A 111277-nucleotide genomic window follows, 5' to 3' on the forward strand; every position below is an offset into this window, starting at 1 on the left:
GGCGATGGTCGAAATCGCCGCGAGATTGGAAATCCAGCCCGAGGTGAAGACGAGCGCGGCTTCCTTGCCGTGAAGATCGGCGAGTTCGCGCTCAAGCTCGACGATGGCGTGGCTGGTGCCGGAAATGTTGCGGGTGCCGCCGGAGCCGGCGCCGACCCGGCCAGCCGTGTCGACCATCGCGGCGATCACGTCGGGGTGCTGACCCATGCCGAGATAGTCGTTGGAGCACCATATGGTCACGGGCTCGACCGAGCCGTCGTCGCGATGCCAATTGGCGAGGGGAAAAGCTTCGACGTCGCGCTCCAAATGCGCAAAGACGCGGTAGCGGCGCTCGTCCTTTAGACGGGAGACGGCGGCCTCGAAGTAACGCCGATAGAGCATGCTCCAACCCTTTGATTTTTCTCTTTGCCCCCGAAACCGACGACAAGGCCCCCGTCCTGCCCGCCGTCTAGTTTGGACGTTTTCTTACATAGCCGATCCGCGCCTGAAAGGCGAGTGGCCGAATGACGCGCCCGCGCCTCTTTTCTTGCGCAATGCGGGGCCACATCGAATGAAAACAATGGCGCCACGAGGCCGCCGCGCCGCACGGCGGCGCCCCGAGCGCGCCGTGCCTGGCGCCGCCTTCACCGGGGCTTTTTCAAGCGCGGCGTTTATGAGATGACCGGCTGGCCTCGCGTGAGGTAACGAAGAGACGGGGGTGCGCGTGACGGCGATGAAGCTCTATACGAAAAAAGGCGACAGAGGCCAGACAAGCCTCTTCTCGGGGCGGCGGGCCGCGAAGTTCGATCCGCGCGTCGCGGCGGTCGGCGATCTCGACGAATTGTCCGCGAGCCTCGGGCTCGCGCGGGTCGTCTTCCCCGAGGCGAACGATCTTTTGAGCCGCGCGCAAAAGGCGCTCTACACGATCAGCGCCATCGTCAGCGCGGAAGCGCGGAAGATCGATCTTGCCTTCGACGCCGCCGAGACCGCGGCGCTCGAAGCCGAGATCGATCGCGCCACCGACGCGCTGCCGCCGCTGCGCGACTTCATCTATCCGGGAGAGGCGGAAGCGAGCGCGCGTCTCCACATGGCGCGCGCCGTGGCGCGACGGGCCGAGCGCAGCGTCGCCGCGCTCGATGAACCGCCGGCGCCCGAAAGCGCCCTCGCCTATCTCAATCGCCTGAGCGATTTATTGTTCGCGCTGGCGCGGCTCGCGGACCTGCACAGCGGACACGCGGACCGGATGCTCGGCGGGCATGCGCCGTGAAGGCCGCTTGGCGCCGAGAGCGGAGATTTCTTCCGGTCAGGTTCCAGGCAAATTTTGAATGAGGCTGGCGAAAGTGTCGTCATCCTCGCCTCCCGCCGTTACGTTGCGCGCCTTCATGGGCGGGAACAAGCAAGCGGGGCTGGCGTTACAAGGGTGGGCGTTGGGGTTTGTCCAACAAGGGCCTGGCTGAGCCCTGCCCTGGAGTTCCGCCAATGGCGACCTCACGAAAGATAATGACTGCGGCGCTCGCCGCCACGATCGCAATCACTATGCTGTCAATTTCGAGCCCAGCTTCAGCTTGGAGCCGCTGCGGTAGGAATTTGGGGCCAGGCTACTACGGCATGGCGCTCCGCGCGGCGGCGCCAATCCCCTATAGCTACGGCTATTATGGCTCCGCCAATCCATCGGGGTACGGCTATTACGGCTCTGGAAACGCCGGCTATTACGGCGCAGCAACTTCCACGCCTGTCGCGAGTGAGGGATATTATTGTGCGACCGGCGTGAAAACTTGCTTGCTCCGCGAGCCCGGATGGCTCGGAACAGGTTGTTCCTGCGCAGTGTCGTGCGGGCGTGCACGCGGAATAGTTGAATAGCGTCGCAAAGAAGCTGCGGCCGAGATAAGCAATCGGCCGCAGTGTTTCGTTACAATATGAGGCGCGCTACGCGGCGCAGCTAAAAACGCCCTCACGCTAAATGTCCGCTGCGGGTGAAGTGAAGAGCGCCGGCTAGGCTGGCGCTACGCCTCCGCCTTCACGCGAGTTTCGACCGCGCGGCCGGCACGCCCATCATCCATGGAAGACCGGAAACTGCTGAGGCTGGATCAGAATCAAAAGCCCGTACACGAAAATGGCGATGCCCATGGCCTGCGCCACGGCGGGCCCCCACGGCAAAGTCTTCTCGGCGAAAACGATCGCTGTCACGCTCGCAAGCGCAGCGACGTTCATCATGCCGAGAGGAAACATGATCGCGCAAAGCAGCCAGCAGCAGCCAAGGCACCAGGCGCCGTGGTGCGCGCCCATCTGCAGGGCGCCGAGCGTCCCCTCGCGCCAGGAGGTCATGATGAAGCTGATCGGCGTGCGGCATTTGGTCAGGCAGAGCTCTTTCAGCGGCGTGAGTTGGTAGAGCCCGGCGGCGATAAGGATCAAACCGCCGACGCGGCCCAGCGCCGGCGCCGAAAGATCCAGACGCGCAGCGCCAGCCTCCGCGGCGAGCGCGCCAATATAAGCGAGGAGGCCAGACGCCATCCAGACGAGCAGATAGCCGGCGAGGAAGGCCCAGGTTCCGACGAAGGCCTGTCCCCGTTTGCGGCGCGCGGCCTGCGTCTTGTGGAAGGTGAGCGCCATCGGCGCCACCGTTGGAAACATCATCGCAATCGTCATCGCCAGCCACACAGCGATGAACAGCGGCGCGCCGAGTCCCATGGACGGCGAGGCCATGCTGCTATGGGCGTCATGACCTGCGCCTTGCCAGATCAGAAGCGCCCACGCCGCGACCGACAAGGCGATCAGCATGGCCAGGATCGCGTGACGCTGAAGCGCGATCAGGTCCACGCGCGTCTGTTCCATGCGGGGGGCGCCGTCCGTCAATTCGACCATTCGATCGGCGCGTAATGCCCGTTCTGGCCCGAATTATTCCAGTCCATGCCGTGGTCGCTGAAATGGTTGCCCGTGCGGCCGACGCCGAACGCGATTTTCTCCGGCGCGAGCGGATGCCCGGTCATGCCCCAGATTTCACCGCTCGGATGCATGCTGGCGAGCGGATCGACGGCGACGGCGAGAACGCCCGGGATTTCGACGAAGCGTGATTTTCCCTCGATCGTGTAATGGATCGATGTCTTCCTGACGCCGAGATGCGTTCCGACCAAAGGCGCGAAAACCGCCATCGGTCCGCCTTCGTCGCCGCCGAAAATTGCGCCCAGAGCGGCTGTCTGTTCGTCGGTTGCACGCTCGTCGATATAGACAGCGAGCGTCCAGTCACCCTCCGCCATCGGTCCCGGCGCATGCGCCGCAAGCGCCACATTCAGCCCATCCAGCGCCACGTCGCCATAATGGCCTTTGTCGATGTGGAACGCCAAAATGTTGTCGCAGCACCCTTGCGTCGGCGTCGCCATCATGGCCTTCGTCGAGACCAGGCAGGGACAGACGATGTCGCAATTGCAGTTCTCGAGATAGTCGCCGACAAAGCGCCACTTCGTTCGCGTCGCCATTTTCTGCTTTCTCCGCGGCCGTAATGTGCGGACCTAGAACGGCTCCTTGAAGGGCCGAAGGTCCATTTCGTGAGTCCAGGCGCTGCGCTTCTGACAGTGCAGCGCCCAATAGGCGTCGGCGATGTCGTCGACCGCAAGGACGCCGTCCGCGCCTTTCGAGCGCGCGTAGTCGGCGAAATTCGTCGCCGCATATTCTCCCGCGATCACGCCGTCGACGACGATATGGGCGACATGAACCCCCTTTGAGCCAAACTCGCGCGCAAGCCCCTGGGCGACGGCGCGCAAGGCGGCTTTGGCGGCGGCGAAGGCCAGGAAGGGCGGACGCGCCCGCAAGGACGCCGTCGCGCCGGTGAACAGGATCGTGCCCTGCCCGCGCTGGGAGAAGCGCCGCGCGGCTTCCCGCCCGACGACGAAGCCGCCGAGGGCGTTTTGGCGCCAAAGGCGCTCGAAGAGTTCGAGCGTCGTGTCCTGAGCAGAAGCGGCGACATTGCTCCCAACATTGTAGGCGACCAGCGCGAGGTCGCCGTCGCGGTCCGCTTCGTCGAAGAGGGCGGCGACATCGGCTTCGCTCGTGGCGTCTGCGACTTTAATCGCGACCGCGCCGCCCGTGGCGGCAATCTGCTCGGCGACGATTCGCAGCCGCTCGGGCGTGCGGCCCGCGACCATGACGCGGAGCCCTTCGCGCGCGAAACGCCGCGCCAGCGCGGCGCCGAGGCCCGACTCGGCGCCAACGCCAATCACGAGCGCGCTCCCCCTATTCGCCATCGCCGGTTCTGTCATGGCGCGTCAATTCTCTTCGGCCGCGCTCGCGTCATGCGCGTCCAAAGAGAAGAATGAAGTTGTTCGCCGGCATGTCCATAATTTTCTTAAGCGCGATATTGTGTGCGTTGGCGGCGCGTTCGAGATCACGCACGTCCTTAAGGCCCCATTCGGCGACCTTGGGCGCAAGGATCTCCTGATCGAAAGCGGCGTTTGATTCGGTCGTATAGCTGCCGTCAACCTTGAAGGGCCCGTAGATCGCGACAAAGCCATCCTTGGTCAACACGCGGTCGGCGACTTGAGCGATGCCGTCGCAGATCGAGACCGGCGCGACCTGGAAGAGGTTCACGACGAAAATGCCGTCGTAGAGCCGATCGCTGGCGCTGGGCCAGGTCTGGGGTTCAGTCAGATCGATTTTGATGGGATCGAAGATATTCTTGCCGCCTGCTTCGTCGCGCTTCTTCTTGATCGAATCGAACACTTCGACGTCATAGTCGGAAGGCTGAAACGACAGATTCGGGAAATGCGGCGCGAAATAGTTGATGTGGTTGCCGGCGCCGCTCGCAAGTTCAAGCACATTGCCGCTGTTCGGGAAGATCGCTCTGAACATGCTGAGAATCGGATCACGGTTTCGATTCCCCGCCCAAGCGACATAGGGGCTGAGCGGATGCGGATCGATCGGCGGACGGTCTGCAGGAACGTTGATGGACATGTCGGCCCTCCTCGGCTTTCCTCGACGCTTGCGCCGCTCGCCCGATGTCGCGGAAGCGTCGCTTCGACGCTTCGCGGACGACACTCATTTTTGGATCTTGTTGCGGCCCAAGCCGTCGAACGCTTTATCGATTGTCGCCGACGCGGTAAAATTCGAAAATCTTATGAACTCATTCGGGGAACTAAACCCCTAGACGAGCTGCCGTCGACGAATTCGGAACAGCAGACTCGATTCGCAAGAGGCGGCGACAGGATGGTCAACCTCAAGTCTTTCGACCTCAATCTGTTGCTGGCGCTGAAAGCGCTTCTCGAAGAGAAGAACGTGTCGCGCGCCGCAGAAAAGCTATGCCTGAGCCAGCCCGCCATGAGCCATATTTTACGCAGGCTGCGCGACCAACTCGACGATCCGATACTGGTGAAGTCCGCATCGGGTTTGGTCCCTACGGAGCGCGCGCTTGCGCTGCTGGAGCCAACGGCCGCCGTGCTTCGGCAGATCGAAAGGATCGTCGAACCCCCGCCAGAATTTGATCCCGCGACCAGCCGCCGGCGCTTCGTGATCTCCACGAGCGACTATGTCGGCTTCGCCCTGTTGCCGACGCTTGCCGAGTCGATGATCCGCATCGCCCCGCATATCGAGGTGCATATTCGGCAGCCGATAACCGGGCCGCCCCACATCGTGCTCGAGAAAGACAATATCGATCTGGCGATCGGCTTCGACGCAATCTTCGGCGGCGCGCCGCATGTCTGCTCGCAGGCGTTGATGGGCGAGAGCATCGTTTGCCTCACAAGAAAATCCAACGCCGCAGTCCCGGGCGACGACATCAGTCTGGCGCAATTTCTGGAATGCAAGCATGTGCTAATCAGCTGGCGGGAAGCAGGCACGGGCCTGATCGACGACAGTCTCGCAAAGCTGGGGCTACGTCGAAATGTCTTTCTTATTTTGCCGAACTTCTTGACGACGCCTTGGATTCTCGAGAAGACCGACCTTATGCTTTGTCTGCCGCAGAGGATGGCCGAGCAGTTCGTACAGCTGGCGCCGCTCAAAATCCTGCCGATCCCGATCGACCTGCCGCGCTACGCGTTGATGATGCTCTGGCATCCGCGCCACGAAAAAGATCACGCGCATATGTGGCTGCGGGAACGCGTGCGGATGGCCTGCCGCCGCGACAGCGGCAACGATGTGAACGCCGGCAGCGGCGCCAAGGCGCATGTTCACTAAGTGCGAATTTTTGCGAGTCAGCGCAGTCTAAGTCGCCTTAAGCGGCGCTGAATCGACGCGCCGCAACAACACGGCCCGACGAAGATCCGCGTCGGGCCGCGGCCTCCCCTTTGTCGACGGCTCCCTCGCCCCCTAGATCGGGCGCGAGGCGAAGGCCTTCGTCGCATCGCGATTGATCGCCGCGGCGCCTGCGGCCTTCAACATCAACAGCACGACAAAGGCGCCGAGATTGATCAAAAAGATCCGCGTCACGACCGGCCCGGTGAAATGACCGACGCCAGGGCCTGTCGCCGCGGTGACCGCCAGAATCAGGCTCTCATAGACGACGAAGGCCGCAAGGAAAGCGGCGAGCGCGCCGGCGAAACCAGGAAAGCGGCGAGCGAGAAGGCCGGCGCTTTCACACGAAAGCAAAGCGATGACGCCGAGCGCGCCGCCCCAAAACAGCGTCATGGCGTCCGTCGGATAATGCAGGAAAAGAAAACCCACAGCCTGATTGGCGAACCAGACTGCGCCCGTCAGCAGCAGAGCCTCGCGACGTGAGGCGGTGAGCGCCGCGACGGCGGCGAAGCCCGCGAGCGGCAAGGCGCACGCCCAACCGAAGCTGAGAATGATGCTCGCGGCGATGAAGGTCGCGGCCCAGAGCGCGCGGCGGTTGGTCGTCGGAAGAGTGGAAAGCGTAAGCGACATGACTGTTCTCCTTTTCAAGTGAAGACGTGGGAAGTTTAAAAGCGTGACGCGTCAGTCGCCTCGCAGCCGGCTGGCGGAACGATCGGCGGGATCGGGGTCGTGCAGGCCAAACCAGCGCGCGCGCAATTTGTCCCATAGCGCGAGGCGCGACCAATCCGGTTCTTTGAGAACCTTATCTGTCACAGCGTCGAGGAAGGGATTGGGCAGCAGCACAGTGATCTGCTGCTCGCCGGCGCCGTTGAACAGTTGCAATCCCCACGACATCGGCACGCAACTCGTGTTTCGCCGGCGATAGAGTTCGGCGCGCGACGTGCGTCTGAGCTGTGCAAGTTCGGGAGACGTCGGCCGAGCGCGCGATCCCTTATTCTCGCCGATGCAGACGTGAAAATGCGTGACGCCGAAGGCGACGGTGAGATAGCCGTCGAGCAGCCGGATGCGCGTCGGCGCGCGATCGGCGTGGATCTCCCACGCCGCGCCCTGAATGATCGGCCCGAAGACGATCTCGCGCCAGTGATGTTCGAAAAGGTCGCGAAACAGTTCTTCGAGACTCGCCGTATCTAGCGGCAGCGAGAAGACGTCGAGCGCGGCGCCGTCGGGTTCAATGATGCGTCGTGACGCGGCGCCTGGCGCGGCGCCTGGCGTTATGCCTGGCGCGATGCTTGGCGCTGTGCTTGGCGTTAGGTCTGCGTTGATTTCCATAACGATCTCCCTGCCGTTCATTCGTCACCAGGCGTATTTCACGCCGCCATAGAAGGCGCGCGCCGTCGTCGAATAATTGTAGACTTCCTCGTAGAGCGCATTGCCGACATTTTCGATGCGCCCATGCAGCGTCAGCTGGTCGGTCAGCTTGTAATTCGCGAAGAGATCGAGGCGCACATAGGGCGCGAGCATCACGCGCTTATTGAAGATGAAATCCACGTCATGCGCGGCGCCGACGATGTTCGCCCGCGCTTCGAGTTCAAGACCCGGCAGTCCCGTATAAATGACCGACCACATGCCCTTGTGCCGCGGCCGGCGCAGCAGCGTGCGTCCAGCGTAGATGCTGTTCTCGTCGTCATCGAGATTGCGCGCGGCGAGGAACGTGTAGCTTCCCCGCGCGTGCAAGACGCCAGGAACGAGACTCGCTTCGCCGGAAAATTCGACGCCGCGCGTATCCGCGCGCCCGACGCTGAAATAGCAGCCGAAGATCTGCGTCGCCGTGCAACTCTCGGCCTTTCCGAACTGCACGAGATTCGTGTAGCGATTGGTGAAGACGGAGACGGAAGCGGTGGCAAGACCGCCAAAAAAGCTCTGATCGATGCCGGCGTCGAAGCCAAGGACGCGTTCGGGCGCGAGCGCCGGATCGCCGTACTGGCTGAACTGCTGGTAGAGCGACGCGGTCTTGGCGCCGGTGGCGGCGGAGCCGCGCAGCCGCATGCCGATCTCGTCGATGCGGAAATTCGCCATCGTCCGCCAAGTGAGAAACGTTTGGTTCTTGCTCACCGCGTCGACGCGTCCGCCATAAGAAATGTCGAGCCGGTCGAACAAGGTGAATTGGTGCTGCGCATAGCCGGACCATGTCGTCTGGACGGCATGCGTCGGCGCGTAATTATCGACGATCCAGGCCTCGCGCGAATTCTGCGCCGTCTCCGTTTCAACGCGCGATCCGACGGTCGCAAGACCCAGCGGCCCCAGCGCGATATCGCTCTGATATTCGACGCCCCTGCGCCCGCCGAGATATCCGAAGCGGCAGTTTTGCGACAGGAAGCTCTGCATGTCGAAACAGGCTTCCGTCGACCAGGCGTCGCGATTGCCGCGATTGGCGTAAAGCGTCAGCCTGTTGCGGAGCGCCTTGTCGAACAAGTCGGCGCCGAACCGCACATAGCCCTGCATGAATGTCGCATGCTGATGATTGAAAGGATCGAAGACGCTCCAGGAATTGAAGGCGTAAGGATTGTCGTAGCGAATGGCGCTGTCGTAACCGGCGATGCCCGCCTCGATTCGCGCATCTTCAGTGAAGTCATGGCCGATGCGCCCGGTGACCCCGACGGTGTTCGTCGGATCATTGGCGGGGAGCGGCGGCAGCGGCGTCGTCTGATCGCCGATGAAGATGGGACGCTGCGGGCGATAGCCGTAACGCGGGAAGCCATCGGCATGCAGGCCGGAAATCGACAGCGCGTAGGACCCCTGACCGTCGGCGCCGGAGATCGACGCGCGCGAGGACGACGTTCCATAGGCGCCGCCTTCCGACATGATCCAGCCTTGCGGCGCGCCCTTGCCGCGACGCGTGATGATATTGATGACGCCGCCCATCGCATCGGAGCCGTAGAGCGCCGATTGCGGACCGCGCAGCACTTCGATCCGCTCGATGTCGGTCGGAAGCAGCCGGCCGAAATCGACCGAACCGTCCGTGCTGGTCGGATCGCCAATGCGAATGCCGTCGATCAGCACCAGAGTCTGGCCGGGAGTCGAGCCGCGCAAAGCGACGGAGGTCTGCGCGCCAGGCCCGCCGTTCGAATAGACGTCAAGTCCCGGCACACCGCGCAGCACATCGTTGAAGCCGAGCGATCCGCGCTTCTGGATATCGCGCGCATGAATGACGCTGACCGAGGCGCCGGTGCTCGATGCCGGCTGCTCGACGCGCGTCGGCGTGACGACGGTTTGGTCCTCAACGTCGGCGGCGGGCGAGCCTGGCTGCGCCGGACTTAACGGGCCGACCTCGATGACAGGCAAGGATTGCTGGGCGAAAGCGACGGAAGTGGAGAGAGATAAAGACAGCACAAACGCGCCGCGCAAGGCGGTCGTAAAAATGTCGGAAGGCATAGCTGGACTCGCAGCGAACGTGGGCCGTCACTGCGAAAGGTCTCCGCCACACGCCGCTAAAGGCGCAGGGCTTCGGCCGCATCGGTGCACCCCGCCCGACGCTTTCGCGCGTGACCACGAAGCGACGGCAGGTCTCCTGGCTCGCGGGTTGTCGCCTCGGACCGCCTTCCCAGAGCCTTATGGCTCCAGTGGCTTAGTGGTCGTCGGCTCGCCGCTTACAGTTGCGGGGGCAGCCGCGGAATTGCGCACGAAGCTGCGCGCTCACCGCATTCCCATTTTGATCCCCGAAGGGAACCGTCTGCCGCAAAATAGAATGCCGATCGCACGACAAGTCAAGGGCGACGCGACGATTGTCGTTGCGATTGAGCGAAGGGCCTTGGTCGTGAACGCGCATCCTGAAACGCCGCAGTCCTCGTGCTTCGAGACAGCGGCTTCGCGGCTTCCTCAGCATGAGGACTGCTTCTTGTAAATTCACACGCGAGACTTGAGGCCCCTCATCCTGAGGAGCCGCGAAGCGGCGTCTCGAAGGAGAGGGGCCGACTTCAATGCAATCAATTTCCAACTCAAGCCGCCGCCAGCGCCGCAAGCACGCGCGCCCAGGAGCGCATTCCCTTGTGGAACGATGTGTCGGAATATTTCTCGTTGGGCGAATGGATGCGGTCGTCGTCATGCGCGAAGCCGATCATCAGCGAATCCATATTGAGGTCGCGCTTGAAGGCGCCGACGATCGGTATCGAGCCGCCGCAGCCGGCGAGCACCGCTTCCTTTTCCCATTCTTCCGCCAGCGCGCGGCGCGCGCGATTGAGCGCCTCCGAGCCGAAGGGAAGTTGCAAAGCGTTCGAAGCGCCATGTGAAATGAATTCGGCCTTGGCGTCGGTCGGCAGACGCTCGCGCACGAAACTGCGGAAGCTTTCGAGGATCGTTTTCGCGTCCTGCTTGCCAACGAGGCGAAATGAGAATTTCGCCGACGCCTGCGCCGGCAGCACCGTCTTCGATCCTGCGCCTGTGTAGCCGCCGATGATTCCATTCACGTCGCAGGTCGGACGCGCCCAGATCTGCTCGATGATTCCGCGGCCGGTTTCGCCGCCAACGCGCGTGAGGCCGATTTCCGAAAGCCATTTGGCCTCGTCGAAGTCGATGGCGCGCCATTGCTCGGCGATCTCTTCGGGAATCTCCGGCACGCTGGCGTAGAAGCCCGGCAGCGTCACCTTGCCCTCGATGTCATGCAGATCGGCGATGATTTTCGCCAGCACATGAATCGGATTCAGCACCGGCCCGCCAAACATGCCGGAATGCAAATCATGGCTGGGCCCTTTGATGATCACCTCTTCGAGCGCGAGCCCGCGCAGCATCACCGTGATCGCCGGCGTCGACGCGTTCCACATGCTGGTGTCGCAGACGAGCGCGAGATCGGGCGCCGAAAGTTCGTCCTTATTCGCCGCGAGAAAGCCGGGAAGCGAGGGCGACCCCGTCTCCTCTTCGCCCTCGAACAGAAATGTGACGTTGCAGGGCAGACCGCCATTCGCCTCGAACGCGCGGCAGGCTTCGACGAAAGTCATCAGCTGGCCTTTGTCGTCCGAGGCGCCGCGGGCGACGATGTCCTTGCCATCCTTGCCCTCGGCAAGGTGAGGCGCGAAAGGCTCGGTGTCCCACAGTTCCAGCGGGTCTGGGGGCTGCACGTCATAATGGCCGTAGAACAGCACATGCGGCGCATCCTTGCGCTTCGCCTTGGCGTGGCCGACGACGATCGGATGGCCGGGCGTCTCGCGCACTTGCGCTTCGTAACCAAGGCCGTTGAGCTGATCCTTGAGCCAGTTCGCCGCGCGCAGACATTGCGCGCTATAGGCCGGATCGGTCGAAACGGAGGGAATGCGCAAGAGATCGAACAGGCGTTCTCTCGACGCGTCGAGATTGGCGTCTATGGTCGTGAGCACGGCGTCGATCGCGGCCATGAATTGAGCTCCTCGGTGAGAAGCCGAAACTAATGCGGATGCATGGCGAGGGGAAGACGCGGCGCGTGAGGCAGCGCATACCTCCCCCTTGCGGGGAGGTCGCGCTGCGCAGCAGCGCGGGTGGGGTGACATTAAGAGACGAGAGATAGAAAAATAATCACCCCACCCCGGCGCTTCGCGCCGACCCTCCCCATCAAGGGGAGGGTGTTTACGCAAGCTGCTTTGGTTGCTCACGCGCTCGGTGCGAGCATATTCTCCGGCCGCACGATTTCGTCGAACTCGATCTCCGTCACCTTGCCGGAAGCCAGCGCCTCTTCCTTCAGGCTCGTGCCGTTTTTGTGCGCGGCGCGGGCGATCTTCGAGGCCGCGTCATAGCCGATCTTCGGCGCCAGCGCGGTGACGAGCATTAGCGAGCGATCCAGGAAGCGCTTGATGTTGGCTTCATCCGCTTCAATGCCGTCGACGCAGCGCGCGACGAAACTGTTGATGCTATCGGAGAGCAGAATGGTCGATTCGAGCAGCGCGAAGCCGACGACGGGCTTCAGCACATTAAGTTCGAGATGGCCTTGCGAGGCGGCGAAGGTGATCGTCGAATTATTGCCGAAAACCCGCGTGCACACCATGGTCAGCGACTCGACCTGGGTGGGATTGACCTTGCCCGGCATGATCGACGAACCCGGCTCGTTCTCGGGAAGCCTCAGTTCCGCAAAGCCGGCGCGCGGCCCGGAGCCGAGCAGGCGAATGTCGCAGGCGATCTTATAGAGGCCCGACGCCAGCGCGTTAAGCGCGCCATGCGCGAAGACGATCGCATCGTGAGTCGCGAGCGCCTCGAATTTGTTAGGCGCCGAAACGAAAGGCAGTCCGGTCTGCTCGGCGATGTCGGCGGCGACCTCTTCGCCAAAGCCTTTGAAGGTGTTGACGCCGGTGCCGACCGCCGTGCCGCCCTGAGCGAGCTGCAGAAGATCGGCGAGCGTCGTTCTGATCCGCCTTTCCGCGTATTCGGCCTGCGCCGCATAGCCGGAAAACTCCTGGCCGAGCGTCACCGGCGTCGCATCCTGCAAATGGGTGCGGCCGATCTTGATGATATCGGCGAATTTCACCGCCTTGGCGTTGAGCGAAATATGCAGCCGCTCGACGGCGGGAATCAGCCGACCGGAGATCGTCGTGGCGCCGGCGATGTGAATGGCGGTCGGGAAACTGTCGTTCGACGACTGCCCGAGATTGACGTGATCGTTCGGATGCACCGGCGATTTCGACCCGCGCGGCGCGCCGAGCGTTTCATTGGCGCGATTGGCGATGACCTCATTGACGTTCATGTTGGTCTGGGTGCCGGAGCCGGTCTGCCAGACGACGAGCGGAAAATGCGCGTCGAGCTTCCCGTCGATCACCTCGCGCGCCGCGGCGACGATCGCGTCGGCGATGTTAGGCGCGAGCAGGCCCTTCCTGGCGTTGACCTTGGCGGCCGCGAGCTTGATGCGCGCCAGCGCATGCACGATCTCGATCGGCATGAGATCGCCGCCGATCGGAAAATTCTCCCGCGAGCGTTCCGTCTGCGCGCCCCAATAGGCCCAGGACGGCACGGCGATGTCGCCGAAGGAGTCGCGTTCAATTCTATGATCGTCGGTCATCGGCTGGCTCGCATGGGAAGGGGCGTTTCGCGCGCCTCCCTATGCGGCATTTCCGAGCAGCGTTCAATCGCGCGTGGCTGCGGAGAGCTGCTCGGCCGAGGACCATTCGCGCGGCTCGGCGCTCGGCGGCGCCGACATCAGGTCGGAGAGCCGATTGCGGGCGCGATTCACCCGGCTCTTCATCGTGCCCGGCGCGCAGCCGCAGATTTGAGCAGCTTCCTCATATGACATGCCGGACGCGCCGACCAGGATCAGCGCTTCGCGCTGATCGAGCGGCAATTTTTGCATCGCGTCGCGGAAGTCGAGAAAATCCATATGCGCATGTTGCGAGTCCGGCGCGACCAGTCGTCCGGCGATCAGGCCGTCGGGATCGGGGGCCTCGCGTCGGCGCTTGCGAAATTCGCTGTAGTAGATGTTGCGCAGAATCGTGAACAGCCAGGCGGTGAGATTGGTGCCTTCCGAAAACGTCGCGAGGCTGCCCCAGGCCTTGACCAAGGTTTCCTGAACAAGGTCGTCGGCGCGATCGGAGTTTCCGCAAATCGACACCGCGAAGGCGCGCAAGCTCGGGATGGCTGAGATCAGATCAGCCCTCAATCCCTGTCCTGCCGAATGCGCTTCTTCGCTTGCCTTCACTCACTCTTCCTCGGCGCGCTTGACGTCGCCGGGGAGGATAGCACATTCGTTTCGAGTTGGTTCAAAAGTTTCAGAAACCGATCGGGAACCGGTTGAGCCGCGACATCGTCATAGAGATTGCGAAGCTCCTTTCCGATCGAGTCCTGGAATTCCACTGGCCGCTGTCGCAGGACCGGCTGTGCGCCGCAGCGCGCCTCCCCTGCTCCTCGGCGACGATCGCCGAATTCGTCACGTGTCATCACCCACCCTGCAAACGTCCCCACCCTTCGAGGGCCTGGTTTGGAAGAATACCGCCCGTCGCCTGCGAAAGCGTCGTCGTCTGCTTTCGGGCGCGCAACTATATTCTCCGGATTCTTATTCCCCATGGAGCCCTCTATTTTAATATGCATGATTTCTGGAGCCGTCGCGTTATACTGCGCCGCAAGGACGATAGGCAAAACGCACCGCTGAAGGATTGGTTCCCTAAAATGCCGAGCAGTTTTGACGTATTGTCCAAGTTTTGAATCTGCTTAGCCCGCACTCCTCTCCTCCGCGAGGCTAGATGCTGCTGGAGTTGTAAGACATGTCGGCGTCAAAGGAAATTTCAGCGCATATTCCCTATTTGAGACGTTTTGCGCGTGCCTTGGTGGGCGATCGCGAGGGTGGCGACGCCTATGTGCTGGCCACTCTCGAAACCGTTGTCGCGGAACCAAGCCGCATCACAGATTCCGATGACCTACGCATCGCTGTATATCGCCTGTTCCTTGACGTCTGGGCGGCGTCGCCGATTAACGCCCACACCGACCGCTCCGGCGCGCTGGCGGAAAACGGCCGACGCAATCTCGACGCGATTTCGCTGAAGCCGCGAATCGCCTTCTTGCTGCAGGCGCTCGAAGGATTCGATCTCGACCAGATTGGTCAGACTCTAAAGGTTTCGGAGGTCGAGGCTGGCGCCCTGATCGAGGCGGCAAACGGCGAGATCGCCGACCAGATCGCGACCGACGTGCTGATTATCGAGGACGAGCCCCTGATCGCCCATGACCTGAGGAGCATCGTTGAGGAGCTGGGACATCGGGTGGTCGGCATGCCGCGCACGCACGCCGAGGCGCTGGCGGCCATCGAAGAAGGCAACCCGGGACTGATTCTCGCCGATATCCAGCTCGCGGACGGCAGTTCCGGGCTCGACGCCGTAAACGAGATCCTCGTCTCTCTGTCCATCCCGGTGATCTTCGTCACCGCCTACCCTGAGCGGTTTTTGACCGGCGAGCCGCCCGAACCGGCCTTTCTGATCGCCAAACCCTTCAATGTCGAAAGCCTGAAGGCCGTCATCAGTCAGGCGCTGTTTTTCGAACGCCGCGCCGGACGCCGCGAACAAAGCGCGCCGCGGGTCGGCATGTGAGTTTCTGATCCTGTTGCAAACATTAGTTTTTTGCGCCCGCGCCACCCCCGACGGAAGGATCCTTCGGGACTGCGAAGATAAATCGCCGCCTCCCAGAAACATTGGCCGACCCGGCGAGTTATAGCCGAAGGTGCTGGGAAACCACGAGAGGCGGCCCATGGAGGAGAATAAAAAATCCAGTCGCGGTTTTGCGTCAATGGATCCCGAAAAGCAGCGGGCCATCGCACGCAAGGGCGGCCAGAGCGTTCCTGACGAGAAACGAAGTTTCTCGCAGAACCCCGATCTCGCGGCCCGGGCAGGGCGCAAGGGCGGTCAAAGCGTGAATCCGGCCAAGCGGAGCTTCTCGCGCGATCATGCGCTCGCTTCGGAAGCCGGCCGCAAGGGCGGACACGCCTCGCATGGAGGCGGCGCCCAAAAACGCAGCGCGCCGCTCTAAGGAGCGGCGCAACTATGCCGCAAACGGCTTCGAGCGCTGCGCGATCAGCGAATACAGCGCGTCGTCGTCGCGCGTCCCGCGTATCGTCGCCACGAGGCCTTGCTCCCTTAACATGCGGGCCGCGCAGGCAAGCGCCTTGAGATGGTCAGCGCCCGAACTCTCGGGCGTGAGTATCATGAAAACGAGATCGACCGGCGCGCCGTCTAGAGAGCCGAAGTCGACCGGACGGTCAAGCCGGCCGAAGACCCCGTAAATCCCCTTCAATTTCGCAAGCTTGCCGTGTGGAATGGCGATGCCTTCGCCAATTCCCGTCGAGCCCAGCCGCTCGCGGTGAAGAAGCGCATCGAAGATCTCACGCGCGGGAAGCCCGCAAATTTTCGCAGCCTTCTCGCTGAGTTCCTGGAGAAGGTGCTTCTTCGTCGTCGCCTTCAGCGAGGCGCAAACCGAATCGGGCGAAACCAAGTCCGTTGGCCGCATGCGACGTTCATCCTGCTTCTCATGGGAGGTCTAGGGCCGAGGAAGGCTCCGACCATCCTTGAAATTTCAACGTCTCGCTATTTTCGCCAAAACCCGAAGGACGTGGGAAAATGGCAAGATACGTGCCGAGAAGGCCGTTATTATGGCCGTCCCACGACGTTTTGCCGTCAGCGCGCATCGCCTTCCGACTCGGGGGTGTCGATCCAGCCGATATTCTCGTCGCCGCGTCGATAGACGACATTCACACGGCCGGTGTTGGCGTGCCGGAACACCACGACCGGCGCGCCAGTGAGGTCGAGGTCGAGCACCGCCGCCGAAACCGACAGCCGGCGCAACTGCGTGGTGGATTCGGCGATGATCGCGGGGCTGAACTCCGCCGATGCCTCATTTTCCTGATCGGGCGCCTCAAGCACGTGATAGGCGACGACCTCGGCCTGCGCGCCGTCTCCCGCGCCGTGGCCGTGCTCGTGATGGCTCTTGAGCCTGCTCTTGTAGCGGCGCAGGCGCTTTTCGATGCGTTCCGCCGCCTGATCGAACGAGGCGTAAGGCTCCTGCGCCCGGCCGTCAGCCTGAAGCACGATTCCTGAGGCGAGATGCAGGCTGCAGTCGGCCCGAAAGCCCGAGCCCTCCGGCGAGATGGTGACGTGGCCGCTGACTCGGCCGTCAAAATATTTCGCCGCGGCCGTCTCCAGCCTCTGCGTCACATGAGCCCGAAGCGCTTCGCCAATGTTGATGTTCTTGCCGGAAACCCTAAGAGACATTTTGCAATCCGAACTTTCGTTGTGAGCGAAGTTTCGGCCGCGGAAAGGGCCAGCCGCGCGCCTGCCGCGCCGCCGTCAGACCAACCGCCCAATGCGCCCCATCCGCCCTGGAACTCCGCCTGAGGGGTCGGCGAATCGCCCGCCATCTAGCCAGACAGCGGAAATTCCGCGCAGCGTTAGAAGCCTCGGCGTGCGAAGTCAATGGAGTCTTCACTCCGGGCGAAGCTTCAAGCCGAGGACGACATAGGACAATTAATGGGCTGTCATGCGCGCCTGCGCAAGCTTGGCGCGGCGTCGATCGACCGAGGATGGAATGCGCAAACTGTCGCGGTATTTCGCGACCGTGCGCCGGGCGATTTCGATGTCGTTCGCCTTCAGCCGTTCGACGATTGCGTCGTCCGACAGGATGCCGTCGGGCGTTTCCCGATCAATCATCTGCTTGATGCGAAAGCGCACCGCCTCGGCCGAATGCGCGGCGGCGCCGCTCGTCGTGGCGATCGACGCGGAGAAGAAATATTTGAGCTCGAAGACGCCGCGCGGCGTCATCATGTATTTGTTCGACGTCACTCGCGAGACCGTCGACTCATGCATGCCGATCGCATCGGCGACCGTGCGCAGATTCAGCGGACGCAGATGTTCGACGCCATGCGTGAGAAAGGCGTCCTGCAATCGCACGATTTCAGAAGCGACGCGGAGAATAGTGCGGGCCCTCTGCTCGAGACTCTTGGTCAACCAATTGGCGTTCTGCAGGCAGCTCGAAATGAAGCTTTTGTCGGCGGGGCCGGTGGCGACGGCGCTGACTTGCGCCGCATAACTATGATTGACCAAGACGCGGGGCAGCGCGTCGGCGTTGAGCTCCACATGCCAGGCGCCGTCCGCGGCGGCGCGAACAATGACGTCGGCGACGAGCGGCTGAATTGGGGCGCCGCCGAACGCTCGGCCGGGCTTGGGCTCCAGCCGACGCAGCTCCGCCGCCATGTCGGCGATATCTTCGTCGTCGACGCCGCACAGCTTGGCGAGTTGCGCAAAATCGCGGCGCGCGACGAGCGGGAGATTGGCCACGAACGCTTGCATCGCCGGATCGTAGCGGTCGCGCTCCTTGAGCTGGATCGCGAGGCACTCCGCGAGATCGCGCGCGCCGACGCCGGAAGGGTCGAAGGTCTGGATCGTCGCCAGAATGTGCTCGGCCTCCGCCCTGTCCGCCTCGAGACGCGCGGCGATCTCGCCAAGCTCCTCTCGCAGATAACCGCTCTCATCGATCGCATCGATGATCGATTGGCCGATGATCCTGTGACGCGGATCGGGGCAGGCGAGCGCCAGCTGTTCGGCGAGATGCTCGTGGAGGCTCTGCCGATCGGCGACATAAGCTTCGAGATTGGGCGCTTCCCCGTCAGCCGGCCCACCGCCAGCGGCCCCGGTCCAGGAGGTCGCCGAAAGACCGGCGCCGTCAGGGGCCTCATCCCGCGCCCGCTCCCCGATCGAAGGACCCTCGGGCTCAAAAGCGTTGCTCATGTCGGCGCCGAGATCGGCGGAGAGCGTCGCCGAGTCGACGGCGAGATCTTGCTGCGCCCAGTCGCCCTCCTGCGGCCCTTCAAAGGGCTCCGCCGCGCTCGGCTCCGCGCCCTGGGAAGGATCGGCCGCGTCGACGCCGCCATCGCCGTCCTGCGCTTCGAGCAGCGGATTGCGCTCGAGCTCGTCGTGCAAAAAGGCGGCAAGCTCCAAATTGGAAAACTGCAGCAGCTTGATCGCCTGGAGCAGCTGCGGCGTCATCACCAGGGCTTGGCCCTGACGCATCATCAATTTGGTGGAAATCGCCATAGTCGCTCGGCCCACTCGATACGCGATCGGCCGCCGCTCTGCGGCCCGGTTCTTGCTTATATCACTTCGGCTAAGCGCGCCTAGGGCCAAAAAAGCAGCGCGCGTCGGGGCAAAACGCCTAAGCCTTAATCAACCTTCGTGATCGTGAACCTGCCCCGATTTCTCAGGGCGAAGACGACCCTGTCGCATCAATGTTGGCTGGGGCGCCGCCGAGCGGCGCCTGTGGCGCTACATGCGGAAATCTTCGCCAAGATAGATGCGTCGAACGTCGGGATTGGCGACGATTTCGTCAGGCGTTCCTTCGGTCAGCACATGGCCGTTGTAGATGATGTAGGCGCGGTCGGTGAGCCCCAGCGTCTCGCGAACGCTATGATCGGTGATGAGCACGCCAATGCCGCGCGCTTTGAGATGCCGCACGAGATCCTGAATGCCGCCGACCGCGATCGGGTCAATGCCGGCGAAGGGCTCGTCGAGCAGCATGAAGGAGGGATGCCCGGCGAGCGCGCGGGCGATCTCGCAGCGACGCCGTTCGCCGCCCGATAGCGCCACGGCGGGCGTGTGGCGCATGCGGGTGAGGCGGAACTCTTCGAGAAGCGCCTCCAGCTCCTCCTCGCGCTTTTTGACGTCGGGCTGGGTGATCTCGAGCACGGCGCGGATGTTGTCCTCGACCGAGAGGCCCCGGAACACCGACGCCTCCTGCGGCAGATAGCCGATTCCGAGCCGCGCGCGGCGATACATCGGCAGCGGCGTCACATCATAGCCGTCGAGCGAAATCATGCCCTTGTCGGGCTTCACCAGCCCTGTGATCATATAGAAAACAGTGGTTTTGCCGGCGCCGTTGGGGCCCAGCAGCCCGACCGCCTCGCCGCGCGCCACATGCAGGCTGACGTCTTCGACGACGCGGCGCGCTTTGTAGGACTTCGCCAGATTATGGATGGAAAGCAGGCCTTGTCCGTCGAATCCGGCAGGCTCCCGATAGGCGGAGCCGGGCTCGAAGGCCGGCGGCTCAGCTTGTTCGTTTGTCGGCGTGGGTCCCCAGAAGCTTGCGTCGCGCGCCGCCTCGTCGGAATCGGCGCCTAAGTTTTGAGCGTCACGCCATTGGCCTTCCGCGATGTCGTCGGGCTTTCGCGAGCGCCTCACGCCGTGAGCGAGCCGCGCCAGCGACTGGCCGGCGGCGCGAAAACGCATGGAAAGGGCGGAAAGATAACTCAAGCGCGCCTTGTCCGTCGCTCTGGGCGTCCAGCGGTTGGAAGCGACGCTCGCCGCCCCGTCGGGGGCGCCAAAGGCCGCTTCGGAAACATTAGCCCGGCGCCGGGTTGCGGCGCCAATGTTGCTGTCAGGCCCAAGGGCGCTTCGCCGCAGCCTGCTTTTCGTAGTCGTCGATCTTTTCGGCTTTTTGGAGGGTCAGACCGATGTCGTCGAGCCCGTTCAGCAGGCAGTGCTTGCGAAAGGGGTCGATGTCGAATGTGATCACGCCGCCGTCCGGCCCGCGGATCTCCTGCGCCGCGAGGTCGACGGTCAGGGTGGCGTTGGCGCCGCGTTTGGCGTCGTCCATCAGCCTGTCGAGTTCGGCCTCGCTGACCGCGATCGGCAAAATCCCATTCTTGAAGCAATTGTTATAGAAAATATCGGCGAAGCTCGTCGAAATGATGCAGCGGAGCCCGAAGTCGAGCAGCGCCCAAGGCGCGTGTTCGCGCGACGAGCCGCAGCCGAAATTGTCGCCGGCGACGAGGATGCGGGCGTTGCGGTAGGCTGGCTGATTTAAGACGAAATCGGGATTCTCGGAGCCGTCGTCGCGATAGCGCATCTCCGAAAAGAGGCCCTTGCCGAGGCCGGTGCGCTGAATGGTTTTGAGATACTGCTTGGGGATGATCATGTCCGTATCGACGTTCATGATCGGCAGCGGTGCGGCGACGCCCGTCAGCGTGGTGAACTTGTCCATGTTTCTTTCGGTGTGGCGCGAGGAAGTCTAGCGCCCTTTACCAAATCGCCGCAGCGAGGGCAAAGCGCGAAGGGACGCGGGGTCGCTAAACCTCGCTCCCCGCCTCCGCCTTGCCGCCGCGCAGAAGCAGAAAGCCGGCCAGCAACATCGCGGCGCCCCAGATGATGAAGCCCGCGTCATAGATCGGCCACTGGGCGCGATCGACTCGTTCATTCACGTGATGGATGCCGAGGACAAGATGGTTGATGACGCCATCGTAGAGGTTGAAACCGCCCCAGCCGATCAGCAGCGCGCCCGCCAGGCGCCGGCCGGACCACATGTAACCGGCGCGGCGCGAGGCGCGCCACAGAAGGAACAGTCCCAGGCCGACGCAGACATAAGCGAAACTGTGCAACATCCCGTCCCAATAGGTGTTGAACTCCATGCCCTCGACAGTGCCGGCGGGGCTCCAGTTGCTGACCAGATGATGCCATTGCAAGAGTTGATGCAGAACGATGCCGTCAAAAAAGATGCCAAGGCCCACGCCAAGAATGATCGCGGCGGCGGTCGGAAAGGCGCCCCTGGCGCGGGCGCGGGCGGGACGAATGCTGGCTGACTGCGTCATGGCGATTCCTGCTCCACCCCGTAGACCTTTGCAACGCCCGGGGCCGCGACGTGTTCCGCCCTCGCATTTTCACAAAGTCTTCTGCTAAAGGTGTTGGGCGAAGCTGAAGTCCGAGCGATCTCGCCATGACGCTGCCCACGACGCTGAACGGTCTGCTTATCGAAGTCATCGGCTATCTCGCCGCGGCGGCGAGCGTGTTCGTTTATGTGTCGAACACCATGATCCCGCTGCGGATCGCGGCGATCCTCGCCAATGCGCTGTTCGCCGCCTACTTTTTTCTCAAGGGTCTCTACCCGCTCTTCGCGCTCAACGCCTTTCTGGTCCCAGTCAACATCGTGCGGCTCAGGCAGATCCGGCGGCTCGTTCAGGACATTCGCGCCGCCGCCTCCGAGGATTTCGATTTCGAATGGCTGCGTCCCTATATGCGGCCCATAAAGCTTTCCGAAGGCTTCGTCCTTCATCGCATCGGCGATCTGTCCGAGGAAGCCTATCTCTTGGTGCACGGCGAGATCCATCTGCGCGAACCCGACGTCACGCTGAAGCCCGGCACGCTGTTTGGCGAGATGGGCATGTTCACCAATGAAAATCGCCGCACCGCCACCGCGGTCGCAGCGACCGACGTCGAGCTTCTTTGCGTGCGCTATGACGATCTCTTGCAGCTCGCGGCGCAGACTCCGCAATTTGGCTTTTACCTGATGCGGCTCATGGTTCGGCGCATGCAGCATAATGTGGAGCTCGCCCGCGCCCGCAAAGGATGAGCTGCGCACGTCAATCCCATGGGCGTCATGCCCGCGCGTGTCGTGGGCGTCCACGCCGAGACACTGCGCCATGTTCTCCCAATCTGCGTCGCCATAAAGACGTGGATGGCCGGACAAGCCCGGCCATGACGGGCAGATGTTTACGAAATGCGTCGACGGAGAAACGAATGTCGCAAAAAATCTACCCCGTCCCGGACGACTGGAAAACGCGCGCGCGCATCGACGAAGCGACCTATCGCCGGCTCTATGAACGCTCCCTCAAAGACCCCGACGGCTTCTGGGCCGAGCAGGCGCAGCGCATCGACTGGATCACGCCCTTTTCAAAAGTGAAGCGCACCAGCTTCGACACGCATAATGTTTCGATACGCTGGTTCGAGGACGGCACGACCAATGTCGCGATGAATTGCATCGACCGGCATCTGCCGGAGCGCGCCAACAAGACCGCGATCATCTGGGAAGGCGACGATCCTTCCGTCTCGCGCCACATCACTTACGCCGAACTGCATGAGGAAGTCTGCCGCTTCGCCAATGTGCTCAAAAGGCACGGCGTCAAGAAGGGCGACCGCGTCACCATCTATCTGCCGATGATTCCCGAAGCCGCTTTCGCCATGCTCGCCTGCGCGCGCATCGGGGCGATTCATTCGGTGGTCTTTGGCGGCTTCTCGCCGGATTCGCTTGCGGGACGTATCGCCGACGCGGAATCACAGGTCATCGTCACGGCGGACGAAGGCCTGCGCGGCGGCAAGAAGATTCCGCTGAAAGCCAATGTCGACGCGGCGCTCGACAAGGTTTCCGCGAAGACGGTCATCGTCGTCACGCGCACCGGCGGCGAAATCGACATGCAGCCCGGCCGCGACTTCCGCTATGAGGAAGAAGCCGCGCGCGTGCACGCCGATTGTCCCTATGCGGAGATGGACGCGGAAGATCCGCTGTTCATCCTTTACACGTCCGGCTCGACCGGCAAGCCGAAGGGCGCGCTGCATACGACCGGCGGCTATCTCGTCTACACATCGCTCACCCATGAACTCGTCTTCGACTATCGCGAGGGCGACGTCTATTGGTGCACGGCCGATGTGGGCTGGGTGACCGGACACAGCTATATTGTCTACGGCCCGCTCGCCAATGGCGCGACGACGCTGATGTTCGAAGGCGTGCCGAATTATCCGAGCGTGTCGCGTTTCTGGGAGATCGTCGACAAGCATAAGGTCGATATTTTCTATACGGCGCCCACCGCCATTCGCGCGCTGATGGCGGCGGGCGAGGCGCCCGTCAAAAAGACCAGCCGCAAATCGCTGCGCCTGCTCGGCTCCGTTGGCGAGCCGATCAACCCGGAAGCGTGGGAATGGTATCATCGCGTCGTCGGCGAGGGCCGCTGCCCCATCGTCGACACCTGGTGGCAGACGGAGACCGGCGGCGTGCTGATCTCGCCGCTGCCCGGCGCGATCGATCTGAAGCCCGGTTCGGCGACGCGGCCGTTTTTCGGCGTCGCGCCCGAGATCGTCGATCAGGCCGGCAATGTGCTCGAAGGCCAATGCGAAGGACTGCTCGTCATCGCCGATTCATGGCCGGGACAGATGCGCACCGTCTATGGCGATCACGAACGTTTCGCGCAGACCTATTTCTCCGCTTTTCCGGGCAAATATTTCACCGGCGACGGCGCCAAGCGCGATTCTGATGGCGATTACTGGATCACCGGCCGCGTCGACGACGTCATCAATGTCTCGGGCCATCGTCTCGGCACCGCGGAAGTCGAGAGCGCGCTCGTCGCGCATGAGAAAGTGTCGGAAGCCGCCGTCGTCGGCTATCCGCACGACATCAAGGGCCAGGGCATCTACGCCTTCGTCACGCTCAATCAGGGCGTGACGCCGAGCGAACATTTGCGCAAGGAGCTGGTGCATTGGGTGCGCCATGAGATCGGGCCGATCGCGACGCCCGACATCGTGCAATTCGCGCCGGGACTGCCGAAGACGCGCTCGGGCAAGATCATGCGGCGCATTTTGCGCAAAATCGCAGAGGGCGAGTTCGGCGCGTTGGGGGATACCTCGACGCTCGCGGACCCGGGGGTGGTGGAGGAGCTGGTGCGGGAAAGGGCGGAGAGATAACTGGCGTTCTGCAGTTAATGTCTACTGCAACTGAACTACTGCAAATTGCGAGCCGTGTTGGATAACCAGTATGACTGATTATTGGTTGCCTCCTCCCGAACTACGCCAACCGCTTCCAAGGAAGGTGGCGCGATCGCGGAGGTTTTTTTGCGAGCAAGGGATGTTTGTGGCGCTTTGTGTCGGTGTCGCAGCCGCCTTGCTTGGAACTACGACTTACACAAAGTTGCGAGAGCAGACTTTAAGCCTCCGAGGCGTTACCGTAGAAGGCCGCGTAATAGGACAGACGGAACAAAGTGCGCGCCGTACGAATTTCGAATCGATTTCATATGAATTCATAACTCTCACAGGCGAAGTGGTCAGTTCTTGGGATAACGTGGCGCGGAGCTACTTCGATCAGCTGAGCCGCGGATCAAGAGTTAGCATCGTTTATGACCCCCTCGATCCAAGTCTTTCGTCAGTCCGTTACCCACGCATGGAGGAAACATTCTTTCCGCACCGCTCGTTCCGATTTAGCGGCGGCATAGCGGCCAGTCTGCTGGCGCTGTGCGGATTTTCAATCCTCTTAAGTCAGCGGCTATATTTGCAGGAGAAACGGCTGCTCGAACACGGCACTGCGGTTCCGGCGAATATAACCAATATTCGATGGCGTTCATTCCTGGGCCAGACCTGGGCGACCATCGAATACCGACTGCGCGAGGACGGAGCGCACCAGCTGCCAAGAGAGGGTTCAATCTCCGCCCCATCAGCTGAAGCCCTCGACAAAGCCGTTCAATCGATTTTGTCCAACCCAACGGCGCTGATCGATTCGACCGACAGAAAGCGGTGCATCCTGTATCCGGCGGGATTTGACAAAGCGACCGTGTTACCGAGTACGTGAATTGTAGAAGTGGGCTTTCAGGCTCTCGAATTGATGCAACACGCTCAACACAACCAGATAAAGGAGCAGCCCGTAGAGGACATGCCGCGCGCAAAGCTTCGAGCAATCCGATATGGCCGTTCAAGCTGCTCCCGCGCCCCGACAGAGTATTACTTGGATAGGGCGACTACAGGAATTTTCATCGAAACGATCAAGCCGTCAGGCTTCCATCCATAGCTCAGCTCGCCTTCGAATTGGCTGATGATCGTCGACTGCGACAATCTTGTGCCGAAGCCGCTGCTTTCTGGCGGGCGCGCAATCTTGGGCCCGCCACGCTCCAACCAACACAGGACGAGTTGCTCACGCTCAGCACGCCAAGAAAGCGCCACCACGCCTTCTTGTGATTTGAGCGCGCCGTGTTTCGCCGCATTGGTCGCAAGTTCGTGCAACACCAGCGCGAGGCCATTTGTGGCGCGCTGGCCCAACAAAATCGGTGGACCTTCCACAACGAAGTGGCTTCGCGTGTCGGGCGGCGCATGCGGCCGCATGATCTTGGCGACCAGTTCCGCGAGGTCGACCATTTCGGCCTGCGCTTTGTTTGCGAAACTACGGCGCACCAGAGCATCGGCTTCCGCCAGCGCGTCGAGTCGGCCCGAAACCATCTTTGACATCTCTGCCGGAGTCTTCGCCGCCTTCTCACTCACCCGGACAATGCCGGCGGTGAGCGCGAAGAGGTTTTTCACTCGGTGGCTCATCTCGCTGGTCAGCCTCTCCTGCTGCTCCAGGGCTGCCTTGAGCTGCCGCTCGGAGTCCAGCATTCGCAGCGCAATCCCCACAAACCCTGCAAGCTCAGTCAGCACACGAGCATGGCCGCTGTCGAAATGACCTTCCTTGTCGGCAACAATCCAAAGCGTTCCTAGCGGCTCCTTGCCGCCAAGATAAAGAGGCACCAGCAATACTTCGGGCACGACGATGCCGGCATCCGAAATCCAGTCATACACGCGCTCCGGATGCGACGATAACACCGGTCTATTGCAGTCGAGAGTGACCCCGCAGGGGCTAGAATTTCGTGGCGTCGTAGCGTGCTCGAACGGCGCCAGCCGCCCGCGCAGATAGCGCCACCGAAATACGCCGGGGCCGGGATCTGGCTCGTAAAGGCTGAGCCCCGCCGATACGCCTCCGGTCATTTCCATCGCCAGGTCGACAAACCGAGGCAGAACCTCCGCCGGATGATCGGCCATGCGTCCGGCGAGATCTTGTAGCGCCAGCTTTTCTTGAAGTGAATCAGTCTCCTTTGGAGCGCGGCGATCCAGCTCCTCGGTGATGAAGACATCCGAGATCGCCCTATCTTGCCGCCGTTCCAGCTTCATCGTCAGCCTCGAGGTCGCGCTTATTCTACATCCGGCCTCGGCTGGGGAAAATCGAAATGCGGTCGATCCGACAACCCTGGCGAAAAACCAACCCTCTTTGGCGCCCTGCCGCCTGTTCCGCCGCCCTGCCGCGCCTCATCTTACCTTCACAACAGAGGACCCAGGAGATGCGGCGTTTTCTTGCCATCCTCGTCGGGCTCATCGCGGCTGCCCCCGCGCGCGCGGATTCCGACGTGGAGCATGCGCGATATTCGGTGGTCGCCTCGACAGGGGCCATCGAAATTCGCGACTACGCGCCGCAGATCGTCGCAGAAACGACGGTCGCCGGCGAGCGCGGCGCGGCCATTAGCGAAGGCTTCCGCCGCCTCGCCGGTTATATTTTCGGCGACAATTCCCCGCAGCGGAAAATCGCCATGACCGCCCCCGTCGGACAGGAGTGGAAGGGCGGCGATTGGAAGGTGCGCTTCACCATGCCCGCCGAATACAGCATGGCGAGCCTGCCCAAGCCCAACAGCGCAGAAGTCAAACTCGCCGCCGCGCCGGGCAAGCGCATGGCGGCGATTCGCTTCTCCGGACTCGCCGGCGACGACGCCCTCGCCGAAAACCAGGCGAAGCTGCTCGATTATCTGAAACGCCTGGGGATCTCGCCCAAGGGCGATCCGCAATACGCCTTCTACGACCCGCCCTGGACGCTGCCTTGGAACCGGCGCAACGAAATCCTGGTCGAGATCGCCCGCGAGTGAGGGCTGTCGGCTGCCATCGAATTCCGCACTCGACTTCGGTTGGCGAGAATTGGCGCTGCATTGGCAAGCCTGCAGCTATCTCAAGCAGAGCTTTCGGCCTCTCATCCTCGAGAGCCTCGTTTCGAGGATGGAGATGCGGCGGGCGTTGTCCGCCACTCGCGATTTGGCGCGGAGCCCCCCGGTCCGCGCCGATCGTGATGCGTCAAAGACGACGGTTTCGGCGACGCTCCTCCCGCGACGCCGGATCCGCGACACCGCGCCGCGAACCATCGCCGAGACGACGGCCACCGACGAGCGCGGCGTCAATCCAAGCTTGGCGTCGCCTCGTCGGCCAAACGTCGTCCGATATCCGGACGCGCCACGAAGCGCAGTCTATTTCTTGACAAACAGCGCCAGGGCCTCCGGCGCCAGCACGCCGCCGGTGATCTCGACGGTTTCAAACGGCGCGGCCTGCGCCACGGCTTTGCTCGTGATCATGATCTGGCCGATTCGCGTCTCAAGCTGCGCGATCGACGCAGCGTAGACGACACGCCCGAGTCCGCACCAGACGATCGCGCCCATGCACATCGGGCAGGGCTCGCCCGACGTGTAAAGCGTCGCGCCCTTGAAATCCTTGGCCGGATTGTCGGCGACGAAGCGGCGAATCGCCACCATCTCGCCATGCGCGGTTGGATCGTTGTTCGTCACGCCGAGATTGCGTCCCGTCGAGACGACCTTGCCGTCGCGCACAATCACGGCGCCAAAGGGAAAGTCGCCTTTGGCGGCTTCAGCGATCGCCAAGCGCATAAAGCCCTCATCCTCCGGCAGGACGGGCGTGCGCTTGGCATGGCCCTGCGCCGGCGCGGCGCCAAAGACTAGCCCGAAACCTGCGCCGATCGTCGCCAGCGCGCCGCGCCGGTTAAAGCGGCCGCCGTCGCCGCCGCATGTCGTTTGGCTCATTTCCCGCTCCCGCGCGCGTTTCGGCTTCAGGCGCCAACTTGACACGGCGAACCCCCCGGCGCCACACGCGGCGACCCAAACAATAATAAAGCAGGGACGGTTACGCATGCAGAAGGCATTCATTTTTCCCGGTCAGGGATCTCAGGCGGTCGGCATGGGCAAGGCGCTGTTCGACGCCTGCGCGCCCGCGCGCGCAGTTTTCGCCGAGGTCGACGATGCGCTGTCGCAGCCGCTCTCCACACTTATGTTCGAGGGTCCTGAATCGGAGCTGACGCTCACCGCCAACGCCCAGCCGGCGCTGATGGCGGTTTCGCTCGCGACGATTCGCGCCCTGGAAGCCGAATGCGGCCTTGACCTCGCGCGCGACGCGGCCTTCGTCGCCGGCCATTCGCTCGGCGAATATTCCGCTCTCGCGGCTGCGAGCGCGCTGACGATTTTTGACACCGCGCGGTTGCTGCGCATTCGCGGCGACGCCATGCAGAAGGCGGTCCCTGTCGGAGAAGGCGCCATGGCGGCATTGCTCGGCGCCGATCTCAATCAGGCGCGCGCCGTCGCAGAGGAGGCGGCGACGGCCGCGAACGGCGTCTGTCAGGTCGCCAATGACAACGGCGGCGGCCAGGTGGTGATTTCCGGCGCCAGGGCGGCCGTCGAAAAGGCGATCGACGTCGCCAGGGAGAAGGGAATCAAGCGCGCGGTGCTGCTGCCGGTCTCCGCGCCCTTCCATTGCGCGCTGATGCAGCCCGCCGCCGACGCCATGCGCGACGCGCTCGCCGGAGCGGCGATCAGCCCCCCGCGGGTTCCGGTCGTCGCCAATGTGACGGCGGAGCCGACGCGGGACCCGGAGACGATTCGCCGACTGCTCGTCGAGCAGGTCACCGGCGCAGTGCGCTGGCGCGAATGCGTGGCCTATGTGGCGAGTCACGGCGCGACGAAGTTCGTCGAATGCGGCTCGGGCAAGGTTCTCGCCGGGCTTTTGAAGCGGATCGCGCCGCAAGCACTGGGCATTTCGGTGGGCGCGCCCGCGGATTTCGACGCCTATCGCGCCTTCGCCTAGAGCGCATCCCGATCACATCGAATCATGTGATCGATCAGCAATCGCTCAAAATCAAAATGGTGGAGCAGGTTCTCCATCGAAAAAGCTCTAGGGACGCGGGACAAGAGACCGAAGACGCAAAAGAAAAGGCCCGGTCGCGAGGACCGGGCCCATTCTCTCGACCGTAAGGTCGATCAGTCGGATTAGTACTTGGCCAACACCGGCGCCGGGGAGCCGAAGTTGAAGTGGTAGTTGATGCCCGCGCGGATCGTGTGGAAGCGCGTGCGGTTGTTCACATTGTTCAGGCCCCAACCCGGGTTGAACGCAAACAGCCAGTTGTTGTTGCTGTTGCTGCCGCTGATCTGCGTGTACAGATACTCGACCTTCGCGGACCAGTTCGGGAAGAACATCCACTCGGCGCCGCCGCCAGCGGTCCAGCCCGTCTGCACGGCGCTGTTCTGGTTGAACCAGCTGTTGCGCTGCACTTCGCCATAGGCGAAGCCGCCCGTGCCGTAGACCAACAGTTGCGGGCTCAGCAGGGTGATGCCGACGCGGCCGCGAACGGTGCCGAACCAGTTCAGGCGCGCCGAACCTGCGCCGCCGCCGCCGAAGCCGCCGCCTAACAACCACCAGTTGTTGTTGTTGTTTCCGCCGCCCGAGCCGAGGCTGGTGCCCTGGAAGTCGGTCTCGACGCCGACGACGAACATCGGCGTAACCTGGAAGTTATAGCCGAGCTGACCGCCGCCGATGACACCGCCGGTGTTGTTGTTGCCGTTGTTCCAGCCGCCGTTCCAACCCTGATTGGAGGAATTGCTGGCGAAGAAGCCACCGCCGAGGTTAAGACCGGCGTAGAACCCGGTCCAGGTCATGATCGGCGGCGGGGGGATGTACGGCGGAGGAGCCTTGTGGGAGGGTAGATCGGCGGCGTTCGCGGCGCCGGCGAAAAGCGCCGTCGCCAGAGCCAGGGCCGAGATCGCTGTCTTCATCTCTCTATCCTTCATTTGAGCCAACTTAAATTAATAGGCGCGCGTCAGTCCCGTGACTCTTACGGACGTTCAAGGACGCTGACCCCCAAGCACGGCGGACTGTGCGCAAATTTCTCGCGGGAAACAACAAACAGAAGGTAAAATCAGGCCCAAAAGACCCAAAAGATTTCGACTGTTGCAGTTACGCCACAATGAAATTTGACTCGGATTCCGATGCGTTGTTGAGCAAATCAGTCTCGAATCCGTCGCTTGCGAAACGAAGCCGAACTAACGCCCGCTTTCTCCCAATATCCGATCGGGCGTCGGTGGCGTCCGCCGTAGTGGAGGCGGTCGTTTGAAGTTGAACCGCGGCTGAAAAAAGGCCACTCCCCGAACTGAGCTATAAGACTCACGTCATGGCGCGAGGGAGGAGAGGGGAAGACATGTTTGATCTCAACGGCAAGACTGCGCTCGTCACGGGCGCGAGCGGCGGAATCGGCGCGGCGATCGCGCGCGCGCTTCACGCCGCCGGCGCGATCGTGGCGCTTTCCGGCACGAGGAAAGAGGCGCTCGAGGCGCTTGCCGGCGAATTGAACGGCCGCACGCACATATTGCCCTGCAATCTTTCGCAAAAGGACGAGACCGAGAAGCTCGTGCCGGCGGCGGAGGCGGCGATGGGCGGCCTGGACATTCTCGTCAACAACGCCGGCATCACCCGCGACATGTTGTTCATGCGCCTCAAGGACGAGGACTGGGACGCCGTCATCAACGTCAATCTGACGTCGGCCTTTCGCCTGTCGCGCGCGGCGCTGCGCGGGATGATGAAAAAGCGCTTCGGCCGAATCATCCAGATTACGTCGGTCGTCGGCGTGACCGGCAATCCGGGGCAAGGCAATTACGCCGCCGCCAAGGCGGGCATGATCGGCATGTCGAAGTCGCTGGCCGCCGAGGTCGCCTCGCGCGGCGTGACCGTCAATTGCGTCGCGCCCGGATTCATCGAAAGCCCGATGACCGAGGCGCTGACCGGCGCGCAGAAGGAGGCGATCCTTCGCATGGTGCCCGCCGGAAGGCTCGGGACCGGCGCCGACGTCGCCGCCGCCTGCGTCTATCTGGCCAGCGCCGAGGCGGCCTATGTCACCGGGCAGACCCTGCACGTCAATGGCGGCATGGCCATGATCTAGGAGAGGCGAATCGCCTGGAAAACGCGTCTGCGGCGACCTTTCGACGCGTCCGCGGGAACGCGGGGGCGCCTCTCGCCATGCCCAGGGAAGTATGCTACCAGACCTCGCCGCTGAGGGGCGGCGTCGCCGCGATTTAAACCCGGTGGAGCAAGTCGCAACGCGTCTCGCACACATCAGGGCGATCGGCGCGCGATTGCACGTTACAAGGGATGAAGGGCGATCATGGAGCGCGCCAGCAGGCCTGCTCTAAATCGCCACACGGCGCGTAAGGCGCCAAACGCAGACAGGGATCAAAGAAGATGAGCGATGTCGCCGAGCGCGTGAAAAAGATTGTTGTCGAGCATCTCGGCGTCGAAGCCGACAAGGTCGTCGACAAAGCCAATTTCATCGACGATCTGGGAGCCGATTCGCTCGATACCGTCGAACTCGTCATGGCTTTCGAGGAAGAATTCGGAGTCGAGATTCCCGACGACGCCGCCGAGACGATTCTCACTGTGGGCGATGCAGTGAAGTTCCTCGAAAAGGCGAAAGCCGCCTGACGAACTGAAGATTCAAGCGCTCGGCGGATCCTCTCGCGAGGCTTCGCCGACGCCGCCATTTCCGACAACATAACAGTTCGAGAGTAGAGCCATGCGCAGGGTGGTCGTCACCGGTCTTGGCGTCGTATCTCCTTTGGGCTGCGGCGTGGACACCAATTGGCGCCGTCTCGTCGCCGGAGAATGCGGCTTCAAACGTATCGACACATTCGAGGCGTCCGACCTCGCATGTCAGATCGCGGCGGTCGTGCCGCGCGGCGACGGCAAAGACGGCACATTCAATCCTGACGACTGGTTCGATCCCAAAGAGCAGCGCAAGGTCGATGATTTCATCATCTATGGCGCGAGCGCCGCGACGCAGGCGCTAAAAGACTCCGGTTGGGTGGCCGACACTCCAGACAAGCAGGAATCGACTGGCGTCCTGATCGGCTCCGGCATCGGCGGCCTCGGCGGCATCTACGAAACCTCCGTCACCTTGAGGGAGAAGGGTCCGCGCCGCGTATCGCCTTTCTTCGTCTCGGGCCGAATCATCAATCTCGTGGCCGGCTATGTCTCCATCATGCACGGCCTGAAGGGCCCGAACCATGCGGTGGTGACGGCCTGCGCGACCGGCACGCACGCCATCGGCGACGCGGGGCGCATCATCGCGGTGGGCGACGCCGACGTGATGGTCGCCGGCGGCGCCGAATCGCCCGTCAATCGCATCGGCGTCGCTGGCTTCGCCGCGTGCCGCGCGCTGTCGACCGGCTTCAACGATCGTCCCGAAGCCGCCTCCCGGCCCTATGACAAGGACCGCGACGGCTTCGTGCTCGGCGAAGGCGCCGGCTGCGTCGTGCTCGAGGAATATGAGCACGCCAAGGCGCGTGGCGCGAAAATCTACGCCGAACTTATCGGCTACGGCATGTCGGGCGACGCCTATCACATCACCGCCCCGGCGCCCGATGGCGACGGCGCCTATCGCTGCATGAAGGCGGCGCTGAAGCGCGCCGGCATTACCGTGGCCGACATCGATTACGTGAACGCGCACGGCACGTCGACGCCGCTCGGCGACGAGATCGAACTCAAAGCCGTCGAACGACTTCTGGGCAACGTCGAACCCAAACTCGCCATGTCATCGACGAAATCCGCGATCGGCCATCTGCTCGGCGCCGCCGGCGCCGTCGAAGCGATCTATTCGATCCTGGCGATGCAGGCGAATGTCGCGCCGCCGACGCGCAACCTCGACAATCCCTCGGTCGAAACGACGATCGACCTCGTGCCGCACAAAGCCCGCGAGAAGGAAATCAATATCGCTTTGTCGAATTCCTTCGGCTTTGGCGGCACGAACGCCTCGCTGCTGTTTCGCCGCGCCTCCTGAGCAGGGGCGCTCAGCCGGCGCATTCGAACGCCTATCGCGCGATGCGCCGGAGCCTGCGAACCGAAGCGGCGCATTCCTGAATTCGCCACAATGAGGCATAGTGTAAGTCCTCGGCGATACTCGGCGTGAGATCTTCGACGTTTGATGGGCTTAGTGCGATGAGCGAAGCGGACAATAAAGGCGCGCCCGAAAAGCCAACAGACGCCGCATCGGCGGCGCCGAGCGAGCCGACCTCGGCCGAAGCCGCCGCGCTGCAGCGCGAAGACCTGACAATTCAAGAAACTCTGAACGCGCCCGCAGAGGACTCTGGCGCGCCGCCGACGGAAGTTCCGCCGCCCGACGCCGCGCAGGTGAAAGAGCTGGCCACGGCCGCGCCTTCGCCGCCGCCCCCGCTCGCGGCAAAGGTCGAAGCGCCTCTGCCCGAACCGCCGAAAGCTCCCGCGCCATTAGCGGCAGACATCGCCACGCCGGTTCCGGCGGCGTCCATCCAGCCCATCGTTCCACCGCCCGCGGCGCCGCCGCCCCCGCTCGCGGCAAAGGTCGAAGCGCCTCTGCCCGAACCGCCGAAAGCTCCTATCGCGCCATCGGCTGACATCGCCACGCCGGTTCCGGCGGCGTCCATCCAGCCCATCGTTCCGCCGCCCGCGGCGCCGCAGCCGCCGATCGCGGCGAAGGTCGAAGCGCCTCCGCCCGAGCCGCCGCAAGCTCCCGCCGCGCCAACCCCGGGGGCGCCGCCGCCGCCGCCACTGGCTCAAGCGGCCGCGCCGACTGCCTACGTTGCGCCTGCCAGCGAAACCACAAAACCGTCTGCAGCGCCGCCGGCGGCACCCGCATCGCCGGCTCCCCCGTCCTGGACCCCGCCGCCGCGCCCCGTGATCAGGGCTGAAGCGCCAGCGCTCGGACCGCCTGGCCCGCCCTCGGCAAAAAAGCCCGACCCCGTCGCGGCGGGCGCCGGCATGTTCTGGCGGCGCGCTCCGCGGCAGAGCGCTAAGCCGGCAGAAGCCGCGCCCACGCCGAAAAAGCGTAAGCGCCGCGAGGGAACGCTTTCCGTGGCGAGCGGTTTCCTGAGTTTCGTGCTCGTCGCGCTGGTCGCCAGCGTTTTCGGCGTCATCGCCGCCATGCATAAGCTGAAAGAACCGGGGCCGCTCGCGGCCGACAAGGTCGTCTATATTCCGCCGCGCAGCGACTTGCTTGAGATCATCTCCCAACTCGAGCGCGAAGGCGTGATCGCCAATTCGACGCTCATGCAGCTCGGGATCGTTCTCGAAGGCAAGCTCGGCAAGCTGAAGCCCGGCGAATACGCCTTCAAGAAAAACATCAGCCTTCGCGATGTGATCGATCAGATCGCCTCCGGCCGCCAGATCATGCACAGCGTGACCATTCCGGAAGGTCTGACGTCGGAACAAATTGTGCAAAAACTGAAAGAGGCCGAACTGCTGGTGGGCGATATCGTCGACCTGCCGAAGGAAGGCGCTCTGCTGCCTGAGACCTACAAATTCCCGCGCGGCTACCCTCGGGCGCGCCTCCTCGCGAAGATGCAGGAGGATCAGCGCAAGACGCTCGACGCGATCTGGGCGAAGCGCTCGCCGGACCTGCCCTTGCGCACGCCCTATGAACTGGTGACGCTGGCGTCGATCGTCGAAAAGGAGACCGGCAAGAATGAAGAGCGGCCGCGCGTCGCCGGCGTATTCGTCAATCGGCTGCGCAAAGGCATGCGCCTTCAGTCCGATCCGACGATCATCTACGGCCTCGTCGGCGGAAAAGCGACGCTCGGCCGGCCGATCTTGCGCACCGAAATCGAGAAGTGGACGCCTTACAACACCTACGCCATCGACGGTCTTCCGCCGGGACCGATCGCCAATCCCGGCCGGGCGGCGCTTGAAGCCGCCGCGCATCCGGCGCCGACGCGCGATCTTTATTTTGTCGCCGACGGCACGGGCGGCCATGTCTTCTCCGAATCGCTCGACCAGCATTCGCGCAACGTCCAGAACTGGCGGCGACTGGAGAAGGAAAAGACCGACGGCGCGGTTGATCGCGCCACGCCCGGCGTCCCCGCGCCGGCCGCGCCCAAGCCCGACAAGCGCACGCAGGCGCCCATCGGACATCTCGTCAGGCTTGCTGACAGCCACGAAGACTTCCCGCCGAACCGCGCCATGGCGCCCGATGACGGGCCGACTCACCGGCTCGGCAAATTCGCTTATGCCGACGCCGATTTTTTCCTCGGCGGCTATGGCGACCGCACGCAGGTCCAGGCGGCTGAATATGCCGCGTTGCGGCCGGCGCGACCCTTTTTTACCGAGGACTCCGTGCAGCTGCGCGCCAAGGCGCTGTTCGACCCGATGCTTCTCGTCGGCCGCCCGGCGCCCCGTGCGGAGGAAGAGCGGCTCAATCCGGATATGACGACGGTCGCGAGCGATCGTCCGGGCGCTCAGCCTGATGACGGCGGCGACATCGCCGCCTATCCGGTCTCGCCGGCGCAGCGCGCCGAACAGAAGGCCCGCGCGGCGCGTCTTGGACTTGCGGCAGGCTCCGACGAGCTTCCCGGCGAAGCGCTCGGCGAACGGCTGGCCCAGGACGCCGCGCCGCCGGCGGGCGCCACGGCTTTGGCCGCCACAGGCGGCCGGGCCTTGCGTCCGCGCGCTTTCGACGCCTCGGAAGGCACGCCGCTCGACCCGCTGCGCGACAAGAGCTGGGATCTCACCTCGGCTAAGACGGTTCCTACGACGCCGGGGGATTTGCGGTAAAGCCGACGCGGCGATAGTCAGGCGCGGCGCAACTCGGCCTCACGCCGATTCGCCGTCTCGGAGCCGCCGCCGCACATGAGCATTCACAGCATGACGGGATTCGCCCGCGTTCAGGGCGCCGTCGCCGCCTTTCGCTATGCGTGGGAGCTCAAGAGCGTCAACGCCAAGGGGCTGGATCTGCGTCTGCGCGCCCCGCCCGATTTCGACTCCGTGGAGATCAAGGCGCGGGAAAAAATCGCCGCGCGGCTCGCGCGCGGAGCGGTTTTCGCCAATCTTGTCGCAAAGCGCGAAGACGAAAGCCAGGTCGCCCGTCTCAACCGCGCCGCTCTCGACGCCCTTCTCGCCGCGCTCGCCGAACGCCCGCCGCCGGCCAATATCGGCCCCGCGACGCTCGATGGTCTGCTCGCGGTGCGCGGCGTGGTGGAGATCGTCGAGCCGGAGCTGTCCGACGCCGACCGCGCCGAACTTGACGCGCAGATTCTCGGATCGCTGGACGAAGCGCTGAACGCGCTGATCGCCTCGCGCGCCGCGGAGGGCGACGCCCTGGCGGCGGTTCTTCATCAGCGGCTCGACCGCATATCGATCCTCGCCGCGCAGGCCGACGCGGCGCCGGCGCGCCAGCCCGAAGCGATTCGCGCGCGGCTGAAGCAGCAGCTCGCGCGCCTCCTGGAGAACGCCGATTCCCTCGATCCGGCGCGACTGCATCAGGAAGCGGCGCTGCTTGCGGTTCGAGCCGACATTCGCGAGGAGCTCGACCGTCTGAAGGCGCATGTCGACAGCGCGTCCAAACTGCTCGCCGCGGGCGGGCCGATCGGCCGTCGTCTGGATTTTCTGGCGCAGGAGCTTGGCCGAGAGACCAACACGCTTTGCGCCAAATCGAACGACGCTGCGCTCTCGGCGATCGGGCTTGAACTGAAGATCGAGGTCGAGCAGCTACGCGAGCAGGTTCAAAACATCGAGTGAGTCGCGAGTGGACAGCGAGGCCGCTACTCGCTAACTCGCTACTCACTATTGGCTACTACGTCTCGAAAAGTCATGCTTCCAGCTCCATCCAGCCGCCGCGGCATCGTCCTCATCCTTTCCTCGCCCTCCGGCGCGGGCAAGACGACGCTGACTCGGATGCTGCTGCAGGACCGCGATCTCGATCTGACGCTGTCGATTTCGGTGACGACGCGCACACGACGCTCGAGCGAAGTCGACGGCATCCACTACAGCTTCATCCCCGAGCGTCGATTCGCCGCCATGCGCGACGCCGGCGAACTTTTGGAATGGGCCGAGGTTCACGGCAATTTTTACGGCACGCCGCGCGGGCCGGTCGAAGACATTCTTGCGCAGGGCCGCGACTGCCTGTTCGACATTGACTATCAGGGCACGCGCCAGGTGCGCGAGAAGATGGGCGCTGACGCCGTCACTGTCTTCATCCTGCCGCCGTCGATGGATGAACTGCGCGCCCGACTTGAACGGCGCGCGGAGGATTCGCGCGAGGCGATGGCGCGGCGGCTGGAGAACGCGCGCAAGGAAATCGCGCGATGGAAAGATTACGACTATGTGATCGTCAACGACGATCTGCAGCGCGCTTTCGACGATCTGATCGCGATCCTGCGCGCCGAACGGCAGCGGCGTCCAAGGCGCGATAAGGAAATCGAGCAATTCGTCGCCAAGCTTTTGAGCGAGTGAGGCGCGGTCACTCGCCGCCCGTCCGTTTCATATTATGCTATGGCCATGATCTGCGCTCTCAAGCACCTGCTGCCCGCGATCGAGAACTGGCCGGCCGAGGACCAAGAGGCTCTGGCCGAGGCCGCGCGCGAGATTGAGGCGGCGCGGGCCGGCCATTACGCGATGACGCCTGAAGAAGAGGCGGCGGTTCTGGAAGGACTGGCCGAGGTCGAGCGTGGGGACTTCGCCCCGGCCGAAGAAATGGCGGCGTTGTGGAAGAAATTCATAGCGTAAAATCCGCTATGCGCGGGGCCGCACAGCGCGACCTCGCTTCAATATTCGCCTATCTCGCCGAACGTTCTCCGCAAGCGAATCGACTCATCGCGCCATCCACCACAATTCCCCCGCAAGCGTCACTGAGCCGAAAGCGCATTGGCCAGAGCGACGAAACCGGCGACGTCGATTTCTTCCGCGCGTTTGGTTTCGTCTATTCCAGCCGCCGCAAGCAGCGCCGCCGCGTCGACGCCAAGCGACTTCAAACTTTGCCGCAACATCTTGCGCCGCTGTCCGAAGGCGGCTTGCGTGACGCGCGACAATGCGCGCGGATCGCATTCAAGCGGCTTGGGATTGGGCGTGAGCTCGACGACCGACGACGTCACTTTAGGCGGCGGCGTGAAGGCGGCGGGCGAGATGTCGAAAAGAATGCGCGCCTTCGCGCGCCAGCCGCATAGCACCGCGAGCCGACCATAATCGGCGCGCTCTTTCGGCGTCGCGACGATGCGCAGCGCGACCTCTCTTTGAAACATCAGCACGTAGCGGTCGAAGACCGAGGGCCAGGGTTCCGCTGCGATCCATTTCGTCAGCAGCGCCGTCGCCACGTTATACGGAAGGTTGGCGCAGATCCGCGCAGAAGCTCGGTTGTCATGGCCGACGGGCCGAAGGCCTGATCGGGAATCCAGAGCAGTGGCGTTGTTATCCGCGTCGGGAATGACAGGCGCGTGGGTCCGCACGAGCGCTGCAATGTCGATCTCCAGCGCATCGCCTTCGATGATCGTCAGCCGGCCTGGATAATGCGCCGCGATCTCTTCGAGCGCTGGCAGACAGCGAGGATCCCGTTCGACGGCGATGACTCGCGCGCCTTGCTCGAGCAGCGCCCGCGTCAACCCGCCGGGACCCGGGCCGATTTCGACAATGACCGTGTCGTCGAAGGGCCCGGCGGCGCGGGCGATGCGCGCGGTGAGATTGAGATCGAACAGAAAATTCTGTCCAAGCGATCTTTTTGCGTCGAGTCCGTAACGGGCGACGATCTCTCGCAGCGGCGGCAGCGCGTCGGCCACTTAACTGATGCGTCCTGCGAGTTTGATCGCTTCGATCAGGCTCGTCGGATCGGCGATTCCTTTGCCGGCGATGTCGAAGGCCGTTCCATGATCGGGCGACGTGCGCACGAAAGGAAGGCCGAGCGTGACATTCACGCCGCGATCAAAGGCGAGCGTCTTGATCGGAATCAACGCCTGATCATGCGTCGGACACAGCGCCACGTCATATTTCGCGCGAGCGGATTCGTGGAACATCGTGTCGGCGGGAAAGGGTCCAGACGCATCGACGCCGCGCGCGCGCAATTGCGCGATCGCCGGCGCGATAGTGTCAATCTCCTCGCGGCCAAGCGCGCCCTCTTCACCCGCATGGGGATTGAGGCCTGCAAACGCGAGGCGCGGCTTGCTGATGTGAAAACGCGCGCGCAGATCATGCGCCACAATCTCTCCCGTCTCGACGATCAGTTCGCGCGTCAGGTTTTTCGAGGCGTCGGCGAGCGGAATGTGAATCGTGATCGGAACGACGGCGAGTTCCTCCGACCACAGCATCATCACCGCGCGATAATCACCGCCAAAATGGCGATGCGCGAGCTCCGCCAAAAATTCGGTGTGCCCGGGATGTTTGAATCCGGCGTCATAGAGAACCGATTTCGCGATCGGATTGGTGACGACGGCGCGCGCTTCGCCCTTTGCGACGCACGCCACCCCCTGCTCGATGGAGCCAATCGTTGATTGAGCGTCTTGACGATCAGGATGGCCGGGCGCGGCGGCGACAACATGACGCCCCGTATCGACGACAGGCAGCGCGCGGGAGAAGACTTCGCGAGCCTGCGCCGCCGTTGTGCTTTCAATCTGGATTTCGAGCGCGAGAGTGGCCGCGACTCGGGCGATAAAGGCGGGATGGCTGAGCAAGAAAAACGGTGGCAGATCGCGTGATTCACGCACGGCATAGGCCATGAGCGCGAGCTCCGGCCCGATGCCTGAAGGGTCGCCTTGAGTCAGGGCGATGGGAGCGAGCGTCACGGCTCTTGGCCGCCTTTGTGGCAGTCGCGGGCGCTAGACCGGAAATTGCGCTGGCGCTGCTTGGTCATGAGCGACTGTGCCGCAGACGCGGCATGAAATCAAACCGCCCGTTTGTTACGATGCATAGACTTAACCTATGGATTCTGCGCAGAACGCTATCGCGCGAGCGCTCGAAATCTTCCTGCCGCAGCTTTCGTAATGCGCCGCAAAAAACGTTTTATCCTTTTAATGTGCCGAGCCGGTCCGTTCCGGCGCCATCGCCCAGTGAAAAAAGAAGCTCCGGCGGTACTTTGGAGCCCCGCCGGAGCTTTTTCTTGACAGTGCGGCTACTGAGCGCCTTCGAGAATGATTCTGCCGCTCGGATCGTGTGGTCCGTCCTCGGTCAGCTGACGCGGATAGTGTCGCATGACGTCGCGCGGCGTCGCGCTCAAGGCTTCATCGCGCCCGTGTTCGCGCACAGCGTCGCCCCAAACCTCGCGGAAATTATAGTGCCGCTCATATGCGAAGGCCGAGCCCGCTGAAAGTGCGACCCCGAGCGCCGCAGTGGCAAAGACGAGTTTAAAGGACATCGTATTCTCCATCCCGAACTGCGCTTGCGGGCGGGATGCCCGGGCGCCCCTGTGGAGAAGAGGATCCTTCATCTGTTTGTCATAATAAAGTGTAAGCTACTTTGCCCTTCTGACGCCTGCGTGCAATGCAGCAATCATACAGCGTCGCCGATCTATCGATAAAACAAATGCGCGCCGCTCAGAGAGCGACGCGCACAAAAATGCTAGACTGCGATAAGGCTTAGGCCTTGCCTGCCGGCGCATGCGGAACGCCTTCCTTATCGAGCAAAGCGACGAGTTCGCCGCTCTGGAACATTTCCTTGGCGATGTCGCAGCCGCCGATGAATTCATTCTTGACGTAGAGCTGCGGGATCGTCGGCCAGTTGGAATAGGCTTTGATGCCGTCGCGTATCGCGCCGTCGGCGAGCACGTTGATCGCCTTGTAAGGCACGCCGAGGTGGTTGAGGATCTGCACCACCTGCATGGAGAAGCCGCATTGCGGCGCCTGCGGCGTTCCCTTCATGAAGAGCACGACGTCGGAGGATTCAATTTCGCTTTTAATGCGGGCGTTGGCGTCTTCGGACATTGTCATTTGCCTTTCTTGCGGCGTTCAAGGCGCCGGTTGATGAGAGAGATTAGGGCGCGCGCGTCGTCAGCTGCAGCGCATGCAATTCGCCGCCGAGCCGGTCGCCGAAAGCGGCGTTGACCATCTGGTGCTGCTTGACGCGGGTCAGCCCGCGGAAGCTTTCGGAGACGACCGTGGCCGCCCAATGATCGTCATCGTTGACGAGCGCGGTCAGCTCCACCTGCGCGTCGGGTATGGCGGACTTGATGAGACGCTCGATTTCAGCGGAGGGCATGGGCATTTTATGACACCTGTGTCGAGAAAGCGCACGAAAGCGCGTTGTCATCTCCGGCCATGAAGGCCGGCAGTGGGGCTTCATGCGCCTTGCGCAGCTCGGTCAGCAATATCGGCGCCTCGCCGGGCAGGATCAAGGCGTCGCCCCCGACGCGGCCGATCGCCAGAATGGGCACGCCCGCCGAAGCGCCCGCTCGGACGACCTCGGCGGCGTCCTCGCCCTGCTGGACGGTGACGAGATAGCGCGCCTGGTCTTCTCCAAACAGCGTTCCGTGCCCGGGACCCGATGGGAGCTCCGCGATGTCCGCGCCCATGTCGCCGGAAAGCGCCATTTCCGCCAAGGCGACGGCGAGGCCGCCATCCGAAAGATCATGCGCCGCGCTGACGCGCCCGGAAAGAACCAGTCCTCGAACGAAGTCGCCGTTCCGGCGCTCGGCGGCAAGATCGACCGGCGGCGGGGCGCCATCGGTGCGTCCGCAAAGCTCATGCGCATAGGCTGACTGGCCGAGCCAGCCCTTCGTCTCGCCGATCAGCAGGATCGCGTCGCCGTCTCTGGCGAAGCCGGTTTGCGCCGCCTTGGCGACGTCGGCGATGAGTCCGACCCCGCCGATCGCCGGGGTGGGCAGAATGCCGGCGCCCTGCGTCTCATTGTAGAGCGAGACATTCCCGGAAACGATGGGGAAATCCAGCGCCCGCGCGGCTTCGCCGATCCCTTCCAGGCAGCCGACGAACTGGCCCATATATTCCGGCCGCTCCGGATTGCCGAAATTCAGATTGTCGGTGAGCGCCAGCGGCGTCGCGCCGCGCACGGTGATGTTGCGCCAGCTTTCGGCGACCGCCTGCTTGCCGCCCTCGTAAGGGTCGGCGGCGCAATAGCGCGCGGTGACGTCAGTGGTCAGCGCCAGGCCTTTCGGCCCCTCCTTCACCCTGACCACGGCGGCGTCGCCGCCGGGCGGCCGCACGCTATTGCCGAGAATGAGGTGGTCGTACTGCTCCCAGACCCAGCGCTTGGAGCAGAGATTCGGCGTCGCGAGCAGCTTCAGCAGCGCGTCGCGGTTCGTCAGGGGCGATTTGAGCGACCCTGCGTCGATCGCCGGCTGTTTCGGCGTTTGCGTCCAGGGTCGATCATAGACCGGAGCTTCGTCGCCCAATTCCTTGATCGGCAGATCGACCTTCACCTCGCCCCTGTGCTTGACGACGAAGCGCAGCGTGTCGGTCGTCCTGCCGATGATCGCGAAGTCGAGCCCCCATTTTTTGAAAATCGCCTCGGCTTGGTCTTCGAGTTCGGGCTTGAGAACCATGAGCATGCGCTCCTGGCTCTCCGAGAGCATCATTTCATAGGCGGCCATGCCCTGTTCGCGGCAGGGAACGGCGTCGAGGTCGAGCTCGATGCCGAGATTGCCCTTGGCGCCCATCTCCACCGCTGAAGACGTGAGCCCGGCCGCGCCCATATCCTGGATGGCGATGACCGCGCCCGACGCCATGAGCTCCAGGCAGGCTTCCAGCAGCAGCTTTTCCGAAAAGGGATCGCCGACCTGCACGGTGGGGCGCTTTTCTTCGGCGTCCTCTTCAAAGGACGCCGAGGCCATGGTCGCGCCATGGATGCCGTCGCGGCCGGTCTTGGAGCCAAGATAAACGATTGGATTTCCGACGCCGGCGGCGGCCGAGTAGAAAATCGAGTCTGTGCGGGCAAGCCCGACCGCCATGGCGTTGACGAGAATATTGCCGTCGTAGGAGGCGTCGAATTCCGTCGAACCGCCGACCGTCGGCACGCCGAAACTGTTGCCATAGCCGCCAACGCCGGCGACGACCCCGGCGACGAGCCGCCGCGTCTTGGGATGCGACGGGCGGCCGAAGCGCAGCAGGTTCAAGCAGGCGATCGGCCGGGCGCCCATCGTGAACACGTCGCGCAGGATGCCGCCAACGCCCGTCGCCGCGCCCTGATAGGGTTCGATGAAGGAGGGGTGGTTGTGGCTCTCCATCTTGAACACGCAGGCGTCGCCATCGCCGATGTCGATCACGCCGGCGTTCTCGCCCGGACCGCGAATCACCCAAGGGGCTTTGGTGGGAAGCTTGCGCAGATGCACGCGCGACGACTTGTAGGAACAGTGTTCGTTCCACATCGCCGAGAAAATGCCGAGTTCGGTGAAGCTCGGCGTGCGGCCGATGAGCTTCAGGATGCGATCGTATTCATCGGGCTTGAGGCCATGAGCGGCGGCGAGCTCTGGCGTAACGGCGGGTTCGGTCGCGCTCACTTAACCTCGCATTGACGTGAAAATCTCGGCCGCGCTTCGAGCGTCTTCGCCGCGCTGCGGCGGCGCAAGGATTACTGTGCGCCGTCTGGCGCGGCAAGCCGCGCACACGCCTAAAATCGCATCTAAGACTCTGTGCACGGCAGCGCCTGCAGCAAAGCTATGTTCGCTATCCCACATGAATCTCAGGGGATTGTTGCCCGATAGCCACAGCGGCCAAGAATGAGCATGCCACAGCCTAATTTTGCATCAGAGTTAGTTGCATTACCAAAAATTTATAGCAACGTGAACGGGACTTCGGCGCCTTCGTCGTCGACCGTCTACCGCAGAATTTAATCCGGGGGTTCCGATGAAGAATTTTGTTCGCGGCGCGCTAGCCGCTCTCGTGGTCGGGAGCGTGGGCGCCGCCGCCCAAGCCGCCGACCTGCCGAGCTATAAGGCGCCGCCGCCGCCGCCGCCGCCTGCGTTCACCTGGACGGGTCTCTACGGGGGCGTCAACATCGGGTACGCCTTCGGCGACAACACTCGGGAAACAGGCGGCCTGGGCTACCTCTCCGGCATTCCGGTGATCGGGGCGGCTCCGCTAGCGCCGCTTGGCTCCACCTGGAGCATCGGGCAAGATCTTCACGGGATCGCCGGCGGCGCTCAGCTCGGCTACAATTATCAGTTCAACCCTTGGCTCGTCCTCGGCGCCGAGGCCGACATCCAGGCCACCGATGCGGTTTCCCACAGCAGGTCGACTCTCGGGCGGTTCGACGCCGCCGGAGGCCACCTGCAGAGCATGAATTCAACGAAGAACGTCGACTGGTTCGGCACTGTGCGCGGACGGATCGGCGTCACCCCGATTTCGATACCCAATCTGATGATCTATGGCACGGGCGGTTTCGCCTATGGCCAAGTCGTCAACAATGTGGGCTTCGCCGATAATTTCCTCAATCTGGGAATAAGCGCCATCGGCCACGGCTATTACGACAACACCAAGGTCGGCTGGACCGCGGGCGGCGGCATCGAATGGTCGCCCTCGATGTTCCCCTCATGGTCGCTCAAAGCCGAATATCTCTACGTCGATCTCGGCTCGACGACCGCCAATTCCGTGCCGCTCAACGCTTTGCCTGGCGTCGCCGCGGGGATTCCGATGTTCGCCGCGACCCACAACTCGCCGACTCGCTTCCAAACGGTTCGCGCGGGCATCAACTGGCACTTCGATCCCTTCGCGGTGGTAGCGCCTTCGAGCGCGGGCGGCGCTCTACCCTCCATCAAGGGACCGCCGCCGGCCTTCGTGGATAGCTATCAGCCGTTTCAGGTGCGCCTGAAGGTCGCCGGCGTCATTCCGCTCAACGGCCATGGCACGGTCTACGACTCGGGCGCCGGATATCCCGGCTTGGGCTCCATTGGCGTGGGCACGGGACTGACCGGGGCTAATGGCGTCATCGCCGGCGCGAGCACCAATACCTCCTCGGCCATCATCCCGATGCTTGACGTGGCCTATTACCTCACCAAGAACTGGGCGATCGAAGCGATCTGCTGCGTCGCGCCCCATCACATCCAGGGCACCGGAACCATTACGAGCGACTTCGCCCGCGCCTGGCTGTTCCCGCCATCCATCATGGCGCAATATCACTTCACCAACATCGGCGCTTTCCAGCCCTATCTCGGCGTCGGCGTGAATTTCACCACCTTCTGGAACACCCGCGTCAACAACGACACCTGGTCGATTCCTTTCGCTCCCGGCTCGCCGCTTGCGGGTGCGCAAGGAGTCCTCGCCACCTTCCAATATGCCACGGTCGCGCCGTCTTGGGGCCCGGTCGGTCAAATCGGCTTCGATTACATGCTGAACGACCATTGGGGTCTGAACGTCGACTTCAAATATATCGGGCTGCACCCGATGGTTCACTCCACCGTCGTCTCATTTGCGCCGGTTGCGGGGGCGGGGCTTAGCGCGATCTTCATCCCGGTCAAGGTGTCCCTGCCGATCAATCCGGTGGTCATCTCGGCGGGCCTCACCTATCGCTTCGGCGGCAGCCTCCTGTCGCCGCTGTTCTAAGGTTAGCAGTCACGTGAAACCGGCCCTTGTGGGTCGGTTTCAGATACAAAACCCCCGGCTCACGCCGGGGGTTTTTTGTTCACGGGGGCATCGCTGGGAAGGCGCGCCAACAGCGATCTAGGAAAGCCGCGCTGCGCCTCGCGGAGCGCCATCGGCGCAGAAAAAAGACGGCGCTATCGATTTGACTCGCACGCCGGACGCCGTTTGACGTCGATGTTGTGACCAGAAAGCTATTGGGTCAGCAGCCGACAAATCGAGTCGAGCTGCTCCAATGATTCGTAGCGAATCCGAAGCTCGCCGCTTTCACCCTTGGAACGAAGTTCGACGCGCATCCCGAGCGCATCGCTCAAGGTCTTTTCGATCGCGCGCGTATCGGCGTCCTTGGCGGAGCGAGTGGCGGCGCTCTTCGAAGGGCGAGCATTCAAGGCGTGGTCCTTCGCCAGTCGCTCCACGTCGCGAACCGTCAACCCTTTTTCGACAATGCGGCGCGCCACCGCGCTGGGGTCCGCGACGGCGAGAAGCGCGCGCGCATGGCCGGCCGAAATCGCGCCTTCGGCCACGAGCTTTCTCGCGTCTTCCGGCAAATTGAGCAGGCGAATCGTATTAGCGATGTGAGACCGGCTCTTGCCGATGATCTTCGCGATGTCGCCGTGGGAATATTCAAACTCAGCGCCGAGCCGCTCATAGCCCTTCGCCTCCTCAATGGCGTTGAGGTCGGCGCGCTGCACATTTTCGATGATCGCGAGTTCGAGCGCTTCCTTGTCGTTCGCCTCATGGATGACGACCGGCACGTCGGAAAGTCCGGCCATCTGCGCCGCGCGCCAGCGCCGCTCGCCAGCGATGATTTCATAGGCGTCGGCGACGCCGAGGATGACGCGCACGATGATGGGCTGGATCACGCCCTTCTCGCGGATCGAAGCGGTCAGCTCGGCCAGATCCTCCTCGCGAAAAGAAATACGTGGATTGCGTGGATTCGGGCGCAAGAACTCGATCGGCGCCGTTCGCGGACCGCGCGGCCGCTCGACCGGCGCGGCGTCCGCGGCGGCGTCGCCGAGAAGCGCCGCCAATCCCCGGCCCAGCCGGCGCCGCGAATCATCCGCCATCTTGAAGGCTCCTTCTTGGTTTTAAGGCTGCTTGGCTCTTTGGGGCTCTTGGACTGCTTAACTCTCAGGCCGCGCGCAAGCGCTTCTCGCGCTGGATCACTTCCGAGGCGAGCTTCAGATAGGCCTGACTGCCCGCGCATTTGAGGTCATAGAGCAGCACCGGCTTGCCATGTGAAGGCGCCTCCGAGACCCTGACGTTGCGCGGGATCATCGTTTGATAGACCTTCTCGCCCATGAAACGACGCACGTCGGCGACGACCTGATTGGCGAGATTGTTGCGCGGGTCGTACATCGTCAGGACGACGCCATGGATCGACAACTTATGGTTGAGAGTCTGTCGAACCTGTTCGACAGTCGAGAGGAGCTGAGACAGGCCTTCCAGCGCGAAAAATTCGCACTGCAGCGGCACAACGACGGCGTCGCTGCTAGCTAAGGCATTGATCGTCAAGAGATTTAGCGATGGCGGGCAGTCGATCAGAATATAGCTGTAACGCCGCTCATCATCGTGATCGGCCGCCAGCTCGGCGAAGGCGCGCTTCAACCTGTAGGCGCGATCCTTGTCATTGGCGATTTCGAGCTCGACGCCAAGAAGATCGAGCGTCGACGGCGCGATCGAGAGCCGCGGCACGGCCGTCGCGACGATCGCGTCGGCGAGGCTCGATTCGCCGAGCAGCACGTCATAGGTGGAAATCGTTCGTTGGTGACGGTCGACGCCGAGTCCCGTCGACGCATTGCCTTGCGGATCGAGGTCGATGACGAGAACTTCCTCGCCGACCGCCGCGAGCGCGGTGCCGAGATTGATGGCGGTGGTCGTCTTGCCCACGCCGCCCTTTTGATTGGCCAGCACAAAAATGCGCGGCGAAGCGGAAGCGGTCACTGGGGAGCCTTGTGCTTGACGACGACGACTCGCGCGCCCTTACGGGTGCGGCTGTCCGCCGATTCGCAGCTCAAGCTACCGAGCGCCTCAACCGCGGTCAATTCGTCTCGCCACTCTTCCCCCTTTAAAAACACGCCAAGGGCGCCTTTTTTTAGTGGCGCTTCGGCAAGTTGCACGAGACGGGAAAGCGGCGCGAGGGCGCGTGCGCTGACGCCGCCGACTTCGGCGGCCAGATTGGGCAGAACGCTTTCGATCCGCTCAGCATGAATGACCACCGGCGCTCCTGTTTCACGTGAAACAGCCCGCAGAAATCCAGCCTTGCGCTGATCGCTCTCGATCAAATGAACCACGGCGCCCGGCGTCAACTTCAACAAAAGCGCCGTCACCAGCCCGGGAAAGCCTGCGCCTGACCCCAGATCCGCCCAGCGCCTGATGTGAGGCGCGGCGGCGTGAACCTGCGCCGAATCGGCAAAGTGCCGCAGCCATACGTCGCCGAGCGTCGCCGAGGAGATCAGATTGATCTTCGCCTGCCAGCGCCGCAGCAAGGATTCGTAGATCTCAAGCTCCGCTACAATCGGTTTAAGTTCCGGGAAGAGTTGGCGCGCCTCTTCCCGGCTAGATCTGTCTCTCACGCGCGGCGCGCCCGCGCCGCCAGCAGCGTCAACGCCGAAGGCGTCATGCCGTCGATCCGCTGCGCCTGGCCGATGGTGCGCGGCCGCAGATAGCTCAATTTTCCGCGCAATTCCGCGGAGAGCCCGGCGATCGCCGCATAATCCAGCCCATCCGGCAGCGCCAGGCGCTCGTCGCGTCGATACGCGTCGATATCGGCCTGCTGACGGTCGAGATAGACGGCGTAATGCGCCTCGGTTTCGATCCGCTCCGCAGTTTGCGGGTCAATTCCGCTCAACTCGGGCCAGATCGACGCGAGGCGATCGAGGGTGATGTCCGGAAACGACAGCAGCGCAAAGGCGCTGCGGCGCAGCCCGTCCTGATTGACCGGCAGCCCGTGCCGGCGCGCGGCCGCCGAGGTCAATTCGCGCGTCTGCAGCATCGTTCGCGCCGCCTGCAGGCTGGCCGCGCGAATGGCGTGATGCGACGCCCGATCAGCGCCGACGCACCCAATCTCAATCCCTCGCGGCGTTAAGCGCTCGTCGGCGTTGTCGGCGCGCAGGGACAGGCGATATTCGGCGCGCGAGGTGAACATGCGGTAGGGCTCAGCGACCCCCCGTGTGACGAGATCGTCGACCATCACGCCGAGATAGGCTTCGGCGCGATCGAGGACGATCGCAGCCGTTCCGGCGGCGTAGCGCGCCGCATTAATCCCGGCGAGCAGCCCCTGCGCGGCGGCTTCCTCATATCCCGTCGTGCCGTTGATCTGCCCGGCGAAGAAAAGTCCGCGAAAACGCTTAGTTTCGAGGGCCGCCGAGAGTTCGCGCGGATCGACATAGTCATATTCGATCGCATAGCCCGGCCGCAGAATGCGGGTCTCCTCAAGCCCAGGAATGGCGTTGATGAAGGCCTGCTGGGTCGCGAGCGGCAGCGAGGTCGAAATGCCGTTCGGATAGACGGTTTCGTCGTCGAGCCCTTCCGGTTCGAGAAAGATCTGGTGGGCGTCGCGATCGGCGAAGCGCGTCACCTTGTCCTCGATCGAGGGGCAATAGCGCGGTCCCGGGCCGGAGATGGCCCCCGTGCGCATTGGCGAGCGATGCAGATCATCGAGAATGATCCGATGCGCGGCCGGCGTCGTGCGGGTGACGCCGCAGGCGATCTGGCGGTTCGCGATCGCCGTCGTCAGATAGGAGAAGGGCTCGGGCGTCGGGTCGCCCCATTGGACTTCGAGAGCGTCCCAGCGGATGGAGCGCCCGTCGAGCCGCGGCGGCGTGCCGGTCTTCAGCCGCGCGACCGCAAAACCGGCCGCCCGCAACCGTCGACTCAGTCCGTTGGATGGCGCATCTCCCATCCGACCCGCGGGCGTGCGCTCATCGCCGATATGGATCACGCCGCCGAGAAACGTGCCGGTGGCGACGACGACGGACGCGGTCCTGACCTCGCCCTCGGGGGTGACGACGCCGCAAACCGCGTCACCTTCCATCAGCAGATCTTCGACGGAGGCCTCGACGATCGTCAGATTTACCGTCTCCTTCAGCGCCGCCTGCATCGCCGCGCGATAGAGCTTGCGGTCGGCCTGGGCGCGCGGACCACGCACCGCCGGGCCCTTGGAGCGGTTGAGCACGCGGAACTGAATGCCGGCGGCGTCGGCGACCCGCGCCATCAAGCCGTCGAGGGCGTCGATCTCCCGCACCAGCTGGCCCTTGCCGAGCCCGCCGATCGCCGGATTGCAGGACATTTCGCCGATTTTTGCGCGGCTCTGGGTCACCAGCGCGGTGCGCGCGCCAAGACGCGCCGCTGCCGCCGCTGCCTCGCAGCCGGCGTGTCCGCCGCCGATCACAATGACGTCGAAATGCTTCATCTCGGAATTCATGGCTTGGCCTGTTTCACGTGAAACATATCATTTGCCAATACAAAAACGCGAGAAAACCGCGTCAAGAATTTCCTCGACATCGACGGCGCCGACGATCCGCCCCAGCGCCTGGCTGGCGCGGCGCAGTTCCTCGGCCTGAAGCTCGAGCGCCCCGCCGCCAGCCAGTATAGAGTCAATACTTTCAACGGCTTGCTCCAACGCATGGCGATGCCGTTCTCGCACGATCAGCGACGCCGCCCCGTCGCCCATTCGCGCCCGCGCGCGTGCTTCAATTGCTACAGCCAACGCCTCAAGCCCCTCGCCGCTTAAGGCGCAGACGCCGATCGCGCCTTGAGGCGCTGGCGTCAGATCGGTTTTGGTCGCGACGCGGATCATTTCAATTTCGTCGTGCGGCGGCGCCTCCGCTGAATCCGACAGCCACAGCGCCAGGTCGGCGGTTTCGACCCGCGCGAGCGTCCGATCGACGCCGATCCGCTCAATCGCGTCGGCCGCCTCGCGCAGACCTGCGGTGTCGATCAATGTCACCGGCAATCCGCCGATATCGAGATGCGCCTCGATCATATCCCGCGTCGTGCCGGGGATCGGCGAGACGATCGCGAGGTCGCGCCGCGTCAGGGCGTTGATCAGCGTCGACTTGCCGACGTTTGGCCGCCCCAGAATCATGACGAGAAAGCCTTCGCGCATGCGCTCCGAGGCTGGCGCGAGCTGCAGCGCCGCGCGCAAGTCCACGGCAAGCGGCGAAAGCAGCGCGCCGAGCCGAGCCGGCGAAAACACCCCGACATCCGCCTCGTCGCTGAAGTCGAGCTCTGCCTCAACAAACGCCAGCGACTCCACCAGCGCCGCCCGCCAGCCCTCGACCTTCCGGCGCAACGCGCCGCCCGCCACCCGCAGCGCCTGTCGCCGCTGCGCCTCGGTTTGCGCATCGACCAGATCCGCCAGCGCTTCCGCCTGCGACAGATCGAGCTTGCCATTGGCGAAGCTGCGGCGCGCGAATTCGCCGGGTTCGGCCGGCCGCAGGCCCGGGAGCCGATGCAAAGCGGCAAGTGCGCCCTCGACGACGGCGCGGCCGCCATGCAGCTGCAGCTCGGCGTAATCTTCTCCCGTTGACGACGCGGGACCGGGATAGAACAGCGCGATCCCCCGATCCAGCATTTCCCCGGTCTCGGGATCGCGCAAAATCGCAAAGCTCGCCTGCCGCGGCGCCGGCAGCTTGCCGGCGAGCGCCTTGAGCGCGTTCCCTGCCCCCGGCCCCGAGATCCGGATCACGGCGATCGCGGCGCGCCCAGGCCCGGTGCCGAGCGCGAAGATCGTGTCGGGCGCCGTCACGGGGCGACGGACTCGCCGCGGCGCGGCGGGGAAACACACGTTCCCAGCAGCCGGTCGCGATAGATTTTGCGAAACGCCAGGGTCGGCGCATCGGTGCGCACGGACGCCTCCTCGGCCGCCGGCGGAACCATGGGCGGCAAAGAGGATTCAACGATCGCCTGATCCTCGCGGGCGATCCGCCGGTTCATCCAGCGGAAGGCGAAATCGAAGAGCGACGCGCGCGCGAAACTGCGCACGGTCAGCAGCCAAAGGCGGGTCGTCTGCTCGTCTTCGGGAATGCAGGCGACCATGAGCCGAAAGGTTTTCCCCGGCGGGTCGATGAAGAGCTCCATCACATTGGGGAAACGATAATCCATATTGCCAGCGCGGGGCGCGCCGTCGACGCTCGCGCAAATGCGTCCGCCATAGGGCGTCGCCTCGAAGGTCATCTCCAGCCTGCCCGCGCCGACGTGCTTAGAAAGATCGCGCCCGATTGTGCTGCGGTGCACAAAAGGCAGATGCGGACTGTCGAGCATGTTTTCCATGACCCGCGTCCAATGCGCCTTCCAGACTACCGATTGATCACACAGCGTGACGCCCTGCGACGCCATAAGCGTTTGAGATGTCAAAGGTTCTTCGACGGGATCGACGCCCGTGTAGAGCCACAGCAGACCGCCGGACTCGCGGCACGGCAAGCCGACGGCGCTCAAGTTTTCGCGTTTGGCGTCGGGGTTCCACGGAACGTGGCAGTTGCGGCCCGCGCCGTCGAAGCGCCAGCCATGGAAGGGACATTCGATGACGCCCTTCTCGACGCGGCCGAGCGACAAAGCCACGCCGCGATGCGGACAGCGATCGATGAGCGCGCAGGCCTTGCCGCCAGCGTCCCGGAAGAAGACCACACGCTCGCCGGCGACGCGCATCGCCAGCGGCGCGTCGCGCTTCAAGTCGCGCGCCAGGCCGACCATCGTCCACACATTGGCGAAATCCTTGAACATACGCGCCGCTTATTTCCTTCGCCGCTGGAATTCGCAAGGCCTGTCCGGCACAAAGACATATGCGAACGCAAGCAATATGTCGCCGGCTCACCGGCTCCGATGCGGAGCTCTTTCAAGCCTTGCGACTTGAGAGCTTTACATTGGAGCCCCGCGCCTTTCGCTTCGCGCCGGAAGATGAGGCGCATATCTCGCTAGACGCGGTCGCCGCACGCCTTCAGCGCGACTTTGTCATCGGCGCGTTCAGCGCAGAAGATTCGCGAATGATTGGCGTTGGCGGATTGGCGTGGAGCGACGGCGTGAAGACGCGCCATAAGGCGCTGCTCTACGGCATGTATGTGAAGTCCGCTGAGCGCGGATCGGGCGCCGCCGACGCGATCATGAAAGGAATGATCGACGAGGCGCGCGGCAGCGTCGAGATCGTCACGCTTACCGTCGTCTCGACGAATTTTCGCGCGCTGCGCTTCTACGAACGATGGGGGTTTCGCGCCTATGGCGTCGAAGAGCGCTCAGCGAAAAACGGCGACGGCGATTATCTCGATGAAACGCTGATGGCGCTGCGTTTCAACGCGTAAAACAGGCGACAAGACGAGAGCCGATGAGTCGGCTCATCGCCTATCGCCGTCACGTATTCATCGAATCGAAGAAGCCCAGATTGTTCTTCGTCTCGCGCAGCTTTCCGAGCAGGAATTCGATCGCGTCGACCGTCCCCATCGGATTGAGGATACGGCGCAGCACATACATCTTCTTGAGGATGTCGGGCGCGACGAGCAGCTCTTCCTTGCGGGTGCCGGAGCGGGTGATGTCCAGCGCCGGGAAAATCCGCTTGTCGGAAACCTTGCGGTCGAGAATGATCTCGCTGTTGCCGGTGCCCTTGAACTCTTCGAAGATGACTTCGTCCATGCGCGAGCCCGTGTCGATCAAGGCCGTCGCGATGATCGTCAGCGAGCCGCCTTCCTCGATATTGCGCGCCGCGCCGAAGAAGCGCTTGGGCCGCTGCAGCGCGTTGGCGTCGACGCCGCCGGTCAGCACCTTGCCGGATGACGGCACCACGGTGTTGTAGGCGCGCCCGAGCCGCGTGATCGAATCGAGCAGGATCACCACGTCGCGGCCGTGTTCGACGAGACGCTTCGCCTTCTCGATCACCATTTCGGCGACCTGCACGTGGCGCACCGCCGGCTCGTCGAAGGTCGAGGAGACGACCTCGCCCTTCACCGAACGCTGCATGTCCGTGACTTCCTCGGGCCGCTCGTCGATGAGCAGCACGATGAGATAGCACTCGGGATGATTGGTCGTGATCGACTGCGCGATATTCTGCAGGAGCACGGTCTTGCCGGTGCGCGGCGGCGCCACGACCAGCGCGCGCTGCCCTTTGCCGATCGGCGCGACGAGATCGATGATGCGCGACGAGAGATCCTTGCGGGTCGGGTCTTCGATCTCGAGCTTGAGGCGCTCGTCCGGATAGAGCGGCGTCAGATTGTCGAAGGGCACCTTGTGGCGCACCTTCTCGGGATCTTCGAAATTGATGCTGTTGACCTTTAAGAGCGCGAAATAGCGTTCGCCCTCTTTCGGGCTCCGGATCATGCCCTCGACCGTGTCGCCGGTGCGCAGCCCGAACTTTCGGATCTGCGAGGGCGAGACGTAAATGTCGTCGGGACCGGCGAGATAATTCGCGTCCGGCGACCGCAGGAAGCCGAAGCCGTCCTGCAGCACTTCGACGACGCCGACGCCGACGATTTCGACGTCGCGACTCGCGAATTGTTTCAAAATTGCGAAGAGGAGCTCCTGCTTGCGCAGGAGAGAGGCGTTCTCGACTTCATGCTCTTCGGCAAAAGCGAGGAGCTCGGCAGCGGACTTGGCCTTCAAGTCCGAAAGTTTAATTTCCCGCATTCAGGAGGAACCTTGGGTATTACTGGCGCGCAGATGGAAACGAGCCGGAGAGAAGAGGTGTGGCGGGGGAGACGGCCTTCGGGGAGCGCCGGCGAAAATCCGGCGATGCCGCTACAAGCAGACACGGGCCTCAGAGGGATAGGGTTCACTTAGACAATTTCCAGACATGAATCAAGAGTTCCGTTAAAGCGGCCCTATCGCGCCAAACGGGCCGGCGCCGCTGGCGAAGCAGGACTGGCGCAGCCGAACTTGGGCGCCGCATAATCTTTTCCCCTTTGCTCATCTCACCCCTCTTTTGCTCATGGGACTTCAGATGTCCGCCATCACTCTCGCTCGCTATCCGGTTCGAATGGACGGCGAAACCGCCGACGTCGGCGACGCCGAGGAGCTTGTCATCCTTCTCGACGTTCTCAACGGCCGCCGCGACCGGGAGGTTCTCACGCAGCTGCATCCGCATTTGCCGCAAATCATTCGCAAGCCTTCGGACCTGCCGCTGCTGATGCGCGGGCTCGGTCGCGACGACCAGATCTTCCTCGTCGAGGCGATGGGCGATTCCCTGGCCGACGCTCTGCAGACCGCGCGTCACCTGCGCGAGCTGCTGGCGACGATCGTAGAGCCGCAAGTCAGATTGAGCGTCATCGAGACTCTTGGCGGACCAGGATTGCGCAAACTTATCGTCACAGCGCGGGACCTTTCAGGCGCTTTGGAATGGACCTATGCGCACCGCAGCCGTCGGCTTCTCGAACTTCTCGGCGCCGATTATCTGCGCCGCCTCATCCGCCATGGCGACGATCTGGCGCTCGCGTTAAACGCTCTTGCCGAAGACGCTCAACGCGCGCTGTTCGACAGCATCGGATTCGCGCGCGTCCCGGAGTTGACGCGCAACGCGCGCGATCTGGCGCTGCTGCTGCGGGCGCTCCCGCCCGCCATCAGCGCGACTCTGCTTGATCAATTCGATCGCCGACAGCTCGTCGAGATCATCGGCGATCGCCGGGCCTGGCTTTACCTCTACAATCGAATCAGGCCGGACGAGGCCGTCCAGTTGCTCGCCAAGCTCGGAGCGGACAATGCCCTATGAACCATCGCGTATTTCGCGCCGCAATTCGCAAAACGTCGGTTCGCTTGCGCGGCTTCGCGGCAGCAGCCGCCGGATGATCGACGCGCATCTTCACGTCGTCGATTTCGTCCAGGAGACGCCAGGCGGACCGGCGCTCATCGACCACATGGATCGCGCCAACGTCGATAAGGCGGTGATCTTCGGACTGCCCGTACGCAAGCTATGGAACGAATACGACCGCGAGCCGCCAGACTATTATCTCGCCAATGACGCGCACTGCTATTATTACGCCTATACGGACGTCATCGTCGCCGAAATGGTGCGCGCTCTCCCCGCAGAGCATCAGAGCCGACTCTATCCGTTGATCTGCGGCTTCAATCCAGTCGATCGCTACGCCATTCGTCATGTCCAGCGGCTATATGAGCAATATCCCGACGTGTGGAGCGGCATTGGCGAAATGCTGTTGCGCCACGATGATCTCACCGCCTTCTCCTTCGGCGAAAATGCGCGCGCCAATCATCGCGCGCTCTACCCGATCTACGAATTTGCCGGCCACTACGACCTTCCGGTGCTGTTGCATCAAAACGTCACGGCCGTTTCGAAGGGCGATCATCCCGTCTATCTCTTCGAACTTGAAGCGGCGCTGCGCGAATTTCCGCGCACGCGCTTCATCTTTGCGCATTGCGGCATGTCGCGGCGCGTGAGTGCGCCCTTCTATTATCAGATGGTCGAACGGCTGCTCGACCAATATCCTAACGTCTGCGTCGATTATTCATGGGTGATCTACGACGTCGCCATCTGCCCCGATTCCGCGCCTGACGAAAATTGGCTGGCGCTCACCGAACGTCATAGCGAGCGCATTTGTTTGGGCTCCGACCTCGTCGCCAAATTCGAACGCTTGGGACCAGAACTCCAACGCTACGACGTTTTTCTCGACGAGCTGAGCGACAAGGCCTGCGCGGATCTCTGCTGGCGGACCGCGGAGCGCATCTATGGCGCCAACAAGGGCAAGGTGAATGGCGTCGCGCGGCCGATCGCGCCCGACTGGGAGAAGATCATCGCCTAGAGCGCTTCCCGATCACATGGACTCATGTGATCGATAGGAATCGCTCAACATCGAAATATTGGAGCAGGTTCTCATCGAAAACGTCTGTCAACTTTTTCGGAACCTGCTTGAGAGTCAGAACGGCTTGACGATCACCAGAATAACGACGCCGATCATCAGCAAGGTCGGCACTTCATTGAAGATGCGATAGTAGCGCGGCGAATGAACATTGGCGTCCGCCGCGAAACGGCGCATCAGCGCTCCGTCATGAAGATGCGCGGCGGTCAGCAGCACGACGAGCGTCGCTTTCGCATGAAACCATCCTGACGACAGCGCCCCGCCCTCGATCGCCAGATAGATGCCGCTTATCCAGGCGACGAGCATCGCCGGCGTCATGATGTAGCGATAGAGCCGCCGCTCCATGATCTTGAACGTCTCAGAGAGCGTCCCCTCGCCCGCGCTGGCATGGTAGACGAAGAGACGCGGCAGATAGAGCAGCCCCGCCATCCACGAGATGATGGCGATCACATGCAGCGCCTTGATCCAGACGTACATCGTCAGGCTCCCCGTCGAACGCGCGCGACAAGCCGCTCGACGTTTTCGATCGGCGTCTGCTGCAAGATGCCGTGACCAAGATTGAAAATATGCGGACGGCCTTCGAAGGCGGCGAGAATCGAATCGACTTCGCGGTCGAGCCCTTCTCCGCCCGCGACAAGCACGAGCGGGTCAAGATTGCCTTGCAGCGGCACATTCGACTCGGTGTGCGCAACGGCCCATGCGGGATCGAGCGCCGTATCGATGCCGTAAGCATCCGCGCCGATCGTCTGCGTGAGCCTGGGCAGATACGCGTCGGCGCCGCGTATGAAGGCGATCACCGGCGTTTGCGGATGGCGCGCTTTGACGCCTTCCACGATCCGCCGGACCGGTTCCGCCGACCAGCGCTGAAATTCATTTGCCGGCAAGACGCCGGCCCAGCTGTCGAAGATCTGCACGACCTCGACGCCGGCCTCGATCTGGCGCGCGAGATAGTCGATCGACGCCTCAACGACGCGATCGATCAGCTGCGCGAAAGCGTCGGGATAACGATAGGCGAACAGTCTCGCCGGCGCCTGATCGGGCGTGCCCTGCCCGGCGATCATATAGCTCACCACCGTGAACGGCGCGCCGCAAAAGCCGATGAACGCCACGTCCGAAGGCAACGCCGTTTTGACAAGATCGATCGTCTCGAACACCGGCGAAAGATGCTCGATCTTAAACTGACCGAGCCGCTGCGCCTGCTCCGGGGTTTCAATCGGCTCCAGCCGCGGACCCGAGCCGCTCTCGAAGGAAACCCGTTGGCCCATGGCGTCGGGCACCACAAGAATGTCGGAGAACAAAATCGCCGCGTCGAAGTGAAAGCGCCGGATCGGCTGCAGGGTCACGTCGGCCGCCTTCTGCGGCGAATAGCAAAAATCGAGGAAGCTCTTCGTCGTCGCGCGAACCTCCCGATATTCGGGAAGGTAACGGCCCGCCTGACGCATCAGCCAGAGCGGCGGAACGCTTCGCACCTGTCTGCGCAGAACCGAAAGAAGCGCCTTCTCTTCCGCCATCGCGTTCGCTCCGTCTGTCGTCCTCGACAAGCGGGGTAGCGCGAAACGCCATTAAAACAAAATTCATTTTAATAAGAATTGATTCTTCAGTTGTATCGCGTAGCGGACAAAAGTTAATTTTCATTAACCAGTCGCCCACAGGCGACCCGCGAAGACCCGGTCGCTGAGGCCGTAGCGGGAAAAATTCAGACAGCGAATGGAATCATGGACGTATCGGTCGTTCTCGGCGCAAGAGATTGTGGATGGCCTGTGAATCCCTCCTGTACCGGCGCCGGCGGGAATCCGTTCGACAGGGCTTCTCCTGTTGAGCGTTTGGGGACTCTGTGCCCGCTAACCGAAGCGGAGCATTTTTTGACCGCGTTTTATCCCCGCTCTTCGGCTTTCGCGGGAGGGCTGTGGACGTGACCGGTAAGGCAACATCGACCTTCTGGCGCGAATCGGCGCCGCTGATTCTCGCCTCCAAGAGCGCCGGCCGGCGGCAGGCGCTGCTGCATTCGGGCGTTCCTTTCGAGTCGATTCCGGCGGATGTCGACGAACGGGCGATCGAATCGCGGCTCGACGGCGCCGACGCCGACGCGATCGCCTCAGCGTTGGCGCGCGCCAAGGCGCTCGCCGTTTCCGCTGACGGCCGGCTCGTGCTCGGCGCGGATCAGGTCGCAAGCTGTGAAGGCAGGATTTTCGGCAAGCCGGCGGATATGCGTGACGCCGAAGCGCTGCTGCGGTTCCTCTCCGGCCGCCGGCACCGCCTGCATTCGGCGATCGCTTTGGCGCGCGACGGCGCCGTGGTCTTTGCGACGGTCGGCGTCGCCGACCTCACCATGCGCGCGCTGAGCGAAGATTTCATCGCCGCTTATCTGTCGGCGGTCGGAGAGAATGCGCTGACGTCGGCCGGCGCCTATCAGATCGAAGGCCTGGGCGCGCAACTCTTCTCGAAGGTGGAAGGCGATTACTGGACCATCATGGGCCTTCCGCTGCTGGCGCTTCTCGAGGCGCTTCGGCGCGAGGGGGCGCTCCTGTCGTGACACAGCCAAAGATGCTGCGTGTGGGGCTGACCGGGTCGATCGGCATGGGCAAGTCGACGACGGCCGACATGTTTCGCGCCGAAGGCGTCGCGGTTCTCGATTCCGATCGGCTTGTACATGACCTCTATAAGGGTCCGGCGGTCGCCGAGATCGAGCGCGCGTTTCCCGGCGTCGTCGTGAATGGCGTCGTCGATCGTCCGCGGCTCGCCGCCCGCGTTCTTGACGATCCCGCGGCGCTCAAGCGTCTGGAAGCGATCGTGCATCCGATGGTGTGGGCGGCGCGCGACGCTCTGATCGAAGAACGCCGTAGCGCGGGCGACCGCATCGTCGTCTTCGACATCCCGCTGCTCTTCGAAACCGGCGCCGAAAAGGAGTTCGAGGTCATCGTCGTTGTCACCGCGCCGGAAGATGTGCAAAAGGCGCGCGTTCTTGCCCGGGACGGCATGACGGCGGAGAAATTCGCGTCCATTCTGTCGAAGCAGACGCCTGATTCAGAAAAGCTCGCCCGCGCCGATTTCGTGGTCCATACCGACCAGGGTCTGGACGCAGCGCGCGAAGAGGTGCGAAACATTGTGAAAGCGCTTGAAGCGCGGCTCGGGTGAAAAATGCGGGAGATCGTTCTCGACACTGAAACGACGGGGCTCGATCCGTCGAGCGGCCATCGCGTGGTTGAAATCGGCGCGGTCGAGATCTCCAATCTCATCCCCACCGGCCGCTATTTTCATTGCTATGTCGATCCACAGCGCGACATGCCGGACGAGGCGTTCCGGGTGCATGGCCTCTCGCGTGAGTTTCTAGCGCAGCACAAGATCTTCAAGGAAATCGCCGCCGAATTTCTCGACTTTATCGAGGATGCGCCGCTGGTCATTCACAACGCTGAATTCGATACGCGTTTTCTCAACGCCGAATTCGCCTTCATGAATTTGCCGCCGCTCGGCGGCGCGCGCATCATCGACACGCTCGCCATGGCGCGCCGCCGCCACCCTGGCGGCCCAAATTCTCTCGACGCCTTGTGTCAGCGCTACGCCATCGATCTCTCGCGGCGCGAGAAGCATGGCGCCCTGCTCGACGCCAATCTCCTCGCCGAGGTCTACGCCGAGCTTTGCGGGGGACGGCAGTCGGCGCTGTCGCTTCAGACCGTTCAGGCGGTGCGCATCGCCGCCTTGAACGATCTGCTGCGCCGTCGCCCCGAGCCGCTCGCGCCGCGGTTAAGCGCGGCCGAAGTGACGGCTCACTCTGTCTTTGTCGCGACGATCAAATCCCCGATCTGGGACCGTTATCTCGCAAGCGACGAAGACGCGGCGCCGAGCGTCGCTGGTTAATTGCCCTGGGTCGCGCTCTGGACGCCCGCTTCGGCGGCCTTTTGCTGATAGAGCGCGACGAAGTCGATCGGATCGATATAGAGCGGCGGATAACCTCCCTTGCTCGTCGCGTCGGCCACAAGCTGGCGCACGAAGGGAAACAGCATGCGCGGGCATTCGATCATCACGATCGGATGCACCTGCTCTTCGGGAATGTTCAACAGTCGGAACACGCCGCCATATTCAAGGTCGAGCTTGAAGAGGAGTCCGTCTCCCTCGCCAGCCTTGCAGTCCAGCATCAGACTGACTTCGAAGTCGGTCGGCGCCAGCTGTTTGGCGTTGACGTTGACCTGAATCGAGATGTTCGGCGCCTTCTCCTGCGCGCCGAGCGAACGCGGCGCATTGGGATTCTCGAAGGAGAAATCCTTCAGATATTGAGCAAGCGAATTGAGGGCCGGAGCGCCGCCCGGCGCTCCTTGCGCGCCGTTGCCATTGGTGTCGGTCATGTAGGATCTCCAGCAAAGCCGTTGTCATGAGAATTCGCGCCCGCCTAACACGTCTGTCAGAAGCGAACAAGGCGCAGCGCCCGTCACTGCTTCGGAGCGGTTCGCCGTGGGCGACGCGCGTCGCGCCGCCATTCGCGCGGGTCGAGGTCGATGAGCCGCGGGTCTGCGTTCCCGGACCGCGCCCGCAGCCGCCGCGCCAGGCTCTGCCGCACCGACGGGGATTTCAGCGCCAGTCCGACGAAATCCGAGGCGAAGCCTGGAAGAATGAGCAGGATCGAGGCGAGCGCCTGCATCGCTGCGTCAAGAAAGGCCCCGTCGTGCAGGGCGGAGCTTTCGCCTTTCGCCTTGGCGGCCAATCCGGCGCGGACAAAATCGAGGAGGCGCCGCACGTCGGAGAGGCCGAGCAGCGAAGCGCCGACGGCGAGCGCGATCGCCGCGAGAAGCCCGACGGCGCGGACGACAAGCGCGAAACACAGTATCTCCAGCACGATCCATGTTGCGAGGACGGCGCCGACAAGCTTAGATTTCACCGAATCATCCGATCTTTGCGGCCGCACCCGCCCGCGGCGATACGTCCGCCCCTTGATTCGTGACATGTACGAAGCGACATGATAGCCGACGACAAATTTATTCGGGAGTTGCCAATGCCGGCCTCCGGCGATCTCTTCGATCCCAGCCTTATCGTTTTCGCGGCGCTCGCGGTTTTCGTCATCTGGAAGCTGCGCTCGGTGCTCGGCATGCGGGTGGATCGCGAAACGCCGCCCCCGGCGCGCTTCGCGGCGCGCGGTCCGGCCCCTGCGGCGGTCGCCGCGGCGCCCGGCGTCGCGCCGATCGCCGAGGCGCCGTCGCGCCCGACTGGCGCCGAGCGCTGGGAGGGCGTGGCTGAGAAAGGCGTCGCTTCCGCCTGGAGCGGCCTCGACGCGGTGGCGGCGTCGGACCCGAATTTTGACGGCAAATCTTTCGTCGGCGGCGCGCGCCGCGCCTATGAACTTATCGTCACGGCCTTCGCCAAGGGGGATAGCGAGACGTTGAAGCCGCTTCTGGCGCAGGACGTTTTCGACGGGTTTTCGGCGGAGATCGCCCGGCGTGAGCAGCAGGGCGAAAGCATGGAGACCGCCGTGGTCGCGATCGACTCGGCGACGGTCGACGCCGCCCGCGCCGTTGGCGGTCGCAATGAGGTGACCGTCCGTTTCGTCGTTCGACTGATGAGCGTGCGACGTGACCAGGCCGGCGAAACGATCGACGGCGGGCAGACGCGCAAGGTCGTCGAGCGCTGGACCTTTGCGCGCGACGCCAAGGCGAGCGATCCCAACTGGAAACTCGTCGCGACGCAAACCGAAGACTGAGCATGTCGCGGAAGGCGCCGCAGTTTTCCGCTTCCGATCTCCTGCAAGACATAAAATTCGAAGAGATCGACGGCTTTGCTGCCGACGATCTCACCGCCGCCTTCGCCGCCTTCCGACGCTCCGCCGAGATCATCGACGCCAAGGCGCAAGAGCAACGCGGCGCCGTCGCGCCTCCCCCTTCGCTCGCCGCCGCCGCCCGCGCGGCGCTCGTCGCCATCGAACATCCTGGCCGCTTCTTTCAGGACTGGTTTCGCCCGCACGCGATAAAGGCGCCGGGCTTCGTCACCGCCTATTATGAGGTGGAGGTCGACGCCAGATTGGCGCCCGAGCCGGGCTTCACGACTCCGGTCCTGTCGCGTCCGCGCGATCTCGTCACGCTGAACGACTCGCCGCTCTCGCTGCCCACCGGCGAGACGCTGACCAGCGCGCGCCGGCAGGCCGATGGCGCGCTCGTGCCCTATCCCGATCGGCGCGCGGTTGAAGAGGAGGGCGCGGCGCCGAGCGCGCATCCTCTCGCCTATGTCCGCGACGCCGTCGAATTGTTCCTCATCCAGGTGCAGGGTTCTGCGCGGCTGCGACTGCCCGGCGGCGCCGTCATGACGCTGACCTATGCGGGGCGCAACGGCTGGCCCTATACGTCCGTTGGCCGGCTGATGATTGAGCGCGGGCTGGTCACGAAAGCCGAGATGTCGCTCGATCTGATGAAGGAGAAGTTGCGGCGGCTCGGCGCCAATCCCGGCGAAGCGGGTCGCCGGCTGATGCAGGAGAACCGTTCCTATGTGTTCTTCGAGATCGATGCGTCTGAGCGGCGCAGGATCGGACCGATCGGCGGGCAGGGCGCGCCGCTGACGCCGTTCCGGTCGATCGCCGTCGACCGCTCGATCTGGTGCTACGGCCTGCCCTTCTGGATCGCCGCGCGAATTCCATGGCAAGGAGAGTCGGATACGCCATTTCGTCGACTGATGATCGCGCAGGACACTGGATCTGCCATAATTGGTCCTGCGCGCGCCGATCTTTTTTTCGGCGCGGGCGAAGCCGCGGGTCGGCGCGCCGGGGACATCCGGCACGCCGCCGAAATGATCGTGCTGCTGCCGAAGGACGTGGGGGACGATCCGTGAGCGAGGAGAATTCCCGCCGATATGCGCGCCGGCTGTCGCAGGCCGAGGCCGAGCTCTGGACAATAGCGACGGCTGACGTTCGACCTGCGCGGGCGCGTCCAAGAAAGCACGTGTCGCCGACGCCGGCGGCCGAAGGCCCCGCGCCTTCGGGGCCTTCGGGACCTTCGGTGGTCGGCGACCGCCCAGCGGCGCCGAAGCCTCCGCCGCGGCCGATCGACATCGACCCCCGCACCTTCGTGAAGATCAAGCGCGGACGGATTGACGTCGACGCCAAGCTCGACCTTCACGGGCTACGGCAGGCGGAGGCGCAGCGCTCGCTAACGGCCTTCCTGCGCCGATGTCAGGCGAATGGCGCGCGAATCGCGATCATCGTGACGGGCAAGGGGCTGACGCGGGACGAAGGCGGCGTGCTGCGGCGCGTCGTGCCGATGTGGCTCGAAGCGCCCAATTTGCGCGACGTCGTCGTGGGATTTGGCGAAGCCGCGCGCCATCATGGCGGCGAAGGCGCGCTCTATGTGCGCATCCGCCGCGCCGATCGCGGGCGGTAGGGCAGGTTCCGAAAAAGTTGACAGACTTTTTCGATGAGAACCTGCTCCAATACTTTTATTTTGAGCGATTCCTTATCGATCACATGGTTCCATGTGATCGGAAAGCGCTCTAAGCCTGCTGTCCGGCCGCGCCCGAGACCTCGGCCGAAGGCAGCGCCACGGGTTCGGCGGGGCGGGTCAAAAAGGCGGCCGGAATGTTGGGCTTGCCTTCTTCGGTCAGATGTTGCGCGGAGTCCGGCGGCGGCTTCCATTCGAAGGCGTCGAGCCGGCCGGTGACCGGCGAAATCGGCAGCCAGTTCTTGGAGACGACGCCGTCGGCGATCCAGACAGGATCGCGCGGCGCGCGCGAGCCGCGGGCGAGCCATTCGCGCACCGGACCTGACGGTCCCTGCTCTCCGTCTTCGATCTCCGCCATCAGCAGACAGGTGTGCGCCGTCGGATGATTTTCGGCGGCGAGGAGCGGCGCGAGCGCGGCGCGCGCCTTGGCGAAATCGCGCGCCGACAATGCGACCTCGGCGACGATATGCCGGCTCTCCGGCGCATTGGGGGCGGCGCGGGCGAGCCTTTCCACCCGCGCGAGCTTCGTCGTATTCGATTCGCCCGACAGCGCCTCAAGATAAGCGGCGGCGAGGTCAGGATGCGGTTTCGTCGCCCAGACCGTTTCGATCAGCTTCAGCGACTGCTTCTGGTCGCCATGGCGGGCAAGCACCCGCGCCGCGGCGACGGCGGCGGGCGCGAAGCCCGGCCGGCGCTTCAACGCCTGGCGGGCGAGATGGAGCGCGTCATGCGGATGGTCGCGCTCCTTTTCCATCGCCATGGCGGTTTCGATTACGGCGCGGAGGTTCTGCGCCGTCGGCGCGTCGATCGCCTTGGCGGTAAGACTGGCCTCGATCGCTTCGCGCGCCTTCTGCCAGTCGCCCTGCGCGGCCAGATGTTCGAGCATCGCGGCGCCCGCCCAGGGCACTGGCGCGATGTCATGCGCCTCCTTGGCGAAATGATGCGCGGCGTCCGCGTCCTCGCGGCGGCGCGCCTCGATATGCAGCCCGCGGAGCCCGAGCAGCTTGGTCTCCGGCTTCAACGTCATCTTGTGGAAGGTCTCTTCCGCAACCCGCCGATCGCCGGCGAGCTGCGCGGCCTGGGCCTTCAGCACCTGTGTGAGCGACTCGCCTGGCAGCAGCCGTTCGGCGACGTGCGCGGCCTTGCGGGCGCGGGCGGCGTCGCCGGAGCCGACGGCGATGAACCCCTGCGAAAGCGCATCAAATCCCTTATCCCGGCGCTTCGTTCGCGACCCGCCGCTCCAGCGGCCAGGCAGCCGCAGCACCGCCATGGCGATCGCCCAAAGGACGACCGTCGCGGCGATGATCAGCAGCAGACCCGCCACCGCCACCGGTATCGACGCTTCAAACTGGTAGCCGGCGAAATCCAGCGTCAGCGAACCGGGCTGTTCGATCAGCAATTCGAGGCCATAGGCGACCGCGGCAAGCGCGATGATGAAGAAAAACAGAAACAGCATGGCGATGGATCCCGCTTAGTCCTTCGTTGCGCCGAGCGCGGCGATCGCGCCATGCAGCAGATCGTCGGCCGCCCGTCCGGCGTCGACGCGGGCGCGCAAGGTCGCGCCGAAATCTTTGGCTTCGTTCTGGGCCGCTTCGGGGAGCGCCGCGAAAACCGCGCTCGCCTGAGCAAGGTCGCCATGGGTCAGCGCCGCCTCGATGTGAGCGACTTTTTCCTCCACCGTCAGAGCCTCGGTCGTCGGCGCTTGACCCGAGGGACGAACGCGCACGAGCTTGCTGGCGCCCTTCATCAAATGCTCCGTAAGATCGCCGGACGCGCCGCTCTCGAGCGCGTGAATGCGCTTGGCGGCGGGCGCGAAGTCCGCCTTCAATTGCGCGGCGGTCGGGGCGCCCTTTTCGGCCAATGGCGAGAGGGCCGCCAGCGCGGCGGGATCGGCGCCGAGCCGCGTCAGCGCCTTCGTCTCGAGCGCATAGGGCCGGCCGGCCTCCAGCTCGCGCTGAAGCGCAAAGGCGACGACCACGATCGCCGCCGGGCCGTCGGGAGTCTTTGCCGCCGTGGCCGCCGTGGCTTCTGGCGCCGCGCGCGTCTCGCCCTTCGAAGACTCGAGGCGCTCGCGCAGCGCCTTGGTCTCATTCCCGAGTTCGTCGATGCGGCCTTCAAGCGCCGTCACCTGCTCGCTGGCGGTGAGCGCCCCGGGTTCGCCCTGTTCGGCGGAGGCTGCGGGAGTTGCGGGAGCTTGGCTCGCCTTTGCCGCCGCTTCGGCGGTGGTCTTGGCGGCGCCGGCGGCCGCCTGGGCGGCTTCGGCGGCGCGCAAGGCGCGTTGCGCCAGCTCTTCGGCCGAATCGACGCGGCTCTGCAACGCTGCGACCGCCGCCTTTTGCGATTCGATTGTCGCCTTCTGTGAGTCCATTGCGGCGTTAGGCGCCGGCGTGGGCGCCGCCAGCGGCGTCGGTTCGACCGCCGGTTCGGCGGATTTCACGGGCGCGGTGGTGGGAGGCGTGGAGGGCGGGGGCGCTTCCGCGCTGCTCGTGGCCGACTCGCTTGGCGGGGCCTCGAGCGGGACCGTCGTCGTCTGCGCCGGCTCGGTCTCGCCGATGAGCGACGCGGCGCGATCCTTCAATGCGCCTAAGGCGCCGGTCGCCTGATCCACATAAGGTTCGGCATAGTCCGCGACGACTTTCAGTCGCTCGTCTCGATCCTTGAACGCGATCGCCGCATAAAGAGCCGCGCCCGCGACGAGCGCGAGCAGCAGCAGCGTCGACGCCAGCCGGCCGAAGAAGGAGCGCCGCTTAGGTCGAACCGCCGGCGAAGGCGGCGGTTCAGAGGGCGATTCTGCAAAATCGATGGGCGCTTCCGAAGGTTCGACGCGCTTCGGTTCTTCGTCGTTCGGCAACACCATTGGCTAATCCTTGCTGTCCCGCATCCTTATAGTTGATGCGCTCGGCGCCCGCAAAACAGGCGGCCGTCAGCCCGACGCCTCGACAAGCTGCAACGTGCGGCGCGCAATGTCGAGATGCAGACGTTCGACCATCTTCCCGTCGATCTGCACCACGCCCTTGTCGGCGTTTTCCGGTTCGTCGAACACGGCGATGATCCGGCGGGCGAAATCGACCTCCTCGGCGCTCGGCGCAAAAATTTCATTCACCGCACCGATCTGGCCCGGATGAATGAGCATTTTCCCGTCGAAGCCGAAGTCGCGGCCCTGCGCCGCTTCGCGCCGCAGGCCGTCGAGATCGTTGAAGTCGTTGTAGATCCCGTCAATGATCTCGATGTTGTGGACCCGCGCCGCAAGCACGCCGGCCGAGAGCCAGGATAACAGCGCCGGCCGTCCGGGCGTGAGCCGCGCGCGCGTCGATTTGGCGATGTCGTTGGGACCAAGCACCAGAACCTCGAGTCGCGAAGCCCGATCGTCTGCGGCGCTGGCGATTTTTTCGATGTCCAGGACGGCGCGCGGAGTCTCGATCATCGCCCAAAGGCGCGTCTTATACGGCGCGCCGGCGGCGACGAGATCGGCGGCCGCCTTCAAAATTTCGTCGCGCGAATTGACCTTGGGAATGACGATTCCGTCTGGGCCGAGCGGCGCGATGGCGGCGATGTCGGGCTTATACCACTCGGAGCCGCGGGCGTTGACGCGCACGACGAGTTGCCGCGCGCCATAGCCGCCGTCGGCCACCGCCGCCGCGACCTGCGCCCGCGCCGTCGCCTTGGCGGATTCCGCGACCCCGTCTTCAAGTTCGAACATCAGGACGTCGGCGGCGAGCGTTTTGCCCTTCTCCAGCGCCCGGGCGTTCGAGCCCGGCATCGCCAGCACGCTGCGCTTTAGTCGGGAAATCATTCAAAACTCCGGTATCGAAACGATTGGGCCTGCTCTTGACCCCGCCGCGTGATCTACACAATAACCCCGGGGTCCGCCATCCGCCTGGGCCAAGGCGGGCCCGGTTGAGGCGAACTTGGCCAAAGCGGATCTGGTCGAGGGGCGCGAGGGGAACGTTAAATGGCGGATCACGAGCAGTCGTACGGCGCGGCCGGTCTGCCGGAAACGCTCGTAGAGGGCTATGAGTCCTTCGTTCGCGGGCGTTTCCTGGCCGATCACGACCGATTCGAAGAATTGGCGGTCAGGGGCCAGACGCCCAAAACGATGATCATCAGCTGCTGCGATTCGCGCGTCGCGCCCGAGACCATCTTCAACGCGGGCCCCGGCGAGCTTTTCGTCCTGCGCAACGTCGCGGCGCTGGTGCCGCCTTACGAGCCTGACGATCACTATCACGGCGCTTCCGCGGCGCTCGAATACGCCGTCATGGCGCTGAAGGTGACGGACCTCGTGGTGCTCGGCCATGGGCAATGCGGCGGCGTGCGCGCCTATGCGGAAATCGCCGCCGATCCCGACGCGCCGCGTCTGAGCCACAGCGACTTCATCGGCGACTGGATCAAAATGCTTGGCCCCGCGGCTGATCGCCTGGGCGTTCGGCCAAATCCCAAGGACGCCGCCTATGTCGAGCGGCTGGAATTCGAGTCGGTGAAGCAGACGCTGCGCAACTTGCGCTCCTTTCCCATGATTCAGGTGCTCGAACATCACCGGCATCTGCGGCTGCACGGCGCGCTGTTTCGAATCATGGACGGGCGATTGTTCTTGCTCGACGAATCGACCGGGCTCTTCAATCCGGTCTGCGATGGAGCCTACGCCGCCGCTTTCGCCGAGGCGCGCTTTTGAGGGCAGGCCCCTCGCCAGACCGCGACCGCGTGCCGTTCATCGCCGGCCTGCGCGACATCGCGAACGGGTATGATGCGATTCTGTGCGATGGCTGGGGCGTGCTGATCGACGGCCGGCGCCATTTCCCGGAAGCCGCCGAAGCCCTGCGGCGGTTCCGCGCGCAAGGCGGAACCGTCGTGCTGATCACCAACGCCTCGCGTCCCGACGAGGAAGTGCGCCGCCAGCTCCTCGGCCTTGGCGTGCCGCAGGATTGTTTCGACGATCTCCTCTCGGCGGGAGAGCTGGCGCTGCGCGAAATCGTCGCGCGCGATGGACAGGCGGTCTACCACCTGGGCCCCTCGCGCGACGACGGTCTGTTCCGCGCGGCCGCGCGGCGTCTCGGCGCGCCGGTCATGCGCGTCGGGCCGGAAGCCGCCGATTACATCGTCTGCACGGGCCTCTTTGACGACCGCAACGAAACGCCCTCGGACTATGACGAAGAGCTCGCGGCGCTGAAGGCGCGCGACCTGACGATGCTGTGCGCCAATCCCGATATTGTCGTCGCCATCGGCAATGATCTCGTCTACTGCGCCGGCGCCATCGCCGAACGCTATGCGGCGATCGGCGGCCGCGTTCTGACCTTGGGCAAGCCCCACGCCCCGATCTACGCCGCCGCCTTGGAACGGCTCAAGAATTTGCGCGGCGGCGATGTCGACAAGGCGCGCACCCTGGCGATCGGCGACGGCGCCTTCACCGACCTTGCCGGCGCGGGCCGCGCCGGGCTCGACTGCCTCTTCATCATCCATGGCGTGCATCGCGCCGAGCTGCATCCCGGCGGCGGCGCGCTTGACGAAGCGGCGCTCGATTCGCTCTTCGCGCGCGCCGGCGCTCGTCCTAAGGCTTTGGCTCGCGAGCTTTTCTGGTAAAAGGGGGCTGCACAGGCCTCATCTGCGGTCACGATCCGCGACGCAACTTTCCGGTGGCTTCCATGTCGACGCCGTTCAAAATCTACTATTTCGAGGATCTGAGCGTCGGCATGCGCGAGACGCTGATGAAGGCGGTGATGGATGACGACGTGATCGCCTTCGCCGATCTTTCCGGCGACCGCAATCCGATTCATCTTTCCGATCACTTCGCCTCGAAGACGCGCTTTGGCGAGCGCATCGTGCATGGCCTGTATACGGCGTCGCTCATTTCGACGGTCATCGGCATGTATCTGCCTGGCCCCGGCGCCGTCTATCTGTCGCAGACCCTCAATTTTCGCGCGCCGGTGAAGATCGGCGACGTGATCACCGTCATTGTCGAGGTGGTGGAGCTGATCGAGAAAGGCCGGCGCGCCAAACTCAAATGCGAATGTCTCGTCGACGGCAAGGTCGTGCTCGACGGCGAGGCTTTCGTCATGGTGCCGAGCCGCGAGCAGGTGATGCGCGTCGCGTCGCCAGCGCCAGCAGAGGTGAAGCCGGCGTCCGCTTAGATCTTCCGGCCCGAGCCGTGTCCGACCCCTTCATCGTTGCGCGCGACCCTCAAGCGCCGCCGCCTGGATTGGAGGGCGCGGTCGCGGCGGTCGGCAATTTCGACGGGCTGCACAGAGGCCACCGCGGCGTCATCGCTCGGGCTCGGGCGCTTGCCGCGAAACTCTCGCGTCCCTGCATTCTGCTGACCTTCGAGCCGCATCCGGCGGATTTTTTCGCCGGTCGAACGGTGATCTTTCGGCTCACGCCGCCAGACGCAAAGGCGGCGCAGGCCGCTCGGCTCGGGCTCGACGGCGTTATCGTGCTCACCTTCGACAAGGACTTCGCGAAAAGCCCCGCGCGGATCTTCACGCAAGAGATTCTGCACGATCGCCTGCAGCTTTCGGCTGTGGTGGCGGGCTATGATTTTCGTTTCGGCGCCGGCCGCGAAGGCGGACCGGAGTTTTTGCGCGCCGAGGGCGAACGGCTCGGGATGATTGTGGAGATCGTCGACCGCATCACCCAGGACGAAGAAGGCAGCTTAGAGGCCGTCTCGTCGACAGCGACGCGCGAAGCGCTCGAGCGCGGCGACGCGGCGCTCGCGCGCCGGCTTCTCGGCCACCCCTACTTCATTCGCGGCGTCGTGCGCCACGGCGACAAACGCGGGCGCACGCTCGGCTTTCCGACCGCCAATATCGCGCTCGATCCCGCCAATCGGCTCAAGCATGGGATCTACGCCGTGACGATCGAGGTCGACGGGAAGGCGCATTGGGGCGTCGCCAGTTTCGGACGCCGGCCGACCTTTGACAACGGCGCGCCGCTCCTTGAAGTCTTTCTCTTCGATTTCGACGGCGACCTCTACGGCAAGGAGGTGGAAGTCGCCTTCTACGGCTTCATACGCGGCGAAGCGAAATTCGACAGCGTCGAGGCGCTCGTCGAAAGAATGCGCGTCGACGTCGAAGAGGCGCGAAGACGATTGGCCGAAAGCGGCGCTTTGAGCCGAGCGAATGATCTGTTGCCATAAGTTGCGCGCGATCTAGCTTGGAGACAGCGTCCTCGACAGGAGGGAAACGTCATGAACGAAGAGCCCAAGGGACGGGTCGAAATCATCTTGCCGGGCGAGGAGACGGACGCCTCGAGGATCTGGGTCGCGACGGGCGCCGGTCGGGTCAAGGTCGTCAAGCTCTCGCCATGGCAGAGCCTGATCGTCACTGCGGCGCTGCTGTTCTTGCTGTTCATCGGGTTCACGCTGCTGTCCGGCGCATTTCTGGTGTTGCTGGTCATCGCCGTTGTGGCGGGAGGCTTCGCTTATCTCGCCGGACTGCTCGGGCTGAGGCGGCCCCGCTAGGATAGTTTGGAGCGCGCACGCTGCGAAAAACCGGGTTCCACTTTTTCGCAGCGCGCTCCTGAGCTAAAGGCTCGCGCAGGGTCGGGTGCGGCGCGATTGGCGCTCTTTCCACAAATCCTCTAATCAGCGCGACAATAGCGGCGCTTATGGCGCCCGCGTCCGCCCCAGCCGGTTTTCACGACGATGAACGACGACAGCCCGAAAGGGCCCGACTATTCGAAAAGCCTCTATCTGCCTGTCACGGAATTTCCGATGCGCGCCGGTCTGCCGCAGCGCGAGCCGGAAATCCTCAAGCGCTGGGAGACCATCGGCCTGGAGCAAAAGATGCGCGAATCGGGCGAGGGTCGTCCGAAATTCACGCTCCACGACGGGCCGCCCTACGCCAACGGCAATATCCATATCGGCCATGCGCTCAATAAGATCCTCAAGGATCTCGTGACGCGCAGCCAGCGCATGACCGGCAAGGCCTGCGTCTATGTGCCGGGCTGGGACTGCCACGGCCTGCCGATCGAATGGAAGATCGAGGAGGAGAATTACCGCGCCAAAGGCAAGCAGAAGCCCGATTTCACCGATCCAGGGGCCATGATCGCCTTCCGGCGCGAATGCCGCGCCTATGCGGGACATTGGCTGGGCGTTCAGCGCGAGGAGTTCAAGCGCTTAGGGGTCGCCGGCGATTGGGGCCATCCCTATTCGACGATGGCTTTTCCGGCGGAAGCGACGATCGCGCGCGAGATCATGAAATTCGCCGCCAGCGGCCTGCTCTACCGCGGCTCGAAGCCGGTGATGTGGAGCGTCGTCGAAAAGACCGCGCTCGCCGAAGCCGAAGTCGAATATGAGGATTATACGAGCGATCAGGTCTGGGTGGCGTTTCCGATCCCGCGCGGCGCCGAGGGCGAACTGAGCGACGCGCGCATCATCATCTGGACGACGACGCCCTGGACGCTTCCCGGCAATCGCGCGATCTCCTTCTCCTCGAAGATCGACTACGGCCTCTATCACGTCACCCATGCGCCCGATGGCAATTGGGCGCTGCCAGGCGCGACCTTCGTTCTCGCCGACAAGCTCGCGAGCGAGGCGTTCAAGGCGGCGAAGGTCGATGGCTACGAGCGTTTGCGCGACGTGCCGGCCGCAATGCTTGCCGAACTGATCTGCGCGCATCCGCTTGCGCATCTTGGCTATGATTTCGACGTGCCGCTCTTTGATGGCGAACATGTCACCGACGATACCGGCACGGGCTTCGTGCACACCGCGCCGGGCCATGGCCGCGAGGACTTCGACATCTGGATGGCGAACGCGCGCGAGCTGCAATCGCGCGGCATCGATTCGCGCATTCCCTATACGGTTGACGAGGACGGCTTCTATACGAAGGACGCGCCCGGCTTTGAAGGCAAGCGCGTCATCACCGACAAGGGCGAGAAGGGCGACGCCAACGAAGCGGTGATCGCCGCGCTGGTCCAGGCCGGCAATCTCATCGCGCGCGGAAAATTGAAACATCAATATCCGCATTCCTGGCGCTCGAAGAAGCCGGTGATCTTCCGCAACACGCCGCAATGGTTCATCGCGATGGATAAATCCATCGCGTCTGGGTTCATCGCGATGGATAAGCCGTTTGGCGCGACGCCCTACCTCCCCCTTGCGGGGAGGTCGGCCGCCGAAGGCGGCCGGGTGGGGGTTCAAGACGATTCACCCCGCCCCGCATCGCTTCGCGATGCGACCCTCCCCGTCGAGGGGAGGGATAGCGCGAGCATTGAAAGTGCGCGCGCTAATGCCCCGACGCTCCGCGAGATCGCGCTTGAGGAAATCGCCCGCACGCAATGGACGCCGGCGGCGGGCGAGAACCGTATTCGCGGCATGATCGCCAATCGTCCCGACTGGGTCGTGTCGCGCCAGCGCGCCTGGGGCGTGCCGATCGCGGTCTTCGTCAAGAAGGGGACGCATGAGCCGCTGGTCGACGCGCGCGTCAACGCCCGCATCATCGACGCTTTTGAGAAGGAAGGCGCCGACGCCTGGTATGAAGCAAACGCTTCAGAGCGGTTTCTTTCGCCCGAGCACAAAGCGGAAGACTACGAGAAGATCTCCGACGTTCTCGACGTCTGGTTCGATTCAGGGTCGACCCACGCTTTCACGCTCGAAGACCCGCAGCATTTTCCGATGCTCGCCGGCATTCATCGCAAACGCGACGGCGGCGAAGACGAGATCATGTATCTTGAAGGCTCCGATCAGCATCGCGGCTGGTTCCATTCCTCGCTACTCGAAAGCTGCGGCACGCGCGGCCGCGCGCCGTACGACGCCGTGCTGACGCATGGCTTCGTGCTCGACGAGCGAGGCCGCAAAATGTCGAAGTCGCTCGGCAATGTCGTCGCGCCGCAAAAGATCATCGCCGACTCCGGCGCCGACATCATGCGGCTGTGGGTCGCCGCGTCGGATTATGCCGACGATCTGCGCGTCGGACCTGAAATCCTGAAAACCTTCGTCGAGCTTTATCGCAAGCTGCGCAACACGATGCGCTGGATGATCGGCGCGTTGGCGCATTATCAGCCAAACGACGATTCGGCGATGAGCGCGGCGGGAGAGCTTGAACGTCTCATGCTGCATCGTCTGCATCAGCTCGACGAGTCGATCCGCGCGTCCTATGCGGCCTACGACTACAAGCGCGTCGTCGCGCTGCTCACCCATTTCATGACGAGCGAGCTGTCGGCTTTCTATTTCGACGTGCGCAAGGACGCGCTCTATTGCGATCCGCCCTCGAGCATGAAACGCAAGGCGGCGCTCGCGACCATCGATCGCATCTTCCGCAGCGTCACGGCATGGCTCGCGCCGATTCTCGTCTTCACCGCTGAAGAGGCGTGGCTGTCGCGTTTTCCGAATGCGCAGTCCGTGCATCTTGAGCATTTTCCGTCCATTCCCGACGCATGGCGCGACGACGCGCTTGCCGCCAAATGGGAAAAGATTCGCAAGATCCGCTCGGTCGTCACCGGCGCGCTCGAAATCGAGCGGGCGCAAAAACGCATCGGCTCTTCGCTGGAAGCGGCGCCGACCGTTTATGTAGAAGATGAGTCATTGCGCGCCGCGCTCGACGGCGTCGATTTCGCCGAAATCTGCATCGCCTCGGATATTCGCGTCTTGCCGGGAGAAGCGCCGATGGACGCCTTCCGCCTGCCGGAAGCGCCGGGCGTCGGCGTCGTTTCGCAACGCGCGGCCGGCGTCAAATGCGCCCGCTCGTGGAAATATTTCGATCCCGCGACGGCGGACCCTGCTTATCCCGATGTGACGCCGCGCGACGCGCAGGCGTTGCGCGAGCTTGTCGCGCTCGGCCGCTGGAGCGCTTTGTGATCCTGGCAGGAGAGACATTGCGCCGACCCGTCGCCCCCTCCCTGTCCCTCCCCCGCTCTCGCAAATCGGGTGTTCCCGATTTGCGCATCGACTCCGAAATCGGCGACAGCCGACTTCGGATGGGAGAGGGGACGCAAGCGATCGGCGGCGCGCGTGTTCCTTGTCGTGACCCGAGCCTGACTCCCTCTCCCGCGCAGCGGGGGAGGGTTGGGGTGGGGGTTACGCTTAAGTGAACGTCCTTCTCGCATTTCTGGCCAATACGATCGTCAATTTCGTCATCGGCCTCACGGTGGCGAAATTTCTCGGCCCCGAGGAATATGGCCGCTTCGCGCTCGCCTTCTCAATCGCGGTCGTCGTGCAGACGGCGCTCTATGATTGGCTGCGTCTTTCGGCGACGCGCTTTTACTCAAAGCGCACGCGCGACAAAGAGCCGGTGGTGCGCTCAACGCTCGACGCGGCCTTCATCGCCGTCACGATCTTCCTCGCATTGGCCACGGGCATTTATGCGCTTGCCGGGCCGCCGCTCGATTTCGAAACCAATCTCATCCTGCTTGCGCTGCTGACGTCGGTGGCCAACGGGCTCTTCGACTATTGCACCGCGCTTGTGCGCGCGCGCTTTCATGACCACGCCTATGTGCGCCTCATGCTTGCCAAGAACGCGCTGTCGCTTGTCCTCATCGGCGGCGGCGCCTTTATTTTTCACTCGGCTGCGGTGGCGCTCGCCGGCGGCGTCGCGAGCCTGTTCGGCACGGTTATTCTTGGACGTCGCGCGCTGCTCGATCCTGGCGCTGACATTCGCGCCGCCTCGAGTCAGAATGCGCGTGCGCTTGCGGCCTATAGCGCGCCGATCGTGACCGCGCATCTTCTGTATCAGGCGATGCCGCTCGCGGCGCGCTCCATCGTCGCAAGCGTCTTCGGTTTTGCGGAAACCGGCCAGTTCGCGCTGGCGTATGATCTTGGCGTGCGTGCGGTGCAGGCGCTCGGCTCGGCGCTCGACGTGCTCTTGTTTCAGATCGCCGTCGCGGCGCATGAACTCCATGGCGTTGACCGCGCCAAGGAGCAGGTCGCGCGCAACATGGGCATCGTCGTCGCCTTTTTGCTGCCGGCGTGCGCCGGCCTCTGGTTCGTCATGCCGTCGATCGAAGCGCTGATCGTGCCGGCGCAATATCGCGGTCCCTTCGGCCATTACCTCGGGCTGCTGCTTCCGGGACTTTTCGCGATGGGCGTCATTCTGTTCGGCGTCAATCCCGTCTTTCAGATCGAAAAGAAGACGGCGCCACTGATGGTCGCGGCGCTTGCGGCGGTCGCCTTCGGCCTGGCGTTGCTGCTTTTTCTGCCTTGGGGCGAGGACGCGTCCAATCTCGCGATCGCGCAAGCTGGCGCCTATATCGCGGCGCTTGTGGCGACGGTCTACTTCGCGCTGCGCACGCAGCCGGTCTGGCCGTCGTTCTGGGACATGTTCGCTGCGCTTGTGGCGACGGGCGCAATGTCGCTCGCGCTCACCCCTTTGCGCGAGATGAGTCCGGGCGTTTCCACGCTGATTGCTCAGATCCTGGCCGGCGCGGCCGTCTACGGGCTGCTGACCGTCGCCTTCGACATCGCCGGTCTGGGCGAGCTGGCGACGACGTGGCTCGATCGGCGCCGCGCCCGGTCGTGACCCGGTCCATCGGCGTCGCCATATGTTAGGCTAGCGATCGATAAGGAGCGCGCCCATGGTCATGCCGATCTATGACGACGCGCCGCTGCGCTATTTGCGGCGGCCGATCGTGAATTGGACGCTGATCGCGCTCAACGTCATCGTATTCCTCGTGGTGCAGAGCGAGATTTTCGGCGATCCGCTGACCGTCGTCCGCGGCTTCGCGATCATCCCGCGCGTGCTCTTTGGCGAGGCGCAGCTCGCCGACTGGATCGTCGGACCGCCGGCGGCGCTGACGCTTGTCACCGCGCTGTTCTTTCATTCGTCGGTGGTGCATCTCGGCTCGAACATGCTGTTCCTTTACGTCTTTGGCGACAATGTCGAAGACGCCATGGGTTCGCTGCACTATCTGCTGTTTTATCTTTCCTGCGGCGTCGCCTCCGGCGTGTTCTACATCTACGCCACGCCGCATTCGATCTTGCCGCTCGTCGGCGCGTCCGGAGCGATCTCCGGCGTCTGCGCGGCCTTTCTGCTGCTCCATCCGCGCGCGACGGTCGCGGGAATTTTTCCGCCGCTCTCGCTGGCGCTCGCGCCGATCTATCTTGGCGCCTGGCTCTCCGGGGCGCGGCCGCGGTCGATCCTGGGGCTGCGGGCGCCGTTGTTCTCTTTTGTCGCGTCCGGCTGGCTGTTCGTCGGCGCCTGGATTGTGATGCAGCTCATCAACGCGTCTATGGGCGAGGGCGGCGCGGTCGCCTGGATGGCGCATGTCGGCGGCATCGCCGCGGGTCTTGTGCTGACGCCAATCTTCAAGCGCCGCCGGCACCTGCTTTTCGACAGGAGCGGCCCGCTCGCCCCCGCGCCGCGCGCGCAGGACGCCGGCGACGACGCGCCATGATCGTTGGGGTTCTCAATCGCTTTGTTTGACTTGCGCGCGCGCCCCCGCTACCAGACCGCGCGACGGCTTTAGCCAGAGTGGAGCGCGCACAGGCGGCGTTCCGACACCGTCTCGCCAAAGGGTCAGAAGGACCAAGGGGTCGCGCGATGAAGATTCTCGTGCCCGTCAAACGGGTCGTCGATTACAACGTCAAGATCAGGGTGAAGGCGGACGGTTCGGGCGTCGATCTCGCCAATGTGAAAATGTCGATGAACCCCTTCGACGAGATCGCCGTCGAAGAGGCGCTCCGGCTCAAAGAAGCCGGCAAGGCGACGGAAGTCATTGTGGTGACGATCGGTCCCGCCAAGGCCGACGAGACCTTGCGCACGGGCCTCGCCATGGGCGCCGACCGGGGCGTTCTGGTCAAGACCGACGAGACCGTCGAGCCGCTCGCCGTCGCCAAGATCCTCGCCAAGATCGTCGCCGAAGAACAGCCGCAGCTCGTCATCATGGGCAAGCAGGCGATCGACGATGATTGCAATCAGACGGGCCAGATGCTCGCCGCGCTGCTCGGCTGGGGCCAGGGCGCCTTCGCCTCGAAGGTCGAGATGACTGAGGGCGCCGTCGACGTGACGCGCGAGATCGACGGCGGGCTGCAGACCGTCAGCCTGAAGCTGCCAGCCGTCGTCACCACGGATTTGCGCCTCAATGAGCCGCGCTACGCCTCGCTGCCCAACATCATCAAGGCCAAGAAGAAAGAAGTCGCCGTCAAGTCGCCCGCCGATTACGGCGTCGACATTTCGCCGCGCCTTGACGTGTTGAAAACCTCCGAGCCTGCGAAACGCAAGGCGGGCGTCAAGGTCGGCTCGGTGGTCGAGCTCGTTGGCAAGCTCAAGGAAGCGGGAGTGCTTTAAAGATGACGATTCTGCTTCTTGCCGAAACCGCCGGCGACGCGATCGCCCCGGCGACCGCCAAGGCGCTCACCGCCGCCAAGGAGATCGGCGGCCCCATTCATGTCCTCATCGTCGGGCCCGGCCTCAAGGGCGCGGCCGAGCAGGCGGCCAAGCTCGCCGGCGTCGAGAAGGTGCTCGTCGCCGAAGACGCGTCGCTCGATCATGTCCTGGCCGAGACCGTCGCCGCGCTGATCGTCTCGCTCGCCGGCGCTTATGACGTCATCATCGCGCCGTCGACCTCGGCGACGAAGAATGTGCTGCCGCGCGTCGCGGCGCTGCTCGACGTGATGCAGGTCTCGGACATCATCAAGGTCGTGTCGGCCGACACTTACGAGCGGCCGATCTACGCCGGCAACGCCATCCAGACCGTGCGCGCGAAGGACGCAAAGAAAGTGATCACCGTGCGCACCACCGCCTTCGCGGCGGCGCCGGAAGGCGGCGCGGCGCCTATCGAGGCGATCGCGGCGCCCGCCGATCCCGGCGTTTCCGCCTTCAAGAGCGAAGAGCTGGCGAAGTCCGAGCGCCCCGAGCTCACCTCGGCCCGGATCATTCTCTCAGGCGGGCGCGCACTCGGGTCGGCGGAGAATTTCCAAAAGGTGCTGGATCCGGTCGCGACGCGGCTTAATGCCGCGATCGGGGCGTCTCGCGCCGCGGTCGACGCCGGCTATGCGCCAAACGACTTGCAGGTCGGCCAGACCGGAAAGGCCGTGGCGCCCGATCTCTACATCGCCGCGGGGATTTCAGGGGCGATCCAGCATCTCGCCGGCATGAAGGATTCGAAGGTGATCGTGGCGATCAACAAGGACGAGGAGGCGCCCATTTTCCAGGTCGCCGACTATGGTCTGGTCGCCGACCTCTTCACGGCCCTGCCCGAGCTTGAGGCGGAGTTGGCGAAGATCGGCCGCTGACCACAAAAACCGCCGTCGCTTCGGTCCGAAATGGTCCGGCGCGGCGGCTTGGAGCTGGCGGAACGTCGGCGCTCGGCGCTCCGCAGGCTCTTTTCTTTGTTTTCTTTGCGAAGGAACGCAAGTTATATTGCACTGCGGCACGCACTCAGCGCGGGCGGGCCGCTTGCTATCCGGCGCGAGCTTGGCTGACGGTGGTAAAAAATGGGCTTCGAAATTCGCAAGATCGGCGTCATCGGCGCGGGCCAGATGGGCAAGGGGATCGCCCATGTCTGCGCGCTTGCCGGCTATGACGTCGCCCTGAACGATATTTCGCAGGAACGCATCGACGCCGGCATCGCCGACGTCGCCGCGCAGATGCGACGCGCCGTGGAGCGCGGCCAGATCGACGCCGCGGCGGTCGAACCGGCGCTCGAGCGCATATCCGGCGCGCCAAAAATGGCCGACTTCGCCGACGCCGACCTCTTGATCGAGGCGGCGACCGAGGTCGAAGACCTCAAGCGAAAAATTCTGACGGAGCTCACGCAGTTCGTGAAGCCCGGCGCGATCATCAGCTCCAATACGTCATCGATTTCGATCACGCGCCTTGCCGCCGTCACCGGTCGGCCGGAGCGCTTCATCGGCATTCATTTCATGAATCCGGTGCCGCGCATGCAGCTTGTCGAACTCATTCGCGGCATTGCGACCGATGACGTCACTTTCGAGGAGACGAAGGCGTTCGTCGTCAAGCTCGGCAAGACGATCAGCGTTTCGGAGGACTTCCCCGCCTTCATCGTCAACCGCATTCTGCTGCCGATGATCAATGAGGCGATCTACACGCTCTATGAAGGCGTGGGCTCGGTCGACGCCATCGACACGGCGATGAAGCTCGGCGCCAACCATCCGATGGGTCCGCTGCAGCTCGCCGATTTCATCGGCCTCGACACCTGTCTTTCGGTCATGCAGGTGCTGCATGAGGGCCTGGCGGATTCAAAATACCGCCCCTGCCCTCTGCTCGTGAAATATGTCGAAGCCGGCTGGCTTGGCAAAAAGACGCAGCGCGGCTTCTACGATTATCGCAGCGGCACGCCCGTTCCGACGCGCTAGCGTTCGAACGGCCGCCTTGTGTCAGTGGCCGCCGGGGCCGGCGCCGCGCGCCGCCTCAAACAAGAACCAGGTTCGCTTCTCGGTCTCATCGAGAAAAGTTTCGAGAAGGCTCGCCGTTGCGATGTCTTCGTTGTCGTCGCAGACCTTATGGGCGTTGCGCAGCGACTCGGCCATCCCCTTGTTGTCGTCGAGCAATTCGCACAGCATGTCGTAAGGCGAAACGAATTCCTCGTCATTGTCCTTGATGCGGGACATTTGCGCCACCTGCCCGATCGAGCGCAGGGTCGACTGCCCGAGCTTGCGCACGCGCTCGGCAAGCGGGTCGACGGCGGCGTAGATCTGCGTCGCCTGCTCGTCGAGCAGCAGATGGTAGTCGCGGAAGTGCGGGCCGCTCATGTGCCAGTGGAAATTCTTGGTCTTCATATAAAGCGCGAGGGCGTCGGCGACGAGCTTGTTGACCTCCGCGGCGACTTTCATCGTCGACTGTTTTTCAAGATCGGTCGGCGTATCCAGCGCCGAACGTTCGGTGTCGGGCTTCATCGGCGTCTTTGTTTTTTGCATTTGTGCGGGCCTCCTGCGCCCCGGCTCCAGGCTCAAGCTCGGGGTGCGCTGCTCATTAGCTAGCTCGCGCGCGCTGGCGGACCAGATGAAAAATAGAGCAGAGCGCGGAGATTCAGCGGCGGCGGGAAGCGTCGCCGGTCTGGGGCGCCAGCAGGTCAGGGCGTCGCGCGCGGGTGAGCGCCAGCGCCTGTTCATGGCGCCATTTGGCGATTCTGGCGTGATCGCCGGAGAGCAGCACCTCGGGAATGTCGCGTCCCTCGAAATCGCGCGGCCGCGTGTAATGCGGATATTCGAGGAGCCCGGCCTCAAAACTTTCCTCGACGCCCGACGCTTCTTCGCCCATCACCCCGGGGATCAGCCGCACGCAGGCGTCGATCAGCGCCAGCGCCGCGATCTCGCCGCCCGAAAGCACGAAATCGCCGATCGACATTTCTTCGAGCCCGCGGGCGTCGATGATGCGCTCGTCGACGCCTTCGAACCGTGCGCAAAGAATGATCGCGCCGGGGCCTTGGGCGAGCGCGCGCGCGCGCGCCTGAGTCAGTGGCGCGCCGCGCGGACTCATCAGCAGGCGCGGGCGCGGATCGTCCTTGGGCGCGGCGGCGTCGATCGCCGCCGCCAGCACGTCGGCGCGCATCACCATGCCGGGGCCGCCGCCGGCCGGCGTGTCGTCGACGGCGCGATGGCGGCCGAGCCCATGCTCGCGGATCTGACGCGGCTCAAGCGTCCAGACGCCACGCGACAGCGCGTCGCCGGCGAGCGACAGGCCCAAGGGGCCTGGAAACATTTCGGGAAAAAGGGTCAGGACCGTCGCACGAAACATGGAGCGGTTATGGCATGAAGCGTGAACGAGGGCGAAGACGAAGAACGACAGGATTCGAAGACAAGTTCCGTCCCGCCAGCGCTAAAGTGCAATAGCGCATTGTCAATTGAGGATCCGAACAAAGGCCTCGATAGGTGCCTGAAAGGGCTCGGATTAATGTGGATAGTCCGGAAGGCGGCTCTCAGCAGAACGTCGGTTCTGATAAAAATAACTAAATTATATCAAGATGTTATCTAGATGGATGCCGATAAAACAATCAATGTGCTCAATTGACGCGATCAGGTCACGATTAAATCGAATCCTCGGCATGAGGATTCGTTTGATGACATCCGGCACACATATTAGATTGCACGGAATGAAGCCCTTTCGGTGGAGCGTGGAAAAAAACACAAAGCTCATCGCTGAACGGGGCGTTTCCTTCGAAGAGGTTCTTTCGGCAATGGCGCACGGAGGCTTGCTCGACGAACTCGAGCACCCAAATAAGTCGCGCTACCCTCGCCAACGGCTATTTGTCGTCAGGGTGCGCGGCTACGCTTATCTCGTGCCTTTTGTAGAAACGGATGACGACCTCTTCCTCAAGACGATCATCCCGAGTCGCAAAGCGACCCGCGACTATATTGCGTCGGAGTAATGAGATGGATGACGAGCGACAGCTCGAAGAAGAAATTCTTGCGTCATTCGAGCAAGGCGAGTGGCGTCAGGTCAAGGACGTTCGAGACGAGATTGATCGTCATGCAACTTACGCGAAGGACGCGCTTACGAAAGACAAGCGGGTGAATATAAGAATATCCTCGCGTGACTTGGAAGATTTGCAGGCGAAGGCTGCGGTCGAGGGCGTCGGCTATCAGACACTGATGTCAAGCGTGCTGCACAAATATGTGACGGGCCGACTCGTCGAACCGCCATCGCCGGGGAAACGCGGCGCCAAAAAACGCGCCGGCTAAGCTTCTTTTTCTTCCCTGTCGGCTTCAATTTCCGCCGGCGGCTCGACAACGACACGCTCGCCTTGAACGTCGACAGTCGGAACCACCGCCTTGGTGAAGGGCATGAGTAGACTCTCTCCTTGGCCGGCGGGCGCAATTTCGAGAATATCGCCCGCGCCGAAATTGCGCACCGCGACGATCGTTCCGATTTCCACACCCTCCGCCGTCTCGGCGCGAAGGCCAACGAGATCGGCGATATAGAATTCGTCCTCTTCCGGCGCGGGGAGCTTGTCGCGCGCGACATAGAGTTCGACGCGGTTCAGGGCCTCGGCGCCGGCGCGGTCGTCAACGCCCTCGATTTGGGCGACGAGCATGTCCTTGCCCTGCCGGCGCACGGCGCGCAGCCTGAAATGGCGCGTCCCGCTTTTATCGGTGAGGCCGTCATAGGCTGCGATCGCCAAAGGATCGCTTGTGAAGCTCTGCAGTCGGATCTCGCCGCGCACGCCATGCGGCGCGCCGAAGCGGCCGAGGAGGACGAGGCCTTGTCCAACTTTCCCGGGCCTATGAGACGGACTCGTCATGCCGACACAGCGCGGCCATCCCTCCCCTTGACGGGGAGGGTCGCATTGCGAAGCAATGCGGGGTGGGGTGCTCGATTGCCATCGATCCCCCACCCGTCGGTCCCGCAGGCAAGTTTACGCAGTCTGCGTAAACTTGCCTGCGACCGCCGACCTCCCCGCAAGGGGGAGGTATGAGCCCGCTGCATTACGCCGTCGGCGCTTCGGCCGCGCCTGCGGCCTGCGCCGCAGCTGCGGCGCGCTCCTGCGCCTTCTTCTTGGGCAGCGCCTTCTGCGGATTGCTGCGCGCTTCGCGCGTCATCACGCCCAGACCATCGAGCAGGCGCGCGACGCGATCGGTCGGCTGCGCGCCCTTCTCCATCCAGGCTTTCGCCTTTTCCGTGTCGAGCACCAGACGGTCGGCCGCGTCCTTCTCCTTCAAGGGATCGAAATAACCGATCTTCTCGATGTAGCGGCCGTCGCGCGGCGAGCGCGAGTCGGCGACGACGACACGATAGAAGGGACGCTTCTTGGCGCCGCCGCGGGCGAGACGAATTTTAAGGGACATGTGTTTTTTCCTGTTTCGTTGCTAATTCCGGGCAGTCGGTCTTCGGCAGTGGGCAGTCGGAGGAGTCCTACTGCCGATTGCCGAAATCCGACTGCCGCTATTTCTTCTTCGCGAAGGGGTTCAATCCGCTGAGCAACCCGCCGCCGAGCCCCGGCAGGCTTGGCTTGGCGAGAAGATCAGGAGGCGGCGCCGCCGGAACGCCGCCAGGCGGCGCTTTCGGCTGCTGGACGCCAAGCTTCGCCTGCAGCTGCTGCAGCTCTTCCTGGGAGGGCATCTGCATGCCAGGGCCGAGCCCCATCATTTGCGCCGCCTTGCCCATCATGCCGCCGCCGCGCTTGCCGGCGCCGAAGGACTTCATCAGATCGGCCATCTGCCGATGCTGCTTGAGGAGCTTGTTGACGTCCTCGACCTTGGCGCCCGAACCCGCGGCGATGCGTTTCTTGCGCGAGGCTTTCATCAGGTCGGGATTGCGCCGCTCCCTGGGCGTCATCGAAAGGATGATGGCGCGCTGGCGCCTGACCATCTTGTCGTCGAAGCCGGACGCGGCGATCTGATCCTTCATCTTGGCGACGCCGGGCAGCAGGCCCATGATGCCGCCCAATCCGCCGATCTTTTCCACCTGGGCGAGCTGATCGCAGAGGTCCTGCAGATCGAACTTGCCCTTGGCCATCCGCTCGGCGGCCTTGCGGGCCTGTTCGGCGTCGATCGCCTGGGCGGCTTTTTCGACCAGCGCGACAATGTCGCCCATGCCGAGAATGCGGTTGGCGATGCGCGTCGGCGAGAATTCGTCGAGCGCGTCCATCTTTTCCCCGACGCCGATGAGCTTGATCGGCTTGCCGGTGACATAGCGCATGGAGAGCGCCGCGCCGCCGCGGCCATCGCCGTCCATACGCGTCAATACAATGCCCGTCAGCCCGACCCGTTCATCGAAATTCTGGGCGAGATTGACCGCGTCCTGTCCGGTCAGGGCGTCGGCGACGAGCAGGATTTCATGCGGCTTGGAGGAGGTCTTGATCTCCGCCATCTCGGCCATCAGCGGCTCGTCGATATGCGTGCGGCCGGCGGTGTCGAGCAGCACGACGTCGTAGCCCTGCAGCCGCGCCGCCTCCATCGCGCGCTTGGCGATCTGCACCGGCGTCTGGCCGGCGACGATCGGCAGCGTGTCGACCTCGACCTGCCGGCCGAGCACCGCGAGCTGTTCCTGGGCCGCCGGGCGCTTGACGTCGAGCGAGGCCATCAGCGTGCGCTTGCCGTGGCGCTCCTTGAGCCGTTTGGCGATCTTGGCGGTGGTTGTGGTTTTGCCGGCGCCTTGCAGGCCGACCATCATGATGGCGAGCGGCGGCGCGGCGACGAGATCGATCGGCTCCGCGTCCTGGCCGAGCGTCTCGATCAGCACGTCATTGACGATCTTGACGACCATCTGGCCGGGCGTCACCGATTTGATGACGCCGGCGCCGATCGCGCGGTCGCGGACCTTGTCGGTGAAGGAGCGCACGACGTCGAGCGCGACGTCGGCCTCGAGCAGCGCGCGGCGGATTTCGCGCAGCGCCTCGTTGACGTCGGCCTCGGAGAGCGCGCCGCGCCGTGTGAGCTTGTCGAAAATGCCGGAGAGCTTATCGGAAAGGCTCTCGAACATGCTGTTCTCCCGCGAGCGCGAAGGCTCCAAAGCAAAACGCGCCCGGGGGCGCATCGCGCTGCCGGGCGTTGGCCTGCCGCCTCTTGGGCGGCTCGGCTGTGGTTAGGGTTCTCTTGCGAGATTGGAGGAATTGATACGCGCGATGGTTTCGCGCGTCAACATCGGGGGGTTATACTCTTACTTCAGAGCAGGAATCCGACGCGAATAGCTAAGCGCGAACTTCACGAATATCGGTCGCGTTGGTCGGATTGGCGACTTTGGATCGAGTTGAGGGCTGGGATTTTGCGTATTCCCTCCCCCCCTGCGGGGAGGGTGGCCCCGCGAAGCGGGGTCGGGTGGGGGTCATCGCATGCTGGCGCGGCGAGACCCCCACCCGGCGGTCTGCGACCGCCGACCTCCCCGCAAGGGGGAGGTATTTCCGCTAACTACCGTGCAGAGTCATTCGCTCAATTGATTATGGTTGGCGCGGCGGAATGCAGAAAGAGCTGTTGCGCTGCTTCGCGCCGCCATGATGCTCTTCTTATGATTTGAGAGCAGTCCATGACCGTCGACGCTTTTCTCGAATCGCTTTCCGCATCCGAGCCGCCGGCTCTCCCGCCGCCGCTGCGGGCGCTGTGGTTCGACGCCAAGGGCGATTGGAACGCGGCGCATAAATGCGTCGACGACAAATCCGACCCCCAGAGCATGTGGGTCCACGCCTACCTCCATCGCAAGGAAGGCGATCTTTCGAACGCCTTCTACTGGTATCGCCGCGCCGGGCGAGAGCCGCACAACGGCCCGCTTTTAGAAGAATGGCGCGAGATCGCCGAAGCGCTGCTGTCGCAAGCGGCGCCATGACGGGGTTGTCCGCGCAAGAATTGCTGCGCAGCATTTTCGGCTTTTCGGACTTTCTGCCGGGTCAGGCGGAGATCGTCGAGGCGGTGCTCGACGGGCGCGACGCCATCGCCATCATGCCGACGGGCTCCGGCAAATCGCTGCTCTATCAGCTGCCGGCCGCGGCGCCGGGGGGCGGGCTCGTTCTCGTCTGCTCGCCGCTGATCGCGCTGATGCGCGACCAGCTTCGAACCCTCGCCGACTCTGGGGTCGGGGCCGTCGCGCTTCACTCCATGCAGGAGGACGACGAAGCGGCGGCCGCGATCGACGCCGTCGCGTCGGGCCGGGCAAAGCTGCTTTACGTCGCCCCCGAGCGTCTCGCCCAGGACGGGACGCAGCATTTATTGCGCAGCATTCGCATCAAACTCTTCGCGGCCGATGAGGCGCATTGCGTCTCGCATTGGGGCCATGAGTTTCGCCCCGACTATCGCGCGCTCGGCGAGATTGCGCGAAAACTCGGCGCGCCGCCGATGCTCGCCGTCACCGCGACGGCCGGTCCGCGCACCCGCGACGACATCGCCCGCACGCTGTTTTCGCGGCCGCCCGAGATTTTTCAGCGCTCCTTCGCGCGGCCGAATCTCTCCCTCGATTTCGCGCAGAAGCGCGCCGGCCTGCGGCAGATCGTCGAATTCGCGCGCAAAGGCCGCGACGCCGGCAAGCAAAGCGGCATTATCTATTGCAACTCGCGCAACAAGACCGACGCGCTGGCGCGCGAGCTCTCGCGGCTCGGCTTCGATGCGCTGCCCTATCACGCCGGGCTCGACGCTCATACGCGCGCGGAGAGCCAGGACGCTTTCTTTACCCGCAAGGGCGCGGTGATGGTGGCGACCATCGCCTTCGGCATGGGCGTCGACAAGCCCGACGTGCGCTTCATCGTTCACGCCGATCTGCCGACCTCGGTCGAAGGCTATTATCAAGAGATCGGCCGGGCCGGACGCGATGGCGCGCCGGCCCGCGCGCTGACGCTGTTCTCGCCCGCGGAGCTGGCGCTGCGCTGGCGCGTTCCGGATGCGGCGCAGGAAGAAGAGGCGGCCGCCGGCGATAACGCCAGGCGCCAGGCGATGGCGCGGCTCGCGGCGGCGCCGGGGTGCCGTTTTCAGCGGCTCCTCGCAGAATTTGGCGAAGCGAGCGGGCCCTGCGGCCGATGCGACCATTGCCGCGGCGGACCGATGGCGTGGCCCCGTCGCCTGTCGTCACTCGCCCTCGGCTGGCGCGCCGCGCTCGCAAGCGGCTTCGCCGCGCGCGCCGACCTTTCGGAAGACGATGCCGATCTTCCTGAGACGACGCCTGCGCCGATCGACGCGCCGCGGCAACAGCGGGAGCCGCCGCTGACCGTGGCCGAGGCGCGCCTGCTGCGCGCGCTCCAGGCCGAGAGGCTCGCCATCGCAAAACGGCGCGGCTTGGCGCCGCGAATCGTCGCCGCCGAACAGGCGCTGCGCGCCCTCGCGCGCGAACGGCCGCAAAGCGCCGACGACCCGCTGCTGCGGGGGCTCGAAGACGCGGCGGCGCTGCTGCGGGTGATCCGCGAAGCCCTCTAAAGCCGGCGTGAGGGTTTCGTTCGGCGCCGCAACACTGTAGTTAGGGCTCCCCGTGCCGTTCCCAGAGCCCATGTCCGCTAACCCGCCGCCAAACCCCGCCGAACTGCGACAGGTCATGTTCGGGCTCGGCCTCGCCATGCTGCTCTCGGCCCTCGATCAGACGATCGTGGTCACGGCCATGCCGACCATCGCGGCGGACCTCGGCGATCCGCAGGATCTGCCCTGGATCGTGACCGCCTATCTCATCGCGGCGACGGTGGTGACGCCGCTCTACGGCAAATTCGCCGACGTCTACGGGCGGCGGCGCGTCATCCTGATCGGCGTGATCACTTTCGTGATCGGATCGGTCGCTTGCGCCTTGGCCCCGAGCATGGCGGCGCTCGCCGGCGCGAGGGTCATTCAGGGACTTGGCGGCGGCGGCCTGATCTCGCTCGCGCAGACGATCGTCGCCGATCTCGTCTCGCCGCGCGAGCGCGGCCGATATCAATCCTATTTCGCTGCGGTGTTCATCACCTCCAGCATCGCCGGTCCGGCGCTTGGCGGCATTTTTGCGCAATATTGGCATTGGTCGCTGATCTTCTGGATCAATCTGCCGCTGGGCCTCGCGGCGCTCCTGATCGTCAATTCGAGGTTGAAGCGCGTGCCGGAGCGGCGCCATCCGCATCGCGTCGACTATCTGGGCGCGATGTTGCTGATCGCGGGCTCCGGCCTTCTCGTGCTGGCGCTCGGCTGGGGCGGCGTGCGCTATCCGTGGCGATCGGCGCCGATCGTCGGGCTCCTTACCGCCTCCGCTCTCGCCTGGGCGCTTTTCGCCTGGCGCACGGCGCGCGCCGAGGAGCCGCTCATTCCGCTGCGCATTCTCCGACTGCGGATCGTGCGCGACGCCATCCTGTCGAGCTCCTTTGGGCTCGGCGGGTTCGTCGGACTTTCGGTCGTGATGCCGATCTATTACGAAATCTGCGGCGGGATGAACGCGAGCGAATCGGGGCTGACGCTTATCCCCCTAATGGTCGGCACCGTCGCCGGCGCCACGCTGTCGGGACGATTGATGGGGCGTTTGACGCATTACAAGACGGCTCCGCTCCTCGGGCTCGGCGCCGGCGCTCTCGCCGCGTTGGGCGCGGCGGCGATGATGGGGTCAGGGCGCTCGCTGCTTTGGCTCAACGCCCTGCTCACCGTCACGACCTTCGGGATCGGCGCGATGCTGCCTGTGGCGACCGTTTCGGTGCAGAACGCGGTCGATTCGCGCGATTTGGGGACGGCGACGGCCTCGATGCAATTCTTTCGGCAGCTGGCGGCCGGGGCGGCCGTCGCGCTTTTCGCCGCGCTGGCGATTGGCGGCGGCCGCGCGCAATTGCTCGAGGAGATGAAGACGGACGTCGACGGCGCCGCTTTGTTTTCGAGCTTTCGCCTCGTTTTTCTGGCGCTTGCCGTCTGCGTCGCCCTGTCCTTGCTTTTCCTCGCGCGTATGGAGGAGCGGCCGCTGCGCGGCGAGCGACGCAGCTGACAGGTCGATTTTGCTCGCGTCTTTTCTATTTGCCCCCATGGCATGGAATTTTCTAGAAAGATTCCACCTTCCCGCGCCGCAAGGACCCTTCCATGGCTTCGCTCAATAGTTTCAACGCCTGCCAGACGCTCGTCGTCGGGAACCGGTCCTATCAATATTTCTCGCTGAGGGCGGCGGAGGAGAACGGGCTGCGCGACGTCTCCCGCCTGCCCTATTCGCTCAAGGTCGTTCTCGAGAATTTGCTGCGCAACGAGGACGGCCGTTCGGTCACCAGGGAGTCGATCGAAACCTTCGCGAAATGGCTCGAGGAGAAAGGCAAGACGGAACGCGAAATCGCCTTTCGGCCGGCGCGCGTGCTGATGCAGGATTTTACCGGCGTGCCGGCGGTCGTCGATCTTGCGGCGATGCGCGACGCCGTCGTCGCGCTCGGCGGGACCGCGCAGAAGATCAACCCGCTCGTGCCCGTCGATCTCGTCATCGACCATTCGGTGATCGTCGACAGCTTCGGCACGCCGCAGGCCTTCGCCCGCAACGTCGAACTCGAATATGAGCGCAATGGCGAGCGCTACCGATTTTTGAAATGGGGCCAGTCGGCGTTCGACAATTTCCGCGTCGTGCCTCCCGGCACCGGCATCTGCCACCAGGTCAATCTCGAATATCTCGGGCAGACCGTCTGGACGCGCACCGAGCGCATCGACGGCAAGACCGTCGAACTCGCCTATCCCGACACGCTGGTCGGCACCGATTCGCATACGACCATGATCAACGGCCTCGCCGTTCTCGGCTGGGGCGTCGGCGGCATCGAGGCCGAGGCCGCGATGCTCGGCCAACCGCTGTCGATGCTCGCGCCGGAAGTGATCGGCTTCAAGCTCACCGGCGCGCCGAAGGAAGGCGTGACGGCGACGGACGTCGTCCTGACCGTCACGCAAATGCTGCGCAAAAAAGGCGTGGTCGGAAAATTCGTCGAGTTCTTTGGCGAAGGGCTTGATCATCTCAGCCTCGCCGATCGCGCGACCATCGCCAATATGGCGCCCGAATATGGCGCCACCTGCGGCTTCTTCCCCATCGATCAGGAGACGCTCGCTTATCTGCGCATGTCCGGGCGCGCCGACGATCGTATCGCGCTGATCGAAGCCTATGCCCAGGCGCAAGGAATGCTGCGCGAGTCCGGCGCTCCCGATCCCGAATTCACCGATACGCTGAGCCTCGATCTTGCGGAGGTGACGCCGTCGCTCGCCGGCCCAAAGCGTCCCGAGAGCCGCTCCGCTCTTTCCGAAGTCGGCTCGGCGTTTCTCGGCGCGCTCGCGAGCGAATATAAGAAGGAAGACGGGCTCGGGCAGCGCTACGGCGTCGAAGACGAAAGTTTCGACCTCGGCCATGGCGACGTCGTCATCGCCGCCATCACCTCCTGCACCAACACGTCCAACCCCAGCGTGCTCATCGGCGCGGGATTGCTGGCGCGCAACGCCGTCGCGCGCGGACTGAAGGCGAAACCCTGGGTGAAAACCTCGCTCGCCCCGGGCAGCCAGGTCGTCGCGCAATATCTCGCGAAGTCCGGATTGCAGAAATATCTCGACGATCTCGGCTTCAATCTTGTGGGATTTGGCTGCACGACCTGCATCGGCAACTCCGGGCCGCTGCCGCCCGCGATCTCCAAGACCATCAATGAGCATGACCTCGTCGCGGCGTCGGTGCTGTCGGGAAATCGCAATTTCGAAGGGCGGGTCAATCCCGACGTCCAGGCGAATTATCTCGCCTCGCCGCCGCTCGTCGTCGCCTATGCGCTCGCGGGCACGATGGCGATTGATCTGACGAAAGAGCCTCTCGGACACGACAGCGCCGGGGCGCCGATTTATCTGCGCGACATCTGGCCGCCGAATGCGGAAATCGCGACCTTCGTCCGCGATCAGGTGACCCGCAATCTGTTCCGCGAGACCTACGCCAACGTCTTTTCGGGCGACGCGCATTGGCGCGCCGTCGAAGCGCCCAGCAGCGAGACGTACGCATGGGACGACCAGTCCACCTATGTGCGCGACCCGCCCTATTTCGTCGGTCTGCAGCGCGAGCCCAAGCCCGTGGAAGATATCGTCGGCGCGCGCATCCTTGCGCTCTTTGGCGACAAGATCACCACCGATCACATCTCGCCCGCCGGGTCCATCAAGGCGGCTTCGCCCGCCGGCCAATGGCTGATGGAGCATGGCGTCGCGCCGGCCGACTTCAATCAATACGGCACGCGTCGCGGCAATCATGAAGTGATGATGCGCGGCACCTTCGGCAACATCCGCATCAAGAATCACATCATGCGGGATGCGAAAGGCCTCACGCCGGAAGGCGGATTGACCAAGCACTATCCGGGCGGCGAGATCATGTCGATCTATGACGCCGCCATGCGCTACCGAGACGAGGGCGCGCCGCTGGTCGTCATGGCCGGCGCCGAATATGGCAACGGCTCGTCACGCGACTGGGCGGCGAAGGGCGCCATGCTGCTTGGGGTTCGCGCGGTGATCGCCAAAAGTTTCGAGCGCATCCACCGTTCCAATCTCGTCGGCATGGGCGTCGTGCCGCTCACCTTTGCGGAGGGGACAGGTTGGGACACCCTCGGACTCAAAGGCGATGAGACCGTCACCATCCATGGCTTGCGCGAAGGACTTGCGCCACGCAAGACGCTGGTCGCCTCGATCTCATTCCCGGATGGGTCCACCAAGACTGTGCCGCTGCTCGCGCGCATCGATACGCTCGACGAGTTAGAATACTTCAAAAATGGCGGCATCCTTGCTTATGTGTTGCGACAACTCGCCCCTTAGATCTCGACAAAAAACCATTGACTCAGTCGATGTCCTCCGACAGCGTTGCTGTGCTTTGCGTTGGTTTCGAGCCGTTGCGGTTGCAATGTCTTCAACGCAGCGCTCTACAAAAACAAAAAAGCTCACGACGCGAAGAAGAGGAAAATCAGCATATGAATAAATACGCCCTTACGGCCGCCGCCGCCCTGTTCCTGGCGACGACCGCGCCGTCGTTCGCCTTCGACGCCGGTGTCGGTTTGCGCGCACCGAGCCAGGCGACGCGCATCAGCTGCGACACGCACGCCGAAGACGATCAGGCCGTTTGCGCCAGCAAGTGCGAGGACGCCTATCTTAAGGACCAGCAGGGCTGGACGGCGGACATGAGCAAGATCAAGTCCGCCAAGAAAGCGTGCGACGACAAGTGTGGCTGCCCGCAGAACTCGAAGGGCCTTTAACAGTCTCATTGGTTCGAACAGCGGCATAAGGGCGCGCGAGCGATCGCGCGCCCTTTTCGCGTTCGCCAATCAAACGTCGGACAGCCGTCACGCCGCGTCGTCGTGTTCAGCAAGGACATGAAAACAACAGGCTTTTCGTCAATCGCGCCGTAGACCGACGAAGCGGCTTGAGACATGGCGCCAGCGACGCGCAATTGACATGAGCGGCCACATACGACATCGTCCGGCCGCTTATTGCGTTATGTGACGCCGTTGCTGTTCCATGGCGGGAGGGGTCGAGCGCAAGCGCAGTCTAGACGCCCAACGGGCAAGTGAAGGAAACGACCAAATGAATAAATACGCCATTATGACGGCGGCTCTCCTTGTCGCTGGCATGATCAGCCCGGCATTCGCGGATTGCGACGTCCACAAAGCGGACGAAGACAAGCAGGCTAAATGCGCTGAGAAATGCGACGACGAGTACCTCGCCCGCAAGATGAATTATGCCTCCAACAAAAGTGAAGTCTTCGCCAATAAGAAGGCCTGTGACGCCGCCTGCGGCTGCCCGCAGAACACCAAGGACAAGGAGTAAAAAGGCCGAGCCTCGCGAGCGAGGTCGGTTGAGACGGGGCGCGCATTCAATGCGCGCCCATTTTTTTGGTCAGTCCGCCGTATAGACCTTGCCGTCCGGGCCTTTCCAGCCGCTGCCCGCTTCATAAAAGCGATATTCCTCATCGAACAGAACCGTTGAACCGGGCGCGATATATTGCTTGCCCGGGGGATCGGAACTGCGCGGCGCAGTCACATAATGACTGCTCGGCGAACAGCCTTCGGAAAATTTTCCAGCCTCGTCAGCTTTGCATTCGAGATTTGCGCCTTCCGGAAACTCGACCCGCGCATTGAAGAAGATCTCGTAGCCCTTTTCTCCGGTCGCGTGCATCTCAAGGCGCTCGGCCATCGTCTGTTTGAACTCGACAATCTTGAACGGCTTGTCGACGCGCTGCTTCAGCAAGTTCTCGAAAATTTGCCGCGCATGCGCTTCAGTCGGATTGCAGCCGAACATGCAAAAAGCATTGGCCGGGATCGCCGATAGCAACGCCAGCAGCATCGCAACGGCGAATGTGATGAAAGCGCCTCGCATGATGTCCTCTCCCTCAGCCTTTATGATTTCGCCGCCCGGCGGCGCGTCTTTTTTAAACTCTAGCATCTTATCGCAGCATTCGCGGCGCGTCTTAAGTCCTGGAGCGCGTCCCGATCACATGGAAACACGTGGTCGATAGAAGTCGCGCACATCAAAATGGTGGAACAGGAACTCATCGAAAAAGTCCGTCTAACGGTCGGGCGTCGTCGGATCGCCCCAGAGATCCTTCACCTGGTCGAAATGGATCGCCGGATCATAGCCGCCGGGCGTGAGGCCGAGCCAATCTGAAGAAAGCCGCCCGAGCGAAGAGAGTACGGCATAGGAGGCGACGACGCGGTCGCGCTGAGCGAAGACGAGCGCGATGCGGGCGTAGAGCAACTCTTGCTGCGCGATAAGAATTTCGAGGGTCGTTCGCTGACCGGCCTTGGCTTCTTCTCGCACCCCGTAAAGCGCGCGCTCGGCCGCGGCGATTTGCGTTTGCGCCGCGGCGATCTGCGCTTTGGCCGCCTGCAGCGCGCCCCAATACGCGCGAACGAGCGAGAGAACCTCGGCGCGCGCGACGTCGGCGTCGAACCGGCGCTGCCCGGCGGTCTCCTTGGCTTGCCGAACGCGGGAAGATGTCAGGCCGCCCTCATAAATCGGCACGCTGAGGTGGCCCCCGACTTTGGCCCCGATGTTGCGGTTGCCAATGCCGGCGATGTCGGTCTGCGTGAAAATGTCGCCGACGATCGACAGTTTGGGCATGAAGTCGGCTTCGAGCGCGTTGATGTCGAGATCGGCGACGTCGGCCTCGTGAAGCGCCGCGAGGATGAACGGATGCTCCCTTTGCGCGATGCGTTCCGCTTCTTCGCGCGACTTCGGCAGCAATCGGTCGATCGGCGCGCCCGGCGCGAGCTTCGTCGGCTCGACGCCGACCGTCTTGCGATAGACGCCGATGCTGGCGTCGAGCGTCGCGCGCGCCGCGCTGGCGAGAGATTTCCCTCCTGCGAGACGCGCCTCGACCTGCGCGACATCGGTTAGCGTGATCTGTCCATATTGATAGCGCTCCCGCGTCTGGCGCAATTGCTCATTCAGGACCGCGACATTGCTTTCCTGGAGTTTGAGCGCCGCCGTGTCGCGCAAGACGTTCATATAAGCGGTGACCGCGTCGAATAAGACCTGTTGCTCGGTGAGGCGCAAACGTTCGCGTCCGGCGAAGACGCCCGATTCCGCCGCGCGCGTTTCGTTTCGCGCCTTGAAGCCGTCGAAAATCGGCTGCTCGATGGTCAAAGTGGCGGAGCGAGGAACGCTGCCGCCGTTTTGGATGCTCTTCGTGCGAGCTCTGAGCGTGGGATCGTCGAGATCGACGTCGCGCTGTTGCGTGATGTAGCGGTTGCGCTGCACGCCGAGATAGCCGTCGGCGGAAACGCGCGGCCGCATGCCGGCCTGCGCCTGCGGCACATTCTCATCAATCGCGCGCAGCTCCGCTCTGCCGGCGTTGAGCTGCGGATTGGCGTCATAGGCGCGACGCATCGCGCCCATCAAGGTTTCGGCGTGGGATGCGCCGCCGCTCAGAAAGAAGCAGATCAGGACCGAGGCGACGCCGCGCACGCTCACGGTCAGCCCTCGCTTTGTTGCGCGGAAGCTGACTCTGGCGAACGACAAAAGAACGCGTAAAGGGCCGGCAGAACGACAAGAGTGAGAAGCGTGGCGCTGATCAGGCCGCCGATGACGACCGTCGCGATCGGCTTTTGCACCTCGGCGCCGGTGCTCGTGGCGAGCGCCATCGGCAGAAATCCGAGCGAGGCGACGAGCGCCGTCATCACGACGGGGCGCAGTCGCGTCATCGCGCCTTTGAAGATCGCCTGACGCTCGGCCATGCCGCCTGCGATCAACTGAGAAATATAGGTGCGCATGACGAGGCCGTTCAGCACAGCGACGCCCGAGAGCGCGATGAAGCCGACCGCGGCCGAGACGGACATGGGCATGCCGCGCAGCCATAGCGCGGCGACGCCGCCGGAAAGCGCCAGCGGCACCGCGGTGAACACCAACAGCGCGTCGCGCACCGAGCCGAGCGAGGAGTAGAGCAGCAGAAGAATGAGGAAAAAACAGATCGGCACGACAAACAACAAACGCGCGCGAGCCGCCGCGAGATTCTCGAATTGGCCGCCCCATGCAATCCAGTAGCCGGGCGGCAGGATAACTTTTGACTCGATTTTCGCCCGCGCCTCATCGACGACGGATGCGATGTCGCGGCCGCGCACATTGGCGGTGACCACGACGCGACGATGGCCGTTTTCGCGCGAAATCTGGTTCTGACCGTCCACAATTGAAAATTTCGCGACCTGCTTCAGCAGCACGACCGGCGCATTGTCGGTCGCCGCTCCAGGAAGCGCGACGGGAATGGACTCCAACGCCTGCGCGTCCTCGCGCAAATTGTCCTGCAGCCGGACGACAATAGGGAAGCGGCGATCGCCCTCGAACACCACGCCCGCCCTTTGTCCGCCGATCGCCGCGCCGATCACGTCCTGCACGGCGGCGACGCTGAGGCCAAGCCGCGCGATCGCGCCCTTGTTGACGGCGACATCGAGAATCGGCAGTCCGGCCACTTGTTCGACCTTGACGTCGCTCGCGCCCTTGGTCGAATTGAGAATGCCGGCGATCTGATTGGCAGCCTTCAACATGACGTCGAAATCGTCGCCGAACACTTTGACGGCGATGTCGCCGCGCACGCCGGCGAGCAATTCGTTGAAGCGCAGTTGAATAGGCTGCGAGAACTCATAGGCGTTTCCCGGCAGTTGCGCGAGCCGCGCCTCCAATTTTTCAATCAGCGCCGCCTTGTCGAGCCCTGGGTTGGGCCATTTGTCGCGCGGCTTCAACATGATGAACGTGTCGGTCAGGTTCGGCGGCATGGGATCTGTGGCGATCTCGGCCGTGCCGGTCTTGGAGAAGACATAGTCCACTTCGGGAAAACTGCGTAGCGCGCTCTCGATCTCGAACTGCATCGCCTGTGACTGCGTCAGCGACGCGCTGGGAATTCGGTTCGCCTGCATCGCGAGGTTTTTTTCGTCGAGCGTCGGCACGAACTCTTCGCCCAGCGTCAAGTAGAGAAGCGCCGCGAGGACGAAGGCGCACACGCCCAGCGCGATCGGCTTCAAAGGCGCGGCCATCGCCCATTTCAAAATGGGTTCATATGCGCGCTTGAGGGCGCTCACGACGACATTTTCGGATTCGCGCACGCGACCTGAAAGCGCAATGGCGATCATCGCCGGAAAGAACGTCAGCGACAGGACGAACTCGGAGGCGAGCGCCATGATGACGGTCATCGCCATCGGATGGAACATTTTGCCTTCGACCCCTGAAAAGGTCAGGATCGGCACATAGACGAGGATGATGATCGCCTGGCCGTAGACGGTCGGCCGCCGCATCTCGACCGCCGAGTCGATCACGGTCGTCAGCCGTTCTTCCAGCGTGAGCGCGCGGCCCAAGGCGCCCTGACGCTGCGAAAGACGGCGCAAGCAGTTCTCGGTGACAATGATGGCCCCGTCGGCGATCAGTCCGAAATCGAGCGCGCCGAGACTCATCAGATTGGCGCTGATCTTTCCGACATGCATGCCGATGCCGAGCAGCAACATCGTCAGCGGTATGACCATCGCCGTCACGAGCGCCGCGCGAAAATTGTCGAGCATGACAAAGAGCACGAGGATGACGAGCGCGGCGCCCTCAACAAGATTCAGGGCGACCGTTTTGATCGTGGCGTTGACGAGCACGGTGCGGTTCAAGATCGTGCGCACTTCGACGCCGGGCGGCAGCAGCCGCCGGATTTCGTTCATCTTCGCATTGACGGCGCTCGACACTTCACGACTGTTTGCGCCGATCAGCATCAGCGCGGTGCCGATCACCACCTCTTCGCCGTTCATGCTGGCGCTGCCCACGCGCAGCTCGCGTCCGACGCCCACCTCCGCGATATCCTCGACGCGCACAGGGGTGCCGCCTCTCGTCGACACGACGACCTTGGCGATGTCGTCCATGGACTCGAGCCGACCCGGACTGCGCACGACGAGGCCCTCGCCATTGCGCTCGACGTAGCCTGCGCCGCGGCTGATGTTATTGCGCTCGATAATGCCGGCGAGATCGGCGAAGGACAGTCCGAGAGCGAAGATTTTCGCGGGGTCGGGCTGAACGTGATATTCCTTGACGTAGCCGCCAAGCGAGTCGACGCCGGCGACTCCGGGCACGGTGCGCAACAACGGCCTGATGATCCAATCTTGCACCGTCCGCAGATAGGCGGTCATTTCGACCAAGTTGCGAAGTCTCTGCCCCTCAGGCGTCAGATAATCGCCATTGCTCTGCCAGCCCGGCTTTCCGTCCGGCGCCGGTTCATCCCCGCCTCGCGGCGCGTAGGCGATCGACCACATGTAGATCTCTGACAGCCCGGTGGCGACCGGGCCCATATGCGACTCTACGGCGGGTGGAAAATACTCCTTGGCGAGCGTGAGGCGCTCGCCGACCTGTTGGCGGGCGAAATAAATATCGACGCTGTCGCCGAAGACGGCGGTCACCTGGGCGAAGCCGTTGCGGGAAAGCGAGCGGGTATATTCGAGCCCAGGTATTCCCGCGATGGCGTTCTCGATCGGATAGGTGACCTGTTTTTCGATCTCGAAGGCGGAAAGCGCCGGTCCGAAGGCGTTGATCTGAACTTGGTTATTCGTGATGTCCGGCACCGCGTCGATCGGCAATCGCACGAGCGACCAGACGCCAAGCGGCACGGCGAGCGCCGTCAACAACACCACGAGCCACCGGCTTCGGACCGAGAAGGCGATGAGATTCTTGATCATCGACGGCAACGGGCGGTCGAAGGCGCAATAGCGGCGCCAAGGCGAAGCGATGGAGACGAGAACAAGAGGCCGTCCGCGCGCATCATTCCTCCGGGATGCTCCGCTTTCCGAGCTCCGCCTTCAGCAGAAAGACGTTAGAAACGGCGATCTCCTCCCCTTCTTTCAGGCCGTCGACGACCTCGACCGAGTCATCATCGCCACGTCCCGACTCGATTTCGCGCTTGATAAAGCCAGCGGAAGTCCGAACGAAGACATTGGGCTTGCCCTCGACGATCATCACCGCGGAACGCGGAATCTCGAGCTTCACCCGGGTCTCCTTGAGCGAGATATCGGCTTCCAGCAGGCTGCCCGGCCTCAGCGCGAAATCGGGGTTCGCAAAGCGCGCCAGAACTTGGCCCGAACGCGTCTCGCGCGTGATCAGCGCGTTGACATAAGTGATCTTGCCTTCGAATCCGCGACCTTCCGCATTTTGCAGCCGAACCTCCTGGCCCTCGCGCAACAGGCCAAGATCGGCGGCAGGCACCGCAAGTTCGACCTCTACGACAGAGAGATCCGCGATGACGTAGAGCTCCTTGGCCTGACCCTCGCCGCCGACCGGCTGTCCGACGCTGACCAGACGCTCGATGACGCGCCCGGAGATCGGCGCGTGGATCTCTTTGCGGCGAAGGTCCGCAATCGCCTGGGAGGGCAGGGCGGAGATCTCCTGCTCGCTCATGTCCAGCGCAGCGAGTTTCTGCCGCGCAAGATCGAGCTTCACTTTGGATTCCATGAAGACCGCTTTGGCCTTCAGAAACAGCTGCTCCGCGGTGATTTTCTTCTCGAACAGTCCTTTTTCGCGTTGAAAAAGCACATTCTGCAGATCGAAATTCGCCGATGCGGCGAGATACTCGCTTTTTGCTTCGGCCACTTCGCGGGAGTCGATAATCGCGATGGTTTCGCCGCGCGTGACCTGGTCTCCAAGGCGCTTGCGCATCTCTTCGACGACGCCCGCGACCTTGGCGGCGACGCGCGCGATTTTGTCCGGATCGGGTTTGACGGCGGCAGGCGCCGTGATCCGGCGCGTAATGACGCCAGGGCCGACCTTCGCCGTCGCGATCTTGGAGGCTTCGATCTGAGCGGCGGAAAGCCGGACTTCGCCGTCGGCGGGTCCGGGCTCGGTCGCCTCGCTTTGGCGGTCAGGCGCAACGCGGCTGCGCATCGCGCCAAAGAGCGACGGCAGCGCGGCGCCAATCGCCAGGCTCGCGAGAACGGCAAGAACCAGAACGGACCGATTACGGGTCATGATCGCGAAGTCAGCTCCGTCACGAGCGGTCTGAAGGGCGTAGCATTGTGCGCCGCTCGAGCCATTGGCCGCCGCGGCGCAGGTGGGGGGATATCGCGCGTCCGGCGTTGATTCATTTTTCTTTAAAGGAGTTGGCTGACCCGGTCCATGCGGCGGTTCGAGCTCTTTCGCTCATGCCGCAGTTTTTAAAAGGAAAAGCCCGGCCAAAAGGCCGGGCTTCTATTTTCTTGGAGTTTGAGTTTGCCGCTTTGCCGTTGGCTCAGTATTTGGCGAGCACCGGCGCCGACGGCGCGCTGAACCAGTTCAGCCGATAGTTGAGGCCGACGCGCGCCACATGGAAGCGTGTCTGAACGCTTGTCGTCGCGCTGTTGAAGAACGGCGCGGTGTTCGTGCCGAAGCCGGTGAACCTCGTCGTGCCCAGACCGAAGGTCGTCAAGGTCGTGCGGCCGAGGTCGACATAGTCATATTCCAGCTTGAACGACCAGTTTGGGAACATCAGCGGCGCATATTCGAAACCGCCGCCGACGGTCCAGCCGGTTTTGATGTTGTTAACGCTCGAGGCGCCATACGCGCCCGAGGTGACGTTAGTTGGGAAGGCAAACGGGCCGATGATGACGGCGCCCTGAATGCCCCTTACCGAGCCATAGTTGACGTTCGTGTTGGCCTGGCCGTAAGCGAAGCCGCCGGTGGCGTAGATCAACAGGTTCGGCAGCACCGGCGTGACGCCGACGCGGCCACGAACCGTGCCCCACCAATCAACAGAGCTGTTGACGGTGCCAGCGCCGGCATAAGCGGTCGACAGCACCACGCCCACTGGGCCCGCAGGCGTGGTCACGCCCGGACCCCAACCGGTGCTGTTGGACTTCATGCTGGCGCCCTGGAAATCAGTCTCCACGCCGACTACGAACCAGGGATTGAACTGATAGTTGTAACCAATCTGACCGCCGCCCGTGACGCCGGTGAGGTTGGTCTGCCGCTGCCAAGCCACGCCGCCGAAGATTGGCGTTCCCAGAGCGCCGTGGATGTTCTCGCGGGTCCACTGCTTGTCGGCGTTGCCGAAAGCGCCGCCGATGTTGACGCCGCCGTAGATGCCCGTCCAGGTGAACGGCGGCGGCATGAACGGCGGGGGACCCTTATAATGCGGAAGGTCGGCAGCGAGCGCGGATCCGGCGGCGAGCGCCAGCGCGAGGCCGGCGGCGACAGGCAATTTGGTCATGAGTGACCCCCTCTACAGTAAATTTCAGTTCCTGCGGCCCCTAAGATCGCCGCTTCTGCGACAATGCGCCGATACGTTCAGGATTACGTTGGAACCATTTCAAAGGTCAATCAAAACGCTGCGGTTTTAGGCGTTCACAGGCGCTTTCCTAAAGGACGTGACCAATATGCAACAGCGAAGGACTCGACTTCGCCACGTCTTCACATTTTTATGAATCGCCGCGCTCTTTGCGCAGTCGATCCCAATAGTCGATGCGTTTGGCGATCTCGCGCTCGAATCCGCGCTCGACCGGTTTGTAGAACTTTTGCCGCGAGAGCGAGTCGGGCCAGTAGCTCTGGCCCGAGAAGGCCTCAGGCGAATCATGATCATATTCGTAATTCGCGCCATAGCCCTCTTCGCGCATCATTTTCGTCGGCGCGTTGAGGATGACCTTCGGCGGCGTCAGTGAGCCCTTCTCCTCCGCGACGCGCTGCGCGCGCTTGAAGGCGACATAGGCGGCGTTGGATTTGGGCGCGGTCGCCACATAGATCACCGCCTGCGCCAGCGCGAGTTCGCCCTCGGGGCTGCCGAGAAAATCATAGGCGTCCTTGGCGGCGTTGGCGACGACGAGCGCTTGCGGATCGGCCAGACCAATGTCTTCGACCGCCATGCGCACGATGCGGCGTGCGAGAAACAGCGGATCTTCTCCAGCGGCGAGCATGCGCGCGAGATAGTAGAGCGCGGCGTCCGGGTCCGAACCGCGGACGCATTTGTGCAAGGCGCTGATGAGATTGTAGTGGCCTTCCTGCGCCTTGTCGTAGATCGGCGCGCGGCGCTGCACGATGTCGACGAGCCCCGTCCGATCGAAGACTTCGTCCGGCTTCGCGGCGCGCCAGATTTCCTCGGCGAGCGTCAACGCCGCGCGGCCATCGCCGTCGGCCATGCCGACAAGCGCTTCGCGCGCGTCGGGTTCGAGCGGCAGCGGCTTGCCTTCGGCGTTTTCGGCGCGCTTGAGCAGCTGTTCGATCGCCGCTTCGTCGAGGGCCTTGAAGGTCATCACGCGCGCGCGCGAGAGCAGCGCGGCGTTGAGCTCAAAGGATGGGTTTTCGGTCGTTGCGCCGATGAGCGTGATCGTGCCGTCCTCCATCACCGGCAGGAAGGAATCCTGTTGCGCGCGATTGAAGCGGTGAATCTCGTCGACGAAGAGCAAGGTCCCTTGGCCGGCCGCGCGTCTGGCGCGCGCCGCCTCGAAGGTCTTCTTCAGGTCGGCGACGCCGGAAAAGATCGCCGAAATCTGCACGAAGGCGAGCTTGGTCTCATGTGCGAGAAGCCGCGCGACCGTGGTTTTGCCGGTGCCGGGCGGACCCCAGAAGATGAGCGAGCCGAGCGCGCCGGCGCGGACGAGCCGCGTCAGCGCGCCCTCGGGTCCAAGCAGATGATCCTGTCCCGCCACCTCATCGAGACGCGTCGGCCGCAATCGGTCGGCGAGCGGACGCGGCGCGTCGTTTTCGAGCTTCGCGGCTTGGAACAGATCGGACATGGTTACTGATTAACATAGCGAGGCGACTCGCTTGTGAGAATCTCTGGGGCCGAATCCGCGAAAAGAGCGCGGCGTCCTGAAAAAAGAGTCTGGCGAAGAGGGCGCCAACAACGGCCGGGCAGGCGCGGCCCGACATCAGAGTCTCGACGGCTGAAGCCAAGCCGTTAACGCGCGATTAACCCTGCCGCAAGTATTACAAATAGGTGAACGAGTTCGGAAAGCTCGATTTCCTTCGTTAAGTATCGCGTGCACAGCGTCGACATCAATCACAAGACTGGACCGTCGCCCATGCGCACCATCGCTTTCGTCACCCAGAAGGGCGGCGCCGGCAAGAGCACGCTCGCCAGCAGCGTCGCCGTCGCCGCGCGCCAGGCTGGGGAACGCGTGTTCATCATCGATCTCGACCCGCTGCAAACCCTGGTCAAATGGTCGCGCGCGCGTGGCGGCGCCGACATTCCGGTCGAACACGTGCCGCCGTCGAAGCTCGCCAAGGCGCTTGCCGCGCTCGCGGCAAAGGGCGTGACGCTCGCCATTATCGATGCGCCGGGCCAGGAAGGCGACTATCTTTCGGCGGCCGTGCGCGCCGCCGATCTTTGCGTCATTCCGGCGCGCCCCAACGCCTTCGATCTGTGGGCGTCGGAAGCAACTCGCATGCGCGTGAAGGAGAAAGGCAAGGACTACGCCTTTCTGCTCAACCAATGTCCGCCCGCGCAACAGAGCGCCCGCGTCGAACTCGGCGCCAAGGCGCTGCAGGCGATGGGCGGTCTTCTTGCGCCGCTCGTTTCATCGCGCGTCGATTATCAGGAGGCGGCGCGGCTCGGGCGAGGGGTCGGCGAATATAACCCCGACGGCGTCGCCGCCGAGGAGATGCGGGAGCTTTGGGCTTCGATCAAGCGCAGACTGAAAAAGCCGGCGAACGCCGCAAAGACGCCGGCCCCGAGGGGCGGGAAGGCGGCCAGAAAGGCCGCCTGATCGCTGCGTGGTTCTCGCGTCTACCCGATCTCCACGATTCGCGCGCTGTGGTGGATGACCTCCGCCTTGTCGCCGACGGACTTGCCCATCAGCGCCTCGGCGAGTGGAGCGACATAGGGAATGAGCCCCTTGGTCGGATCGGCTTCGTCTTCGCCGACGAGCCGGAAGCTGCGGCGTTCGCCGTCCTCGAGTTCGACGACGACGCGATGGCCGAACCGCACATGCGAATGATCGGCGATCGCCCGGATGACTTCGGCGCTGGCGCGACGCGCCGACCAATAGCGCAGATCGCGCTGCGCCAGCGCGAGCGCGTGATTGTCTTCGCTCGCCGTCGCGCGTTCGATTTCCTTCTGCAGGCGCGTAAGCTCGGCTTCAATCTGTTCGAGGCCCTCGGGCGTGACCAGATTGCGGTGCGGACTGACCGGCCGGTCCGGCAGATCCTCGCGCGGATTGTCGTCGTCCTGTTCTTTCGTAAAAGCCGAACTCATGCGCTTTTGACCTTTGGTTCGCCGCGCCGATGCGGCGAGCGTCCTTAACAAAAATAATCGGCCCAAGCGGGCCGTCACGGGCATTAGAGCCGAGACGGGCGCGCTTGTCGAGAAATTGACGTCGCAATGCGACGATTCGCGCGCGCTTCCGAAGGCTTAGCTTGGCGGCTCAAAGGCCGAGATCGGAAAGGCCGGGATGATCCGCAGGACGCGGGCCCGCCGGCCAGTGGTATTTTCGTTCGCTTGCGGCGATCGGCGGCGCGGGGGTCCCCTTCGTTGCGCGACGACCCCGTCAACCGGCGCCTTAGAGCGGAAGTTGCAGACCCATGTCGATGACGACGCGTCCGCGAATCTGTCCCGATACGATCGAGCAGGCCCGATTCAGCGCGCGATCGAAAGGAATGATCTCGCTCATCGCGTCGATCGCGTCGGGATCGAGATCCCGCGCGATGCGCGCCCAGGCCTCTCGGCGCAGGGCGATGCGCGGACGCACGCTTTCGACTCCGAGCAGCGAAACGCCGCGCAGGATGAACGGCGCGATATTCGCGGGAAGCTCCATGCCCCCGACATTGCCGCAGGCGGCGACCGCGCCGTCAAAGCGCGTCTGCGCAAGAAGATTGGCGAGAGTGACGCCGCCGACGGCGTCCACGCCGACGGCGAAGCGCTGCGTCTGCAGGGGCTTTCCTGGGGCGGCGAGTTCTTCGCGAGGAATGATCTCGGTCGCGCCCAGACGTTTCAGATAATCCTCTGCGCCGGCGCGTCCCGTAACGGCGGCGACGCGCCAGCCAGCCTTGGCGAGCAGCGCGACCGCGAAAGAGCCGACGCCCCCCGCTGCGCCCGTCACCACCGCGAGTCCGTCCTGCGGCCGCGCGCCATGGCGCTCCAGCGCAAGCACGCAGAACAGAGCGGTCAGTCCCGCGGTGCCGACCGCCATGGCGCGCGCTGGCGTCAGCGGCGGCGGCAGTTTCGCGAGCCAATCGCCCGATAGCCGCGCCTTTTCCGCAAAGCCTCCGAAATGCGCTTCGCCCAGACCGCACGCCGTTGCAACGACAATATCGCCTGACGCAAAATCCGGATGCGCGGAGCGCGTGACGCGGCCCGCAAGATCGACGCCCGGAATCATCGGGAAGCGACGCACCACCGGTCCCTTACCGGTCACGGCGAGACCGTCCTTGTAGTTGATCGCCGAGAAAGCGACGTCCACGTCGACATCGCCCTCCATCAGATCGCGCTCACGCATGACGACGTAATCGGCGTGTTGGCCGTGATCGTCTTTGTCGATGCGAATGGCCCTGAAGTCAGTCATGTGCTGCGCCTCCGCCGTTGGCTGCGCCAAACCAGCGTTTCTTAGCGGAGAAAAAAGTCACAAAAAGGAAAACATGAGGCCGTCTGGCACGTAAAGCGCGAAATTCTGATGGATCAACTATGCAGAATTGGGCAGCGCCAATAGTGCATAATATTTCTTGATGAAGTCGCACTATTCTGTTAGTCAGTCAACAAGTAACGCAGGGCGACGATTCTGTGCAGCGAAGCATTGACCAAGGGCGGCGGGGGCGGCGCCCGTCTCAACAGGAAGTGGTGAACAATCCGATGAATCAAGCCAACAACATTGAACTCGCGGCCGACATCGTCTCCGCCTATGTGAGCAACAACTCGGTCCCCGCCGGAGAGTTGCCCGGGCTTATCAGCGAAGTTTACAGCGCCCTGTTGCGCGTTGGCGCGGGCTCCGCGGCGGCGCCGGCCGAGCCGCCGAAGCCGGCGATTCCCGTCAAGCGTTCGGTGACCAATGATTTCATCATCTGCCTTGAGGACGGGAAGAAGTTCAAATCGCTGAAGCGTCATCTGCGCACGCAATACGGCTTGTCGCCCGAAGACTATCGCGAGAAGTGGGGTCTCCCGGCCGACTACCCGATGGTTGCGCCCAATTACGCCAAGGCGCGGTCTAATCTCGCCAAGCAGATGGGGCTTGGCCAGCAGCGCCGGCGTCGCGGCAAATAAAAAGGCGGCCAAACGGCCGCCTTTCTCCCATTGACCTGCAAGCTGCGGCGGGCGCGGTCGCGCCAGGGTCAGCGACGCCCGACGGTTCAGGTCTCTTCGTCAGTTTCGATGTCGCCGTCGATCAATCCGGAGACATCGTCGTCGGATTCTTCTTCCTCGAGGAAGGTGTCGTCTTCGGCGTCGTCTGCTTCGATCTCCACATCATCTTCGACATCGATCGATTCCGCCACGGTCTCCGTCTCCTCGACTTCTTCGAGCGACACGGTTTCAGGGCTCTCCTTTTCGAGTTCGCTCTCTTCTTCTTGTTGCGCGCGCGCGGCCGCCCGCGTCAGCGCCACCACCTGATAAATCGCGCCGCATTTCGGACAGGCGATCGGGTCCTTTTTAAAGTCGTAAAACTTCGTCCCGCAGGACTGACATTGGCGTTTGGCGCCGAGTTCGGGTTTTGCCACGGTCGATTGGTCCTCGAGAAGCAGCGTGGGAACGCCCCGCCTAATATTGAGAGACTGTTTGGGCGCTCCGGTTAGTGGCGTCCTGCCTCGCTGTCAAATGGGAAATGCATTGTCTGCGCGCCCATTGCCAAGCGCCGCGCAGATTGGCATAGAATCACGGTCGTGCGGGTGTAGCTCAATGGTAGAGCAGCAGCCTTCCAAGCTGAATACGAGGGTTCGATTCCCTTCACCCGCTCCATCCCTTCCGGTGAACTTTCCCCAGCGTGAGCGATTACGGCCGGCTGTTCGTTTGCGTTCGGCCGCGCCTTGCCCGCTGCGACAGCCTCTACGGCCTCGTGTTCAAAGTCTCGCCAATGCGCGAATCGACCTTGCCGTTTACCAATGACGCGCAAAGGCGCGCCGCGCAAAGCCGCCGCAGCGTCGAGGGGCCACGCGCGCGAACGCCGCGTGGCCTCGTCCAAACGTCCCAGAGAAGGACATGGCGTTAAGCGTTCTTGCACATTTGCGCCGCGTTCCTCGTGACGACGCCGCGGATGAGGCGCTGGCAGGTCGCGGAAAACCGCCAGAACGCAACGCCAACTGAGATCGACCACCGATTCGTGCCTGCTGCGTTCCCGGTTGATCCCAAAGCTTAACCGCAAGACGCCGAACCGCCTAATCTTGACCGTTGACAGAAGGGCCGAAAAGAGTCCGCCGCCGGCTCTTTCGCCAAGAGCGCGTGCGACACCATCGACGGGCCGTTCTCGCAAGTGCTGGCGTTTCGATTTGCCCGCGCGTCCATATATTGTTGGAACAGAGCATGACTCGGCGAGAGTCAGCGATTCGGGCGCGATTCGTTCGCAGGCTGTTCAGAAGGTAAAGTCGCGCCCTGCTCTAAGTTTCGATATGAAACGGAGGCGCGCTGCGGCGCGCGTCAGGCAGCAAAGAACAAAATGACAGTCGCGCCGTCTTACCCGACGAGCCGCGCCGCCCCCCGCGCAAGGCCGTTCGACAGGGGCGTGGCGGCGGTGCTCGGCCCCACCAACACCGGCAAGACGCATCACGCCATCGAGCGTATGTTGTCCTTTCCCTCCGGCGTCATTGGGCTGCCTCTGCGCCTGCTCGCCCGTGAGGTCTATAATCGCGTCGCCGAGCGCGTCGGCGCGGAAAACGTCGCGCTCATCACCGGCGAGGAAAAGATTAAGCCCCGGGCGCCGGCCTATTGGGTCGCGACGGTGGAGGCGATGCCGCGCGACGTCCAGGCCGATTTCGTCGCGATCGACGAGATCCAGCTCGCCGCCGATCTCGACCGCGGCCACATTTTCACCGACCGGCTGCTCCACTGGCGCGGACGCCAGGAGACTTTGCTGATCGGCGCGGCCACGATGGCGCCGCTCGTCACAGAGCTCTTTCCCGGCGCGCCGATCTTCACGCGCCCGCGGCTTTCAAAACTTTCCTTCGCCGGCGACAAGAAAATCTCGAGGCTGCCGCCGCGCACCGCCATCGTCGCCTTTTCGGCCGAAGAGGTTTACGCGATCGCGGAACTGATCAAGCGCCAGCGCGGCGGGGCGGCCGTGGTTCTCGGCGTGCTGTCGCCGCGCACGCGCAACGCGCAGATCGAGCTCTATCAAAGCGGCGACGTCGACTACATTGTCGCGACGGACGCCATCGGCATGGGCCTCAATCTCGACGTCGATCATGTCGCCTTCGCCTCCGATCGCAAATTCGACGGATTGCGCCATCGCAGGCTGACGCCGGCCGAATTTGGACAGATCGCCGGCAGAGCGGGTCGCCATATGAGCGACGGCTTTTTTGGCGCGACCGGCCGCTGCCCGCCCTTCGACGAAGAATTGATTGAGGCGTTGCAGGACCATTGCTTCGATCCGGTGAAGACGCTGCAGTGGCGCAACAGCGCCCTCGATTTTTCGTCGATCGACGCGCTGATGCATTCTCTCGACCAGGTCCCGGCGCATCCGGATCTGGCGCGCGCCCGGGTCGCAGACGATCAAAGGGCGCTTGAAGCGGCGAGCCGTGATGACATCGCGCGACGCAACGCCAAGACGTCAGCCGATGTCGCGCGGCTTTGGGAAGCCTGCCAAATCCCCGATTACCGCAAGACTTCGCCTGCCGCGCACGCCGAGCTCGCGCTGGCCATATTCGCGTTCATCGCCCGGCGCGGCATGATCCCCGAGGACTGGATGGCGCGGCAGATCGAAGCGGTCGACCGCATCGACGGCGACATCGCGACGCTGTCGAATCGCCTCGCGCAAGTGCGTACCGCAAGTTTTATCGCCAACCGTTCCGGCTGGCTTGACGACTCTCAGCATTGGCAGAGCGTCGCGCGTCGGGTAGAGGACAGCATATCCGACGCGTTGCACGACAGACTGACGCAGCGTTTCGTCGACCGCCGCACCAGCGTGCTGGCGCGCCGCTTAAGAGAGAATGCGATGCTTGAAGCCGAAATCAACGCCGCCGGCGACGTTCTGGTCGAAGGCCAGCATGTCGGAAGCCTCCAGGGTTTTCGATTCACGCCGGATCCCGGCGCGGCGGGCGAAGCGGCCAAGACGTTGAACGCGGCGGCGCAGAAGGCGCTTGCGGGAGAATTCGAGGCGCGGGCCACCCGCGTGTTCGACGCGGTCGACGACGCCTTCGCGCTCGGCAATGACGGCCTGATTCGTTGGCTCGGCGAACCTGTGGGGAAAATCGCCTCCGGCGCCGGCGTGCTGACGCCGACGACGCGCGTGCTTGCCGACGAGCAGCTGACAGGGCCGGCTCTGGAGAAGGTCAAGCAGCGCCTCGACCTCTGGCTCGCGCAACATGTCAAGAAGCTGCTGGGGCCGCTCGAGCAGCTGGAGAAGGGCGAAGGCCTGGAAGGGGTGACGCGCGGCGTCGCCTTCCAGCTCGCCGAAGAATTGGGCGTGCTGGACCGCGCGCGCGTCGCCAAGGACGTGAAGGCTTTCTCCCAGGAGGACCGCGCCGCGCTGCGCAAGCTCGGCGTGCGGTTCGGCGCCTATCACATCTACCTGCCCGCGCTTCTCAAGCCGGCGCCGCGCGCGCTTTCGGCGCTGCTCTGGGCGCTGCATCACGGCGGTCTTGAAAACGTGAGGGGTCTTGAGGAAGTGCCGCATCTGGCGGCCTCCGGACGCACCTCCTTCGCCGCCGACGCATCGATCCCCAAAAGCTTCTACCGCGCCGCCGGCTTTCGGGTGTGCGGCGAGCGGGTCGTCCGCGTCGACATTCTCGAACGTCTCGCCGATCTCATTCGGCCGGCGATCGCCTACCGTCCGGGGCTCACCGCGGGCGAGCCGCCGCCCGGCGCGGCCGACGCCGACGGCTTCGTCGTCACTGTCGCGATGACCTCGCTCACGGGCTGTTCCGGCGAGGCTTTTTCCTCGATCCTGAAGTCGCTCGGCTATGCCTCGACGCAGCGCCCAGGGCCGGCGATTACGGTTGCGATCGTGCCCGCGGCTGCGATGGAGCCGGTGACGCCAAAGACCGGGGCCAAGCCGGCGGAAGTCGCGAGCGAGGAGACTCAGGCCGAAAGCGCCGCCGCCGAGGCGCCGGCCGCCACGGAAACCGAGGCGGTTGTCGCGCCGCAACCGGCCGACGCGCAGGACGCGCCGGTCGAGACGCCCGCCGCCGTTGAGGAGCCGGCGACAGAGGCGCCAGCGCCCGTCGCCGTGGAAAGCGCCGAGGCGCGCGCAGAAGGGGCGACAGCGACCGAAGCGCCGGAAGAGCCCGCCTCGGAGGCTGCGCCGGCCAAAGCCGCGCCGACCGAGCCGGAATCCATCGAAATCTGGCGTCCGCAGCGCCACGTTCATGCCGCGCCGCGCCCCCGCGAGGCCGGCGCGCATCGGCAGGCGCCCGGTCAGGGCGCTGAGGACAAGCAACAAAGGCCGCCGCGCCGCGACCAGTGGCCCGGCAACGCGCCGGGCAAGGAGGGGCGTCCGGTCGGAAAGCCGCGCTTCGAGGGCCGCCCGCCGCGCGATGACGCTCGCGCCCGGCGCCCTGCAGGCTTCGCTGCGCCGGAGCGGCGCGAGCGCCAGCCCGATCCGGATTCGCCCTTCGCCAAGCTTGCGGCTCTCAAGGCCGAGCTTGAGAAGAAGGGCAAATAGCGGCGCTTGCGCTTCTGCCCTTAGCTTCGCCATCGTATTGCCAATAGTCGGGCAGACAATTATTGCTGCCCGGGGGCGGGCGCGGCCGAGGGCTAGAGGGGCTTATGAAGAAGATATTGCCCGTTATTATGTGTGGTGGATCGGGGACGCGGGTGTGGCCCGAGTCGCGCGAGACGCTTCCCAAACAGTTCATTCCGCTCGTTGGCGAGCGCTCCACCTTCCAAACGACTTTGGCGATGCTCGCTGACCCGGCGTTCGAACGGCCGATCGTCGTCTCCAACTTCGACTACCGCTTCCTCATCGCCGACCAGCTGCGCGAGATCGGCGCGCAGGCCGACGTCGTGCTGGAGCCGTCGCGCCGCGACTCGGGTCCGGCGGTGGCCGTCGCGGCGGGCCTCGCCGCGCGCCGCGCGCCCGACACCATCGTCGTCGTGCTCGCCGCAGACCATGTCGTGCGCGACACGCAGGGCCTCGTCGATCTGTGCAAGCGCGCGAGCGCCGCCGCCGCCGAAGGCTATATCGTCACGCTTGGCGTCAAGCCCGACGGCCCCGCGACAGGATACGGCTATCTGCGCCCCGGCGCGCCGCTCGAGTCCTGTTGCGAGGTCTACAAACTCGACGCTTTCGTCGAAAAGCCGGACCGGGCGACGGCGCAGGACTATGTCGACGCCGGCTATTTCTGGAACAGCGGCAACTTCATCTTTCGCGCCGACGTCATGCAGTCGGAGATTGCGCAATTCGAGCCCGGCATTTTCACCGCCGCCGAGGCGGCGATCGAAGCGGCCAGCCAGGACCTCGGCTTCATGATTTTGAACGCCGAGGCCTTCGCGCACGCGCCGAAGAAATCGATCGACTACGCCGTGATGGAAAAGACCGACAAAGCGGCGCTGATTCCGGCCGACATCGGCTGGTCCGACGTCGGCACCTGGCGCGCCGTCTGGGAATTGTCGGACCGCGACGAACTCGGCAATTCCATCCGCGGCCAAGGCGTCGTCATGAACGCCCGCAACGTCCATGTGCGCTCCGAGGACACGCTGACCACCGTCGTCGGCGTCGATGACATCATCGTCGTGACGACGCAGGACGCC

The 111277-nt window shown here is 63.8% G+C and carries 105 protein-coding genes, 1 tRNA gene, 1 pseudogene and 1 riboswitch (1 of these 108 cut by a window edge); of the genes and pseudogenes, 51 read left to right on the top strand and 56 right to left on the bottom strand.

The features are described from left to right. A protein-coding gene (gene hemA, locus IYY11_RS16180) for a 5-aminolevulinate synthase (RefSeq protein WP_196404797.1) crosses the window boundary here: on the bottom strand, nucleotides 1-381 show its beginning. It extends 906 nt beyond the left edge of the window; the window shows 381 of its 1287 coding nt (coding positions 1-381); its start codon is at nucleotides 379-381; its stop codon lies off the left edge, out of view. A gap of 316 nt (nucleotides 382-697) precedes the next feature. Here hemA and IYY11_RS16185 point away from each other — a divergent pair, with 316 nt between their 5' ends. Continuing rightward, complete coding sequence (locus IYY11_RS16185; protein ID WP_312029742.1) at nucleotides 698-1246, top strand: cob(I)yrinic acid a,c-diamide adenosyltransferase; 549 nt, start codon at nucleotides 698-700, stop codon at nucleotides 1244-1246. Between the two features lie 785 nt (nucleotides 1247-2031). Here the strand turns inward: IYY11_RS16185 and IYY11_RS16190 are convergent. From IYY11_RS16190 to IYY11_RS16205, 4 genes are read right to left on the bottom strand one after another with little or no spacing between them, the layout of a single operon-like run. Then, nucleotides 2032-2811, bottom strand: a complete 780-nt coding sequence (locus IYY11_RS16190) for a DUF2182 domain-containing protein (RefSeq protein ID WP_196404798.1) — start codon at nucleotides 2809-2811, stop codon at nucleotides 2032-2034. Nucleotides 2812-2828: 17 nt separating this feature from the next. Beyond that, nucleotides 2829-3452, bottom strand: coding sequence for a DUF1326 domain-containing protein (locus tag IYY11_RS16195; RefSeq protein ID WP_196404799.1), 624 nt, complete (start codon nucleotides 3450-3452; stop codon nucleotides 2829-2831). A gap of 33 nt (nucleotides 3453-3485) precedes the next feature. Next, nucleotides 3486-4232 (bottom strand): SDR family NAD(P)-dependent oxidoreductase, encoded by a 747-nt coding sequence (locus tag IYY11_RS16200; RefSeq protein ID WP_196404800.1) that lies wholly within the window; start codon nucleotides 4230-4232, stop codon nucleotides 3486-3488. A gap of 31 nt (nucleotides 4233-4263) precedes the next feature. Further along, a complete protein-coding gene (locus IYY11_RS16205; RefSeq protein WP_196404801.1) occupies nucleotides 4264-4923 on the bottom strand; it encodes a DUF938 domain-containing protein in 660 nt (219 codons plus the stop codon). Nucleotides 4924-5175: 252 nt separating this feature from the next. Between IYY11_RS16205 and IYY11_RS16210 the strand changes: the two genes are divergently transcribed. Then, nucleotides 5176-6141 (top strand): LysR family transcriptional regulator, encoded by a 966-nt coding sequence (locus IYY11_RS16210; protein ID WP_196404802.1) that lies wholly within the window; start codon nucleotides 5176-5178, stop codon nucleotides 6139-6141. 132 nt (nucleotides 6142-6273) lie between these two features. Here the strand turns inward: IYY11_RS16210 and IYY11_RS16215 are convergent, their stop codons facing one another. The 7 genes from IYY11_RS16215 to IYY11_RS23095 form a co-directional block, all read right to left on the bottom strand. After that, nucleotides 6274-6828, bottom strand: coding sequence for a hypothetical protein (locus IYY11_RS16215; RefSeq protein WP_196404803.1), 555 nt, complete (start codon nucleotides 6826-6828; stop codon nucleotides 6274-6276). A 51-nt stretch (nucleotides 6829-6879) separates the two neighbouring features. Next, entirely contained in the window at nucleotides 6880-7527 is a 648-nt protein-coding gene (locus tag IYY11_RS16220) for a hypothetical protein (protein WP_246720028.1), read from the bottom strand. Nucleotides 7528-7551: 24 nt separating this feature from the next. After that, nucleotides 7552-9630: a TonB-dependent siderophore receptor gene (locus IYY11_RS16225; RefSeq protein ID WP_196404804.1), complete on the bottom strand. Its 2079-nt coding sequence runs from the start codon at nucleotides 9628-9630 to the stop codon at nucleotides 7552-7554. A 108-nt stretch (nucleotides 9631-9738) separates the two neighbouring features. Then, a riboswitch (cobalamin riboswitch) is annotated at nucleotides 9739-9944 on the bottom strand. A 249-nt stretch (nucleotides 9945-10193) separates the two neighbouring features. Then, entirely contained in the window at nucleotides 10194-11582 is a 1389-nt protein-coding gene (locus IYY11_RS16230; protein ID WP_196404805.1) for a M20/M25/M40 family metallo-hydrolase, read from the bottom strand. 230 nt (nucleotides 11583-11812) lie between these two features. Then, complete coding sequence (fumC, locus tag IYY11_RS16235; RefSeq protein WP_196404806.1) at nucleotides 11813-13210, bottom strand: class II fumarate hydratase; 1398 nt, start codon at nucleotides 13208-13210, stop codon at nucleotides 11813-11815. A gap of 63 nt (nucleotides 13211-13273) precedes the next feature. Then, nucleotides 13274-13843, bottom strand: coding sequence for a sigma-70 family RNA polymerase sigma factor (locus tag IYY11_RS16240; RefSeq protein ID WP_196404807.1), 570 nt, complete (start codon nucleotides 13841-13843; stop codon nucleotides 13274-13276). After that, nucleotides 13840-13998: a NepR family anti-sigma factor gene (locus IYY11_RS23095; protein ID WP_312029745.1), complete on the bottom strand. Its 159-nt coding sequence runs from the start codon at nucleotides 13996-13998 to the stop codon at nucleotides 13840-13842. The genes IYY11_RS16240 and IYY11_RS23095 overlap by 4 nt, the downstream gene beginning before the upstream one ends. Here IYY11_RS23095 and IYY11_RS23100 point away from each other — a divergent pair. From IYY11_RS23100 to IYY11_RS16255, 3 genes are all read left to right on the top strand, one after another. Then, complete coding sequence (locus tag IYY11_RS23100) at nucleotides 13936-14346, top strand: hypothetical protein (protein ID WP_246720045.1); 411 nt, start codon at nucleotides 13936-13938, stop codon at nucleotides 14344-14346. The genes IYY11_RS23095 and IYY11_RS23100 overlap by 63 nt on opposite strands. Before the next feature lie 59 nt (nucleotides 14347-14405). Continuing rightward, nucleotides 14406-15221, top strand: a complete 816-nt coding sequence (locus IYY11_RS16250; RefSeq protein WP_196404809.1) for a response regulator — start codon at nucleotides 14406-14408, stop codon at nucleotides 15219-15221. Between the two features lie 157 nt (nucleotides 15222-15378). After that, nucleotides 15379-15657, top strand: coding sequence for a general stress protein (locus tag IYY11_RS16255; RefSeq protein WP_014891685.1), 279 nt, complete (start codon nucleotides 15379-15381; stop codon nucleotides 15655-15657). A gap of 12 nt (nucleotides 15658-15669) precedes the next feature. On the opposite strand, the gene IYY11_RS16260 is transcribed toward IYY11_RS16255, so the two are convergent. The 6 genes from IYY11_RS16260 to IYY11_RS16285 form a co-directional block, all read right to left on the bottom strand. Further along, nucleotides 15670-16134 (bottom strand): PTS sugar transporter subunit IIA, encoded by a 465-nt coding sequence (locus tag IYY11_RS16260; protein ID WP_124739465.1) that lies wholly within the window; start codon nucleotides 16132-16134, stop codon nucleotides 15670-15672. A gap of 167 nt (nucleotides 16135-16301) precedes the next feature. Beyond that, nucleotides 16302-16895: a ribosome hibernation-promoting factor, HPF/YfiA family gene (hpf, locus tag IYY11_RS16265; RefSeq protein WP_029651872.1), complete on the bottom strand. Its 594-nt coding sequence runs from the start codon at nucleotides 16893-16895 to the stop codon at nucleotides 16302-16304. A gap of 252 nt (nucleotides 16896-17147) precedes the next feature. Beyond that, entirely contained in the window at nucleotides 17148-18713 is a 1566-nt protein-coding gene (rpoN, locus tag IYY11_RS16270; RefSeq protein WP_196404810.1) for an RNA polymerase factor sigma-54, read from the bottom strand. Nucleotides 18714-18941: 228 nt separating this feature from the next. Further along, on the bottom strand, nucleotides 18942-19925 hold the full coding sequence (gene lptB / locus IYY11_RS16275; RefSeq protein ID WP_196404811.1) for an LPS export ABC transporter ATP-binding protein: 984 nt from the start codon (nucleotides 19923-19925) through the stop codon (nucleotides 18942-18944). A gap of 124 nt (nucleotides 19926-20049) precedes the next feature. Continuing rightward, nucleotides 20050-20655 carry a 3-isopropylmalate dehydratase small subunit gene (leuD, locus tag IYY11_RS16280; protein WP_196404812.1) on the bottom strand — a complete coding sequence of 202 codons (606 nt, stop codon included), beginning with the start codon at nucleotides 20653-20655 and terminating at the stop codon, nucleotides 20050-20052. A gap of 85 nt (nucleotides 20656-20740) precedes the next feature. After that, nucleotides 20741-21259, bottom strand: coding sequence for a DUF2243 domain-containing protein (locus tag IYY11_RS16285; RefSeq protein ID WP_196404813.1), 519 nt, complete (start codon nucleotides 21257-21259; stop codon nucleotides 20741-20743). Between the two features lie 125 nt (nucleotides 21260-21384). Here IYY11_RS16285 and IYY11_RS16290 point away from each other — a divergent pair, with 125 nt between their 5' ends. From IYY11_RS16290 to IYY11_RS16300, 3 genes are all read left to right on the top strand, one after another. Then, nucleotides 21385-22017, top strand: coding sequence for a Crp/Fnr family transcriptional regulator (locus tag IYY11_RS16290; protein ID WP_196394136.1), 633 nt, complete (start codon nucleotides 21385-21387; stop codon nucleotides 22015-22017). A 167-nt stretch (nucleotides 22018-22184) separates the two neighbouring features. Then, complete coding sequence (gene acs / locus IYY11_RS16295; protein ID WP_196404814.1) at nucleotides 22185-24119, top strand: acetate--CoA ligase; 1935 nt, start codon at nucleotides 22185-22187, stop codon at nucleotides 24117-24119. 160 nt (nucleotides 24120-24279) lie between these two features. Further along, the gene (locus IYY11_RS16300; protein ID WP_196404815.1) at nucleotides 24280-24996 is read left to right on the top strand and encodes a DUF3592 domain-containing protein; all 717 of its coding nucleotides are present in this window, start codon (nucleotides 24280-24282) and stop codon (nucleotides 24994-24996) included. Between the two features lie 149 nt (nucleotides 24997-25145). Here the strand turns inward: IYY11_RS16300 and IYY11_RS16305 are convergent, their stop codons facing one another. Continuing rightward, on the bottom strand, nucleotides 25146-26345 hold the full coding sequence (locus IYY11_RS16305; protein WP_196404816.1) for a sensor histidine kinase: 1200 nt from the start codon (nucleotides 26343-26345) through the stop codon (nucleotides 25146-25148). 167 nt (nucleotides 26346-26512) lie between these two features. Between IYY11_RS16305 and IYY11_RS16310 the strand changes: the two genes are divergently transcribed. Then, on the top strand, nucleotides 26513-27088 hold the full coding sequence (locus tag IYY11_RS16310; protein ID WP_196404817.1) for an SOUL family heme-binding protein: 576 nt from the start codon (nucleotides 26513-26515) through the stop codon (nucleotides 27086-27088). 372 nt (nucleotides 27089-27460) lie between these two features. Here the strand turns inward: IYY11_RS16310 and IYY11_RS16315 are convergent, their stop codons facing one another. Further along, a complete protein-coding gene (locus IYY11_RS16315) occupies nucleotides 27461-28027 on the bottom strand; it encodes a nucleoside deaminase (protein WP_246720029.1) in 567 nt (188 codons plus the stop codon). 106 nt (nucleotides 28028-28133) lie between these two features. Between IYY11_RS16315 and fabD the strand changes: the two genes are divergently transcribed. Beyond that, entirely contained in the window at nucleotides 28134-29081 is a 948-nt protein-coding gene (gene fabD, locus IYY11_RS16320) for an ACP S-malonyltransferase (protein ID WP_196404818.1), read from the top strand. Nucleotides 29082-29263: 182 nt separating this feature from the next. Here fabD and IYY11_RS16325 read toward each other — a convergent pair whose 3' ends face one another. Next, nucleotides 29264-30046, bottom strand: a complete 783-nt coding sequence (locus IYY11_RS16325; protein WP_196404819.1) for an outer membrane protein — start codon at nucleotides 30044-30046, stop codon at nucleotides 29264-29266. A 422-nt stretch (nucleotides 30047-30468) separates the two neighbouring features. On the opposite strand from IYY11_RS16325, the gene fabG reads away from it, so the two are divergent. The 7 genes from fabG to IYY11_RS16360 all read left to right on the top strand — a co-directional run bounded on the left by fabG (nucleotide 30469) and on the right by IYY11_RS16360 (nucleotide 37793). Next, on the top strand, nucleotides 30469-31206 hold the full coding sequence (gene fabG, locus IYY11_RS16330) for a 3-oxoacyl-[acyl-carrier-protein] reductase (protein WP_196404820.1): 738 nt from the start codon (nucleotides 30469-30471) through the stop codon (nucleotides 31204-31206). Nucleotides 31207-31505: 299 nt separating this feature from the next. After that, the gene (locus tag IYY11_RS16335; RefSeq protein WP_014891668.1) at nucleotides 31506-31745 is read left to right on the top strand and encodes an acyl carrier protein; all 240 of its coding nucleotides are present in this window, start codon (nucleotides 31506-31508) and stop codon (nucleotides 31743-31745) included. 91 nt (nucleotides 31746-31836) lie between these two features. Next, nucleotides 31837-33099 carry a beta-ketoacyl-ACP synthase II gene (fabF, locus tag IYY11_RS16340; RefSeq protein WP_196404821.1) on the top strand — a complete coding sequence of 421 codons (1263 nt, stop codon included), beginning with the start codon at nucleotides 31837-31839 and terminating at the stop codon, nucleotides 33097-33099. Nucleotides 33100-33971: 872 nt separating this feature from the next. Beyond that, the gene (mltG, locus tag IYY11_RS16345; protein ID WP_409455264.1) at nucleotides 33972-35843 is read left to right on the top strand and encodes an endolytic transglycosylase MltG; all 1872 of its coding nucleotides are present in this window, start codon (nucleotides 33972-33974) and stop codon (nucleotides 35841-35843) included. Between the two features lie 75 nt (nucleotides 35844-35918). Beyond that, entirely contained in the window at nucleotides 35919-36806 is an 888-nt protein-coding gene (locus tag IYY11_RS16350; RefSeq protein ID WP_196404823.1) for a YicC/YloC family endoribonuclease, read from the top strand. Between the two features lie 72 nt (nucleotides 36807-36878). Beyond that, entirely contained in the window at nucleotides 36879-37520 is a 642-nt protein-coding gene (gmk, locus tag IYY11_RS16355; protein ID WP_196404824.1) for a guanylate kinase, read from the top strand. Between the two features lie 45 nt (nucleotides 37521-37565). Next, nucleotides 37566-37793 (top strand): hypothetical protein, encoded by a 228-nt coding sequence (locus IYY11_RS16360; RefSeq protein ID WP_196404825.1) that lies wholly within the window; start codon nucleotides 37566-37568, stop codon nucleotides 37791-37793. A gap of 119 nt (nucleotides 37794-37912) precedes the next feature. Here the strand turns inward: IYY11_RS16360 and rsmA are convergent, their stop codons facing one another. From rsmA to purL, 6 genes are all read right to left on the bottom strand, one after another. Further along, nucleotides 37913-38836 (bottom strand): 16S rRNA (adenine(1518)-N(6)/adenine(1519)-N(6))-dimethyltransferase RsmA, encoded by a 924-nt coding sequence (gene rsmA, locus IYY11_RS16365; RefSeq protein WP_196404826.1) that lies wholly within the window; start codon nucleotides 38834-38836, stop codon nucleotides 37913-37915. Then, nucleotides 38837-39835 carry a 4-hydroxythreonine-4-phosphate dehydrogenase PdxA gene (gene pdxA / locus IYY11_RS16370; protein WP_196404827.1) on the bottom strand — a complete coding sequence of 333 codons (999 nt, stop codon included), beginning with the start codon at nucleotides 39833-39835 and terminating at the stop codon, nucleotides 38837-38839. 326 nt (nucleotides 39836-40161) lie between these two features. Next, complete coding sequence (locus IYY11_RS16375) at nucleotides 40162-40404, bottom strand: hypothetical protein (protein ID WP_246720031.1); 243 nt, start codon at nucleotides 40402-40404, stop codon at nucleotides 40162-40164. A 220-nt stretch (nucleotides 40405-40624) separates the two neighbouring features. Next, nucleotides 40625-40969 carry a Grx4 family monothiol glutaredoxin gene (grxD, locus tag IYY11_RS16380; RefSeq protein WP_196404897.1) on the bottom strand — a complete coding sequence of 115 codons (345 nt, stop codon included), beginning with the start codon at nucleotides 40967-40969 and terminating at the stop codon, nucleotides 40625-40627. Between the two features lie 49 nt (nucleotides 40970-41018). Beyond that, on the bottom strand, nucleotides 41019-41249 hold the full coding sequence (locus IYY11_RS16385) for a BolA/IbaG family iron-sulfur metabolism protein (RefSeq protein WP_026222654.1): 231 nt from the start codon (nucleotides 41247-41249) through the stop codon (nucleotides 41019-41021). Nucleotide 41250: 1 nt separating this feature from the next. Beyond that, nucleotides 41251-43497: a phosphoribosylformylglycinamidine synthase subunit PurL gene (purL, locus tag IYY11_RS16390; RefSeq protein WP_196404828.1), complete on the bottom strand. Its 2247-nt coding sequence runs from the start codon at nucleotides 43495-43497 to the stop codon at nucleotides 41251-41253. 346 nt (nucleotides 43498-43843) lie between these two features. Here purL and IYY11_RS16395 point away from each other — a divergent pair, with 346 nt between their 5' ends. Next, a complete protein-coding gene (locus IYY11_RS16395) occupies nucleotides 43844-45538 on the top strand; it encodes an OmpW family outer membrane protein (protein WP_196404829.1) in 1695 nt (564 codons plus the stop codon). Nucleotides 45539-45768: 230 nt separating this feature from the next. Here the strand turns inward: IYY11_RS16395 and IYY11_RS16400 are convergent, their stop codons facing one another. The 6 genes from IYY11_RS16400 to IYY11_RS16425 form a co-directional block, all read right to left on the bottom strand. Further along, nucleotides 45769-46641, bottom strand: a complete 873-nt coding sequence (locus tag IYY11_RS16400; protein ID WP_196404830.1) for a ParB/RepB/Spo0J family partition protein — start codon at nucleotides 46639-46641, stop codon at nucleotides 45769-45771. Between the two features lie 64 nt (nucleotides 46642-46705). Beyond that, nucleotides 46706-47518, bottom strand: coding sequence for a ParA family protein (locus IYY11_RS16405; protein ID WP_196404831.1), 813 nt, complete (start codon nucleotides 47516-47518; stop codon nucleotides 46706-46708). Further along, the gene (locus tag IYY11_RS16410) at nucleotides 47515-48150 is read right to left on the bottom strand and encodes a 16S rRNA (guanine(527)-N(7))-methyltransferase RsmG (RefSeq protein WP_196404832.1); all 636 of its coding nucleotides are present in this window, start codon (nucleotides 48148-48150) and stop codon (nucleotides 47515-47517) included. Before IYY11_RS16410 ends, IYY11_RS16405 begins: the two co-directional genes overlap by 4 nt. Continuing rightward, nucleotides 48147-50000, bottom strand: a complete 1854-nt coding sequence (gene mnmG / locus IYY11_RS16415; protein WP_196404833.1) for a tRNA uridine-5-carboxymethylaminomethyl(34) synthesis enzyme MnmG — start codon at nucleotides 49998-50000, stop codon at nucleotides 48147-48149. The genes IYY11_RS16410 and mnmG overlap by 4 nt, the downstream gene beginning before the upstream one ends. Before the next feature lie 27 nt (nucleotides 50001-50027). Continuing rightward, the gene (mnmE, locus tag IYY11_RS16420; RefSeq protein ID WP_196404834.1) at nucleotides 50028-51326 is read right to left on the bottom strand and encodes a tRNA uridine-5-carboxymethylaminomethyl(34) synthesis GTPase MnmE; all 1299 of its coding nucleotides are present in this window, start codon (nucleotides 51324-51326) and stop codon (nucleotides 50028-50030) included. Further along, a complete protein-coding gene (locus tag IYY11_RS16425) occupies nucleotides 51323-52300 on the bottom strand; it encodes an aromatic ring-hydroxylating oxygenase subunit alpha (protein WP_196404835.1) in 978 nt (325 codons plus the stop codon). The genes mnmE and IYY11_RS16425 overlap by 4 nt, the downstream gene beginning before the upstream one ends. A 59-nt stretch (nucleotides 52301-52359) precedes the next feature. Between IYY11_RS16425 and IYY11_RS16430 the strand changes: the two genes are divergently transcribed. Further along, nucleotides 52360-52872: a GNAT family N-acetyltransferase gene (locus IYY11_RS16430; protein WP_196404836.1), complete on the top strand. Its 513-nt coding sequence runs from the start codon at nucleotides 52360-52362 to the stop codon at nucleotides 52870-52872. 49 nt (nucleotides 52873-52921) lie between these two features. Here the strand turns inward: IYY11_RS16430 and rho are convergent, their stop codons facing one another. Then, entirely contained in the window at nucleotides 52922-54187 is a 1266-nt protein-coding gene (gene rho, locus IYY11_RS16435; RefSeq protein WP_018406432.1) for a transcription termination factor Rho, read from the bottom strand. 313 nt (nucleotides 54188-54500) lie between these two features. Here rho and IYY11_RS16440 point away from each other — a divergent pair, with 313 nt between their 5' ends. Then, nucleotides 54501-55265 carry a hypothetical protein gene (locus IYY11_RS16440; RefSeq protein ID WP_196404837.1) on the top strand — a complete coding sequence of 255 codons (765 nt, stop codon included), beginning with the start codon at nucleotides 54501-54503 and terminating at the stop codon, nucleotides 55263-55265. Further along, a complete protein-coding gene (locus IYY11_RS16445; protein ID WP_196404838.1) occupies nucleotides 55255-56310 on the top strand; it encodes an amidohydrolase family protein in 1056 nt (351 codons plus the stop codon). The genes IYY11_RS16440 and IYY11_RS16445 overlap by 11 nt, the downstream gene beginning before the upstream one ends. 114 nt (nucleotides 56311-56424) lie before the next feature. Here IYY11_RS16445 and hemJ read toward each other — a convergent pair whose 3' ends face one another. Further along, nucleotides 56425-56844: a protoporphyrinogen oxidase HemJ gene (gene hemJ / locus IYY11_RS16450; RefSeq protein WP_196404839.1), complete on the bottom strand. Its 420-nt coding sequence runs from the start codon at nucleotides 56842-56844 to the stop codon at nucleotides 56425-56427. Nucleotides 56845-56846: 2 nt separating this feature from the next. Then, complete coding sequence (gene hemE, locus IYY11_RS16455; RefSeq protein WP_196404840.1) at nucleotides 56847-57878, bottom strand: uroporphyrinogen decarboxylase; 1032 nt, start codon at nucleotides 57876-57878, stop codon at nucleotides 56847-56849. Between the two features lie 401 nt (nucleotides 57879-58279). On the opposite strand from hemE, the gene IYY11_RS16460 reads away from it, so the two are divergent. Genes IYY11_RS16460 through dnaQ form a run of 3 tightly spaced genes read left to right on the top strand, consistent with a single transcriptional unit; the run spans nucleotide 58280 to nucleotide 60222 of the window. Further along, nucleotides 58280-58900, top strand: a complete 621-nt coding sequence (locus IYY11_RS16460; protein WP_409455263.1) for a Maf family protein — start codon at nucleotides 58280-58282, stop codon at nucleotides 58898-58900. A gap of 11 nt (nucleotides 58901-58911) precedes the next feature. Further along, nucleotides 58912-59502 carry a dephospho-CoA kinase gene (coaE, locus tag IYY11_RS16465; RefSeq protein WP_196404898.1) on the top strand — a complete coding sequence of 197 codons (591 nt, stop codon included), beginning with the start codon at nucleotides 58912-58914 and terminating at the stop codon, nucleotides 59500-59502. A gap of 3 nt (nucleotides 59503-59505) precedes the next feature. After that, entirely contained in the window at nucleotides 59506-60222 is a 717-nt protein-coding gene (gene dnaQ / locus IYY11_RS16470; RefSeq protein WP_196404842.1) for a DNA polymerase III subunit epsilon, read from the top strand. Here the strand turns inward: dnaQ and secB are convergent. Both secB and IYY11_RS16480 read right to left on the bottom strand, forming a co-directional pair. Continuing rightward, the gene (gene secB / locus IYY11_RS16475) at nucleotides 60219-60707 is read right to left on the bottom strand and encodes a protein-export chaperone SecB (protein ID WP_029648619.1); all 489 of its coding nucleotides are present in this window, start codon (nucleotides 60705-60707) and stop codon (nucleotides 60219-60221) included. The genes dnaQ and secB overlap by 4 nt on opposite strands. 83 nt (nucleotides 60708-60790) lie before the next feature. After that, nucleotides 60791-61237 carry an FxsA family protein gene (locus tag IYY11_RS16480; RefSeq protein WP_196404843.1) on the bottom strand — a complete coding sequence of 149 codons (447 nt, stop codon included), beginning with the start codon at nucleotides 61235-61237 and terminating at the stop codon, nucleotides 60791-60793. A 114-nt stretch (nucleotides 61238-61351) separates the two neighbouring features. On the opposite strand from IYY11_RS16480, the gene IYY11_RS16485 reads away from it, so the two are divergent. Genes IYY11_RS16485 through IYY11_RS16495 form a run of 3 tightly spaced genes read left to right on the top strand, consistent with a single transcriptional unit; the run spans nucleotide 61352 to nucleotide 63719 of the window. After that, a complete protein-coding gene (locus IYY11_RS16485) occupies nucleotides 61352-62053 on the top strand; it encodes a Tim44/TimA family putative adaptor protein (protein ID WP_196404844.1) in 702 nt (233 codons plus the stop codon). A gap of 2 nt (nucleotides 62054-62055) precedes the next feature. Then, entirely contained in the window at nucleotides 62056-63171 is a 1116-nt protein-coding gene (locus IYY11_RS16490; protein ID WP_196404845.1) for a murein transglycosylase A, read from the top strand. Continuing rightward, the gene (locus IYY11_RS16495) at nucleotides 63168-63719 is read left to right on the top strand and encodes a Smr/MutS family protein (protein ID WP_196404846.1); all 552 of its coding nucleotides are present in this window, start codon (nucleotides 63168-63170) and stop codon (nucleotides 63717-63719) included. The genes IYY11_RS16490 and IYY11_RS16495 overlap by 4 nt, the downstream gene beginning before the upstream one ends. Nucleotides 63720-63828: 109 nt before the next feature. Here IYY11_RS16495 and IYY11_RS16500 read toward each other — a convergent pair whose 3' ends face one another. The 3 genes from IYY11_RS16500 to IYY11_RS16510 all read right to left on the bottom strand — a co-directional run bounded on the left by IYY11_RS16500 (nucleotide 63829) and on the right by IYY11_RS16510 (nucleotide 67569). Continuing rightward, complete coding sequence (locus IYY11_RS16500) at nucleotides 63829-65232, bottom strand: heme biosynthesis protein HemY (protein ID WP_196404847.1); 1404 nt, start codon at nucleotides 65230-65232, stop codon at nucleotides 63829-63831. A 15-nt stretch (nucleotides 65233-65247) separates the two neighbouring features. After that, nucleotides 65248-66633 (bottom strand): COG4223 family protein, encoded by a 1386-nt coding sequence (locus IYY11_RS16505; protein WP_196404848.1) that lies wholly within the window; start codon nucleotides 66631-66633, stop codon nucleotides 65248-65250. 66 nt (nucleotides 66634-66699) lie between these two features. Further along, entirely contained in the window at nucleotides 66700-67569 is an 870-nt protein-coding gene (locus IYY11_RS16510) for a CoA ester lyase (protein WP_196404849.1), read from the bottom strand. 159 nt (nucleotides 67570-67728) lie between these two features. Between IYY11_RS16510 and IYY11_RS16515 the strand changes: the two genes are divergently transcribed. The 11 genes from IYY11_RS16515 to IYY11_RS16565 all read left to right on the top strand — a co-directional run bounded on the left by IYY11_RS16515 (nucleotide 67729) and on the right by IYY11_RS16565 (nucleotide 80010). Then, nucleotides 67729-68445, top strand: a complete 717-nt coding sequence (locus IYY11_RS16515; RefSeq protein ID WP_196404850.1) for a carbonic anhydrase — start codon at nucleotides 67729-67731, stop codon at nucleotides 68443-68445. Continuing rightward, nucleotides 68442-69350, top strand: coding sequence for a TIGR01459 family HAD-type hydrolase (locus IYY11_RS16520; protein ID WP_196404851.1), 909 nt, complete (start codon nucleotides 68442-68444; stop codon nucleotides 69348-69350). The genes IYY11_RS16515 and IYY11_RS16520 overlap by 4 nt, the downstream gene beginning before the upstream one ends. A gap of 62 nt (nucleotides 69351-69412) precedes the next feature. Beyond that, on the top strand, nucleotides 69413-69898 hold the full coding sequence (locus IYY11_RS16525) for a MaoC family dehydratase (protein ID WP_196404852.1): 486 nt from the start codon (nucleotides 69413-69415) through the stop codon (nucleotides 69896-69898). Nucleotides 69899-69915: 17 nt separating this feature from the next. Continuing rightward, nucleotides 69916-70899 (top strand): bifunctional riboflavin kinase/FAD synthetase, encoded by a 984-nt coding sequence (locus tag IYY11_RS16530; protein ID WP_196404853.1) that lies wholly within the window; start codon nucleotides 69916-69918, stop codon nucleotides 70897-70899. 51 nt (nucleotides 70900-70950) lie between these two features. Beyond that, a complete protein-coding gene (locus IYY11_RS16535) occupies nucleotides 70951-71223 on the top strand; it encodes a hypothetical protein (RefSeq protein WP_196404854.1) in 273 nt (90 codons plus the stop codon). Between the two features lie 183 nt (nucleotides 71224-71406). Further along, entirely contained in the window at nucleotides 71407-74556 is a 3150-nt protein-coding gene (locus IYY11_RS16540; RefSeq protein ID WP_196404855.1) for an isoleucine--tRNA ligase, read from the top strand. 229 nt (nucleotides 74557-74785) lie between these two features. Next, the gene (locus tag IYY11_RS16545; protein ID WP_196404856.1) at nucleotides 74786-76213 is read left to right on the top strand and encodes a lipopolysaccharide biosynthesis protein; all 1428 of its coding nucleotides are present in this window, start codon (nucleotides 74786-74788) and stop codon (nucleotides 76211-76213) included. 55 nt (nucleotides 76214-76268) lie between these two features. Next, the gene (locus tag IYY11_RS16550; RefSeq protein WP_196404857.1) at nucleotides 76269-77087 is read left to right on the top strand and encodes a rhomboid family intramembrane serine protease; all 819 of its coding nucleotides are present in this window, start codon (nucleotides 76269-76271) and stop codon (nucleotides 77085-77087) included. Nucleotides 77088-77233: 146 nt separating this feature from the next. Beyond that, on the top strand, nucleotides 77234-77980 hold the full coding sequence (locus IYY11_RS16555) for an electron transfer flavoprotein subunit beta/FixA family protein (RefSeq protein WP_196404858.1): 747 nt from the start codon (nucleotides 77234-77236) through the stop codon (nucleotides 77978-77980). A gap of 2 nt (nucleotides 77981-77982) precedes the next feature. Continuing rightward, a complete protein-coding gene (locus IYY11_RS16560) occupies nucleotides 77983-78927 on the top strand; it encodes an electron transfer flavoprotein subunit alpha/FixB family protein (protein WP_196404859.1) in 945 nt (314 codons plus the stop codon). Nucleotides 78928-79128: 201 nt separating this feature from the next. Continuing rightward, nucleotides 79129-80010, top strand: coding sequence for a 3-hydroxybutyryl-CoA dehydrogenase (locus IYY11_RS16565; protein ID WP_154452147.1), 882 nt, complete (start codon nucleotides 79129-79131; stop codon nucleotides 80008-80010). Nucleotides 80011-80031: 21 nt separating this feature from the next. On the opposite strand, the gene IYY11_RS16570 is transcribed toward IYY11_RS16565, so the two are convergent. Then, on the bottom strand, nucleotides 80032-80571 hold the full coding sequence (locus IYY11_RS16570) for a Dps family protein (protein ID WP_196404860.1): 540 nt from the start codon (nucleotides 80569-80571) through the stop codon (nucleotides 80032-80034). A 112-nt stretch (nucleotides 80572-80683) separates the two neighbouring features. Continuing rightward, a complete protein-coding gene (gene trmD / locus IYY11_RS16575; RefSeq protein WP_196404861.1) occupies nucleotides 80684-81391 on the bottom strand; it encodes a tRNA (guanosine(37)-N1)-methyltransferase TrmD in 708 nt (235 codons plus the stop codon). A 376-nt stretch (nucleotides 81392-81767) separates the two neighbouring features. On the opposite strand from trmD, the gene IYY11_RS16580 reads away from it, so the two are divergent. Together IYY11_RS16580 and IYY11_RS16585 are read left to right on the top strand one after the other, a co-directional pair. After that, a complete protein-coding gene (locus IYY11_RS16580) occupies nucleotides 81768-82022 on the top strand; it encodes a toxin (RefSeq protein WP_312029743.1) in 255 nt (84 codons plus the stop codon). A 4-nt stretch (nucleotides 82023-82026) separates the two neighbouring features. Further along, on the top strand, nucleotides 82027-82335 hold the full coding sequence (locus IYY11_RS16585; protein ID WP_196404863.1) for a hypothetical protein: 309 nt from the start codon (nucleotides 82027-82029) through the stop codon (nucleotides 82333-82335). Here IYY11_RS16585 and rimM read toward each other — a convergent pair. From rimM to ffh, 3 genes are all read right to left on the bottom strand, one after another. Next, a complete protein-coding gene (gene rimM / locus IYY11_RS16590) occupies nucleotides 82332-82895 on the bottom strand; it encodes a ribosome maturation factor RimM (RefSeq protein WP_196404864.1) in 564 nt (187 codons plus the stop codon). The genes IYY11_RS16585 and rimM overlap by 4 nt on opposite strands. Nucleotides 82896-83079: 184 nt before the next feature. Next, the gene (gene rpsP, locus IYY11_RS16595) at nucleotides 83080-83439 is read right to left on the bottom strand and encodes a 30S ribosomal protein S16 (protein ID WP_196404865.1); all 360 of its coding nucleotides are present in this window, start codon (nucleotides 83437-83439) and stop codon (nucleotides 83080-83082) included. Nucleotides 83440-83536: 97 nt separating this feature from the next. Continuing rightward, a complete protein-coding gene (ffh, locus tag IYY11_RS16600; RefSeq protein ID WP_196404866.1) occupies nucleotides 83537-85075 on the bottom strand; it encodes a signal recognition particle protein in 1539 nt (512 codons plus the stop codon). Nucleotides 85076-85615: 540 nt separating this feature from the next. On the opposite strand from ffh, the gene IYY11_RS16605 reads away from it, so the two are divergent. The 6 genes from IYY11_RS16605 (at nucleotide 85616) to IYY11_RS16630 (ending at nucleotide 92802) form a co-directional block, all read left to right on the top strand. Next, on the top strand, nucleotides 85616-85912 hold the full coding sequence (locus IYY11_RS16605; protein WP_196404867.1) for a hypothetical protein: 297 nt from the start codon (nucleotides 85616-85618) through the stop codon (nucleotides 85910-85912). Beyond that, a complete protein-coding gene (locus IYY11_RS16610; protein ID WP_196404868.1) occupies nucleotides 85909-87486 on the top strand; it encodes a RecQ family ATP-dependent DNA helicase in 1578 nt (525 codons plus the stop codon). Before IYY11_RS16605 ends, IYY11_RS16610 begins: the two co-directional genes overlap by 4 nt. Nucleotides 87487-87556: 70 nt before the next feature. Continuing rightward, nucleotides 87557-88993 carry an MDR family MFS transporter gene (locus IYY11_RS16615; protein ID WP_196404869.1) on the top strand — a complete coding sequence of 479 codons (1437 nt, stop codon included), beginning with the start codon at nucleotides 87557-87559 and terminating at the stop codon, nucleotides 88991-88993. A gap of 92 nt (nucleotides 88994-89085) precedes the next feature. Beyond that, nucleotides 89086-91797, top strand: coding sequence for an aconitate hydratase AcnA (gene acnA, locus IYY11_RS16620; protein WP_196404870.1), 2712 nt, complete (start codon nucleotides 89086-89088; stop codon nucleotides 91795-91797). A gap of 152 nt (nucleotides 91798-91949) precedes the next feature. Next, nucleotides 91950-92231 carry a hypothetical protein gene (locus tag IYY11_RS16625; RefSeq protein WP_196404899.1) on the top strand — a complete coding sequence of 94 codons (282 nt, stop codon included), beginning with the start codon at nucleotides 91950-91952 and terminating at the stop codon, nucleotides 92229-92231. Between the two features lie 328 nt (nucleotides 92232-92559). Continuing rightward, a complete protein-coding gene (locus tag IYY11_RS16630) occupies nucleotides 92560-92802 on the top strand; it encodes a hypothetical protein (protein ID WP_196404871.1) in 243 nt (80 codons plus the stop codon). A gap of 69 nt (nucleotides 92803-92871) precedes the next feature. Here the strand turns inward: IYY11_RS16630 and IYY11_RS16635 are convergent, their stop codons facing one another. The 6 genes from IYY11_RS16635 to IYY11_RS16660 all read right to left on the bottom strand — a co-directional run bounded on the left by IYY11_RS16635 (nucleotide 92872) and on the right by IYY11_RS16660 (nucleotide 102185). Continuing rightward, nucleotides 92872-93417, bottom strand: a complete 546-nt coding sequence (locus IYY11_RS16635) for a hypothetical protein (RefSeq protein ID WP_246720036.1) — start codon at nucleotides 93415-93417, stop codon at nucleotides 92872-92874. Between the two features lie 123 nt (nucleotides 93418-93540). Then, nucleotides 93541-94947 carry a TolC family outer membrane protein gene (locus IYY11_RS16640; protein ID WP_196404872.1) on the bottom strand — a complete coding sequence of 469 codons (1407 nt, stop codon included), beginning with the start codon at nucleotides 94945-94947 and terminating at the stop codon, nucleotides 93541-93543. A 2-nt stretch (nucleotides 94948-94949) separates the two neighbouring features. Then, the gene (locus IYY11_RS16645; RefSeq protein ID WP_196404873.1) at nucleotides 94950-98168 is read right to left on the bottom strand and encodes an efflux RND transporter permease subunit; all 3219 of its coding nucleotides are present in this window, start codon (nucleotides 98166-98168) and stop codon (nucleotides 94950-94952) included. Nucleotides 98169-98250: 82 nt separating this feature from the next. Continuing rightward, a complete protein-coding gene (locus IYY11_RS16650; protein ID WP_196404874.1) occupies nucleotides 98251-99450 on the bottom strand; it encodes an efflux RND transporter periplasmic adaptor subunit in 1200 nt (399 codons plus the stop codon). A 259-nt stretch (nucleotides 99451-99709) separates the two neighbouring features. Further along, the gene (locus IYY11_RS16655; RefSeq protein ID WP_196404875.1) at nucleotides 99710-100666 is read right to left on the bottom strand and encodes an outer membrane protein; all 957 of its coding nucleotides are present in this window, start codon (nucleotides 100664-100666) and stop codon (nucleotides 99710-99712) included. A gap of 208 nt (nucleotides 100667-100874) precedes the next feature. After that, complete coding sequence (locus tag IYY11_RS16660; RefSeq protein WP_196404876.1) at nucleotides 100875-102185, bottom strand: replication-associated recombination protein A; 1311 nt, start codon at nucleotides 102183-102185, stop codon at nucleotides 100875-100877. Between the two features lie 288 nt (nucleotides 102186-102473). Between IYY11_RS16660 and IYY11_RS16665 the strand changes: the two genes are divergently transcribed. Beyond that, nucleotides 102474-103157 carry a ParA family protein gene (locus IYY11_RS16665; RefSeq protein WP_196404877.1) on the top strand — a complete coding sequence of 228 codons (684 nt, stop codon included), beginning with the start codon at nucleotides 102474-102476 and terminating at the stop codon, nucleotides 103155-103157. A 20-nt stretch (nucleotides 103158-103177) separates the two neighbouring features. Here IYY11_RS16665 and greA read toward each other — a convergent pair whose 3' ends face one another. From greA to IYY11_RS16680, 3 genes and pseudogenes are all read right to left on the bottom strand, one after another. Further along, nucleotides 103178-103645 (bottom strand): transcription elongation factor GreA, encoded by a 468-nt coding sequence (gene greA / locus IYY11_RS16670; RefSeq protein WP_196404878.1) that lies wholly within the window; start codon nucleotides 103643-103645, stop codon nucleotides 103178-103180. A gap of 169 nt (nucleotides 103646-103814) precedes the next feature. Beyond that, nucleotides 103815-103901 (bottom strand): annotated as a pseudogene (locus IYY11_RS16675) (DUF1348 domain-containing protein); the annotation flags it as partial. Nucleotides 103902-103949: 48 nt separating this feature from the next. Beyond that, nucleotides 103950-104951, bottom strand: coding sequence for an MDR family oxidoreductase (locus tag IYY11_RS16680; protein ID WP_196404879.1), 1002 nt, complete (start codon nucleotides 104949-104951; stop codon nucleotides 103950-103952). Nucleotides 104952-105235: 284 nt separating this feature from the next. On the opposite strand from IYY11_RS16680, the gene IYY11_RS16685 reads away from it, so the two are divergent. Further along, nucleotides 105236-105643: a MucR family transcriptional regulator gene (locus tag IYY11_RS16685; protein WP_196404880.1), complete on the top strand. Its 408-nt coding sequence runs from the start codon at nucleotides 105236-105238 to the stop codon at nucleotides 105641-105643. A gap of 86 nt (nucleotides 105644-105729) precedes the next feature. Here the strand turns inward: IYY11_RS16685 and IYY11_RS16690 are convergent, their stop codons facing one another. Continuing rightward, nucleotides 105730-106095: a TIGR02300 family protein gene (locus IYY11_RS16690; RefSeq protein WP_196404881.1), complete on the bottom strand. Its 366-nt coding sequence runs from the start codon at nucleotides 106093-106095 to the stop codon at nucleotides 105730-105732. Nucleotides 106096-106259: 164 nt separating this feature from the next. On the opposite strand from IYY11_RS16690, the gene IYY11_RS16695 reads away from it, so the two are divergent. The 3 genes from IYY11_RS16695 to IYY11_RS16705 form a co-directional block, all read left to right on the top strand. Then, nucleotides 106260-106333, top strand: a tRNA-Gly gene (locus IYY11_RS16695). Nucleotides 106334-107027: 694 nt separating this feature from the next. Then, nucleotides 107028-110189, top strand: coding sequence for a helicase-related protein (locus IYY11_RS16700; protein ID WP_196404882.1), 3162 nt, complete (start codon nucleotides 107028-107030; stop codon nucleotides 110187-110189). 104 nt (nucleotides 110190-110293) lie between these two features. Next, nucleotides 110294-111277, top strand: a 984-nt coding sequence (locus IYY11_RS16705) for a mannose-1-phosphate guanylyltransferase/mannose-6-phosphate isomerase (RefSeq protein ID WP_196404883.1), incomplete at its 3' end; no start/stop codon positions are given.

Source organism: Methylocystis sp. H62 (genome assembly GCF_015709515.1).
Classification (GTDB): Bacteria; Pseudomonadota; Alphaproteobacteria; order Rhizobiales; family Beijerinckiaceae; genus Methylocystis.

Bases quoted from the DNA above. Each gene is read 5' to 3' on its own strand.
- IYY11_RS16200 (WP_196404800.1), bottom strand. From the start codon at position 4,232: ATGACAGAACCGGCGATGGCGAATAGGGGGAGCGCGCTCGTGATTGGC.
- IYY11_RS16665 (WP_196404877.1), top strand. From the start codon at position 102,474: ATGCGCACCATCGCTTTCGTCACCCAGAAGGGCGGCGCCGGCAAGAGC.
- IYY11_RS16360 (WP_196404825.1), top strand. From the start codon at position 37,566: ATGATCTGCGCTCTCAAGCACCTGCTGCCCGCGATCGAGAACTGGCCG.
- fabF (WP_196404821.1), top strand. From the start codon at position 31,837: ATGCGCAGGGTGGTCGTCACCGGTCTTGGCGTCGTATCTCCTTTGGGC.
- rimM (WP_196404864.1), bottom strand. From the start codon at position 82,895: ATGACGAGTCCGTCTCATAGGCCCGGGAAAGTTGGACAAGGCCTCGTC.
- IYY11_RS16445 (WP_196404838.1), top strand. From the start codon at position 55,255: ATGCCCTATGAACCATCGCGTATTTCGCGCCGCAATTCGCAAAACGTC.
- IYY11_RS16300 (WP_196404815.1), top strand. From the start codon at position 24,280: ATGTTTGTGGCGCTTTGTGTCGGTGTCGCAGCCGCCTTGCTTGGAACT.
- acnA (WP_196404870.1), top strand. From the start codon at position 89,086: ATGGCTTCGCTCAATAGTTTCAACGCCTGCCAGACGCTCGTCGTCGGG.
- IYY11_RS16505 (WP_196404848.1), bottom strand. From the start codon at position 66,633: ATGGTGTTGCCGAACGACGAAGAACCGAAGCGCGTCGAACCTTCGGAA.
- IYY11_RS16645 (WP_196404873.1), bottom strand. From the start codon at position 98,168: ATGATCAAGAATCTCATCGCCTTCTCGGTCCGAAGCCGGTGGCTCGTG.
- IYY11_RS16615 (WP_196404869.1), top strand. From the start codon at position 87,557: ATGTCCGCTAACCCGCCGCCAAACCCCGCCGAACTGCGACAGGTCATG.
- trmD (WP_196404861.1), bottom strand. From the start codon at position 81,391: ATGTTTCGTGCGACGGTCCTGACCCTTTTTCCCGAAATGTTTCCAGGC.
- IYY11_RS16585 (WP_196404863.1), top strand. From the start codon at position 82,027: ATGGATGACGAGCGACAGCTCGAAGAAGAAATTCTTGCGTCATTCGAG.
- IYY11_RS16325 (WP_196404819.1), bottom strand. From the start codon at position 30,046: ATGAAGACAGCGATCTCGGCCCTGGCTCTGGCGACGGCGCTTTTCGCC.
- IYY11_RS16625 (WP_196404899.1), top strand. From the start codon at position 91,950: ATGAATAAATACGCCCTTACGGCCGCCGCCGCCCTGTTCCTGGCGACG.
- IYY11_RS16555 (WP_196404858.1), top strand. From the start codon at position 77,234: ATGAAGATTCTCGTGCCCGTCAAACGGGTCGTCGATTACAACGTCAAG.
- hemJ (WP_196404839.1), bottom strand. From the start codon at position 56,844: ATGTACGTCTGGATCAAGGCGCTGCATGTGATCGCCATCATCTCGTGG.
- IYY11_RS16500 (WP_196404847.1), bottom strand. From the start codon at position 65,232: ATGCTGTTTCTGTTTTTCTTCATCATCGCGCTTGCCGCGGTCGCCTAT.
- rho (WP_018406432.1), bottom strand. From the start codon at position 54,187: ATGCGGGAAATTAAACTTTCGGACTTGAAGGCCAAGTCCGCTGCCGAG.
- IYY11_RS16605 (WP_196404867.1), top strand. From the start codon at position 85,616: ATGACCGTCGACGCTTTTCTCGAATCGCTTTCCGCATCCGAGCCGCCG.
- IYY11_RS16210 (WP_196404802.1), top strand. From the start codon at position 5,176: ATGGTCAACCTCAAGTCTTTCGACCTCAATCTGTTGCTGGCGCTGAAA.
- fabD (WP_196404818.1), top strand. From the start codon at position 28,134: ATGCAGAAGGCATTCATTTTTCCCGGTCAGGGATCTCAGGCGGTCGGC.
- IYY11_RS16215 (WP_196404803.1), bottom strand. From the start codon at position 6,828: ATGTCGCTTACGCTTTCCACTCTTCCGACGACCAACCGCCGCGCGCTC.
- IYY11_RS16205 (WP_196404801.1), bottom strand. From the start codon at position 4,923: ATGTCCATCAACGTTCCTGCAGACCGTCCGCCGATCGATCCGCATCCG.
- IYY11_RS16550 (WP_196404857.1), top strand. From the start codon at position 76,269: ATGGTCATGCCGATCTATGACGACGCGCCGCTGCGCTATTTGCGGCGG.
- IYY11_RS16510 (WP_196404849.1), bottom strand. From the start codon at position 67,569: ATGATTTCCCGACTAAAGCGCAGCGTGCTGGCGATGCCGGGCTCGAAC.
- IYY11_RS16490 (WP_196404845.1), top strand. From the start codon at position 62,056: ATGTCGCGGAAGGCGCCGCAGTTTTCCGCTTCCGATCTCCTGCAAGAC.
- gmk (WP_196404824.1), top strand. From the start codon at position 36,879: ATGCTTCCAGCTCCATCCAGCCGCCGCGGCATCGTCCTCATCCTTTCC.
- IYY11_RS16570 (WP_196404860.1), bottom strand. From the start codon at position 80,571: ATGCAAAAAACAAAGACGCCGATGAAGCCCGACACCGAACGTTCGGCG.
- hemE (WP_196404840.1), bottom strand. From the start codon at position 57,878: ATGGCGGAAGAGAAGGCGCTTCTTTCGGTTCTGCGCAGACAGGTGCGA.
- IYY11_RS16540 (WP_196404855.1), top strand. From the start codon at position 71,407: ATGAACGACGACAGCCCGAAAGGGCCCGACTATTCGAAAAGCCTCTAT.
- IYY11_RS16635 (WP_246720036.1), bottom strand. From the start codon at position 93,417: ATGCTAGAGTTTAAAAAAGACGCGCCGCCGGGCGGCGAAATCATAAAG.
- IYY11_RS16630 (WP_196404871.1), top strand. From the start codon at position 92,560: ATGAATAAATACGCCATTATGACGGCGGCTCTCCTTGTCGCTGGCATG.
- IYY11_RS16425 (WP_196404835.1), bottom strand. From the start codon at position 52,300: ATGTTCAAGGATTTCGCCAATGTGTGGACGATGGTCGGCCTGGCGCGC.
- mnmG (WP_196404833.1), bottom strand. From the start codon at position 50,000: ATGAATTCCGAGATGAAGCATTTCGACGTCATTGTGATCGGCGGCGGA.
- IYY11_RS16385 (WP_026222654.1), bottom strand. From the start codon at position 41,249: ATGCCCATGCCCTCCGCTGAAATCGAGCGTCTCATCAAGTCCGCCATA.
- secB (WP_029648619.1), bottom strand. From the start codon at position 60,707: ATGACCGACACCAATGGCAACGGCGCGCAAGGAGCGCCGGGCGGCGCT.
- IYY11_RS16260 (WP_124739465.1), bottom strand. From the start codon at position 16,134: ATGCGGCCAACGGACTTGGTTTCGCCCGATTCGGTTTGCGCCTCGCTG.
- grxD (WP_196404897.1), bottom strand. From the start codon at position 40,969: ATGTCCGAAGACGCCAACGCCCGCATTAAAAGCGAAATTGAATCCTCC.
- IYY11_RS16565 (WP_154452147.1), top strand. From the start codon at position 79,129: ATGGGCTTCGAAATTCGCAAGATCGGCGTCATCGGCGCGGGCCAGATG.
- IYY11_RS16290 (WP_196394136.1), top strand. From the start codon at position 21,385: ATGACGCTGCCCACGACGCTGAACGGTCTGCTTATCGAAGTCATCGGC.
- IYY11_RS16440 (WP_196404837.1), top strand. From the start codon at position 54,501: ATGTCCGCCATCACTCTCGCTCGCTATCCGGTTCGAATGGACGGCGAA.
- IYY11_RS16680 (WP_196404879.1), bottom strand. From the start codon at position 104,951: ATGACTGACTTCAGGGCCATTCGCATCGACAAAGACGATCACGGCCAA.
- IYY11_RS16315 (WP_246720029.1), bottom strand. From the start codon at position 28,027: ATGAGCCAAACGACATGCGGCGGCGACGGCGGCCGCTTTAACCGGCGC.
- IYY11_RS16660 (WP_196404876.1), bottom strand. From the start codon at position 102,185: ATGTCCGATCTGTTCCAAGCCGCGAAGCTCGAAAACGACGCGCCGCGT.
- IYY11_RS16515 (WP_196404850.1), top strand. From the start codon at position 67,729: ATGGCGGATCACGAGCAGTCGTACGGCGCGGCCGGTCTGCCGGAAACG.
- greA (WP_196404878.1), bottom strand. From the start codon at position 103,645: ATGAGTTCGGCTTTTACGAAAGAACAGGACGACGACAATCCGCGCGAG.
- IYY11_RS16430 (WP_196404836.1), top strand. From the start codon at position 52,360: ATGCGAACGCAAGCAATATGTCGCCGGCTCACCGGCTCCGATGCGGAG.
- rpsP (WP_196404865.1), bottom strand. From the start codon at position 83,439: ATGTCCCTTAAAATTCGTCTCGCCCGCGGCGGCGCCAAGAAGCGTCCC.
- IYY11_RS16560 (WP_196404859.1), top strand. From the start codon at position 77,983: ATGACGATTCTGCTTCTTGCCGAAACCGCCGGCGACGCGATCGCCCCG.
- IYY11_RS16225 (WP_196404804.1), bottom strand. From the start codon at position 9,630: ATGCCTTCCGACATTTTTACGACCGCCTTGCGCGGCGCGTTTGTGCTG.
- IYY11_RS16310 (WP_196404817.1), top strand. From the start codon at position 26,513: ATGCGGCGTTTTCTTGCCATCCTCGTCGGGCTCATCGCGGCTGCCCCC.
- IYY11_RS16195 (WP_196404799.1), bottom strand. From the start codon at position 3,452: ATGGCGACGCGAACGAAGTGGCGCTTTGTCGGCGACTATCTCGAGAAC.
- IYY11_RS16700 (WP_196404882.1), top strand. From the start codon at position 107,028: ATGACAGTCGCGCCGTCTTACCCGACGAGCCGCGCCGCCCCCCGCGCA.
- IYY11_RS16250 (WP_196404809.1), top strand. From the start codon at position 14,406: ATGTCGGCGTCAAAGGAAATTTCAGCGCATATTCCCTATTTGAGACGT.
- fabG (WP_196404820.1), top strand. From the start codon at position 30,469: ATGTTTGATCTCAACGGCAAGACTGCGCTCGTCACGGGCGCGAGCGGC.
- IYY11_RS16655 (WP_196404875.1), bottom strand. From the start codon at position 100,666: ATGACCAAATTGCCTGTCGCCGCCGGCCTCGCGCTGGCGCTCGCCGCC.
- IYY11_RS16610 (WP_196404868.1), top strand. From the start codon at position 85,909: ATGACGGGGTTGTCCGCGCAAGAATTGCTGCGCAGCATTTTCGGCTTT.
- IYY11_RS16395 (WP_196404829.1), top strand. From the start codon at position 43,844: ATGAAGAATTTTGTTCGCGGCGCGCTAGCCGCTCTCGTGGTCGGGAGC.
- IYY11_RS16255 (WP_014891685.1), top strand. From the start codon at position 15,379: ATGGAGGAGAATAAAAAATCCAGTCGCGGTTTTGCGTCAATGGATCCC.
- IYY11_RS16220 (WP_246720028.1), bottom strand. From the start codon at position 7,527: ATGGAAATCAACGCAGACCTAACGCCAAGCACAGCGCCAAGCATCGCG.
- hpf (WP_029651872.1), bottom strand. From the start codon at position 16,895: ATGTCTCTTAGGGTTTCCGGCAAGAACATCAACATTGGCGAAGCGCTT.
- rpoN (WP_196404810.1), bottom strand. From the start codon at position 18,713: ATGGCGATTTCCACCAAATTGATGATGCGTCAGGGCCAAGCCCTGGTG.
- dnaQ (WP_196404842.1), top strand. From the start codon at position 59,506: ATGCGGGAGATCGTTCTCGACACTGAAACGACGGGGCTCGATCCGTCG.
- IYY11_RS16525 (WP_196404852.1), top strand. From the start codon at position 69,413: ATGTCGACGCCGTTCAAAATCTACTATTTCGAGGATCTGAGCGTCGGC.
- IYY11_RS16230 (WP_196404805.1), bottom strand. From the start codon at position 11,582: ATGGCCGCGATCGACGCCGTGCTCACGACCATAGACGCCAATCTCGAC.
- IYY11_RS16485 (WP_196404844.1), top strand. From the start codon at position 61,352: ATGCCGGCCTCCGGCGATCTCTTCGATCCCAGCCTTATCGTTTTCGCG.
- fumC (WP_196404806.1), bottom strand. From the start codon at position 13,210: ATGACCGACGATCATAGAATTGAACGCGACTCCTTCGGCGACATCGCC.
- ffh (WP_196404866.1), bottom strand. From the start codon at position 85,075: ATGTTCGAGAGCCTTTCCGATAAGCTCTCCGGCATTTTCGACAAGCTC.
- IYY11_RS16535 (WP_196404854.1), top strand. From the start codon at position 70,951: ATGAACGAAGAGCCCAAGGGACGGGTCGAAATCATCTTGCCGGGCGAG.
- IYY11_RS16400 (WP_196404830.1), bottom strand. From the start codon at position 46,641: ATGGCGGATGATTCGCGGCGCCGGCTGGGCCGGGGATTGGCGGCGCTT.
- acs (WP_196404814.1), top strand. From the start codon at position 22,185: ATGTCGCAAAAAATCTACCCCGTCCCGGACGACTGGAAAACGCGCGCG.
- coaE (WP_196404898.1), top strand. From the start codon at position 58,912: ATGCTGCGTGTGGGGCTGACCGGGTCGATCGGCATGGGCAAGTCGACG.
- IYY11_RS16685 (WP_196404880.1), top strand. From the start codon at position 105,236: ATGAATCAAGCCAACAACATTGAACTCGCGGCCGACATCGTCTCCGCC.
- IYY11_RS16650 (WP_196404874.1), bottom strand. From the start codon at position 99,450: ATGACCCGTAATCGGTCCGTTCTGGTTCTTGCCGTTCTCGCGAGCCTG.
- IYY11_RS16305 (WP_196404816.1), bottom strand. From the start codon at position 26,345: ATGAAGCTGGAACGGCGGCAAGATAGGGCGATCTCGGATGTCTTCATC.
- leuD (WP_196404812.1), bottom strand. From the start codon at position 20,655: ATGGACAAGTTCACCACGCTGACGGGCGTCGCCGCACCGCTGCCGATC.
- IYY11_RS16375 (WP_246720031.1), bottom strand. From the start codon at position 40,404: ATGTCCTTTAAACTCGTCTTTGCCACTGCGGCGCTCGGGGTCGCACTT.
- IYY11_RS16350 (WP_196404823.1), top strand. From the start codon at position 35,919: ATGAGCATTCACAGCATGACGGGATTCGCCCGCGTTCAGGGCGCCGTC.
- IYY11_RS16285 (WP_196404813.1), bottom strand. From the start codon at position 21,259: ATGACGCAGTCAGCCAGCATTCGTCCCGCCCGCGCCCGCGCCAGGGGC.
- IYY11_RS16335 (WP_014891668.1), top strand. From the start codon at position 31,506: ATGAGCGATGTCGCCGAGCGCGTGAAAAAGATTGTTGTCGAGCATCTC.
- IYY11_RS16190 (WP_196404798.1), bottom strand. From the start codon at position 2,811: ATGGAACAGACGCGCGTGGACCTGATCGCGCTTCAGCGTCACGCGATC.